The organism is Chryseolinea sp. H1M3-3 (assembly GCF_029360725.1).
GTDB lineage: Bacteria > Bacteroidota > Bacteroidia > Cytophagales > Cyclobacteriaceae > Chryseolinea.
The window spans coordinates 864787-980129 of the sequence record NZ_JARKMY010000010.1; the positions used below are offsets into that span (position 1 = coordinate 864787).

The window sequence follows — 115343 nt, forward strand, 5'->3', positions numbered from 1 at the left end:
TGATTATAATTTCCTTTCTTTGATCTGTTGTTCGATTTTTGAAAAGTCTATGGCGCCGCATTTTCCACAGCCTGAAGCGCAACCAGATTTAGCTTGAAAAGCTTTATACACGATCATTCCGATGTAGATCACTGCACCGAGAAAAATCAGAATCAACAAGATTTGCTGTAAAAGCATGGTGTAAAAATAACAATTCGATACCAAAACAATGGCAACTCCGAAATAATTTCGGATGTCTAACATTCGTCCGCATCCGGACAGCCATTCATCAGATCGAACATTGCCCAACGAAAAAATAGCGTTTTTCCTCAGGAAAGCCGCAGAAAACATGGCATTTATGTTGAGTGCCAGCCAGGAGAATTCCTCTTCTATGCTAAAAAACTATCTGCTCACAGCCTTTCGAAACGCGATGCACCAAAAAGGGAGTGCGTTCGTAAATGTTGCTGGTTTGACTTTAGGAATATCCTGTAGCCTGATATTGTTTTTGATGGTAAAGCACATATCGAGCTTTGATAACTTTCATTCAAAAAAGGAGCGAATTTATCGGGTAGTTACACAATCAGAAGGGAACAGAGGCAAACGTCACAGTCCAGGTGTACCTGCGGTATTGCCTGACGCCTTCCGAACCGACTTTCATGAAGCGGAGGAGGTCGTGTTTACTTCTTATCGCTCTGAGACAATGGTTACAATTCCTCAACCTGATGGGGAGCCAAAAAAGTATTTTGAAGACGCCGGTATCGTATTTACTGAACCAGGATTCTTTAAAATTTTTGATCGGCCTATGTTATTCGGAAATGCCGCAGAAGGGTTGGACGAGCCAAATGAAGCCATTATATCCAAACGGTGGGCGTTAAAGTACTTTGGAATAGAAGATGCCCGAAACGAAATATTAAAATATGATACGCTCGAGTACCGTGTGGCAGCAGTGATGGATGACTTCCCATCGAATACAGATTTTCCTTTCGATTTAATGTTATCCTACATCACCGTAAAAAGTGGTGTTGAACAGGATGGATGGCAGAGTGTATGGAGTGATGAGCATTGTTATTTTTTATTGCGTGAAGGAGAAGACATCAATAAAATATCGTCCAGGCTACCCGCTTTTACAAAGAAATATCTTGGCGACAATGTCAATAAAGTGGAATACTTGCTACAAAGCCTTTCTGAGATACACTTTGATGACAGGTTCAACACTTACACTTATAGCACAGTGAGCAAAGGAATGCTCATTTCTTTACAGGCGATTGCATTGATCCTGATCCTGACTGCGTGCATCAATTTTGTCAACCTTGCAACGGCCGAAGCAATTAAACGGAGCAAGGAAGTTGGTATCCGTAAATCCCTTGGGAGTAGCCGCGCCCAATTGATCATTCAGTTTTTAGGTGAGACTACTTTAGTCACGATCATCTCCGTATTAGTTTCATTGGCCATTACTCAATTGTCGCTGGGGTTCATAAATCCATTTTTAGAAATCAGTTTAACACTGAACGTCTTAAGTGATGTTTCCTTATGGGTTTATTTGATTGGCGTAACGCTGTTTGTATCGGTACTCGCCGGAATGTATCCTGCATTTGTCGTTTCAGGATATAATCCGGTTTTAGCATTGAAGAATTTAGTAAGCACCAGAAGCTCGTCAGGTTATAATCTGAGAAGAACATTAGTGGTAACTCAGTTCATCATTTCACAATTTTTTATTATTGGAACCATCGTCATCATTAACCAGATGGATTATTTCAATAAAAAAGATTTGGGCTTTAAAAAGGATGCTATGCTTATTGTTCCGATTCCTGTTTCAGAAACAGCTTCCGACAATAAAAATGTAAGTAAGATGCGTACACTACGTGAGGAATTTGTTAACGTTCCAGGCGTAAACGGTGCAAGCCTGAGCAGCGCGCCCCCGTCTTCGGGCAACGTATCTCATACGATCTTTACCATAGAAGGAAATGAACAGACTTTCACTACACAAGTCAAACACATCGATGGAAATTACATCGAGCTGTATGGGCTGCAAATTATTGCGGGTCAGGGATTACCCGACTTGGACACTGCTACAGGCTTTCTTGTCAACGAAAAATTTGTCCACACCATCGGCTTACAAGACTATAACTCTGTAATTGGTAAAACGATAACACTGTGGGGAAAGACATTACCAGTCGTGGGTGTTGTAAAAGATTTCCACACGGTCAGCTTGCGTGACCCGATAGAAGCGACCGCATTAATGAATCGCATTGCCGGTTATGAAACATTAACCTTAAATGTTGATACTAAACGTATGGAAGAAATTATAAACACGATAAAGCCAATGTGGGCGTCAGCTTATCCAGAAAACATATTTGATTATAAATTTTTAGATCAGCAAATCGCCGACTTTTATGAAGATGAAAAAAGAATGTCGGTGATGCTTACCGCCTTTAGTACGATCGCAATTTTTATTGGGTGTCTTGGATTGTACGGGCTTGCATCTTTTATGGCGAATCAAAAAACTAAAGAAGTCGGTGTACGAAAAGTATTGGGAGCCTCCGTTGAAAGCATCATCTTTCTTTTTTCACGGGAGTACATCAAGCTCATTCTCTTGGGGTTTTTATTTTCAACACCCATCGCATGGTATGTAATGAATAAATTCCTTGAGGGATTCAGCTATAAACAAGAAATCGGACCAGCAATTTTCTTAATTGGATTGGGTATAACAGTAACCATTGCAATTATTACGGTAGGGTATAGATCCATCAAATCGGCAATAGCAAATCCCGTAAATTCCTTACGATCGGAGTAATGATGTCGGAATAGTGATGGTGGTTTATATCAAAATCAAAAGGGACTTTTCTCAAGTACGGCGTCCGGAGGTAATACAAAAATTTGGTCGTCCACTTTTTCTTCTTGTACGACAGTAGCGACACTTTCCAATGCAAACTGAACATTGTCAATTATAATTTTTAGGGGTACTGCATTGGCCTTGGAGACATATTCATAAAAATTTCCAAACCTATGATTTTCAAAAAGCCTGGAATCCATTTTGAGTTTTGAATTGAAGTAATATTTCTGCACGCCACTTTTACAAGTCAGCACAAGTTCATCGCATGCATGCCCAAGGATTTCTACCACATTTTTGTTCAATTCTGATTTGATCACTTCATCGGGATTGACAGCCCCATCATTCCACAGTATTGAAGGAGAGTTCGAGAACTTCGTGTAAAGTTTGTTGTCTTTGGGAAGGTACAATTGCCATTGCAGAAAGGTACCATTAGATATCGTTTTATAGCTGGCTCCTTTAACAATATACTCTAAAGATGTACCCATCATTGAGGTGAACATCTCGTTTGTGACATTAGGAATTTTACAGGTGTAAGAGTTTCGATAGGTAATTTTTCCTTCAAAAGTTTGCGCTACAACAGCCACATCTGATAAGAGAAGAAAAAACAGAATTCTAAATGAAGTGATCATGCTATGGGGGTTAGCTATTTGGTGAGCTAATATAAAAAAGGAACCCTTCATTTCTGAAGGGTTCCTCAAAGTTATGCGACTAAAAAACTATTAGACTTCTGAATTATTTCTTAGAGTCATTTACTTCCTCATATTCTACATCAGACACATTGCCATCTGTAGAACCTCCCCCGGCTTGACCGGCACCTGGGCCGCCTGAATTATCAGGACCCTGGCCACCGGGAGCTCCGGTTGAAGCATACATTTCAGCAGAAGCAGCTTGCCATGCAGTGTTGAGTGTATTCAGTGCGTTGTCAATACTTGCCAAGTCTTTATTCTTGTGTGCTTCTTTCAGTTTTTCAAGTGCGTTATTGATTGCACTCTTATTACCTTCAGAAAGTTTTTCACCATATTCCTTCAGCTGTTTTTCAGTCTGGAAAATCATAGAATCCGCCTGATTAACTTTCTCAACAGTTTCCTTCGCCTTCTTATCAGTATCGGCATTGGCTTGCGCCTCTTGCCTCATTCGTTGAATTTCCGCATCGGTCAAACCAGAAGATGCCTCGATTCGGATCTTTTGTTCTTTTCCAGTGCCTTTATCTTTTGCTGACACATGGAGTATACCATTTGCATCAATATCAAACGTTACTTCGATCTGCGGGATACCGCGCGGTGCTGGTGGAATTCCATCCAGGTGGAATCGTCCTATGGTACGGTTATCTTTTGCCATCGGCCGTTCACCTTGCAACACGTGAATCTCTACAGAAGGCTGGCTATCAGCCGCCGTTGAGAATGTCTCGGATTTCTTTGAAGGAATCGTCGTATTCGATTCGATCAATTTTGTGAAAACACCACCAAGTGTTTCGATACCCAGTGAAAGCGGTGTAACATCCAACAACAGTACATCCTTCACTTCACCTGTCAATACACCACCCTGAATAGCTGCACCAATTGCTACAACCTCATCCGGATTTACGCCTTTGGATGGTTTCTTTCCGAAGAATTTCTCTACTTCTTCAACGATCCGGGGTATGCGGGTAGATCCACCTACCAGGATTACTTCGTCGATTTGCGATACGCTTACGCCAGCATCCTGAACAGCCTTGCGGCAAGGTTCCAATGTTCTGCGAACCAGGTCATCAACCAGTTGTTCAAATTTTGCGCGGCTAAGTTTTTTCACCAAGTGTTTAGGTACCCCGTCAACAGAAGTCACATAAGGTAAATTAACTTCTGTCTCCATAGAGCTTGACAATTCTATCTTAGCTTTTTCAGCAGCTTCCTTCAAACGTTGAAGTGCCATTGGATCTTTTCGTAGATCGACACGCTCTTCATTTAGGAACTCGTCAGCAAGCCAGTTCATAATGCGCATATCGAAATCATCACCACCTAAGTGAACATCACCGTTGGTAGATTTAACTTCAAATACACCGTCACCTAATTCAAGAACAGAGATATCGAATGTACCACCACCCAGGTCGTACACAGCAATCTTCATATCTTTATTTTTCTTATCAAGACCATATGCCAACGCTGCGGCTGTAGGCTCGTTGATAATGCGTTTTACATCGAGGCCGGCAATCTGACCTGCTTCTTTTGTTGCCTGACGTTCGGCATCATTGAAGTAAGCCGGAACTGTTATGACAGCTTCCGTTACACTAGTACCCAGATAGTCTTCCGCAGTGCTCTTCATTTTTTGAAGAATCATAGCAGATATCTCTTGGGGTGTATAGAGTCGATCACCTATTCTTACTCGTACGGTGTTGTTATTGCCAGACTCTATCTGGTAAGAAACCATTTTCTTTTCGCTGGTCACCTCATTGAAATTTTTTCCCATGAAGCGCTTAATGGACGAAACGGTATTTTTAGGGTTGGTTATGGCCTGACGTTTAGCAGGATCACCAACTTTACGCTCGCCTTTTCCATTATCTAAAAAAGCGACAATTGAAGGTGTGGTTCTTCTACCTTCGCTATTTGCAATCACCACTGGTTCGCTGCCTTCCATTACGGCTACGCACGAGTTGGTGGTTCCTAAGTCAATTCCAATAATTTTTCCCATATGTTCAGTGTTTTTTCGGTTCTAAAAGCAAAAGCTCCACTTCAATGGTTATGCCAATAGAATTTTATGACATAAATGTGACACAATGACATGAGCATGGCCTTTTTTTCTAGCGCTCAAACTACGATTCCAGCAGTCTCTAAGGTGAATTCGGCTGATCTATTACCAAGTATCTGCACGGCAAGCCATACCTTTTCATAATCTATTAAAGGTCAAATGAAAAAGATTTCCGTGTTTCTCTTCCTCGTAGTATCAATTGTAGCAAGTGCATGTGCTGTAGTGATTACAGACACCAAAGCACCTCCTGGTCAGGTCAAGAAACAAACAGGCAGTAAATCAGCCAAAGAGTATGCGCCAGGTCAAAAAAAGAAGGGATGATTCAAACAGCCGTTATTGTGACCATTCCGTTGGAGTCCTGTCCCATCGATGATCTTTTAGTTTAAGCCGAAGAGATTCCTCCAATTTTTTACCATCGCTCGTAGCTATGTTGGCTTCCGCATGTTTCAATGTCCGCATGCCCGGGATGATGGTATGGACATCTTCGTTACAAAGAATAAACCGTAGTGCCATCTCCGGCATGGACATATTCTTCGGAACAAGTGGTTTTAACGCATCCGCATGTTCAACACTTGGAATAAGATTTTCGGGTACAAAGTAGGTTGCACGCCAGTCTCCTTCGGGAAAAACAGTGTCCTTCGTTAACGTTCCTGTCAAAGTTCCCTCATCAAAAGGAACACGTGCGATCACGCCAATGTCTAGCTGACGGCAGAGAGGAAATAAATTATCTTCCGGATTTTGATCAAAAATATTATAGATCACCTGGACCGCGTCTATATATCCAGTCTGTAATGTATTTAACACGTTATCAGGCTCCCAGCGATTTACACTAACACCAAAGTGCTTTACCTTACCATCTTTCTTTAGTTTCTCGATAGCCGTCTTCCATTCATCGTGATTTGACCAACCATCTTCCCACACGTGAAATTGTTGAAGATCAATACATTCAACATTTAGATTCTTCAGACTTTTTTCTGTGTACTCAATAATGTGAGATGCCGGGAAACATTCCGCGAGCTTGTAAGTCGGTTTCGATGGCCATTTAAAATTCTTTGCAGGAATTTTCGTGGCCACATAAAGTTTTTTTTCGGGATATCTTTTTAAAAGTTTACCAAGTATTTGTTCACTTTTGCCTTCAGCATAAGCCCAGGCTGTGTCAAAGAAATTGCATCCCAATTCGACAGAACGGGTAAGCGATCTATCGATCTCATCCGGAATAGAGCCCTTCCAACCGGCTAGACCCCACATTCCATATCCGATCTCGCTTACTTTCCAGTTCGTTCTTCCAAATCTTCTATATAACATGGTTTTAGTTGATTTTTTAAGGGCTTGAAGTTAAGAATAAAGCTTAAAGCAAAAGAGAACCATTGGGGTAAAAAGGGAGACACTGTTGACAGGAAAGGCAGTTTGCTTAACCTTTCTGCTTTTAGCTTACTGCTTTTTAATACTTTTGCGACCGAATTATAAGGAAATGACTTTAGAGCAAGAGATAGAAAAACGAAGAACCTTCGGCATCATTAGTCACCCGGATGCCGGGAAAACAACATTAACTGAGAAGCTTTTGCTTTTTGGAGGTGCTATTCAAAAGGCTGGTGCTGTTAAATCCAGTAAGATAAAGGATCATGCACGATCGGACTGGATGGAAATTGAAAAGCAACGGGGCATCTCAGTGGCCACATCCGTGATGGGGTTCAATTATAAGGATGTTAAGATAAACCTGCTGGATACCCCTGGTCACCAGGACTTCGCCGAGGATACTTATCGGACTCTCACCGCAGTTGACAGTGTCATTATGGTGATCGATTGTGTCAAAGGTGTGGAAATCCAGACAGAAAAATTGATGGAAGTATGCCGGATGAGAAATACACCGGTAATCTGTTTCATTAACAAGCTGGACCGTGAAGGCCGTGATCCGTTTGAATTGCTGGACGAAATCGAAGAAAAACTGAATATCAAAGTACGCCCGTTAAGCTGGCCTATCAGCATGGGAAAAACCTTCAAAGGGGTTTACAGCATGTACGAAAAGAGTCTACACCTTTTCACACCCAGCAAAACTACAGTTGAAGAAGGTATAGAAATCAGTGACATTCATAGTTCCACATTAGAAGATTATGTAGGTGAGAACAATGCCAGGCAATTGCGCGCAGACGTAGAGTTAATTGAAGGTGTATATCCGGATTTTGATGTGGAAGATTATTTAGCAGGAAAAGTCGCGCCGGTATTTTTTGGCAGTGCCGTAAATAATTTCGGCGTGAAGGAGTTGCTGGATACTTTCATTCGCATTGCGCCCGCTCCCATCCCGCGCGAAACAACGGTGCGCATAGTTGAACCTGAGGAAAACAAGTTTAGTGGATTTGTTTTTAAGATTCATGCAAACATGGACCCCAAACACCGTAATCGTATTGCTTTTATCAGGGTTTGTTCCGGCAGGTTTGAGCGTGGCAATAACTATTACCACGTGCGACAAGCCAAGAGTTTAAGGTTTTCAAATGCAACCGCCTTCATGGCGCAAGATCGGGAAACAGTTGAGGAAGCATGGCCCGGCGACATCGTTGGTATTTTCGATACAGGAAATTTAAAAATTGGTGATACATTAACTGAGGGAGAAAAATTGATGTACACTGGCATTCCAAGTTTCTCACCAGAAATTTTTAAGGAGGTGCTGAACCTGGATGCAATGAAAACAAAACAATTGGAAAAAGGTCTGTCACAGCTAATGGAAGAAGGGGTTGCACAGATGTTCACTTATGAATTAGGCAAACGGAAAGTTGTAGGTGTAGTGGGGGCGTTGCAATTTGAAGTGATTCAATTTCGTTTGAAGAATGAGTACGGCGCGACCGCTCAATTTGTACCTCAAAATATTTACAAGGCTTGCTGGATTAGTAGCAAGGATCCGAAGAAACTAAATGAGTTTATCGAATCCAAACATCGGCATATTGCCAGGGATAAAGACGACAAGCAGGTTTTTATGGCAGAATCGAGGGCATGGCTTCAAATGGTACAGGATAATTTTCCTGATATTACTTTCCATTTTACTTCTGAGTTTAAGGATTAGGCAACTCATTCGCATTGAATATGCCGGAAAGAATATCAAATAAATTTATTTAAGAACAACACGTCTTCCCTCTTTTGCTGATTGCCTGGCGGCTTCCAGAATTTTGACTACAATAAGATTATTGTTCAAAGATGAGAGATCATCCGCAGGCTTTATCTTGCCGCTCAATACATCAGCCAGATACACAAGGTTACTGGAATATGAAGGCTGGTTAACTTCAACAATCTCATAAGTATCTTTTTTTCGCTCCCGAAGTGTATTACTGTTTTGTGCGTGTAAATACCCCGTTGTTCCAAATACTTCAAAATCCTTTATACCGAAAGGCCAGTTCCAGGAAGCCTCCACGATACCAGTAGCATCTTCGTATTCCAAAAGAATGGTTGCATCATCATCAACTTTTGGGTAGATGTGAGGTTTAATTTGCCTTGTCACAGCCGTAACTGCAACCGGGGCTTTGCCTTTCATCAACCAGGTCATTAAGTTTGCGCCATAGCATCCAAAATCCGTTAATGCGCCTCCGCCATTTTTAATGGGATCTGTCAACCAACTCAAGAATTCAGCGCTACATCCAATTTCCTTGGGGCCTTGATGGCCATCATGCACCACCATTTTCCGGATCTTTCCAATTGCCTGCTGCTCGTTCACCATCACGTTCACTTGTTGATTGCTGGGATACCAGGTTGTCTCATAATTGGTAAGAAGATGTATATCATATTGTCTAGCCAAAGCAGCCATCCGCTCTGCATCCTTCACAGTTGTCGCAAGTGGCTTTTCTACCATCACTGAAATTCCTTTTGGGGCACACGCCTCTACAACGGCGAGGTGCTCAACGATTGGGTTGTACGCAAGCACGGCATCAGGTTTTGTACGTTCAAGCATTTCGGCTATAGACTTAAAAAATATTCCCTCCGGCAATTGATACCGGTCTTTGTATCGGGCAACAAGCTGGTTGTCACTCTCAACGATCCCAATAATCTTTACTTCGCCTTTTTTGAATTGGTTCATGATTCCATGAGCATGATCATGACTCAAACCCACCACGCCGACATTCAGCTGCTGCGCCTGTAAAACTGAATTGATTATTAGCATACCAGCAATAATTAAATATGTTTTGGTAATAGCTGTTTTAACCAACCGTGAGCACCGAAGTTTTTTGAATCGCATGTAAATATTTTTTTTAGGTGAACTATTTCTCTGTCTTCAACCAGACTACTTTTTGCTCAGGCGTATGATCGGCTCCGATAATATCCTTATAAAGATCGGGCCGCCTCGCCTTGATGTACCGCTGTCCACCGGCTTGTTTTAATTTTTCTGGCACCAAGGCCGTCGTCACGATATCATCACCAAGTGTACGGCATTCCGCGATAACATCACCGAAAGGATCAATAATCATGGAACACCCATTTTTTAACTGATCATCATCCATACCAATCGGGTTTGAGAATACCGTATAGATGGCATTATCATACGATCTTGCCGGAAGCCATTTCATTAGCCAATCCCTTCCTTTCATACCGTCGAATTCAAGACGCAATGACGTTGGGTCACGTTCCCTATTTTTCCACAAGTCGGGATGGACGAAACCTGCACCGGGTCTTGTTGAAGGCGTACACATGGTTACGTGCGGCATAAAAATGATTTGTGCACCTAGCAATCGTGTAGCCCTTACGTTCTCAATAATATTGTTATCATAACAGATTAGAATGCCACACTTCCATCCATGAAGATCAAAAACACAGTACTCGTTGCCTGGTATTAAATGGGGGTTGATGAAGGGATGTAATTTTCTAAACTTGGCACGAACCCCACTTTCATCGACACAGACGTAAGCCTTAAACAGATTTTGCTGTTGATCTTTTTCAAAGAGACCGGCAAGAATAGTAATCTTATTTCTGGTAGCTATTTCTCTGAGTTTTTTTATACTTGGACCATCTGGAATCTCTTCTGCCAGTTCGAGCATCTGAACTTTTGAAAGATGCCTGGCAAAAGTATACCCCGTTACTGAACACTCGTGAAAAGCTATTGCTTGCGAACCTTGTGCGGCAGCCTTCGCTGACAGTTTATCAATGATTGAAAGATTATAAACTTTGTCACCACTGCGGTTTTCAAATTGTGCTGTTGAAATGTATAGTGGATCCTTCATCTTATATTGAGAAAGTTAATACTCCATTATTTCAATCTTCCGGAAATCAATAGGATGGCTATTAGATTGCAATGAAATGAATCCGTCCTTCACCGCATTGTCGTTCCCTTTTACAAATGTTTTACCCAGTTCATGCGCAGGATTGAACGTGGGGTTTTCAAAGTGAAGGATTTCTTCACCATTGACAAAATGTTTTATTTGCTTCCCCTGAATATCTATCTCGACAGTTACCCACTGATCGCCATGAAAAGTTCTTTTCACAAATGCCGGTGTGCAGTAAGAAGAATTTTTCTGTCCGTTAATTTCCACATTCATGCCATTGGCACAAATTTCACCCACAGGTCTTTCATCTTTTCCATTACCGCCATGAAGATTGTATTCAAGACATACCGGAAAAGATTGTTTTAGACCGACCGACTTTGGATCCTGACAATGGTATTGAACGCCCCCATCGCGATAGCCCCAAACAGGTGCCCCTACAGTTGTTTCTCCCACAAAACGATACTCAACTTTTAATCTGTAATTTGAAAACCTTTTGTTATAATATAAAGCACCAAACTTGTTTCTAAAGCTATCATATTGGTCATAGCGAACGCTCAGTATGCCATCCTCAACACGAAAAGTATTACCGAAATTTTCCCCCAGTTTATAACCCGATATTTTCATTGTCCAACCATCCAGATTTTTTCCGTTAAAAAGACTAACCCATTTTTTTTTAGAAATCTGATTAGTCGTACTGAAATTGAAGGAAAATAACACAACGGGTACTATCAACAAGAAGAAACGTTTACGTGTCATGGAAATCATGGTTAAGTGGACACGTAAGGTAAATAAAAGATGGAAAAAGGGAAAAATATGTGATTAAAGCTTACACCGGAGGCTACCGGGTAATGTAGAAAGCGAAACTTTCCGAAAGCTCACACCTCCGGAAAGTGGTTATTCATCACGCAGGCATTTGGATGGGTTGACGTTCGCCGCTTTTAATGCTTGTGTGCCCACCGTTAAACCAGCAATCACCAAGGCGATAATTCCAGCACCTATAAAATATCCAGCACCCAAGGGTATTCTGAATGCAAAACTCTCGAGCCATGAAGCAGCGACAAAGTAACTTACTGGCATCGCGATAATGATCGCAATCAAGACTATTTTAGTAAAGTCGCTCGTCAGCAGGTAAACTATTCCGGAAACACTAGCACCCAGTGCTTTTCTAATTCCAATTTCTTTGAGCCTCCGTTCTGCAGAAAAAGCAGCGAGGCCTAACAGTCCGAGGCTCGAAATTAAAACGGCGAGGCCGGCAAAATATCGCGACAGCACGGAAATCTTTTGTTCGGCGGCATATTGCGACCGATAGTGTTCATCGAGGAATTTGAAATCAAATAAAAAATCCGGATTAAATTTTTGATAAAATGCCTCAAGGCGACCGATGGTTTCTTTTTCCTTACCAGCTTCAATCTTTGCCATACACACATACGTGGAGTTAGGCTCCAACCTGAAAAACTGAGGACCCACTTGTTTATGCAGCGACTCGAAATGAAAATTCTTTACCACACCAATGATTTGCCGATCTTCACCCCATAATTTTACAGTCTTTCCTAACGGCTCTTTCATTTCCATAAACGCAATAGCCGCCTCGTTAAATATAATAGCAGCACTATCAGAACTGAAATTACGCGAGAAACTACGACCCGCTACAACTTCAATTCCTAATGTTTCGATCATATCATAGTCAACAGCAACATTTTCGAATTCCGTTTTATCTTCTGGGTTTTTTCCTTGCCACTCAACTCCATAAGTGCCGCTTTGATGGCCTGTCATTCGGTGAGCGATCGTTGATGCACTTACCACTCCAGGCACATTGCGAATTTCTGAGAGAAACGTTTCTCTGTTTTCATTCGCCTTTCCCTCCAAACCAAAAAGAATAATATTGTCTTTATCGTATCCAAGGCTTTTGTTCTGGACAAATTCTATCTGTTTGTAAATCACCAGAACAGAAACAATGAAAATTACAGACAATGTAAATTGAAATACGACTAGGCCTTTGCGTGTCCATAACTCACCGAATGAAGTGTTGATCCTACCCTTCAATACGGAAGCCGGACTAAAATGCGAAAGATACACAGCAGGGTAACTTCCAGAAAGTAGTCCGGTAACCAACGCGATTCCTAAAAAAGAAGCTGCAAGATTAAGATCCCAATTCAGCGCAAGGTGTTTCTCTGTAATTTGATTGAAATGAGGGAGCAACAATTGGACTAAAACAACAGCAATTCCTAATGATACGAAAGTCAACAAGAGGGATTCTCCCAGGTATTGGGATACCAATGCCTTACGTTGTGCTCCAATTGCTTTTTTAATCCCAATTTCCTTAATGCGTTTGGAGGCTTTGGCAGTAGAAAGATTCATGAAGTTGATGCACGCGATCACCAAAATAAAAACAGCAATAATGGAGAATAACTTCACGTATGTAATTCTTCCTCCCACTATAACACCATTTTCGTATTTACCATACAAATATGCCTTTGAATAGGGCCTTACAAACATCGTACGATGCGTGACTTCGTTATTGGTTTTTACTTTAACATAGTCAGCAATTTTCTTATTGAATTGATCAACGTCAGTACCCGGTCTTAACAAAACGTAACAAAAAGGTCCTGTACTTCTCCAATTAAAATTATCTCCGATAATGTCTTTAAATCGTTCCATTGATAACGCGAAGTCAAATTGTAACGATGAATTGGAAGGAACTTTAATAATTCCCGAAACAATATATTCAAAATCGTGCTGATGAATTACAGACCGGCCAATCACGTTTTCCGTTGTATTGAAAAGACGCAAAGCCAATTCTTCAGAAATAACTATCGCGTTTTTATCAGCAAGGATTTTTTTTCTATCGCCTTGCAAAATCTCATATGAGAAAATATTAAAATAATCGGTACCCACATAATGCCCTTTAGCCTGAACATCTTTCTCTCCTATGGAAAGTGTACTTTCGTCCACCCACGTAGCGTGAGCTGCATACTCAACCTCTGGTATATCTTTTATCAAGGATTCGGCGGTTACCCCTGACGTTGACTGAGCAGTCCATATCCCGTGCGCTTGCACCCGGTTCTCCATGACCTGAAAAAGCTGATTGTCCTTTTCAAAGAAATTATCTTTTTTCAATTCGTCCTGAGCCCACAGATAAATCATCAACGCACATGCTAATCCTGTAGATAAACCAATCAGGTTAATGAAGAAAGTACCTTTGAATCTTTTAAAGTTTCTAAAGGCAAGAAGGAAATTGTGTTTGAACATGTCGAATTCGTTTTAATAACTGAGTCGCACATTGCCATCGGAGGTTGATAGCACAACAGGAATCCCGCCGCCATTTGACTTACCACTCACAAACTTTTTATCGAATTTGCCGGTAAAATTTTTAAACGGAGCGTCAATAGACTCGCCTTTGATCTCTAAGTCTAATCCCAATGCTTCTGGCAAAGTCACCTCAATGTTACCGCCGCTTGTCTTAAGTGTTAGTTCTTTTTTCAGATCCGCAACATTCCCGTGGATATTTCCATCGGAGGTTGAGGCTTTAAAGGAGCCGGAGATTTCTTTGAAGTCGATGTATCCGTCTGAAGTCTTTACAATTATATCACCCTTAACTTTATCTAAAATAATATTTCCATCGCTAGTAGATGCCTGAACGTCTCCCGCGATTTGCCTTAATTGAATACTTCCATCACTTGTACCAACATCGACCATTCCTTTAACCTGTTTAACGTGAACATCTCCATCAGAAGTTTTTCCAATGACGTTACCTGAAATCTCTGTTATTTCAATTGAGCCATCACTTGTTTTACAATGCTGATTTGAATTTAATTTCGCGATAGAAATACTGCCATCGGAAGTAGTAAGTCTGCAGGCAGTTTCTTTGGGAACAAATACCTTGAAGTGGACATTTATGGAGAGTTCAAAATTTATAGCTTGATATCTTTTTTTGTCTCTAATGCTTATTTTCAAACTGTTTTTGTCGTGATCTGATTCTACGATAAGTTCTTTCTCTAATTCCTGGCGGTCTATCTTCAAAAGTCGCCCACCTTTTTTAGCGATGTAATAAACTTCTATCTTATTTCCGTCTGACGAAAACACATCCAGGTTTCCATCAAATGAAGTGAGATCTAGTTGAGCAGGAGTTGATACGTCGTAGCTTTCCTTAAATGAATAATCAAACTCTTGTGCGTGCAATGGTATGAAAGCAAGCAGCGAAAAAATATAAAGTAACGATGTTTTCATAATTTTAGCTTTAGGGATTTCGAGCGTATATTCAATACAGATGCCATTGAACAAATCACCGAGGGCAGGCTCATTTTAGGGATTTTAAAATCTGAACATGTACACATTCGGATGGATTTGTGCGCAGGCGGTCAGCGCCGCATACCATTAAAACAACTCCATGTAGCCCGATTACGGCCACAATAGAATCTGACCCTGAAGAGAGTTTTCAATAGCCCGCTTGGAAAAAAAGTGTAATCTCGTAGAGACAACAAACAAGAAAGTTATGAGTACCTCACGCCGGAATTTTATAAAAAAAAGTACGTCACTTACCGCATTATCATCCTTTGGATTCAATGGCACCGCACAGGCATTTCATTACGCGAAAGACGTCAATATCGAATTGTGTCTGGCCTACTTTTATGGCCTACAAGAGAGAAAGATTGAACTCTCTAAACAAATGGGCATCATCGGTGCCGTCTCTCCTTCCAATCCCGGAATCGCTGGCTTGCATGACGTTAAGCCGTGGGAATACGAAGGGCTTATAGCTGTAAAGGAAGCCTATGCAAAGCGTGGTTTACAATGGAAAGTCCTGGAAGGAACTCCGCCGTTGGACAAAGCAAAACTTGGTGTTGATGGCAGGGATGAACAGATCGATAATTTCATTACCCTTATTCGCAATATGAAGCGAATAGGATTGGATACGATCTGTTACAACTGGATGCCTGTGATCAGCTGGGCAAGAACAGATTTTGAAAAGGTGGGCCGTGGTGGTGCGTTAGTAACAGCTTTTAATTACGATAAAGTGAAAGATTTGCCATTAACAGAATACGGAGAAGTTTCCGAAGAGACCATGTGGAAGAACATGGAATACTTTTTAAAAGCTGTAGTTCCGGAGGCAGAAAAGAATGGCATCAAACTCGCGCTGCATCCCGATGATCCGCCAATTCCAAAAATCAGAGGCATTGCACGCATCATGCGAACTGCTGATGCATTCAAAAAACTCTTAGAACTTTATCCCAGCCCAAACAACGGACTTACACTCTGCCAAGGAACATTCGCTACGATGGGCGAAGACATACCTGCTGTTATTAAATACTTTGGTAAGCGTGATAAGATTTTCTTCGTACACTTCAGAGACGTAAAAGGTGATCGGTGGAATTTCGAAGAAACCTTCCATGATGAAGGAAAAACAGACATGTACCAGGCGATGAAAACCTATTTTGAAGTTGGCTTCAACGGTCCCATGCGCGAAGATCATGTGCCTACCGTTGCGGGTGATAGCAACGAACATCCGGGTTACAGCGAGTATGGGACGTTGTTTGCGATGGGATACATCAAGGGATTGATTGACGCAGCCACAAAAGAAATGTAAAGTGAAGCAGTAAGTAGTAATGACTACTTACTGCTCTCCACATTATTTTTTCTTCTGGTTTGCCAGGAACTCAATCACATCTCTGATTTCACGTTTAGACAACAGGGTCTTCATCGGCGGCATTCCAGACGGTAGGTTTTCACGTTTGCTGATTCTTGAAATCGGAATTTCCATTGGTTCTGCTTCTGAAGTCTTAAGCGTCAATTCAGCCGGCGTTTCTTCCATGAGAATTCCAGTTACCACCTGATTATCCTTTAATGTAATTTTCACTGATCCATATCCAGGAGCAAGCCTTGCACTGGGAGCAATAAGCGCTTCCAACAATTGTTCCCGGCTAAGTTTGTCACCAATTTCACCAAGTGGTGGCCCCACCGTTGCACCTTCGCCACCCAGGGTATGACAGCGGACACATTGGGCCGTTGGGTTGTTCATGAATACTCTTCTGCCGCTCCGCACATCGCCACCGTAAAGTGTTTCAGCAAAAGCTTCTGCCTCGCCTGCATTTCTAAGTGGTGCTAATTTGCTAATAAGCTTCTCCGAGTGCGTTGAGTCAACAGCTTCCATAAGATCTAACGATAGCGCTGGAGAAAGCTTTTTGCTCGCGAGCTGCGTGATCAATTTTTCTAACACGGGCTCACTTTTTTCAATGGGCATCTCACCTAAAACCCGTAACATTTGTTGTTGTTCCTCTATTGAACCTTTCGTGAAGATTGGTTGAACAATTCCTGGCAATGCTTCTTTGCTGATGTTCAATTCATTTAACAATCCAATAGCGGTTGTTCGGACGGAACCGTCCTTATCATTCATTCCCCGCTGTATTACCGATTCGATTTTTTCAAAACGCAACTTGTGCAATGCAACCAATATAGCTGACCTTACTGTAGGTGCGGCATGTTGTTGCATAAGCTTTTCGAGCTGATTATTATAGTCGCTTATTCCCAATTCACTTAACATGCTGGCAGTGGCCACGATCACGTCAGCGTCGCCGGACTTCAGAAATGAGTCAACATTTCCTTTTACTTTATTAACAACGACCGCAGGATCACGCTTTAATTCTCCACGATAACGACCATCGACACGATCCAGAACAGAAGGGTTTGGCCATGTACCAATCGTAGCTAACGCCTCTGCGCGAATAGCTGGGGCAACTTCATTCCGTTTCGCAAAAGCCAATAGCAAGTCTAATTCCTTTTCTCCGCCTACGCGTAAACAGGCATTGATACTTCTGCGCAACAGCGCTTCTGATGTAAATCGCTTCTCATTCAACACCGCTGCAAGGGCAGGCAATGCTGCTGGGATAGACAAATCATCATTAATGGCACGCGCGGCATCCGTTACAACAAATTCATCCTTATCGTTAAGGAACAAAGCGACTTTTTCGCTTTTCATCCTGCGCAAAACCAACACTGCTGCTGTACGAATAGCCGTGCTTGCATGATTCACGAGCGCCGTGATGGGTGTTTCATGGCCAATGCGGGAAAGCGCTAAGACGGCTGCATGTCTCAGGTAGATGTCCTGATCATTATTTTTGTCGATCAACGCAAGAAGTGCGTCAACGGCTTTTGTATGTTCCAATCGTCCGAGCGCCTGTGCCGCAAAAAATTGTACACGTGGACTTTGATGGCCGAGGAGTGGGATCAATTGATCAGCAGCGTCTTTATAACGGATATCACCAATGACCTTGGCAGCCTGCGCGACAATTTCAGCATCACGGTCTTTTAGTAAATCCGATATTGCTGAACCTCGCTTTTGATCTTTTATGGCGAGTTGTCCCATGCCCCAAATGCCATGAATACGCGCGAACTGATTGTTTTTATCTTGAGCTGCCTGTTTCAAAATATCCCAACCTTTTTTGTCACGACGCACCAATTCGAATTGTGACTTCTGACGAATGCGCATATCCGGATAAGAAAGCAATTTCAATAATTCTTCTTCCGATTGTTCAGAATAGTCGAGTTGCATAAGACGCTTCGTCTCGGCCCTGGCATCTTTCAAATCATTTTTATCTTCACTCACATCAAGTTTCCATACACGACCATAATTTTTAGTACCCCAACCGTTGATCCAGTCGGCAACATACAACGCACCATCTGGACCAAAGCGGATGCCTGTAGGTAGAATACCACTGACAACATCTTTGTCTTCAGCAAGTTCAAAGGAAGCACCTTGTGGCTTCAAGCTGAATGCCCACACATGTGAACGGCTCGGGTTACCCACAAATTCCACCAGGAAGAATTTGTTTTTCCATTCAGATCCCAATGCCGTTCCAGGGTTGTACGCCATACCTGTGGGCCCATTATGAAAATTGATGATCGGTGGAATGATGTGAGATGCTTGTCCTTGCCAACGCGGTTTATAAAACCCCTCGTCCATCCACACTTTGTAAGTGTTATTTCTGGGATCTGTATATTTTCCATATTGCCAATTGCTTCTCCAACCTGCATCGGAGCCTTCCACAATATAAACGAGGCGTTCACTTTCGCCCGGATGATCACCATCGTTGTCAGCACTAATCATGTTGCCATACTCATCAAATACAAATTCATGTATATTTCTTAACCCCGCAGCAAATACCTCAAAGTCACTTCCATCCGGGTTAGCCCGGACGATAATACCTTCATTGGGATACGCATGAACTTTACCATCGGGGGCTTTAATGTTTGCACCGATGTCCCCAATGCTCCAATAGATTTTCCCGTCCGGCCCCTCCGTTACACCAGACAGACCATGACCTGAGAAGCCAATGTGGACTGCGTATCCATTGCTAATGGAAGTTTTTTCATCGATGACGCCATCTCCGTCATTATCTTTTAGCCTCCACAGATCAGGTGCGATAGCAAGGAACATATCTTTTTCACGAACCAAAAGTCCTTCCGCCACGTCGGTAACTTCATCGTGAAAATCGTTAAGTATCCGGGTTGAAATATCGGCGAGGCCATCGCCGGAACGATCTTCAAGCTTCCATATTTCATCTTTTTCTATCGCTAAATCGTGCCAATCATGAACACCGTCATTATTTAAATCTGCGAGCCATTGGTTCTCTGCGCTCCTTTCTGGCGCAAAGGTTTTATGTAGAAACGCGCGCCGGTCTTCTACACTCTGAAATCCAATAGAGGGTGTCATCCAGTGACGATATCCACGAATATCGAACTCTGAATTTTTTTGCCTGTTTGTGCGTGTAAGGTAGACGTTGCCTGCATCATCGATTGACATCGCAACAGGATCGGGCGCCAGAGAGTCAGATGCCCACAAAGTCAGTGTGAGACCTTCCGCAAGCTGGGCTGAAGTGTTTTTCCGGATTTCACTTGCTTTTGCAGCGGCGGTCGCCGGATCTTCTTGGACAATCAGCGGAGGTTCTTTGGTCGTCTTTTTTTTACACGATTCCAATCCCGTTGTTAAAAGGAGAATGGCCGCGCAGGTGCGCCAGGAGTTTAGGTACGTCATTGTGTTTTCTAAATATTTATCTGCTAAAAAAATTCAATTTAGTTGCCTGTATCGACAGTTGCATTTTTTGCGATTTCAACATCTTTGGCTACCTCCGGTCGAAGGAGTTCCCAATGGAAACGAAGATGATCATTTTCTTTCCAATGTTTGCCATCTTGTTCGCTGAAATGTACTAAAGGCATTTCGTTGTAAAGAGGTTTCGTTATGGTCACGACAACATCCCAGAACCGTAATGCATTTTCAAGGTGTTTAATGGCTTGCAGTTTATGTTCTTCCCCGCCCTTAACGCGATAGCTTTGTAGTGCAACAGCGCCTTTTAATTTTTCAGCGAAGTACAACCCAAGATTTGCCCAAACTTTGATATCGGCAACCTCCTGTTGAAGTGTTGCATTATTGACAGCTTTAATATTCTTGACTAAAGACAATGCTTTATTGCAATCTGCTTCGAGCATGTTTATTAAAACAGGTGGCGTGATTTTACCTTTCTCAAAGCTGCCTCCCGAAGATATAGTCTTTACATATTCAAGGACAGAGACGTAGTCTGGGTCGATCGGCGGCTGTTTGATCTGCCAATCGACGGAAATATATTCGACACGTTTCACATCTCTGTTCAATGCCATGAAGCCCTCACTGTAAAGTGAAAAATCCCAGGTGAAATCAAATGAGGAGGCGAGTCGCAAAGGAGTTTTGCCTGCCAAACTTGATGCTTCAAATAATGATCCGGCATCTTTGCCATATCGCTGAATAAATTCGGCTTTGAACAGATCATCCGGCGTTGAGGGATTATACAACAACCTACCCCATGATTTATAAAACAACCATTGCCGTTCAAAAGCATACTTCCAGTCTACGTTTGTTGCTAGTTTAGTAAAATAATCTTTTGCCGGAATATAAGTTTCAGATCCAATTAGATATCCGCCTACATAAGGAGGAGAATTCGTATTGATATGTTGCCGAACAAATTCCGGAACACCCCATCGAAGACAAAAAAAATCTTCATTGCGTGCTGTCCATATCACTTTGTAGTCATTGGGAACCGGTTCAAAATAAGCACCGAACAATTTTCCGCCATGCACTTTCATTAATTTGGGAGTGGAGTGAGCATGCGACCAATTGAACTTAAGATCGGCCCACACTGGTTGTTCGATAAAATCCATGGCTGCTTCCTGTTCAATTCCCTTCCTGGTCAGGCGTTCTGTTTCTATACTGGTTGGCCCAAGAGAACCGGTGGTACTTGAAAACGGAATTCGATGAATGAGTTTTGATTTCCTGTTCGCTTGTCGCATCCCTTCAATAATTGTTTCCTTCATCCAGTCTTCCCGTTGTTGCGGAGTCATTCCTCCCATCCCTTCGCCCAGGGTTAATCCCATTCCAGTAAGTTCAGGATATTCTTGCAACAATTGCGTGACGCATTCACGTGTATATCTTTTTACTATTTCAGAGGTATCGCCTTTTACAAAAAAATGATGATCCAGATTATCCATCGCGACATTGTGCGCCCTTGAAAATTCTGCCGTAACAAAAATATTAAATGGGATTACATACGTATCGATGCCTCGCTGTTTCGCCATTCGAAAAATGCTTCCAAATAAATTTTTCCACTGTGCCATTTCCCTATCATTCCAGGGACTTGCTTCCGGAAAATTCTTCGGCTTAATCATAAAGGTGTATGGATGCAGATTCCATAGCGTAAGAGTATTGAATCTATTCTCTACCATCATGTCCAGAAATGCTTTCCAATAATTTACATCGCTGCAGGTTTGTTGATGTTGATCCAAGGCATAACTGTGACGGTACGTGTCCCAAGGCAAATCATATTTTATTCCACGAAATGCCAGTTTAGGCACTTCATTTCTTTTTCTTACGTTCTGGATGGAAACACCATTTCTAAAATCCTCCACTAAGGACAATGTGCCATAAATAAGACCAGTTCCATCTCCACCGTGAATTGTTATCTTTTTCCCTTCGGGCAAAAGTTCATAGGACTCTTTTCCCAAGCCCTCTTTCACCACCAGCACAATGCTATAGTCGGGGGTTGATTCATTTAAAATATAACCGCGAGTTAATACAGATTTCTTCAATGCATCTGCCGCGTAGGATGCCTGCAAGGAAGATTTATCATATTCAATTTTCACGCGTTGCGCGACGCCTAAAGTGCTGATGAGAAACAAGGCGAAAAAAATAAAGACTAACTTTTTCATAAAGGCTGTTGCGGTATAAATCTGTACGGAATAAAATTATGAGTTTACATTTGAATGGCCAACTGTCATTTCGTTCGTTTGATATTTCAAAAGGCAGATCACCGCTTTCAATTTGATCGATAGGTTAGCCGGATTTTTACCGTGCAGATTTCCCTAAACCGCGACAGCAATCACATGGTGGTAAGTGAAACCGAGGAGAAATCTTCCAATTTCTTTACCTCGACTTCCACAACGCCATTCCTGTCAACCACAGACGATTCTCCATTTGAACGAAGGACTTTGTAGTTGGTCAACTTTTTACCCAAGGATAACTTCACCGAAATGTTGTAAACCGGCAATAAGCTTCGAAGGGGTCGTACCGGACCGGAGGTCGTGTTCACTAAAGAGAAGATATATTCATTTGGATTTTGAATAGATTGCGTAAGTCCCACATGAACGCTTTCCGGCGCCGTGGTTTCCAATATCAAAGAATTGCCGGCTAGGTATTTTATACTTCTTGCCAGAAGATTTCGAACGTCAGGATGCGCGAATTCAAAAGAGATCAAATCAGGTTGATTGGAGAAATAAATGACCTTCCCTTTTTTATATACATTTTCTAAAACGGTAGGAAATTCTTTCGCCCATTCGTTGGTCCACGCCTTTTCGGGCGGCTGATTATGAACAATCGGATTATAGGTACAAATCTTTTTTGCCCGGGGAAAAGCTTTGCATAACAGGGTATACCCGGCATTAATTAACAAGGCTGTTTCATTGCTATCAGGTTTAACAATAAAATGATCCGGATCAGCAATCACCTGATAAAAGTCTTTGCGGGTGTTCACTTTTTCGCCGGTATAACTGCATCCAAAAACTTCCGTTAATCCAAAGTCTTTGCGCTTCGTACCATCCTCTGTATACAGGCTCGTTTCATAAGTCGCAACCAAATTTCCTCCGTTCCCTACATATTCCGAAAGCAGCGCAACTTCCTTTTGTGAAAGGCACCTAACGTTGGCAAGAATAATGACTTTATACTTTGATAATCGTTCTTTGCTTATCTGATCATCGGCAACGAAATCGTGTAAAATATGATTTTCAATTAACACTGTCTCCGTGCCTTTTATAAAGGCTTCAAAGGGATCGCCTTCTTCAGACTTATTTCGAAATGACAAACGTGTAGCCCTCGAGTAATATACAGCGACATCTGCCACTGCAGCCTGCTGCCTCAATTCCTTTTCATGGGCTTTTACAAATTGATAGGTGTCGCTTTGATGGAAGGCTGTTCTCCGATCGTAAGTAGCGCCAGGATGCATGCCCGTAAAGCTACAATTCCAAAACCTGCCGCCAGCTGCGAGTGCCTGCCATAACCATACCTTAAGATCAACAGGCGGATCCATAACGTAGCGGTGTGAAGTTCCATTGCCACCATACAAAATGATAGCCTCCTTTTCAGGCGCCATTGATTTTAAAAACTTTATGATGGTGTTGGCGTAATTCAGATCGGCGTAGTGTATGTGCTCCGAGTTTTCAGTAAGGAAGGCAACACTTACTAAAAAATCAAAATGATCGCGGGCCATGTAGAGGTCTATTCCATCATTTATTCGACTACCCGCTTCAAACATGCTGAACACTTCCGCCGTATAGACTTTATCCTCACCAAAAGACTTTACGGTTTGTTTCATTTTCTCCATGTGCTTTTCTGCCATCTGCGACTTCCACTTCATATAGTTATCGAGCTGCACCGTATCAGCATCAGGAGAAGGAATATTCTCCCCCGCTATTTGCCTGAAAGATTCCTGGCACTGTTTACAATAACAAATACCCTGGACACCGATGCTATTATGCCAGATGCCATCGATGTTGTAAGTGGAAATGATGTGCTTTATAAACGCCTGCGCATGTTCATTGCGATGGTAACCCGTATAACAAGATGCATAAAGCTGTGGACGTGTATACAGTAACTGTTTTGGTTTTTGCTGCTGATCCACACTAAACCATTGAGGATGTTGTTGAAATATCTTTTCCTCTACACCTCTAAAATCAACGCGAGCAATAACCCGTATGCTTGCTGCATGACAAGCGTCCGTTATTTCTTTAAGAATATCCCGCTTGCCCATGAAAGAATTAATGTTGGCAGCTGGAAGGGGATTTTGGAAAAAATCCACAATACCCCCACCGTTCACAATCAGCGTATTGCACCCAGTTTTTTCCATGTAGGCCACTACCGACTTGGCATCATAGTTAACAGCGTCGGGTTCACGCAATACGGTTTGAAGTATGCGAAGTGGTTCCTGGAACCAGTAGGCTTTACGTTGCAACTGCTGACTGCCCATAGCGGCTTGATAGAGTGTAGGTGATAAGATGACTCCTCCACTTAGCGCAGCGGTATATCGAATAAATTTTCTACGGTTGAGATGGGATGGCTGCATGATTTGAATATGATGAGCAAATCAAATCTAATACTTTATACATCATACCAAAGCGAAAATGTTATAAGCTAACTGTGGGGTTCTACGGAAGGGGAAAGACTTCTATCTACTTGGAAATCGTCAGGCGTTTAACAACAAGACCTCGTATGTCCGCTATCCTACTGCTATTTCGACAAAACTATCTTCTTGAAAATATCGGTTGGCAACTTCCAGCAATTCTTCTGCCGTAATAGCGCCGACACGGGAAATCATGTTTTGGTAATATTGGGGCGACAAACTAAAAAGAACCATATTTTTTATTTTATCGGCATGCGCAAATGAAGTTGTGATCTCAAGTTGTAGACTACCGATAAAATGATTGCGCGCGATATCCAGTTCTTCCTCTCCAATTTTCTCGGTTCTCACACGTTTCAACTCCTTCGCAATTTCGTCAAATGTAAGTTCTACATTTTCATTATTTACATCTGCACCGATAACCAGATAGCCGTCGTGCTTCAACGAATGCAGCGATGACGATATACCATATGACAACCCTTTGTCTTCGCGAATGTTTTTCATTAGCCGGGACCCGAAATACCCTCCCAGAATGTGGTTTAAAAATAGGGCATCGGCATAGTCAGGACGTGTTTTTGAAATCGCTCTTTTAGCAAGTCGTATGGAAGATTGTACACTGCCTTCCTTCGCCACAACGTGGCGCGTATAGTTTAAATCTTTGTTCGTAAAATCTATTCGGTCAATCTTATTAAACTCAAATGACGAGAAGGCATTCTCAATAATGCGTTGATTTTTTTCAGATACTTTTCCCGACACAAGTATGGTTGCTTTCTTAAAGAACTCGTTATAATGTTCAAGAAGCGAATCACGATCAACTTTTTCAACGTCAGCCTCATCCAGTTCCTTACCATACGGATGACCTTCTCCAAAAAGATTTTTTCTAACCAGTCTGGACGCCTGAAAACTGGTCTTCTCGTAATTTACTTTCAGATTTTGGAGATAAATTGATTTCAACAAATCTATTTCCGGTTGCACTAAAACAGATTCAGTAAGCAGTTCTAAGAAGAGCGAAATTGCCGGCTCAAAATTTTTATTTAATAAATAGATTGAAACAGAAATATGATCCAAACCTGGATGAATTTCCAGATGGGCGCCGTACAAATCGAGCAAATGGGCAATCTCAAAACTTGTTTTTTTCTTTGTGCCTTTAGACAAAAGATTCGATGCAAAATATGCTGCGCCCCATACCTTTTCTACCCATCGGCCGGCTGGAAAAATAATTTCAACTTTGCTGACCTCCTGGGTACCACCCAAAACAAAATATGCTTCGGCCCCGCTCTTTAGCGTCTTCTTTTCAGGTTGAATTAATTCAAAGGAAGTACTCCTTTGAAATGGCGGTGCAATCGTTCTATCAAGCATTAGGGATTGTCAGTAACAGATTCTTCGGCAGCAGGATTTTCATTAATATTAAAATGCAACGTAAAACGCAACGTCTCCGCTAATGGGTGCTCGCGCTTTGCCGTTGGAACTAAGTAGGCAATATCAATCCCAAACCTATCCTTATTAAATCCTAGACCGATGGTCATGTATTTTCGATTGCCTTTACTACGCGCCTCATTGAAATATCCGAGACGGGCCGCAAATGTTTTGTTGTACCAATATTCAATTCCAACTGAAGTCATCACCTCCTGGAACTCTTCACTTGCACCGTTAGGCGCATCTGTAAAAGAACTGAACATAGCATTTAGCAAGGAACGGTTTGGATCTCTGCCCGAGATAATTACACCGCTTGTATCATTTCTTATGGGTGGACTTGGAACCATTAGTTTGTTAAAATCCAACACAAACGTAATGGTGTTGTATGGATCTAATTCTGTTGTAAGTGCGGTTCCCACGCGAAAATTCGTGGGCAAAAAATCTTCGTTATTATTATCGGTATAAGTTAGCTTTGCACCGATATTAGAAATAGACGCACCCAATGAAAGGGTTGACAACCTTCTCCATTGAAGCGGCTTGGTGTAATATATTCCAACGTCAGCTGCAACACTTTTGCCAGGCTTCGCGTCGATGGTTGCACTTGTTCCGGTAAGGTTAGAATAGATGTAACGGCCGGATAGACCGATCCCGAGATTTTCCGACAACATTCTTGAGTATGTAGCATCGAAAGAAAAATCACGAGGATTATATTCCCCGCTGATGTCGCTGATAAGCGGACCTTCACGAAACGTAATATCACCCATGTCAAAATACTTTAAAGCAATTGACACGGCTTGTTCGCGTGTAATTTTGTAGAAGCCCGTAAGATATGAGATCGACATATCGTTCACGATCTTGCCTAACCATGGCGTATAGGATGCTGACGCACCGTATTTATTTTGAATGAACACCAACTTACCAGCATTCCAATAAGCCGAGTTGGCATCAGGCGACGTGGCTACGCCGGCATCTCCCAGGGCAGCATGCCGCGCATCCGGAGATATTGCTAAAAAGGGTACTGCTGTAGTAATGGCAACTTCCTGACCTAGTACATTTTGTGAGAAAGCTTGCTGAGTGGCTGCTCCTCCAAGTATCAATAACAGAATTACGCGATAATACATCAATGTGTTTTTCAAAGGCTCAAAGATAATTAATTCACAACAATTAGTTTTGTAACACGCTCATTTTTAGAGCCATTCGTTAATGAACGAACAGCCAAACGTGCTAAGTATATGCCCGCCGGGAGTTTTTTTCCAAAATCATACAGATTATTAATCTGCCCCAAATCTACATGATAAGCGCTCTCGGGCAGATCAAATTCGTAGGTTTTTAATTGTACACCGCTTGCACCATAAATAACCAACTGTGCGTGAAGGTCATCGCCCGAACGATTGTGTGTAAAAAAAACAGAAGTTTCAGACTGAAAAGGGTTTGGGAAATTAGCCAAGGTCTCAATCACCAAATTATCATCGGCGGTAACGACAAATTCAATGGTAGCCTGGCCAGGATTGTTGTGAATATCCCAGGCTTTTACAGTAATAGAGTGCTTTCCAGGAGACAATCCCCTTATTGGAAAATGTACATATCCCCTTTTAAAATCATCCATGTAAGCTTCATAGTAATCATTTAAAATATAAGCTTGTTTGTCATCGTCCAGGTAAGCTACCAATGCACTTCCGATACTATAACCAGAAATATTGATACCACTATCATCACTCAAGTGTGCAATAAGGGTACCGTTAGTACCCACCAGCCCACCTGAAATGAAAGATGTGTCATTCATGAACAACTGTAATGTAGGTGATGCGTTATCTGAGAGAAAAGTTGTTTCTGTGCCTCCTACGTTGAAGGATAAAAATGAACCGCTTGCATCGCGCGAATGGGTTGGATCAAAAGCATACAAACTCAACTTCCCGGGACCAATTTTGTAGTCAACATTTTTTGTAAGGACAAATTGAAATTCAAATGTTCCATTGATGACCGATGCCTTACCCCGGTATAACGCGTTATGCCATTCATTAAACTTAAAAGGAGGGTTATTTTTTCCTATGGTCACAAAATCGACTTCTTTATCAAATAGCGTAAATTCCAATATGCCATTAAAGTCCTCCATTACCTCACCCGATTCATTGTGAATTTCTCCTTTTAAACTTACAGTAGATAATGCTTTTAAAGTGTCTGAACCTGTAATGGTTTTTAACTCCGTTACCTCGATCGATTCCGTGGCCATCGCCAACGTCATGGAAGGATCGCCCAGCAACGAAAAATTTCGGTTTGCCACGCCACTCATACTGTTGTTCTTTGTATCTCGAAACACTTTACCAAGTGTGTTGTATCGCGAAGAATGCTTTTGAAAAAGAGCCGCGTAGAACTGTTGATTTAATACAAAGTTTGTCCCAGCATTTACTGGGCGTGCCGTTGTAACCAATCCGATGGCACCTCCACTATTCTGAAGCACACTAAGTTCAGCACCGGAAACAACGGTTGGGTCATCCTGCCGCCCAAATTCGCAGGTAGCGGTTACCAAGAACGGATAGAGTTTGTTCTCCAGTTCTTCGATTTCCAAATTTGAAAATATCTTTTCGTCAGCCCATTGTTTTTCATTGCCGTGTCCTGTAAAATTGATGATGAGCGAGCCCTTATCAAAACGCCTTACAATATCTTCGTTCACCGCAGGTATAGTCTCTCCGTTAGGACGGACGGTCTTTTCGTATTTACCCAGAAATATTTTTTTTGTATCAAAGGCAGGTTCTGAAGATTCAATGGATTCCGCTATAGAATTTGCTTGCGATTGGTGACTGCTTGTAAAATTGTCGGCATTGTTTCCATCATCACCCACGAACACAATATTTTTTCGCCAATGGCCGTATGTCTTTTTGTAATTATCGTAGTGAATGATCTTATCGACTACCACTTTCGCCTCTTCGATTGTTTTAACGGGTAATCGCCCAACTCCAATGTCCAGGGTGTGGTTTTGAATCGGAGACTCGCCCCAATCCCCCTCGTTATTTTCGAGGAAAGCGAAATAGTCATCTGAAGAATAGGTGGCTAGGGGAGATAATGAGTTGCGCGATTCATAGGTAGGAACAAAATTCGTGTTGTTTCTGATACGGTCTTTGTAATCATACGATGCCTTTCCAAAAAAAAGGACTGCTTTCAGGGTTTCAGGATTTTTATCATACAAATGTTTAATAAAATCCCGTATGGCCGTGACATCCTGTCGACCCGAAGAGAACTCCACGAAAATTTCTTCGGGGGTTACGACAGCAGTAGTCATTGCGTTATGAGCTGCTCGATGCCCGGCTAAGCGTTGCGCTTCGGCACGAAAATCCTGATGCGTGATGATGATCAGGTTGGGCGTTGTTAATCCCCGAAGATTTTGGTTTTCAACCTTTCCGATCAATTCAGGCGACGGGACTTCATGATCAAAAATAATATACTCCTGCAGTTGATCGCTTTTGTCAGAAAATATCGCAAAACTATTTTGGAGCTGAAAATTTTGCTGCACAGGGGTAGAAGGATCGCTGATATTCCATATCAAGCATTTGTCTGTAACATCGGCAATCTCAAATGACGATGTGGCTTGAGACAGGCTTTCGCGCGATCGAAAAAGCGTTTGATGACCAGATAATTTCAAAGCGCGTTTTATGTTAATAAGAAAAAAATCAAGGTACGTTGAGGATGCGCCCGTAGCGGCTTTATTGAATTGATATCTTAGCGATTGCGAAGTTGTGGATGATGCGCCGACGACGTCAGCATTTAGTTGGATAGTATCTTTTTTATGAGCACCCTTGATTCCGTACTGGGTGTTTGGAATGATCGGCAGCGTCTGTGTTGCTATCGCTGCATTATTCCACGATAGGTTGATTGATGACGTTCCGAAAGATTGACTTACAACATCAGATACAATTTTAATAGTGGAACTAGGCATGATATCGCTGATGTCGAATGTAAAAGTACGGTCGGGGTTGATACCGAATCGTTCACCAAACCATTCGCGGCCGGAGCTTAAAATATTATGGTCGTCCAACTCATGGTAGATGTAGTCATCATACTGACGGATTACCGGAAAACTACCATCAGAATTTGGTCTATTGGAAATTCTTTTGCCATCCGTATCGCCTACCGTAATAAAACAGAAATTCTTCTGGCTGTATAAATTACTTTCGTACGCAAAGATTTCCCTCCGAACATCGTATACAACACGGTCTGCGCCTTCAGCATAAAACAAAATGTAGTCCCCTTTGTCAAAGCTTCCATCATTTTCACCGGAAATATAAATTGCATTTTCAACGAGATCAATCGGTCTGCTGGTTTCATTGGCCTGAGGAAGCATTCCTCCGACGTTCCCAAAAACTTTTATTTTTCGCGGATCAGACGTCGCATCAAACCCCATTTTTTTAAACTGATTGTACGTGATTTTATAAACACCACGTCTCTCAATACCCAGCTTATACCACACCCCCGATTGCAAGACAGAGGATTGACCAAATGCATGGAATACCGTCAGCAGCAGCAGACCGCAAATGAAAGATCGTATGGTGAAATAGGAATACACGTAAAAATTCAACTTCGAAAATAGCGCCTTATTTTTGAAACATCCGGACACCTAACGAAAGTGCGATGTATGAAAGTATAATAAAAGGAAAAGCAGCCAGTTTTAAAGCTACTATCAGTAATACAGCCAAACCCAGGAAAGTAAACCTGGTTTTATTATCCGCCCAGCCGAAGTTTTTGAATTTCAATGCAAAAAGATCGATTCTTGAAACCAACAGCAATGAAAACACAACCACGATCACACTCAGCACCAGCGGGCTAAACACGAAATCCAAAATTGGGGATTCTAAAAATGGCAATGCTGTGATAAAAAAAGCATTGGCCGGCGTGGGCAATCCTTTAAAGGAATCGGATTGAGATTCGTCGAGATTAAAGATGGCCAATCTCAACGCCGAACAAACAGCAATGAGAATTGCGATGTAGGGTATATAGGAAAAAGGCGATTCCAAGGAAAGCGATACATACATGTATAAAGAAGGGACCATACCAAAGCTGACCATATCAGCGAGGGAATCCAGTTCTTTTCCAAGTGGAGAAGATATCTTTAATAATCGCGCAGCAAATCCATCGAAAAAATCGAAAATTCCAGCCGCCCACACAAAATATGCAATCGGTATATTCCATCCTTCTAACAAACCAATAACTCCCAGGCAGCCACATATCAAGTTACAACAGGTTAAAAAATTCGGAATGTGTTTAAGCATATTTAACGTATAGTAAGGGCGCAAAATGGATTTGTTCTTTTTTCTACGCCAATTGTCGTCTCCGGGCCATGACCAGGATACACGGTAACATCATCTGGCAATGTGAAAAGCTTTTGATGAATGCTATTGATTAAGGTGTTATAATTTCCACCGGGCAAATCTGCTCTTCCTATGCTGCTTTTGAACAGCACATCGCCGGCAATAACGGTTCTTTCTTTCTCATTATAAAATGCAACGTGCCCAGGTGAGTGGCCCGGGACAAAAAGAACAGAAAATTTTTGTTCTCCAAATTGCATCACGTCGCCTTCCTTTAATAAGGCATCGGGCGTAGCTTCCTGGTAAAGATGAAACCCATAGTGAGAGGCCAGTATTTTTTGAGCGTGCAACACAAATTCTTCTGTAGGATGAACATAAAGCTTGACGTTATATTTTCGTTTTACAAAGTCGTTGCCCAGAACATGATCAATATGACAATGTGTGTTCCATAGCATGCCCACGCTGAGTTGATTATTGGAAATGTAGTCGTCCAATTCTTTTCTCTCGCGTTCATCATAACAACCGGGGTCCACGACAACGCATTCTTTTGTATGATCGGAAATCACATAGGTGTTCTCCTGAAATGCATTAAAAACAAATGTGTGAATCTTAATCACGTTGATGTTGATTGGTTGATTTATCCGGACCAAATTACTACGCAAAAACCGAAATCCCGAAAGCCAAGAAAAACTGACGGATGCAAACTCGGATCCAGAAACTATTTGACTAGGTTGCATTTTGAGAATGCTAGGAAAAAAACACATCGATTACGTCATCGTCGGTCAGGGATTAGCCGGATCAGCTGTGGCTTTGCAATTGCTGAAGCGTCAAAAAAAAATCCTTGTTATAGACCGACCTTGTGCAAATTCCTCATCCCGGGTTGCCGCTGGGTTATTTAATCCAGTGACGGGAAGGAACTTAGTTAAAACATGGATGGCCGACCAATTATTTCCTTATTTCCAGAAATTCTATCAGGCTGCCGAAGCACTTACACGACAAAAATTTTTCCACCAGATGCCGCTTTATCGGCCTTTTGGATCAATCGAGGAACAAAATGAATGGATGGCAAAAAGTGCGGATCCGATTTATCAGGGCTATGTTCGAGAGATCTACACCCATCCAACCCATAAAAATGTTAAAGACGTTTTTGGGGGATTGATGTTAAATCAATGCGGCTATTTGGATACCATACCCTACCTAGAGGCTGTCAGAACTTTTATTAAATCCAATGCCCTTTTCCTTGAAGAAAGTCTTGATGATGATTTGTTGGAAATCGGCGAAAATTCGATTCGGTATAAAGGTCACGAAGCATCAAACCTTATTTTTTGCCAGGGAATCGAAAGCAATCAATGGTTTAAATGGGTGCCGATATTACCCTTAAAAGGAGAAACCATCCGGATAGAAAGTCACCGCTCAGAAAATATTATTATTAATCGGGGCGTTTATGCAGTGCCAGTAAACCAAAAAGGAACCTGGCGTGTTGGTGCTACATACTCTTTGACAGACAACGTAAAGGACATTACGGACCAGGCACGTGCCGAATTGACTTCAAAAATGGATGAATTGGTTAGTTTTCCTTATACTGTTGTGGACCAGGAATGGGGTATTCGTCCGACTACGCACGACAGGAAACCGGTATTAGGACAACATCCTGAGCATAAGGTTTTGTATATTTTCAATGGCCTGGGTCCGAAAGGCGTGAGCCTGGCTCCATATTTTTCAGAAATTTTGGTCCAATCAATTGAAAATCACCAATCCTTAAACAAAGAGGTGAATATTGAACGTTATAAATTATTATATTGGTCTCCCTCAACAAGAATATGAATTTGCGCAGCGGAATTTTATTACCACTTATTCTTTTACTCGTTAGTTCCTCGTCGATATACGCACAGCAATCGCGGGAAGTATTCGGTAAAAACAGAATCCAATATCGCCAGTTTGACTGGGTCTACCTAAGTGGCGAAAACTTTGACGTGTATTATTACGATGCGCGCAAAGGAATGGCACAAGAAGCTCTCGAATTTCTGGAGGGCGAATTTGATCGCATCACAGATCTTATTGGATATCCACCATATTTTAAAACAAAGGTTTTTATCTACAACTCCCTCAGCGATCTCCGGCAAAGCAATGTGGGCCTCAATCATAATGTATTTAACGTTGGTGGTGAGACGGAATTTATAAAACCCTATGTTGAAGTAGCACACCTGGGAACTGCACAAGAATTTAAAGACGAATTGCTGTACCAGATTTCAGATTTGATGATCAACGAAATGATGTTCGGCGGAAATCTTAAAGATATGTTTCAAAGTTCTATCCTGATGAACCTTCCGGACTGGTTTGTTGATGGTGCATCACGATATGTTGCAAAGGGATGGAGCATGGATATGGACGATTACATTCGGCAGCTGATGGCTACACGCAAGGCCCGAAGAGCCACCAAACTGGGCGGCAAAGATGCCGAACTGGTTGGCCAGTCGATATGGAATTTTATAGCCGAAAAATATGGTAAAAGCAGTGTTGCCAACATTTTAAATTACACTCGAGTTACCCGTAACGAAGAAAAAAGCATTCTAATAACCCTCGGCATTAACTTTCGCCAGTTGCTTACAGAATGGCAGAAATTCTATACTGACATGAGCGCGCAAGTTGGAAAGTCATATGTGAACGCAGCAGACAGCGCCTCTTTCACCCGGCAGCATAATAGGACGACAGAATTTCCTACCGTTAAATTAAGTCCGGATGGTCGTAACATAGCATACGCTGAAAACGACCGTGGCCGATACATCATTAAGGTACGCTCCCTCGAGACAGGGAAAGAAAAACGCATCATATCCGGTGGCAGTAAAGTAATAAAGCAACGTGTTGACTACCGGCTTCCGCTGATCGCCTGGGCCGATGCCAATACCCTTGGTGTGATTGGTGTGAACAAGGGAGAATACATTTTTTGGCTCTACGACTTTAATACCAAAACTAAAATTCCCCGCGAGCTGGAACGTTTCAGCAACATCCGCAGCTTCGATTTCTCGGGAAACGGAAGGCTGGTTATTTTAAGTGCCGATTTTGAAGGCCGGAGTGACCTGTTTTTACTGAGCGCAAAACGCGACCGTATCAGGCGGCTTACCAACGATATGTATGATGATCTGGATCCAAGCTTCATCCCCAATACCAATCAGATTGTTTTCAGTTCGAACAGAACAACTGATACGTTGCGCGCAAATACCAAACCGCAGTTCGATCAGCTCAGCAATAATTACAATCTTTTTATTTATGATTTAGACAGCACGAAATTTTTGTTAACCCGACTAACAAACACCATCAGCAAAGATCAATCTCCAAAAGCATTAGATGCAAATCATTTCTATTACCTAAGTGATCAGAGAGGTATTGTAAATCTTTTCAAATTCAACCGTAGTAACGGCATCTATACGCAGGTAACAAACTATTCGTCAAGTATTAAATACTACGATCTGAATTTCAACACCAACACATTGTCCATGGTGATGACAAAGAACATGAAAGAAAACATCTTTGTTGAGCGTGGATTTAATATTGACCGCCAGATTTTCACACCTGCAACCCGCAGAAAAGACTTGCAGCAAGCACGTGTTATCCGTGAGCGACGTAAGACAGAAGAAAATAAAAACATGAGCATCAAAGATCTGCTCAATGCGCGACTAAAGGAGGCACAACCTCAACGCGATACCGTCAAAACAGATTCAACTATTACTACTCCGTCCGATTCTCTGACTTTAAACCAATCTGTTCCTGACTCGGCAGTAGTTAACGATTCAACGGGACGGGCTGCTATTGATTCCGCGCAACTTCAAACCACCGCCCAACAGGATTCTGCCAATGCGGTAACTGCAAAGCCAAATGTGATTAACACCGATAATTATGTTTTCGAAGACGAAGTTGTAAAACAAAATCAGCCGAGCGAAACTTTCTTAACGCGATACAGAAAAGCGCGGGAGAAAAGCCGAATTACCGGACCGTTCCCCTACGAGTCAAAGTTCAGCTCTAATAACCTCGTTACATCACTGGTCGTAGATCCTATTCGCGGACTTGGTATCTCCATTGAAACGCAAATGAATGATATGCTCGAGAATTACCGGTTCTTTGGTGGTTTAATGACGAGTGTTGATCTGCGTAACGGAGATTTCTTTGGAGAATTTCAGTATTTGAAATCGCTGATCGATTTCAGTGCAAGATTTGATCGCAAGGGCATTCGCTGGCCAGCGCCAGAGGATGTGAATGAGCCTCAGCGGAACCTCTACCATTATTCATTGAATCGTTTTGAAATAGGCGCATCGTTGCCAGTCTCAGACAGGATACGATTCACGGTAAAACCTTTTGCAGCGTTGGCAAGATCTGTTGATTTAACCCAGGAAGATTATCCTTCTGCTCCTCCCACGGCGGCACCTATAAACAACTTCTATGCTGGTGTTAAATCGGAGATTGTGTATGACAATTCGGTTTCTACCGGACTTAATCTTATCGAAGGTACCCGTGGAAAGATTTCCTTTCAACATTACCAAGGGCTGGAAAACAAAGAGCTTAGCTTCAGCCAGGCAAGCATCGATGTACGGCACTATCAGAAAATTTACAAAGAAATTGTGTTTGCCGTCCGTGGATTTGCAGGAACATTCTTTGGCAATTCTCCAAAAAAATATCTCCTCGGTGGTATGGACAATTGGTTGTTTAACAAAACGAAAACAACTGGAAGAACCAGCGAAGGTGAATTCAATCCCCTTGGCTATCCGGCAGAAACCCAAGATATTCTCTTTGTCGAATTTGCAACCACGCTTCGTGGATTTGACTACGCAAACATTTTTGGGAACAGTGTAATGCTGGCGAATGCTGAATTGCGAGTTCCTTTGATCCGGGCACTATCAAGTGGGCCGATCTCTTCCAATTTTCTTCGCAATATGCAGTTCATTGCATTCTATGATATTGGTACGAGCTGGTCTGGTAAACCACCCTTTAGCTCTGAGAACAGCGTGAGCTACGAAGAAATTAACACCGGCCCGAATAAACACTTCAATATAAAAATTAAGAATTACTTAAATCCCTGGCTATACAGCTACGGTTTGGGTATGCGTACCGTTATGCTAGGATACTATATGAAGTTTGACGTGGCGTGGCCTGTCGAAAATTATGAAGTAGCCAAACCTAGACTTCACGTAACACTTGGTTTCGATTTCTAATACGTCGCCCATAAACAATTAGGTAAAGTGTTCATGTGCAAAATATGTTTTGTATTTTGCACCAATTCCACACTACAATTTATCATGCATGATTAAATCCATGACAGGCTTCGGCCAAAGCATTTTGGATGATGGGAAAATTCAAATTACCGTAGAAGTCAAAAGCCTGAATTCCAAATTTCTGGATCTTAACATTCGCTTACCCAAAACTTTTTCAGACAAAGAAATCGAAGTACGGAACCTCATCAGCGAAAAACTTGAACGGGGTAAGGTTTCAATCTCCATAGAGTATCAGCGATATGGTGAAGAGGATGTTAAGCAATCATACAACGAAAAATTGTTCATCGCTTATTATGCTGAATTGAAAAAATTAGCGGATAAAGTCGTGGCTCCTTATGATCAGCTTTTTGAGCTTGCACTGAATTCGCCGGAAGTAATTCAAGCTAAATTGAAAGACAACAATAGCGACGAAGAGTGGGTCAATGTTAAATCGTGTGTTTCTGAGGCCCTTGATAAATGTGAACAATTCAGAAAAGCAGAAGGGAAGGTCTTAGAAAAAATGCTGAAAGATTGTTGTACGGTAATTTATCAGGCGCTGAAAAACGTTGATGAACTTGATCCGAAAAGAGTCGACAAGATTCGCGAAAAATTGAAAGGAAACGTAACGACATTTTTTGGTGAAGAAGGCTACGACACCAATCGACTTGAACAAGAAATTATTTTTTACATAGAAAAGCTGGACATCAATGAAGAAAAGGTGCGATTGAAATCACACCTTGATTATTTTATGGGTGTATTGAATGAAGTACAGGGTAACGGAAAAAAATTAGGTTTCATTGCGCAGGAAATCGGACGAGAGATTAACACGATCGGCTCCAAGGCCAACGATGCCGGTATTCAAAAACATGTTGTTGTTATGAAAGAGGAACTTGAAAAAATCAAAGAGCAGTTGAACAACGTCGTCTAAGCTTTGTCAAGCACTTCAAAGTAGTTTAGCGAGCGTACTGATGTAACGATCAGGCACTTCACCTTTAACGGCTGTCTGGTAGTCGCTGTAACTGCAAGGCACAATGCTATTTCTTGAATATTTTTCTTTTCCATTCTGATAAGGAATTTCCATCCACCACTTTTCACTGAATTTACTTTTATAAAAAGAAATGACTTCTGGTTCCACAGGCATGGAAACAGAGTATTTCATAAAATCGTTACTCTTAAAATTCTGTTCGTTCTTGCGGTTGTAATACCCTTCGATAAAGTACCAAATCATCGTAGCGATGACCGAAGCTGTTTTCTTATGAGCATCGTCATAGGAAGGATTGTACTCATAAAAACCAATAGAGCTTAGTTTTTCATTAAGTCCGGCGTACCAGCAAATCTGACACGCCTCCTCCCCTGTTAACCCGAAAGGTTGTGCATTTGCATTACCAGGAGCATCAGCCGACCGAATGGCTGTAATGTCAAAAGCAACCATGTCAGCATTCCTTACCACCGGTTCAATCTCCTGAATATTAGTACGAATCTGCCCAACACGAAACGCTTCAAAGTATAACTTTTCCAAAATAGAAACAGACTGCGGATCAATTAGATACGACTGATACGCCAAATGCGTGTAGCTGAACAGGTAGTTCGGTTCATGCAACAAGATTTTATGGATGTGATGTCTATTTTCTGGCGACTCGCTTTTCTCTTCTAAGTCCAAATAGGCATCAATGTTTAATAAACTAACAAGCTTCTCCATGGTTTCGTACGCACAATACTGACCATAGTCGAGATCATGCGAGCCTCCGATAATGATTGGTAGAACGTTATGTTCTAAAAGCATGCGGCAAACCTCGCTGACACGCACATAAGACTCACTCACGTCGTGCCCAATATTTAAGTTTCCAAGATCGACAATGCGATATGCACCCAAACCCTTTTTTAGATGATACAGCTTCTTCCTAATCTCGTCGGGTCCCGAAGCAGTGCCTTTATTATTGTGAGAACCACGTTCTTCCTTGATACCGAAAATAGCGATATGAGCACCGCGGTAATCAGGCATTTTTTCGGTGAACGCATGGATGCTTCGGAAAAAACTTGAGGGAGCGCCTAGACCCGCGTAAAGTGATTCATCAATGGGTGAAAAAAGAATAGTAAGATCCATACAAATAAAAATCTGGGTGAATATAATACAAAGGTGAGATCAAAAAATGGTAATGGTGTATTGAAAGATTCATCCATTCAACCCCCGAAAAGAGCTGGCCACGGTGCATTTTTAAGACATAGAGGTTTGTCGCTGGATTTGAGCCTCCAAGTCTATGTATATTGAGTTGAGAATGAGTTAATTAATTTTGAATCTAAAATTTCCGCTTAAATACAGTCTTGATTTTAAAATCATTTTAGTAGCCTCGTTGTATTATCTCGCAGCAAGGTTAGGGTTCTTCTTTGCCTTTGAAAATAGTTCCTCTCTCCCAACCTGGCCTCCTTCCGGAGTCGCCTTCGCTTTAGTCATTTTACTCGGCCGACAAACATGGCCGGGGATTACTATTGGTGCTCTTGTGGCCAATATCATGGCACATTGGAATAATCCGGATCTTCCTGCCCAAACAGTCATCATACTGAGTAGTCTCATTGCAGCCTCTCATACAATGGAGGCCGTGGTAGGAAATTATCTGATAAAAAACTGGATCAAATCTGATTACCCATTTAAAAGTACTAAGAACGCCTACCGGTTTCTTTTCGTTTCTCTAACAATGTCTTTGTGTGGTGCAACGCTAGGGACATTGGGACTTTTTATTAATAAATTAATTGATACATCGCAGGTCCTGCGCACTGGCTTCTCCTGGTGGATCGGCAATGTGGTAGGCATTCTGTTATTCACACCATTTCTCCTGGCATGTGCTGAAAAATTTGGTTTCAAAATTTCTTCCAAAAAATCATTCGAGGTTGGAATTTTTCTATTGACCGTTGTATCAATATATCTTTTGTTGCAGGTCGATCTTGTACCAACGTTAGAGCACTCGCTTCCTTTTCTGGCCCTTCCCTTCTTATTATGGCTTGCATTTCGTTTTGATTTAATCGTATCCGTCACCGGTATTTTAATCGCTTCATTTGTTTCTCTTTATGTAACTATTCTAGGCAAAGGTCCCTTCATCCTCGACGATCCGTATAATTCAATGTTGCTTTTACAAATCTTCATTGGCGTAATGAGCATTTCAACAATTGTTCTATCCGCCACTGTGAAAGAACGTTTGGAAGTACAACACAAATTACTCCTGTTTAATGAGAATCTTGAAACCATGGTTCTTGAAAGAACCCAAGCGTTAAATGAGGAAATTACAACACGAAAAAAAGCGGAAGAAAAACTTCAAGGTACTAACAGGGAACTGAGCAAGCGTAATACAGAACTTGACAATTTTGTGTATAGCGTATCGCATGATCTACGTGCACCCATCGCATCGGTGCTTGGGTTAATCAATCTTGCAAAAAAAGATATTGACGTGCACATGAAAGACATGTACTTAGACATGATCTACAAAAGTGCCATGCAGCAGGATCATTTTATTAAAGAAATTCTCGACCAATCCAGAAATTCCAGGTTAGAGGTGACAAGGGAAGAAATACAATTTAAATCTTTAATTGAAGAAACTTTCCTCCAATTGAAAAATGCAACCAATACAGGTGTTGTCGAAAAGGTTATTAAAATTAATCAAGACGAACCATTCTTCTCTGATCGCTGGCGACTAAAAGTAATCCTGAACAATATTATATCGAACTCCATAAGGTATCGAAACGGTCATGATCCCATAATTAAGGTGAACGTAAATATTTCTAAAAGTTCAGCGACGCTGGCAATCGAGGACAATGGTAAGGGAATAGAAAAAGATCATCTGCCCAATATTTATAAGATGTTTTATCGGGCAACAGACGATGGAGCAGGCTCTGGGCTTGGACTTTACATTGTAAAGGAGGCTATCGAAAAATTGAATGGCCACATCAACATCGAATCCGAAGTAGGAAAAGGAACAACTGTAAAATTAGAAATTCCTACACTGGGTTAAAAAAATGTGAGCCGACAACATGCCGGCTCACGAAAAACTTCACTTTCAATCCGGATGGTTTTACCTTGCCAAACGATAAGCATAGGTAATTGACAGTAACCAATCGGCGAACGCAGCATCACCAATCTGGTAAGCTCCGGATATCTTTGTTCTTTCTTTGTCAATTGTATTTTGAACCCTGTTACGGTATAAAGCAATGGGTACATTAACGGCCAGCGTATGTTTGCCAGTGCTATATACAATGGATGGTTCTAACGACATGATATATCCAGGTCTTCTCCAGCCTTCACTTTTGCCAATGAGGTCTTCAGAAGGAATGCCTTCGTATCGTCCGCCCAACGCGAACTGAAAACGGTCAACGGTATACCGCGCACCAAGTCTGAAAACATATTGATCCACAACTGAAAACTCATTTGAGTTAGGAATTCCTTCAGTAAGGTTATCACTTCTTTTTATACCGTTTGTGTTTCTGGGATTAGACATGTAAAGGCCAGTCCCGTAAATTGAAAATCTGTGGTTGATATGATACGCCGCATCAAACTCCAATATGATACCAAGGCCTCCATCCCCTAGTTGAATAGATTGATCCACGACACGATATACCAGCGTATCCTGACCTTCAGAATTTTTCTTATGGAAGTGATCCTTGGTTTCATAATTACCCGTAGGCAACTTAACGCCTAGCCCAACAGATAAACTTATTTTTTCTTTTTGTAAGGCATTATAATATCCGCTGATTCTAACATCTCCTAACCCCCGCGCCTGCGTATGAAATCTTGGGTTGATGGTTGGATTGGAAGCAGTAGGGTTACCGTAATGCTCATACAAAGAAGACCTGTCAATATCCAAGTAAGGAAGGATGGCAGAAACAGACCAGCGCTTGTTAAGTATATATGAAATGCCAAATAGAAGTGAATTATCATTATTAATAACCTCAGTACCTTGTTCAACACGATGTGTCTCCTCATGGCTAGCTCTGAAATGTTTGTAGGAACGAAAGTATCTGTAGTTTAATGAAAACTGCCATGCTTTGGTTTGAACACTGTCAGAGCCCAACGACCATGACGACATGTTACGAACTGCGACACAACCCTGCGCCTTAGTATCGAGGTGAGAGCCGATGACAAGTGCAAACATTAAAATTATAGTATAGTAAAAACGTGATTTCATAGAATGTATTTAGCGTTTAAAAAGGGTATAAGAAAACGATCGAATGGCTGACGCTTCATTCCATTTTGGAATACTGAACAAAGCGAATTCAATCCTTTAAATTTGAAAATACAGGGAGCGAGTGTCCGAAAAAAAAAACTAAGCAAGTTCGGGAGGAGGGGAATCAATCGAAAGGGAACGCTGGTTAATAGAAAATTCTCTTGATTGGAAAAGTATATCAAATTCCAGGATCCAGCTAGCGGTGGGCGTAATGGAACCCGTTGTCAAAAAATCTTTAAAGAGATGATCCAACAGGTTCAAATTTTGTTTTGTGTTCGCCGGGAGGGCTTGCGTGAGTGAGGTATACTTCTCCATTGAGGATTGAAGTCGCGTTTGTTCCTGATCCTTTACGCAAATCATGAACAACGTATCGTTTTCAATCTTTTGTTTTACTAAATGATAGAATTCTCCCTTGTGTTCCACTTCACCAATCGCCCTTTCGTATTCAGGATTATGAATCGAATAGGGTAGCGTGACGGGCAATGTTAAGATTACGACTTCTTCGGAAGAATACGCATCTGCGTCCAAGCGATGCAAAAGATCATTTTTCGCTTGAACTTTGAGAGCGACAAAAATCAAATGATATCCTCCCACGTTGAACAGGAATATTACCAAAAAAAATATGGCAATAGTTTTTTTCAAGGGTTGAGGTTTATTGGATACCCTAGGTAGCAAAAATTTCAGAAATACACAAGAATCGATTAATCAACGCTCCTCGGGTGGGCTATCCACCAAAGTCGTCAAACCTAATATTTTCCTTTGGAATACCCATCTCATCCAGCATTTTAAGGACAGCGGCGTTCATGAGTGGAGGTCCGCACAGGTAATATTCCACATCCTCAGGACTTGGATGCGTTTTGAGATAATTGTCGAACAGACATTGGTGAATAAAACCTATATATCCATCTGCAGTTCGATCTTCCAGGCTTTTCTTAACCTTCCAGTTGTCTTCCGGGAGCGGTTCAGACAAGCCAATGTTAAACTGAAAATTAGGGAATTCTTTTTCAATTTTCCTAAAGTGATCAACATAGAAGAGCTCCTTCTTGGAACGGCCACCGTACCAGTAAGAAACTTTACGATTAGTCTTTTCAGTATGGAATAAGTGGAAGATTTGAGCCCGCAATGGCGCCATCCCCGCTCCACCACCGATGTAGATCATTTCGCGCTGGGTCGGATTAATGTGGAACTCGCCGTATGGACCTGAAATGGTTACTTTATCACCCGGTTTACGACCAAAAATGTATGAAGAACAGATGCCAGGATTAACATCCATCCATTTATTGTTCGCACGGTCCCACGGCGGCGTAGCTACCCGGATATTAAGCATTACAATGTTTCCTTCTGCAGGATGATTGGCCATGGAATAGGCCCTGAAAATAGGCTCATCGTTCTTCATTTTCAAATCCCAAAGCTTGAACTTGTCCCAGTCAGATTTGAAAACATCAGGTTTATGACCAAGTTCAGGATGAGGAGTTATGTCGATGGTTTTGTAATCCACGGTAGTAACAGGGACATCGATTTGAATATATCCACCTGCTTCAAATTTCAGCGTCTCGCCAGGAGGCAGCTTAACAACAAATTCTTTAATGAAGGTCGAAACATTATAGTTAGAAACTACCTCACATTCCCATTTCTTGATCCCGAAAATTTCCTCAGGGATACGAATTACCAAATCCTGCTTTACCTTCACCTGACAGCCCAGGCGCACATGTTCTTTTTTTTCTTGTCTCGTCAAGTGTCCTAATTCAGTAGGAAGCACATCGCCACCGCCAGATTCTACAACGCATTTGCACATGGCGCAAGTACCTCCTCCACCACAGGCAGAAGGCAGGAATATTTTTTCGTTGGCTAAAGTCGATAGCAAAGAACTACCTGCGGAAACGGTCAAAGTCTTCTCGCCATTGATCACAATCTTCACCGGACCTGACTGAACCAATTTCTTCTGCGCAAAAAGCAACATGAACACCAATAACAAAATGATTATGGTAAATGCTGCAATGGAGGATATAATGACCATCTCAATTTGGATTTTAACTGCTACAAATATATTGAGCACCCGTTACAAACGGCAGAAAATATCCAGATTTTTAAAGCCCTTCATCAACCAAGCATGTGCTTTTTGAGGCATTTTTTATAAAAAAAATTATGCGAATGCGAACGATTCCTCGGAGGTAGATTTTTTCTCTGGCGTAAAGACAGCTCCCGGAGCCAAAATGATCCCGACACCATCAAGCAAAGACCACTCGTGGAGCTTCGAAAGGCTCACTTTACCGACCATATACTGTTTTCCGTGCGATGCGTACCCGGATTCAAAGTGTGCAAAATCACTGATGGAGATATTAATACCTTTATCAAAACTTACGAATGCCTCCACCAACAAATGATTTGAAAATTGAAGATCGTTTAATTGATGTAATTTTTTGTACTCGTATTGATATTGATAGGTGAGGGCAGAAATATCGGAGAGCACTGCTGATCCGGTCGGATAGCTACCAGCACCCTTACCAACAAAAAGTTGTTTCTCTGCAAATGCACTTTCGAGTTGTACAGCATTGTATTCGTTGCGAACGGCGTAAAGCGGATGCGTAGATTCTATGAACTGTGGACAGACAAAACCATAAACCCGGTTCTTAATTTTGAAGGCTCTCGCTACAAGCTTGATCGCATAATGATTGTCGTAAGCAAATTTTAAATCAAGCTCCGATATTTTATCAATACCGATGTTGATAACATCTTCCGGTTTTACGAATACTCCGAAGGTATGGGCAATTGCAATCACTAATTTGAATTTGGGGTCAAAGCCTTTAACATCCAGACTCGGATCTGATTCTGCAAACCCTAATTCCTGCGCTTGTTGTAAAGCATCCGAATAATTCTTTTTCTCTTCGAAAACTTTCGTCAGAATGTAGTTTGTGGACCCGTTAAAAATACCTTCAATACCGGTTAACAAGTCGTTGTCGTAATATTCTTCGAGATTTCTAATGATCGGAATACTTCCGCAAACTGACCCTTCGTATAAAACTGGCTTTCCATACTGACGCTGGAGATGATAGATTTCTTCGAGATGTTCTGCCAGCATTTTTTTATTTGCCGTGACGACGGCTTTACCTTTTTGCAAGGCTTCCTTCACGATTTCGAAAGCTGCATTTGAATCATCAATCAATTCAACAACAACATCAATTTCAGGGTCATTTAATATTTCTTCTTTATCGAATGTGAATAATTTTTCAGGGAGCAAGCGAGATTTGTTTTTATCTTTTACGCAAATCTTTTTAATGTCTGCTTTGATTCCTGGTGTTTCATTTAACACATGATAAAGTCCCTGGCCTACACATCCAAATCCAAATACACCTAGGGTGAGATGGCGATGATTAGTTGTATTAGATTGATGCGGTACCTTATTTTCCAAACTCATGATATACAATTTTAGTTTATGCGCTTGCTCTCGCTGAAATGTGATCTTGCGCAAAGAAATTTTTAATATGACTACTCAATTGTTCAAACTCAACCAAAAATCCGTCGTGACCGTAAAGTGAAGACATCACTTCAAGCCTTGCATCAGGAATATGTTCTGCTAGAAACTTCTGTTCCTGAAGAGGGAATAAGATATCGCTGTCAATCCCCACGACCAATGTTCTGGCTTTAATCTTTTTTAAAGCATCTGCAACGCTTGGCCTATTCCGACCTACGTTGTGTGTATCCATCATGATGGACAGGCCCCAATAAGTAAATGCATTAAAACGATTTGCAAGCTTCTGACCTTGATAACGCTGATAGGTAGCAGCTCGAAAGTCCCGAAGCGTTTCATTGCTTTTCTCCGCTTGGGTGTGCTGATACGTTTCATAGTACCGGTATGAAATCATTCCGATGGCACGGGCAGCTTTCAATCCTTCTAACCCTGCACGCGGATGATTCTCTTTCCATGTTGGATCAGTTTCAATGGCCATGCGCTGCGCCTCGTTAAAAGCAATTCCCCACGGTGAATGATTGGCGTTGGTAGCAATTGGAATGATATGTTGAAACACATCGGGTTGTTGAATGGCCCACTCCAAAACCTGCTGGCCACCCAACGAGCCACCAATAAGGGTGTGAATATTCTCCAGTCGAAGTTCTTTTCGCAGCAGGTCAAATGCATGCACCACGTCACGGTTGGTAACCGGTGGAAAGTTATGATAATATGGTTTGCTTGTCTTTGGATCTATTGAAAGCGGACCTGTGGATCCATAGCATCCACCCAACACGTTAGCACAGACGATGAAGTAATGACGCGGATCAAAAAATCTTCCTTCATCAAAAAGCCCACTCCACCAGTCAGTGAAATCAGAACTTCCGGTCAACGCGTGACAGATCCAGACAACATTACTGCGGTCAGCATTAAGCTTACCAAGCGTGGTGTATTTAAGTTGAAATCCAGACAAGGTTGACCCCGACTCCAGCGAAAAATCCTGCTTGTAGTGAAATGTATGATCGTATTTCTCCATATTATTTTCCCTGCGCTACTACTAAAAAAGAAAAGCGCAAGACCGTTTTAATTCAATTTTATAAATCTCTAACGCTCTCTTTTTTTGAGAGCGTTAGAGATAAGATTTTATGATACTAATTCTCCTTCAAATACCTTTTCAAAAGCCTGCTGGAGATCCGCTTTAAGGTCGTCGATATGTTCTATACCAACAGATATTCTTAACTGATTCGGCAAAACTCCGGCGGTTACTTGTTCACTCTCACTAAGCTGCTGATGCGTGGTCGCTGACGGTTGAATAATCAAAGTCTTAGCATCACCCAGGTTTGCGAGATGGCTTAACAACTTTAAATTATCAACAAATTTTGTTGTGTGCTGCTTGGTGCCTTTTACAGTAAAGGACAGGACCGCGCCAAAACCATTACGCAAATATTTTTTCGCGAGTTTATGATAAGGGCTGCTTTCAAGTCCCGGATAATTTACGGACTCAACGAGATCATGTTTTTCCAGCCATTGTGCCAATGCCAACGCGTTGTCTACTGAACGCTGTACACGCAGAGACAATGTTTCAAGCCCCTGCAATAATAAAAATGAATTAAATGGGCTGATGGATGGTCCTAAATCCCGAAGGCCTTCAACACGTGCGCGAATAATAAAAGCAATGTTCGGCAAACCAAGCGGATTTCCTTCACCAAAAACATCCCAGAATTTTAATCCGTGATAACCTTCAGAAGGCTCGGTAAATTGAGGGAATTTTCCGTTAGCCCAGTTATAATTTCCACCATCAACGATAACACCGCCAATAGATGTACCGTGGCCGCCTATCCACTTCGTTGCAGACTCGACGATCACGTTCGCTCCGTGCTCAAATGGTCGGAACAAATAACCGGCAGCTCCAAAAGTATTATCGACAACAAGCGGAAGGTCATGTTTTTTAGCAATGGCTGCAATGGCTTCAAAATCAGGAATATTAAAACCAGGATTTCCGATCGTTTCAAGATAGAGCGCTTTGGTTTTCTTATCAATTAGTTTTTCAAACGATTCTGCTTTATCGCCTTCGGCAAACCGGACATCAATGCCCAACCTCTTGAAAGCAACTTTAAATTGATTATAAGTACCGCCATATAATAAGGAAGTAGAAACAAAATTGTCGCCTGCCTGAAGAATATTATGCAACGCCAAAAATTGAGCAGCCTGTCCGGAGCCAACCGCCAAAGCGGCTACACCACCTTCGAGCGCAGCAACGCGTTTTTCAAAAACGTCTGTCGTTGGATTCATGATTCGGGTATAGATGTTTCCGAATTCTTTCAGGGCAAAAAGGTTCGCTCCATGCTCTGAATCCTTAAAAGTATAAGAGGTTGTCTGGTAGATGGGTACCGCACGTGAGCGTGTTGTAGGGTCGACTTCCTGACCAGCATGTAGCTGAAGCGTTTCGAAATGTAAATTTGACATGTGATTTAAATATTTTAGTGATTAGATGTATTGTGTAATCAAAATTATATAGCCGTAACCAGCTTGCCTGTCACTGGGCAGGGTCATAGGCTATTTGTTGCTGAAAGGAGCTACTCACTGATCAGCAACAACGGCAACAACAACACATGCACGCATTGGAAATGCTAGACATGTCATCAATAAAATTAAGGAAGCTTTTGAAGTAAGCACGCAAACGTACGTTGCTTGTTCCTGTGATGAGGCTGATGATGATTTTTTTCATTTTTTAACCGGTTTATAGTTCCCCCACCATCGGTGGGAAGTCAGGATTTAGCACCTTTCATATTTAGGAGGTTGCTAGCGTTTCATTGAGCCTGTCTCTCCGCGCTTCTTTATAAATCGATTAAGCGGAAGTGCTTATTCGACTTTTGTGAATACAAACGTAGGGCTTGAAAGGAATGTTTGCAAGCCGATGTAAATCTTTTTTTGTGGGATTACTCACAGGTGTTAGGGAGACTTGAAATTTCACCATTGAGCACACAACCACTTTTAGCTTTTTTTAATGAGTGAAATTTGTCCTGTATGGTATACATCATGGTGAATTATGCCGTGCAGCAAAGTATAAAACGTGTATTCACCGGATCCTTGTGGCACAACCTCAAATAGTCTGGACGCGGGAAAGGATGTCAGCAAACGAAGAAGTTGTTCCTGGCTTTTATACAATTCCATCACAACTTTTGGCCAATTCATTGCTGCCGGAAAATTCAATTCATCGGTAATGGTAAATTGATTATCACCTTCCAACCGTTTAATAACAAATAATCGCCACGATGTCATATGAGCGACCAACTCGATGATGCTATGCGTGTGCCCAAGCCGTTTTGATGCCCACTCCGGTTGAATATCACTCAACACTTCTTTCACCGATGGTCCATACCATGGATTCTTTTCAAAGGTGCTATTCAAAAGCGAAACAATGTGTTCGATCTCGCCGGCCATGTTTTCTTTGAATGTTCTTCGCGAAAATTTTTTAGTTCATCTATGTTAACATTCCGCCATCTACCTGAATAACCTGTCCTGAAATATATGATGCCATATCAGATCCGAGGAAGACACAAGCATCCGCGACATCCTGTGGTTTTCCACCACGTTTCAAGGGAATTGCGTCTCTCCAGGATTGAACTGTTTTTTCATCCAATTTATCCGTCATCTCAGTTTCAATGAACCCGGGTGCAATTGCATTTGAGCGTATACCTCTTGAGCCCAACTCCAGGGCCACTGATTTAGTGAATCCGATGATGCCGGCTTTGGACGCTGCATAATTTGCTTGTCCTGCATTACCCTTCAACCCCACGACTGAAGTCATGTTGATGATAGCGCCGCCTTTTTGTTTCATCATTTGCTTAGTAACAGCTTTCACCGTATTAAAACAGGACTTTAAATTTACATTAATTACTTTATCCCACATCTGTTCCGTCATGCGAAGCAACAAGGTATCCTGTGTTATTCCAGCATTGTTTACAAGAATATCCAATGATCCAAAATCTGCGATGACTGCATTAACCAAACTTTCTGCCTGCAAAAAATCGGATGCATCAGATCTGTAGCCCTTCGCTTTTACGCCTTTTGATTTCAACTCCTGTTCCAATGCCTCACCTTGTTCCACACTTGATAAGTAGGTAAAGGCGACGTTTGCACCTTCTTCTGCATAACGATAGGCAATGGCTTTACCTATTCCTTTCGATGCACCGGTGATCAATGCGGTTTTTCCTTGTAATAAATTCATACTAAAATTAACCAGTCCACGGTCGACTGACAACGCTTTAAGTTCTTCCGTTACTTTTCAAAAGTAGCCGAATTCTATCAAAATACATCGAATGAATAACAATTCCTGCTTATTGAAGGTGCATCGGAACTCTCAATCTGTCGCATTTAAATGCTAAACTTTTTGAAAGAGCCGTCAGGAGTTTATCTTTGGCAGCGAATTTTAAATCTAATACAATGTCAAAATATGATCTTATCGTGATCGGAAGTGGCCCAGGCGGTTATGTCGCTGCTATCCGGGCCTCTCAGCTTGGAATGAAAGTAGGCGTCGTTGAGAAAGCCGAGTTAGGAGGTATCTGCCTAAACTGGGGCTGCATACCTACTAAGGCATTATTGAAAAGTGCCAACGTATTTGAATATATCAAGCACGCGAAAGATTATGGTATCGAAGTAAAAGATGCTAAAGCTGATATAGGCGGAATGGTTAAACGCAGCCGTGATGTAGCTAACAGCATGAGTAAAGGTGTTCAATTCCTTTTCAAAAAAAATAAAATTGATCAAATAGTCGGTTTCGGAAAGCTTAAAAAAGGATCCAAGGTTGAGGTCACTGATGCATCAGGAAAAAAGACTGACTACGAAGCCAAACACATAATTGTCGCAACAGGTGGACGTTCGCGCGAGCTTCCAAATCTAAAAATCGATGGCAAGAAAATAATCGGTTACCGTGAAGCTATGGTGCTTGAAGAACAACCCAAAAAATTGTTGGTGGTCGGCTCGGGTGCTATCGGCGTGGAGTTCGCTTATTTCTACAACTCTATCGGCACAGAAGTTACGATAGTAGAATTTTTACCAAGAATCGTTCCTGTGGAAGACGAAGAAGTCTCCAAAACATTAGACCGTTCTTTCAAAAAAGCGGGAATGAAAATTTATACCAATTCAGAAGTTACCAAGGTGGATACTTCGGGGAAGAGCTGCATTGCCACTGTTAAAACCCCTGAAGGCGAAATTAAAATTGAGACCGATGTGGTGCTATCCGCAGTAGGTATTGCCACAAACCTGGAAGGTATTGGCCTTGAAGAGACCGGTGTGAAGACAGATAAAGGCAAAGTAATTGTAGACGATTTTTATAAGACAAATATTTCCGGCGTATATGCAATAGGTGATATTGTGAAAGGGCCGGCTTTAGCCCACGTAGCCTCTGCGGAAGGAATTATTTGTGTCGAAAAAATCGCCGGCCATAACCCCCAGCCATTAAATTATAACAATATACCAGGTTGCACCTACTGCTCCCCTGAAATTGCTTCTGTCGGATTTACAGAAGAAGCCGCTAAAAAAGCTGGCTATGAGATTAAAGTAGGGAAATTTCCTTTCACAGCGTCAGGAAAAGCAAAGGCCGGGGGCAATGCAGACGGTTTTGTGAAAGTGATTTTTGATGCGAAATATGGTGAATGGTTAGGCGCTCACTTCATTGGCGCGAATGTCACTGAGATGATTGCTGAAGTTGTAGTCGCTCGTAACTTGGAAACCACAGGGCATGAAATCATTAAGTCAGTGCATCCTCACCCTACAATGAGTGAAGCTATTATGGAAGCAGCCGCTGCCGCTTACGGCGAGGTAATCCATATCTAAGAAAAAACCATCTTGATTGAAACATATGGACGGATGACGGATCCGTCCTTTTTTTATATGTGAAGGGGACGGTTAGCGGTTGCAGCAAGACACGCCTCTTTAACGGCCTCCATATACGTCGGGTGAGCATGCGACATGCGCGCAACGTCCTCAGCTGACGCACGGAATTCCATCGCTGTAACACCTGCGGCAATCATATCAGCTGCCCGCGCACCAACGATGTGCACACCAAGAATTTCATCTGTTTGTTTATCTGCCAGAATTTTGACCAAACCATCGGTATCCATGCTGGCACGCGCGCGGCCCAATGCTTTGTAAGGAAAAGTTCCGGTTTTGTAAGCACGCCCCTGATTTTTTAACTGTTCTTCAGTATAACCTACGCTGGCTACTTCGGGCCAGGTGTATACAACGCCTGGGATAAGCAAATAATTTATATGTGGCTTCTGTCCCGCCATTTGTTCTGCAACGAATACACCCTCTTCTTCGGCCTTGTGAGCAAGCATCGCGCCTCGGACAACATCGCCTATAGCGTAAATATTATCAACGTTTGTTTTCAAATGATCATCTACTGGGATTTGACCTTTGACTGTTTCAATCCCAACTTTATCAAGACCAAGTCCGTCTGTATAGGGCTTTCTTCCTATGCTCACCAAACAATAATCACCCTTCAATTCTAAAACCTTACCATCTTTTGCCTCAGCTTTTAGAACAACTTCTTTTCCTTTGTTTTCAACTGCCGTTACCTTATGACCGAGGTAAATATCCATTCCCATTTTTTTTGCAACTTTCTGGAGTTCTTTGCCCATGGTGCCGTCCATCGTCGGAATGAGGCTGTCGAGAAACTCAACTACTGTTACTTTAGAACCCAGTCTTGCATACACCGAACCCAATTCCATACCAATGACGCCGCCGCCGATCACAATAAGATGAGAAGGGATTTCGGTAAGCGTGAGTGCTTCAGTACTGGAGATTATTCTTTTTTTGTCAAAAGGCGCAAATGGGAGTGGCGTTGGTTTCGATCCTGTCGCGATAATTACCTTGTCTGTTGTGACTTGAGTTTCTTTGCCGTCCGAAGATGTAACCTTGATGGTATTTTTATCAATAAATGAACCTGTGCCTTTTAAAACATCGATCTTATTTTTTTTCATCAGGAATGCGATCCCGTCGACGTTGGATTTCACAACATCTTCCTTCCGCTTAATCATCTGTTTGATATTAACCTTGGGGGCCGGTATATCAATGCCATGTTCCTTAAAATGTTCTTTCGCGTTGATGAAATGTTCAGACGAATCAAGCAAGGCTTTGGATGGAATGCATCCTACATTTAAACATGTGCCTCCTAAGGTATCATACTTTTCAATGATGGCAGTTTTAAATCCTAGTTGCGCACAGCGAATCGCTGCTACATAACCACCAGGACCAGAACCAATAACCGTGACGTTGTATTGCATGGAGAGAAAAAATGAATTGGATATTAAATAAAAAATAAACGTTTAAACACCGAGGATCAATCTTCCGGGATCTTCCAACATCTCTTTAACTCTCACCAGGAAACTTACTGATTCGCGTCCATCTACGATTCTATGATCGTATGACAACGCGAGATACATAATAGGACGAACAACAATTTCCCCGTTTTTAACAACAGGGCGTTCTACAATATTATGCATTCCTAAAATGGCAGATTGTGGTGGATTAAGTATTGGCGTAGAAAGCATTGACCCAAAGACGCCGCCGTTTGTAATGGAAAACGTCCCTCCCGTCATTTCTTCAATAGAAAGTTTACCATCCCGACCTTTAGTGGCCAGACGCACAACCTCTCCTTCTATCTGGTTAAAAGATAACAGTTCAGCATTGCGAATTACTGGTACTACCAGTCCTCGAGGCGTTGATACCGCGATGGATATATCACAATAATCATGATAGACAATCTCATCACCTTCGACAGATGCATTCACTGCCGGAAAGTCTTTTAGGGCAGCACAAACTGCTTTGGTGAAGAAGGACATAAAACCCAACCCGACACCATATTTTTCCTTAAACTGATCTTTATACTTTGAACGCATGTCCATGATCGGCTTCATGTCTACCTCATTAAAAGTAGTGAGCATAGCCGTTTCATTTTTTACCGATACGAGCCGTTTTGCTATCGTCTTTCGCAACGATGTCATTTTCTCCTTGCGTATATTTCTGGATCCACCAGAAGAAATCACAGGTGCTGCCTGCGAAGGTTGCGCCTTTGTCTCCGCAGGTTTTGTTGTCGATGGCTGCGCCTTCACGGCATCCTCTTTCGTTATTCTTCCACCAACACCATTACCTTGTACCTGATTTGCAGGAATGCCTTTCTCACTTAATATTTTTGCTGCGGCCGGCGAGGGATGGCCCGCCGCGTACGATTTGTCGCTTCCTCCACTCGAGGCGCTAACCGCTGTTTCCTTTTTTTCCTGCGGTTCTGTCACAGGTGATTCCCCAGTTATTTCAATTTTACAAATCAACCCTCCGATTGGCAACGTCTCTTTTTCTTTTGCTACAATATGCAAAATACCAGTCGCCTCAGCGGGTAGCTCAAAGGTTGCTTTATCAGACTCAACTTCTGCAATAACCTCATCAAGCTTTACAAAATCGCCCTCTTTTTTAAGCCAGGTGGAAATTGTTACCTCGGTAATAGACTCACCTACCGCAGGCACCTTCATTTCCTTAATACCACCACTTACTTTTGACTCAGTTTTCTGAGGCTGTGGTGTACTGGCGGTGGCGGGCGCTTTGGGAGGCTGTGGTGCTTGCGCTGCTCCGGGCTCGATTTCACAAATGGTTTCCCCAATGGGTACTGTTGTACCCTGTTGCTTGAGTATCTTTAAAACACCGTCACTTTGAGCAGTCAACTCGAAGGTTGCTTTGTCCGATTCCAGTTCTGCAATAACTTCGTCCAGTTTAACGACATCGCCATCCTTCTTTAGCCAATTTGCAATTGTAACTTCAGAAATAGATTCTCCAACTGTAGGTACTTTTATTTGTATAGCCATTCAGTGATTTGTTAAATTATTAGAGGGTTTAAAAGACGTTATATCTCAAACGCTTTATTCACTATTTTGTCTTGTTCAACTTTATGGATCTTTGAATAACCCGTAGCCGGCGAAGCACTTGCCTTGCGTGATACAAATTCCAGGTCATACTTGGGCATCATTCGAAGGATATAACTTAAGGCTCCCATGTTAGATGGTTCTTCTTGCGTCCATACCAATTTGGCATCTTTATATTTCTTTAGAACACCTTTGAGTTGCTTTTCAGGAAAAGGATGAAGCTGTTCCAGTCGCACAATAGCAGTATCCTTTATTTTTTTCTTTTGTTGAACTTCGGCCAGGTCGTAATAAATCTTTCCCGAACATAGAATAACACGCTTTACATCTTTTACGGAAACATTCGGGTCATCGAGTATTTCACTAAAGGTTCCTGACGTGAATTCTTTGATAGGAGAAACAACGGCCGGATGACGTAGCAGTGATTTCGGAGAAAATACAACACAGGGTTTACGGAACGGCCATGCTACCTGTCTCCTCAACAAATGGAAGAAGTTTGCGGGCGTAGTAGGATTTGCAACAATCATGTTATACTCAGCTGATTGTTGTAAGAATCTTTCAGGCCTGCAACTTGAGTGTTCTGGCCCCTGACCTTCGTACCCATGAGGCAATAACATTACCAGCCCATTCATCCGTTGCCATTTGGATTCTGCGCTGGAGATAAATTGGTCAATAATTACCTGGGCGCCATTTGCAAAATCTCCAAACTGAGCTTCCCACAAAACCAATGCACTTGGAGAGGACATGGCATAACCATATTCAAAACCAAGCACTCCGAACTCGGACAGCAACGAATTGTAAATACTGAATTTTGTCTGATTCTTTTCAATGTTATTTAAGCCACAATACGGTTCGTTCGTGTTTGCATCAAAAAAGTACGCATGACGGTGTGAAAATGTACCTCGCTTCACGTCTTGGCCGGACATTCGAACAGGGGTTTTATCAAGCAATAAGGAGCCATACGCCAATAGCTCTGCATCTGCCCATCCTAATATTTTGCTTTCAAAGAAAGCATTGGTGCGATCTTTCAAAAGTTTTTCAATTTGCTTAAGGGGTTTAAATCCTTCTGGGATTGACGTCAGTGCTTTTCCCACTTTCTCGATTACGCTTTCTTTAATTCCAGTCTCCGGTGACTTATCAAAATCTTCTGGCTTTGCCCACCGCATTTCCTCCCATTCCGCTTCCATTTTCTGCGGCTTGTAAGGCAATGGTTTTTGCTTCACTTCATTCAACCGGTCCTGCAGTTGGTTTCTGAAATTTTTATCCATCTCATCTGCCAATGCCGCATCCACATCACCTCTTTCGATCAATTTCTTAACATAAATTTCCCGCGGGTTTTCATGTTTAGCAATGAGGTTATATAATTTTGGTTGGGTGAATTTTGGTTCGTCCGCCTCATTGTGTCCGTGTCTGCGATAGCAGAGCAGGTCAATAAAAATATCTTTTCCAAATTTTTGCCGGTATTCAACGGCCAGGTTAGACACAAAGCTCACCGCCTCCGCATCATCGCCATTCACATGTAGTACTGGCGCATCGACAATCTTGGCAAGATCGGTACAGTATATACTTGTTCTGGCGTCATCATAATCAGTTGTAAAACCAACTTGATTATTAATTACAAAGTGTATTGTACCCCCTGTGGTATAGCCTGGCAGGCCTGACATCTGAACAACTTCATATACGATTCCTTGTCCAGCCAAAGCCGCATCGCCATGAATTAAGATGGCCATACCTTTAGAAAGGTCACCTTTGTACTCATCATCAATTTGACCTCGTGTATAACCGATTACCAATGGGTCGACCGCTTCTAAGTGGGAAGGATTGGGCGTGAGCTTTAAATAGATCTTTTTACCAGATGGTGTATTGACATGACTGGAATATCCCAGGTGATATTTCACATCGCCATCACCCATCGTCTGTTCAGGATTTACGTTACCTTCAAACTCCGTAAAAATCTGTTCATAGGTTTTACCCAAGATATTTGAAAGAACATTTAGTCGTCCACGATGTGCCATGCCGATAACGACTTCTTTTACATCAAGCGCAGCTGCCTTGTTGATTATGGTTTGCAGCGCTGGAATTGTAGTCTCACCACCCTCAAGAGAGAATCGTTTTTGTCCTAGGAATTTTGTGTGAAGAAAATTTTCGAATACCACCGCTTCATTCAGCTTCGTCAGGATTCTTTTCTTTTCATCTATTGACGGCGTATAAACAAAATATTCCTGTTCACATTTTTGAAAAAACCATTGACGTATCTCATCATTATGGATGAAGTTATACTCGAAGCCAATTGGCCCAAGATAGACGGCCTTTAACTTTTCAATGATCTTTCGTAATGTCGCACGACCCATTCCTATCTCTGACCCGACATCAAATTCCGTATCAAGATCTCCATCGGATAAGCCGACGCTTTTGTGATCGAAATTCACATTGTGATTTCTGCGGGGTCTTACAGGATTAGTCTTTGAAGTAAGGTGTCCAAAAGAACGATAAGTGAAAATCAGGTTTCTCACCTGCGTTTCTTTGATTGATAATGATTCATCGGCAGTAGCTTTGTGTCCGTTTGCTGCCTTTGAAGAAAAATCATATCCCTCGAAAAATTTTTGCCAGGTCGGATCTACTGAATTTGGATCTTTTTTGTAATCCTGATAAAGCCGGTCTATATAACCTACTTCAGCATTTGATATATACGAATATGTGCTCATGTATACGATTGAAAGCCCAAATGTAGAGAAGCCATATAACATTAAAAAATTGAGTACTCGCGTACACGAATATAATGAAATTACTTATCGGCTTTTGGTTTTTGTCACGCATATAGACACCGGTGGCTCCTTTGCGCATCTTTTGTAAAATTCCTTTTTTGGACGTTAATCAGAAGAGAAAAAATCCATTATCTTTGCGGCCTTATAAAGGACGCGTTCCACATTAAAACCTAAAAAAGTAATGGTTAAAATCAGATTGGCCAGAAGAGGCCGCAAAAAACTAGCATTATACGATGTAGTCGTAGCCGATGCCAGGTCCCCACGTGATGGGCGATTTATTGAAAAAATCGGGACTTATAATCCCCTAACAGTCCCTGCCACTGTTGAGCTTAATGATGAAAAGGCTTTTAAATGGTTGATGAATGGCGCACAGCCGAGTGATACCGTAAAAGCGTTGCTTTCCACCCGCGGAATAATGTTGAAAAAACATTTGCAAATCGGTGTTATCAAGGGTGCTTTAACACAGGACCAGGCTGATAGCAAGTTACAGGATTGGCTTAAATCTAAAACCACGAAGTTGGAATCAACCCGCGATAAGCTTTCTCAATCCAAGGAAGCTGTTGCGAAGGCTCGTAAAGAAGCTGAAACTAAAATAAAAGAAGCTCGTGCTGAAGCCATTCGAAAGAAAGCTCAAGTACAAGAAGCTGCTGCTCCTGAACAGCCTGCAGAGGGTGAAGCCCCAGCTACTGAGACTCAGGAAGCTCAGGCTTAATTATCAAAAGACTACTTTAAATGCCAATGCAGATTATGCGTTGGCATTTTTTATTATCATGGAACTAGACGCGTGTTATAAAATGGGTTGGATTGTAAAGCCCCATGGCCTAAAGGGTGAGGTGACAATCATGCTTGAAGATGACGCTCCTGCAGATTTATCCTCGATAGAATCTGTTTTTCTCGAACAAAATAGCCGGTTAGTGCCCTATTTTATAGAAGCAATTTCTGCTCAGGACAGAAAAGCATTTATAAAATTTGAAGATGTGGACACCTCAGAGCAAGCGAAAAAAATTTCTAAACAATCCATATATATTTCTAAATCACACCGACCAAAGGCAGATCGCGGCGAATTTTATGATGATGAGGTGGTGGGGTTTGAAGTTCATGATGAAGTGAATGGCTTATTAGGGGAAGTTCGAGAAGTGATGCAAGCCGGTCCTAACCGATTGTTAGTCGTCCAGCATGTTGATAAGGAAGTATTGATCCCCGTTAATGGTCCTTTTATTACTAGTATTAATAAGGTAAAAAAGAGCATCATAGTTGACCTGCCAGAGGGTTTTCTAGAACTATAATGTTATCGCGCCTCTTTAATAGCAATAAGTTTTTCACCGCGAACTGGTTTCCCGTCCCTTGTTGTTCCTTCAACAACAATTCTATATTGAGTAGGGAGATCCGCAGCATAAAACGAAACCTGGGCGATATTATTACCATCAGTTTTGACATTGGGATTCCAATATATCGTTGATCTATAATCAGCCCGTTCACTGCCATCGTTGGTAAGATTGGAATGATTAGGCATCAAGAATTTTTTTGAGCTCGAGAAACCCGCAATTTGGATTTCCTCAAATCGCGCTTTTTCATTTTCGAATGAACTACCGCTAGACTGACGCGTTGTGATCAAGATCACCCCATTAGCCCCCCTGGATCCGTAAGACGCACCACTCGAATATTTTAAAACCTCTACTTTCTCAATTTCATCCGGACTGAGTTGGGAAAGCCGATCAACAAGGCTCTCAAATGACTCCATCGAATTTACTGGAACCCCATCAATGAGTACAAGGGGCTCAGCACTAGAATGCACTGAACCTCCTGGTTGCGACGGGCCAAATGAAGTTGGGGGGCCGAGCAGCAATGTTCCATTAGCAACACGTAGCCCAGGAACCCTTCCTTGTAATGATGTGAGAATATTTGTCGAATTTGTAGCACGCAGCCACTCTCCTGTAATAGCAAAATCCGGAGAAATTATATTACCAGAATTTCCCTCTTTTAAACCGCGGATGGTTACTTCTTCGAGCATACGTGCCTCTCCCATTTGATAAAGTGAATTGTATTTTGATGGATTAGATTCTTTCACCACTTCTATCTTTAATGGATCTCTTAATTTAACGCGAGGCGAAAGTCGTTTAACTGAATCCAATATCACTTTCCCCGGACGGCCTTTAATAGTTTTAGCAAGAATTGAAAGTTTTGAAGAATCATAAAGTTTTAGATTATTGAAAAAGAATTGTCCGTCTTCTTCTGTCGTGATGATAAAAACTTGTGCGTTCTTTTCCTGCGCGACGGTAATAATTCCTTGACTTTCTTTCCCCCGCTTTGTCACAAATTTTCCTTTAAAGTCAATACCTCGCTGTATGGTGTGCACGACTTGTACAGGAAACGAATCTTGCAATACAATAGAAGGTATACTAAAATCTGTTAAAATATTGGTTTCATTTATAGCTGGGACAGCTTGCTCGGTGTCAGTTACAGATACCGAAAAATTCGCAGGAATAAAGTTTTCAAGAAAATCTTTGGTGCCCAGCTTGACAGTTACAAGTTCTCGCATTTCAAAAGTATCCTTAGGCACCTCAATGGTAATTGTCATCACAGAATCGATAACGTTTAAGCTATCTGTTGTTTTACCGACTTCACTGTAATCAAGAATTTTAAGTGGTTTCACATATATTAACGTTGAATCAAAATTTAACATCCAGCGGGTATAGGCTCTTAAGAAATAATCCCCGCTCTCCACCGTTGGCGAAACGCTTAAATTACCCTCGACGCTTGCATTAGTGATGGGAAATATGCTGCTGGCCATAATATTTTGAGAAGAATCAATAAGATCTACATACAGCACACTGCTTAGCGAATCTTTATAAACAGGCGTTATATAATTCATGTAGCCCCGAAACCATATAGTTTCGTTCGGGTAATAATATGATTTATCGGTATGCAAATAGGGCCGCTCTAGCAAATATGTTAAAGCATTTATTGGCTTCTCTCTATTGACTTGCCTGGTGGGAAATAAACTCTTCTTTGGAGAAGAAGGCATAAAATCATATGGAAGGAACTCTGCAATTCGGGCTTTGCTTATACTTCCGGATAACACCATATCGTAAGGATTCAAAACGACACCTTGGGAGTTTATAATCAGATATGGCTTATCAACTTCAATCCAGCTGATGGGGTTCGAAACATTCCGATAAACCTTTGGATCATCAGCTTTGTTTAAGTAATGAACCTCCATCCTGGAGGGAATTTGAATTTTATACTGCGCAGGCATGGCCTCATCATGCGTGCGATCGACAATGTCATATTCCGATATTTCTTTTCCAACATTACTATAAAAATTAGCTAATCGAATAATGTCATCCAGACCCGTGTTGTCCTTAAATAACTCAAATCCTTCACTCTTGGAATTTCGGCCTGCAATAGCCTTAAATAAATGCCGGCTTGAGCCAAAATAAACATCCTCTCGGTTCTTTCTCCATTGATTCCCCGTAGCAGAATCTGAGGTCTCCATTAATTTATACCGGACATTGCCGTGAATAAAAAATTCCTCCGACCCGACGGAAAAGATCTTAATCTCATAGTACAATGTGTAACCTAAACTATAATTTTCTATTTGTAAAACATCCGATGCAGTCGCCTTAAAAAATCCACGATTATTATTTTCAAATTCTAAAATCCATGGATTCACAATCTCGCAACGCCTGGCATGAATACTTGTTCCGAGAAATAAGGTCTTGAATTTCTCATAATCTCGCTGCCAGTTCTTATCTCTTTTTGAATGGATTTTTACCTCACGGAGTTCTTTCGAGTGTAATCTGATCGTAATGGTGATCGCCGCAGTATCTTTAATTGTGATTTTCGCTTGATAAAAATGGTGACCTATAAATGTCACAATCAGCTCATGTTGTCCTAAAGGAACATTTTTTAAGATAAATTCACCTTTTTCATCCGCGCTAGTACCCAATGTTGTATGATTGATAAAGGCTGAAGCATAGGGGAGCCGTTCATATGTTCTGCTATTAATGACAACGCCCTTTATTGTACCAGTTTGCGCTAGTCCCTGTATTACAATAAGGGATAAAATCCAAACAACTATAAATTTCTTTATCATAGCACCTAGTTTATAAATTTACTTACATTTTTTACAAACCGGTAATCATGCACATCGATATAATCACATGTCTTCCCAAACTTATTGAAAGTCCTTTTTCAGATTCGATTTTAAAACGGGCCCAAAACAAAGGACTCGTCACCGTTAATATCATAGATTTAAGAAGTTATTCTATAGATAAGCACAAGTCAATTGATGATTATTCTTTCGGTGGAGGCGCGGGTATGGTTATGATGATTGAGCCCATAGACCGTTGTCTTGAGGACTTGAAAACCAAGAGAACTTATGATGACATCATATATATGAGCCCGGATGGCCAACTGCTGACACAACCGGTGGCCAATGAATTAAGCCTGAAAAATAATCTGATTTTGCTTTGTGGCCATTATAAGGGCGTTGATGAACGAGTTCGTGAACATCTTGTCACCCGCGAAATCAGCATAGGAAACTACGTGCTATCGGGTGGCGAATTAGCCGCTGCAGTATTAGCTGATGCGGTGATCAGACTTGTACCCGGTGTGCTTTCCGACGAAACCTCGGCTTTGAGCGATTCTTTTCAGGATAATTTAATTGCTCCACCCGTGTATACACGTCCCGCTTCATATAAAGGATGGGACGTGCCCTCCGTTTTATTATCCGGCCACCAGGCGAAAATTGAAGAATGGAGGCATGAAAAGGCTGTTGAACGAACTAAGACAAGGAGGCCAAACCTTCTTTCTAATACCTAGAACATCATTTTCTTAAACATTCTAGGTCCATCTTCCAAAAATTCAATTCTTTCCCTACCTTTGCAGTCCAATTTTCAAAAACCATCGAGTCATGGCCGATCTGATTAAATTAGTTGAGCAGGAATACGCAAAGGTTCGCGAGAAGTTCCCTGCATTTAAACCTGGCGACACTATTAACGTACACGTTAAGATTAAAGAAGGTAATAAAGAAAGAGTTCAGCAATTCCAAGGCACTGTAATTCAGCGCAAAAGCCCTGGAACCAATGGTGAAAGCTTTACCGTAAGAAAAATTTCAAATGGTGTAGGTGTAGAACGGATATTTCCTATCGTTTCACCCACTATTGATAAAATCGAGTTAATAAAAGAAGGCAAGGTTCGCAGAGCGAAACTTTACTATCTAAAAGGAAGACAAGGCAAAGCAGCCCGCATTAAAGAGAAAATTTAATTTCTGTAATAGATCTTAGAAAGCCATTCTGAACAAGGATGGCTTTTTGATTTTATGGAGAGAAAAGCTCAAAAATTCGCCTGGTTAGCATACTATTAAATAATTAATAACTTTGTCCTCGTTTTTTAAGAGCAAAACCAATGGCAAGAAATATCCAGGACGTTTTAGGGAAAGACGCAGATTACCTGCTGAAGCACCAAAGCAAAACCATTTTAAAAGACCAGCTTCATACACCAAGCCCTGATTTTGTTGACCGGATTTTCGCACAAACCAATCGTAATACCCAGGTTTTGCGCAGCTTACAATCATTGTTTGGCAACGGGCGTCTGGCCAATACAGGATTTCTTTCCATACTTCCAATTGATCAGGGCATTGAGCATAGCGCCGGTGCGTCCTTTGCCAAGAATCCCGCGTATTTCGATCCCGAAAATATAGTTAAGTTAGCTATTGAAGGCGGATGCAACGGAGTGGCTACAACTTTTGGTGCACTGGCCATGATGTCGAGAAAGTATGCTCACAGAATACCCTTCATAGTAAAGATCAACCATAACGAACTGCTGACCTATCCTAATAAACATGATCAGATCATGTTTGGCTCCATTAAAGATGCCTGGAATCTGGGCGCCGCCGCTGTTGGTGCTACGATTTATTTTGGATCGGATCATGCTACCCGGCAAATTGTTGAAGTAGCGGAAGCTTTCGAACGCGCGCACGATTTGGGAATGGCAACGATTCTTTGGTGTTATACCCGGAACAATGCTTTTAAAAGAGATGGTGTTGATTATCATGTGTCAGCAGACCTGACCGGTCAAGCTAATCATCTGGGAGTTACTATTCAGGCAGATATTATCAAACAAAAACTAGCCGAAAATAACGGCGGATACAGGGCCCTAAATACAGGCGGCAGCAGCTACGGAAAATTGGATGAACGAATTTATACCGAACTTACGTCGGATCACCCGATTGATCTTTGCCGCTATCAGGTTGCTAATTGTTATATGGGGCGCGCCGGGCTGATAAGCTCGGGCGGAGAATCGAAAGGGGCAAGTGATCTTGCTGACGCGGTTCGTACAGCCGTGATCAATAAACGTGCTGGAGGTATGGGATTGATATCTGGACGGAAATCATTTCAACGCCCTTTGAAGGAAGGCGTGGAGATTTTGAATGCCATCCAGGATGTTTATCTGGATAAGTCAATTACGCTTGCTTAAAAATCTTTATTGAACAATTGCAAAGGTTTTGTTTAGCTGGCTATATTTTATTAAAGTTTCAAACTTATGTCTTGGTTCAAACGCAGCGATAAAGGAATCTTAACTCCCACAGAATCAAAACGTGAGGTGCCTGATGGGCTTTGGTTTAAATCGCCCGCAGGAAAAATTGTTCATACGCGGGAGTTGAAAAACAATGCCTATGTGGTACCTGATGAAGATTATCATGTTCGCATCGGCTCAGAAGAATACTTCGAAGTGCTGTTTGATGAAAATAAGTTTACGGAGTTGGATGTCAATATGGAATCGGCCGATCCCTTAAAATTCAAGGACACCAAGCCCTATCCTAAAAGGATCAAAGAGACTCAGGAAAAAACCGATTTAAAAGATGCTGTCCGCACGGCTTACGGCAAAATGAATGGTCTCGACATCACCATTGCCTGTATGGATTTCAGTTTTATCGGAGGGTCTATGGGTTCTGTTGTAGGCGAAAAAATTGCACGGGCTATGGACTACAGTATCAAACACAAAATTCCGTTTTTAATGATCTCAAGATCAGGAGGCGCCAGGATGATGGAAGCTGGGCTTTCTCTTATGCAGATGGCAAAAACCGCCGCTAAGATTGCACAAATGGACGAAGCAAAAGTACCTTATATTTCCCTGCTCACGGATCCTACAACGGGGGGTGTAACGGCCTCGTATGCGATGTTGGGTGATTTTAATATTGCAGAGCCAAAAGCGCTGATTGGTTTTGCCGGACCACGCGTGATCCGGGAAACCATTGGAAAAGATTTACCAAAAGGATTTCAAAGCGCCGAATTTGTTCTAGATCATGGGTTCCTGGATTTCATCATCGATCGTAGAAATTTAAAAAGTCGACTCTCAACACTCTTAAGAATGCTCCGGAATTAATGACCGCATGCGCACAGGTTTTCCTTCTTTCGGACACCTCGATTCAATAATTCATCAATTAAAACACTATTTCTATGGCACAAGGATTGACTGACGTGAAGTTAGCCCCGTAAAACCTATGCTTAGAAATTATTTCAAAATAGCGCTTCGAAGCCTTATTAAACAAAAAGTCTATACCACCATTAATGTCCTTGGGCTATCCATTGGTATTGCGAGTTGCCTGCTTATCACGCTCTTTGTGAGCCACGAATTTTCTTACGACAAGTTTCACAATAACTCCCAAAACATTTATAAGATTGCCCTCGAGCGAAAATATCCCAACCACATTACGAACTATGCAGTGATACCGCATTCATTTGCTGATGTAATGCGTCGGGATTTTCCGGAAGTCTCAGCTGTATTAAAAATCGGCGGCCCCATCAACAATGTGATTGTCAGCTATAAAAATGATCGCGATGAGGTTAAGCGGTTTGAGGAGAATTTTATCCTGGCTGCAGATTCAAACTTCTTTGAATTTTTCACTTTTAAGTTGATTAAGGGCGACTCAAAAAAATCTTTATCCAATATCAACGATGTTATCGTAACAGAAGAGACGGCAAGACGGTATTTTGGAAATGACGAGCCGCTTGGTAAGGTGATAAGGATTTTTAATAGAGATTTTACCGTTACTGGTGTATGCGAAAACGTACCAACGCAATCACACATTAAGTTTGATTTCTTAACCAAGTGGGACGAAGAGTTTTTTGCAAATGGACTTGAAGTAAACTTCACCACATTCACTGCCCACGTTTACCTGCAACTGTTTCCTGGCAGCGATGCCAAAATGCTGGAAGATAAATTTCCTGCAATGGTCGATACATATGCATCGGCACAAATTGAGCAAGACCTTGGAAAATCCTGGGAAGACTATAAAAAAGAAGGCAATGGTTACCGTTATTTTCTTCAGCCTCTAACCAGCATTCACCTTGATCCTTTAAATATTGAAGCCGAGATGCTGCCTGGTGGGAATCTGAACTATGTATATTTCTTAACGTGTATTGCTGCCCTTATCATTGCTATAGCCTGCATTAACTTCATGAATCTTGCTACCGCGCGTTCAGCGGAAAGAGCACGCGAGGTAGGTGTCCGTAAAACGATGGGATCCCTCAAAAGTCAATTGGTTTCACAATTCCTGGTTGAATCTGTTCTACTAAGTGTATTTGCAACCCTGATTGCAGTTGTACTCGCGGAAATCACGCTTCCATATTTTAACTCCCTCTCGAATAAGCAACTGGATTTTACGTTTTCACCTGTTGTAGTTCTCGGCCTGCTAACTGTTGCTGTCGTCGTTGGTTTCATGGCGGGAAGTTATCCCGCGTTTGCGCTATCGTCTTTCAATCCGATTTTGATAATGAAAGGAAATTTTTCAGCCAATGCCAAAGGCGTGTGGCTTAGGAACGGTTTAGTTGTGTTTCAGTTTTTTATCTCTATGGTATTGATAGTGGGAACCCTAACCGTTGGAAAACAAATGCAATACATGCAAAACAAATCATTGGGATATGACAAGGAAAAGGTACTGGTAGTTGAACGCGTTTTTGCGCTGGATAATAAATCACAAACGTTTATTGACGAATTAAAAAGACTTCCCGGTGTTAGAAATGCTGCCGGGTCATTCTCGCTTTTGGGGAGGCAGGGCGATTTTTTTGGAGCACAGTTTTTACCTGAGGGTTCGTCAGAAATTCTTACCACCAAGACAATGGTTATTGATGATGACTTCGCCGCCACAATAGGTTTTGAATTTGTGGAAGGAAAAGGGTATTCCAACGAAACCAACGATTCACTTTCTATTATCTTGAACGAGTCAGCTGTAAAAACCATGGGGCTTACTGATCCCGTGGGTAAAAAAGTCAATCAAATTCAACGCGGGCCGAATGGAAATGTGACGGTATCGTATACCATCATGGGAGTCATCAAAGATTTTAATTTTCAATCTTTACGAGATCCAATTACGCCGCTAACGATTCAGAGCACTGAATCTTTTGGAGGAGCAGCCGGGTATGTCATCGCACGAATTCAAACCGAAAACGTAAATGCAGTAATAACGGCTGTTGAAGCAAAATGGAAAGAACTGGCACCCGAGCAACCATTCAAATTTGTATTTCTGGATGAGAACTTAAATGCGCAGTACGCCAACGAAAAAAAGGCTAGTCAATTATTTGGTATTTTTTCAGCCCTGGCGATAATTATTGCTTGTATCGGACTCTTCGGACTTGCTGCGTATACCGCCAATCTGCGAACAAAGGAGATCGGTGTTAGGAAAGTGATGGGTGCGTCCATTGCGAGCGTTGTTATCTTATTAACAAAGGACTTCACAAAGTTAATTCTGATGGCATTCATCCTCTCTGTACCACTGTCTTATTACGTAATGGATTTATGGCTGGAGGGATTTGCTTACCGCATCGAAATGGGTCCAGGAGTTTTTATTGCAGCAGGGCTCATAACCCTTTTTATTTCATGGATTACGGTGAGTTATCAATCAATAAAGGCCGCTATTGTTAATCCTATTAAATCACTTCGAAGCGAATGATTTTGACACGCTATATTCTTTAATGGTATCGATAAAACACTTCACCTTATCCACTTCGGTATCGGGATACAACCCATGACCCAAATTCGCGATGTGTTTATATGGACCAAAGCCCTCAAGCATTTTGATGGTTTCACGTTTAACGTCATGAAGAGAACCGTAGAGGGCACAAGGGTCGAGATTTCCCTGCAAAACTTTGTCCGGGAGAAGCGCCCTTGATTCGTTGATACCCATGTTCCAATCCAGTCCGACCACGTCACATTTGATTGCATTTAGTTCCGCACGTGCGAAAAAGGCTCCTTTAGCAAAAACAATTTTCGGAGTTTGCGAAATGGCATCGCATATTTTCGAAATGTATTTCAAGGAAAACTCGCTGTATTGAGCAGGGCTCAAAATTCCTGCCCAAGAATCGAAAATCTGAATTACATCTGCCCCTGCCTGAATCTGACCTTTCAAATAATGAATGGTGCTCTGCGTGATCATTTCCAATAATTGATGAGAAAACTCAGGCTGTGTGTACAACATTTTCTTGGCAGCGCTAAAAGTTTTGCTCCCTTTCCCTTCAATCATATAAGAAAAGATCGTCCATGGCGCGCCGGCAAATCCAATCAATGGCACTTTTCCGTTAAGCTCTTTTTTGGTAAGCGTTATGGCATCCAAAACATATTGAAGTTCCTCAGCCGCGGCAACGTGCAAACCGTTTAAATCCTTAGCGGACGAAATTTTTTTCGGAAACACCGGGCCTTTGTTTTCCTCCATCTCATAATTAAGACCCATCGCTTCAGGAATCACCAGGATATCTGAAAAGATGATGGCGGCATCCACACCCAGTATGTTAACAGGCTGTATAGTGACCTCTGTTGCAAGCTCAGGGGTCTTGACCAAGGTTTTGAAATCCTTGGCGATTTCCCTAACCTTTCGGTATTCCGGCAAGATTCTTCCGGCTTGACGCATGAGCCAAACAGGGGTACGAGGAGTATGTTCTGCCTTAGCGGCCTGAATGAAGAGGTGATTTTGCATGCCCAAAATTAGAAAAGGAACGACGGGAATTATTAGACGTAAAAATTATTTGTCATAAAAAAAGCCGCCTCAAAGATTGAGACGGCTTTTAGAATGCCATTATCTTAACTTAAGCTTCTGCAATTGGTTCAACAGAAACAAAGGACTTGCCTTCTCTTCTTTTCTTAAAGACAACGATCCCATTTGTTAATGCGAATAAGGTATGATCTTTACCGATACCTACATTTTTACTAGGATGATGCTTTGTTCCCCGTTGGCGAACAATAATGTTTCCTGCAATTACTTTCTGGCCTCCGTATACCTTAATCCCTAATCGTTTGCTTTCTGATTCGCGGCCGTTTTTTACTTTACCTTCACCTTTTTTATGTGCCATGGCTTTCCTTTATCCGTTATGAGAATTAACCTATGCTTTCGATTTGAACTTTTGTGAACTGTTGGCGATGTCCGTTCTTAACGGCATATCCTTTTCTTCTTTTTTTCTTGAACACAAGAACTTTGTTGCCCTTTACGTGCTCTACGATTTTACCTGCGACCGCTACACCACTTAATACCGGAACACCGATATCTATTGATCCTCCGTTATCCACTAACAGGACTTTATCGAAGCTTACAGCTGAGCCAGCTTCACCTTCAAGCTTTGGAGCATAAATGTATTGGTCCTTAGCTACTTTAAACTGTTTACCGGCGATTTCTACTATTGCGTACATAGCTTTTGAAAATTGGACTGCAAAGGTATAAAAAGAATCAAGAAATGTTAAGTTGAAAGCCAATATCTTGAAATAAAAACCATAAATGATCTGAAAAAAAAATTAAAAAAACTTTTCAACGGCTTTAATCTTAAAGATAACGCTAAGAACTGGAGATTAAGCGACTATTGTACAGCAACTTATCTTTCCACAAAATATTCACAAGTTATCCACAATCGTTGCCAGTGAGCTCCAAACGCAGTTTTGATTTTTAGAATCATTCTAGTTCATTTGTACACTTGATACGGATAGGTTTATTCATTCAGTATCACCAAACAAAAATTTACTATTTAAGAACTTATCGGGTGTCAGCCGAGGCTGGTACCCCTTTAATATTTTTGGTTAAACCCTCAAAACCCACTTACCAATGAGCCAGGTAATACACGAAGAACCCATTTTGAAGGAAAACAAAGATCGCTTTGTACTCTTTCCCATTCACCAACACGACATTTGGAAATTCTATAAACAAGCTGAAGCAAGTTTCTGGACGGCTGAAGAAATTGACCTGAGTCAGGATTTACGTGATTGGGTAAATTTAAACGATGGTGAAAGACATTTCATTACTCACGTACTGGCATTTTTTGCTGCAAGCGATGGTATTGTGAATGAAAATCTGGCTGAACATTTTATTTCTGAAGTTCAGTACACGGAAGCCAAGTTCTTTTATGGTTTTCAGATCGCCATTGAAAACATCCACTCAGAAACCTATTCGCTTTTGATCGATACTTATGTAAAAGATCCGAAGGAAAAAGATAAACTTTTCCATGCTGTTGAAACCATGGATTGTGTTAAGAAAAAAGCCGACTGGGCACTCCGTTGGATCAGCAAGGGAAATTTTCAGGAACGCCTTATTGCTTTTGCCGCTGTGGAGGGAATTTTCTTTTCCGGTTCCTTCTGCTCGATTTTTTGGTTGAAGAAACGTGGCCTTATGCCGGGCCTAAGTTTTTCTAACGAATTAATTTCTCGAGATGAAGGATTGCATTGCGATTTTGCCTGCCATCTTTACACGAAACACGTCGTTAATAAATTACCTGAACAAACAGTTATCGACATCATTAAAGATGCTGTGGAAATTGAAAAGGAATTTGTAACGGACGCGCTGCCTGTAAACCTAATCGGTATGAACGCTGTTCAAATGAGACAGTATATCGAATTTGTTGCTGATCGTTTATTGAATGAGCTTGTCGGAAGAAAAATTTTCAATGCTACGAATCCTTTTGATTTCATGGATATGATATCGTTGCGTGGAAAAACAAATTTCTTTGAAAAGCGTGTTGCTGAATATCAGAAAGCCGGTGTCATGAAAAGCACGGAAAAAGAAACCTCAGCGAAGTTTTCACTGAACGAAGATTTTTAATTACATTAAATCACTTTTTAGACTCTCAAACAACCCCCATTTTCTAAAATGCTAGTATTAAAACGTGACGGACGCAGAGAAACAGTTAAGTTTGACAAAATCACCGCACGAATTGAAAAACTCTGTTATGGATTAGATCCAAAGTTCGTCAATCCTGTAGAAGTGGCCATGAAGGTGATCAATGGTCTCTATGATGGTGTATCAACGCAGGAGCTAGATAACCTGGCTGCTGAAATTTCTGCAACACTTACAACGAAACACCCTGACTTTGCTAAGCTTGCAGCACGCATCGCTGTTTCTAATTTACATAAGGTAACAAGCAAATCATTTTCAAATACCATGAAACGGCTCTACACTTATGTAGATCCAAAAAATGGTCAAAATGCTCCATTAATTTCGAAAGAGACCTATAAAGTTATCAAGGAACATGCGGCTGAATTGGATGAAGCCATCATTTATGACCGCGACTTCAGCTATGATTATTTCGGGTTTAAAACCCTTGAGCGTTCCTATCTGATGAAAATCGATGGAAAAGTTGTTGAAAGACCTCAGCACTTACTCATGCGCGTAGCCGTAGGGATACACGGTGAGGACATTCCATCAGCAATTGAAACCTATAATCTTTTATCGGAAAAGTGGTTTACACATGCTACACCCACGCTCTTCAACGCAGGTACGCCAAAACCACAATTATCTTCATGTTTCTTATTGACCATGAAAGATGATAGTATCGATGGCATTTACGATACCTTAAAACAATGTGCAAAAATTTCGCAGTCAGCAGGCGGTATCGGCCTTAGCATCCATAATGTCAGAGGTAAAGGTTCTTACATCAAAGGAACAGGCGGAACTTCCAATGGCATCGTTCCCATGCTGAGGAACTTTGATATGACTGCCCGCTACGTCGATCAAGGTGGAGGAAAACGCAAAGGCAGTTTTGCTATCTATCTTGAACCATGGCATTCAGATGTTTTTGAATTCCTAGACCTGAAGAAAAATCATGGTAAAGAAGAATTGAGAGCCCGTGATTTGTTCTTTGCATTGTGGATTCCAGACTTGTTCATGAAACGGGTTGAAAGCAACGAGATGTGGTCGTTGTTCTGTCCAAATGAAGCTCCGGGTTTGGCAGAAGTCTGGGGAGAAGAATTTGAACGGTTATATGAAAAATATGAACGTGAGGGAAAATTCCGTAAACAAATAAAAGCACAAGACCTTTGGTTTGAAATTCTTGAATCGCAGATCGAAACCGGAACACCTTATATTTTATATAAGGACGCAGCAAACAGAAAGTCAAATCAGAAAAACTTAGGTACAATAAAATCCAGTAACCTTTGTACTGAAATTATTGAATACACGTCACCCGATGAAGTGGCTGTCTGCAACTTGGCTTCGATTGCATTACCAAAGTTTATTAATGCAGAAGGCAAATTTGATCATCAAAAATTATATGAGATCACGAAAGTTGTCACACGTAATCTCAATAAGGTAATTGATGTCAATTATTATCCTGTTGTAGAAGCGCGTAACTCAAACTTAAAACATCGTCCGATCGGAATCGGTGTACAAGGATTGGCGGACGCCTTTATTTTACTTCGCATGCCTTTTGATTCTCCGGAAGCTCGCAGGTTAAATGAAGATATTTTCGAAACCATTTATTTCGGCGCCATGGAGTCTTCTATGGAAATAGCGAAAGAACTTGGTCCTTATGAAACTTTCAAAGGTTCACCGGTATCAAAAGGAATTTTCCAATTTGACATGTGGAACGTTACTCCAAAGAGTGGTCGCTGGAATTGGGATCAACTAAAACGCGACGTAAAGCAATTCGGTGTCCGCAATTCGCTTTTGCTCGCGCCGATGCCGACAGCTTCTACATCTCAAATTCTAGGTAATAACGAATGCTTTGAGCCATATACTTCCAATATCTATACACGAAGAACGCTTTCAGGAGAGTTCATTATTGCAAACAAGCATTTAATGAAGGATCTGATGAGTCTAGGTCTATGGAGTGAAAACATGCGACAAAAGCTGATTGGAGCGAATGGTTCTGTCCAACCTATTGCAGAAATCCCACAGCACATTAAAGATATTTATAAGACGGTTTGGGAAATTTCACAAAAGGCAATCATCGATATGTCTGCAGATCGTGGCGCATACATTTGCCAATCTCAAAGTCTGAATATACACCTTACTAATCCAAACTTCGGAAAGTTGACTTCCATGCATTTTTATGCCTGGAAAAAAGGATTAAAGACTGGCATGTATTATCTCCGCTCAACAGCAGCAGCTGATGCCATTAAATTTACACTCGATAAATCTGCGGCGGCTCAACCATTTGTCGCTGCAGCACCCGCAGCTATCGAAGTAGCAGATCCCGTTGCATCTTATGCAATTGCTGAGAACCAACAAAGTATTCCGTATGAGCAACCTCTAGGGTATGATCAAAAGCGTGCTGACATGACTTGTTCACTTGATAATCCAGATGCATGTGAAGCATGTGGCAGCTGAGAGTAGATAAATAAATCATAAAAAAGGCCTGTTTAATCGACAGGCCTTTTTTATTCTTTCAACGCCAACAAAATTTAGGTGTAAGTGCAGCGTAACTTAGCTAACTCAGCAGTGCATATTGATGTGCAAATTTTATCGGTAGGTTATTCCTCTAAAACCTTTTTTACTTGCTTAGCCTGTTTAATCCGGTAATTAAAAGTCAAGTTGAATTGCCTTACCCTGGGTTGGAAGTTTGAGTCAGTGTAAAAGTTGATCCCTTCTGAAATTGAACGTAACCGCCGCGTATTGAATACATCCAAAACATTGAATGTAAGGGTTCCCCTGCCTTTCAGAATATCTTTACTCATCGACAAATCAGCATAATAAAGGGATTTACGTTTGCCTTGCGCCGTCTTCTGTGGAGCCTCGTAATTTCCGCGAACTTGGACATCTAAACCTTTCGGCAATGTAAACCGGGAAGTCTGGCGGGCAAACCAGCTATAGGTAGTTGCTTTATAAGTTTCAACGATATTACTGCCATCAATATCGGCGTGGAAAAAGTTGAAATTGAAATCCAACTTCCACCAGTTGGTTGGAGAATAATTGCTGCTGAACTCGACCCCCATTGCTTTTTCTGACAACAGATTCTGCGGTTTAGTATTAGACAGCCCTTTGTCATCAACAAGTCTGATTCTATCTATTTTATCTTTGGTGTCACGATAATATATTGAAGATGAAAACGATCCTTTATCAAAATATTTAATATGACCAATTTCATAAACGTTGCTAAACTCAGGATTTAAATCAGGATTACCACTAAAATAATTTCTACTGTCCGAAAAAGTCATAAATGGGCTCAGGTCATTATAGAAGGGGCGTCTAACCCTACGGCTATAGCTCACTTGGATGGCGTTTTCCTTTGGTAAATCTAACGTAAGGTGAGCGCTGGGAAATAAATTTGCATACTTCCGCGGATTCTCCTCGTTTGTTTCCTTTAGTGTTGTAGTGACGTCAGTCCATTCTGCACGAAGCCCTGCCTGATAAGAAAATTTCTTGGTCTTGTTGCCCAGGATACCATACACAGCTTGAATGTTTTCATCGTATTCAAAGACATTATCTAAATCAATACCCTGCAAATCCGTGATGGGTTCGAATTCACCTTGCTCGTTTTTTCGGGTTACCAGGTAATCGTTCACCATATCCCGAAAGCTGGCACGCGCGCCCAATTCAACTTTACCGTCCTTGCCCAGTGGCTTAATGTAATCAACCTGAAATAGCCACTGTTTCTCGAATTCGTCATTTAGTGATCTTTCAAGCCTTGATAATTGTGGTGTCCCATCGGGTGTAAATACATCGTGCATGAACCATTGATCTGAACTTTCCCAGTTATCTAAAAATTTTATTTCCCCTGTTAATTCATGACCCTTTTGTTCATAGGATTTTTTATAAATCAATGAGTATTCTGAATTAGGTTCAACTTCATCTTCGTCCTGCCGTCTTTTGGTAAATCCTGTCATATTGGAATCATTAAACAGATAATCATCATATCGAATATCTGTTATCCTGGAAGCGTTGCTTCTTCGGTATAAATATGAAACAGTGAGTATATTCTTTTCATTGAAATAAAAATCGAGTCCACCGCGAATGTTCGTATTAAATCCTGTTATTAAAGCATTAGTATTTTGTTTTAAAATAGTGGTTGAATCACCCCTGTACACACTTTCATCTTCCAATGTATCCAGATCATATACTTCCTGATACAGTCTTCCGTCGCCCGGCTGCTCGCGAAATGCAATGCTATAGTTGATGAAAAAATTGATTTTCTTGTGTCTGTAATTAAGGTTCGCTGCGCCGCCCAAGTTTGTCGGATGCCCGGTGATTACTTCGAACGAGCCATTGAAGCCCTGGTTTCTTTCCTTCTTTAAAACAATATTGATAATACCGGCCATCCCTTCAGCTTCGTAACGGGCAGAAGGATTAGTAATAACTTCAACACGCTCAATCATACTTGCCTGAAGTTGTTGCAGGCCACTTCCACCTTTAAAACTCACCAAGCCTGAAGGTTTTCCATCAATCAGGATACGCACATTATCACTTCCTCTCAGCTTTACGGTTCCTTCGGGATCAACTGACACGGAAGGAATATTCATCAAAATATCATTGGCAGACCCCCCAGCATTTGCCAAATCTTTACCCACGTTGAAGACTTTTTTATCAAGTGATAATTCCATGGTACTTTTTTCTGCCTGGACAACAACTTCATCGAGGGTGCTGACAGAAGTTGCAAGCTTCACGGTCCCTAAATCGTGAACCGGGTTATCACTGGATACTATAAAAACTTTTGTTTTTTGCGACTCATATCCCATGAAATCTATCTCGGCATAATATTTTCCAAACGGCACATCAAGGGAGAAATCACCGGCTTCATGCGAAATATCACCATCAATTAATTTTTTTTCTTCGCTTGAAAAAACTCTGATGGTGGCAAAGCTCACTGGGGTCGTAGAAACTGAATCAATGATCTTTCCTTTAATGACGCCTGGCTGTTGAGCGAAAACTTGCGTGCTTCCTGCAACCAGTAATAAGAGTGCAAAAAATCCCAGATGTCCGATTCTCAGACGCGTTAAAGAATTGCGATTTTTAAGCATAAACCATCGAATACGGCAGACGAAATAAGTTTCCATGATCACGAAAGTAGGGGAAAAAATTCAAGCTGGACGTTGGAATTCCTTGTAGTCTACGAATTTCCTTTGAGCGGCGAATTCCGATTATCGTTTCACAAAATCCTGAGAATTTCTTAAGTTCAAGATACATGCACCTGGAAAGCTTATGAATCGAAGGTTTTTGCCGCTATTCTTTATAACCGTTTTACTTTGTGCCTGCTCGGATGATGAAGTAGGCAAAAGGCTAACGGCCTATGATGAGCAAGTAATCCAATATTTCCAAGAAATTGCACTAGGTTTTGAATACGGTGGCGCTACTGAAGTAACCCGGAAATGGGTTACCGACATGAAGATTTTTGTAGGCGGGAATAAAACTCCTGAATTAATGAATGAACTTCAGGCGATCATCAACGAGATTAATAGTTTGGCCAACGACGGTTTTAAGATTAGCATCGTTACAGATACTTTACAATCAAATTATTACGTTTTTCTGGGCGCGGGCGCCACTTATGCTGAAAGATTTCCCTCGCTGGCTACGCTCGTGGCAGATAATTGGGGATTGTTCAGCGTGTATTGGGATGCAACAGAACAAATTTACAGGGGCCACATGTATGTGGATATAGAACGTGCCAACCCTGCCGAAGAAAAACACCTTCTTCGAGAAGAGCTGACACAATCACTTGGTTTGGCTAAAGATTCGAACTCTGATTTGTATCTCAATAGTATTTTTCAAGCGAAGTGGACGACAACAACTGCATATGATGAGATAGACAAAGATCTAATCAGGTTATTGTATCATCCTGACATGCAAATTGGATTGAACCGCGAGCAAGTTGAAGAACTATTGAGAGAAGTCTTGCTAAGTGAAAAATAACTATGCAGACAGGTTAGTTACAGCGTCTGATTTTTACTCATCAGTAAACCCACTAGCAGACTTAGCATACCGGCGCAAATAAACACACCTCTATACTTCATATAATCTAACCATTGGACTCTGATTTCGTCCCAATTAACGCTTTTATCGCCTGGGCTATACGTATGCATCAAGGCATTCAGTGGCATACTTCCTTTGGTTGCTATCGCGAGGTCTACTGCGAGACAAACCAGGGCCATTGCGACAGATATGAAGAATGCGGTGGCTGGATTTTTGGCTGCGAGTGCCACCACAACGAGGGATAATGCAAGACACGAGTAATACATTGCCTTAAAACGACCGATCATCAATGAGTCAATTACTTTTCGAAGCTCAAAGAATGTGTCGAGGGAGACTACCTTTAAGGAGTCGCCGAGAATAAACAAATAGAAAAGCACTTGTGATGTGACCAGTACATAGCTTAGAAGATGAAGTAGACGGACTGTGTTAATTACTGTCATATTTTTATTTATTTTAGATTTCACGCAAAACAATCAACCTTCAACATCTTAATTCTTGAGGTAAGTCAAGATTTTCTTAGATGCCAAAAACACCACTTCTATGGGAGAAGAACTAAGAGACTTTTTCGAAAAACAAGTGCCGCTGGAGGACGAGGCGTGGGAGGATCTTCAGAAGATCATTTCGTTAAAAGATCTAAAAAAAAAACAACATTTTCTACGGCAAGGAGAAATTTGTAGACAATTAGGCTTTATTGTTTGTGGATATGTTCGTTTATACTATTTGAAAGATGGAGAAGAAATTACCAAGGACTTCAATTTTGAAAATTCATTTTGCGGATCCTACGCGAGCTTCAGTTTAGGCCAGCCTTCACGATTCAATGTAATCGCTATGGAGAAAGTAAAGTTATATGCGATCGGCAGAGATGAACTATTCAGACTGTTTGATAAATACTCAAGCTTACAAAAACTAGGAAGATTAAGCATGGAGCATATGTTCATCAGAAAGGAAATGCGTGAGTCATCATTCCTACTTGATTCTGCTGAACAGCGTTATAAAGATTTGTTATCGCAGTATCCTCAAATTCAACAAAGGGTCCCTTTGAAATATTTAGCTTCTTACTTAGGAATGACAGCGGAAACCCTAAGCCGGATTCGTGGAAACAAAACATGACTACTACCCTTCGCCAAGCCAACCCGGAATATCGTTTGATAAACCGGGTTGTCTGGCTTGGTTAGGCTCCACGGTAATGCTACTTGCGTATAACAAGATCACGATGAGTTTGACCTAGACAAACCCCTATTTATTAGTAGTCTTAAACTCCAGCTACCCGTTTTTTATATTCTGTCAGCGCATCCTCTAGTCTTTGCTTTGCAGTGGTATCACCTGGAACGTTGTGAGAGGGATGTATAAAAAGTTTTACGCCTCTGTCGGCCAATATTTCTGCTACTGTTGTAACGGTCATCCACACACAAGTCACAAAAGCCATGGTAGAAACCGGCCCCACCTTGTCCTGATGATTTTTCAAATCCACAGAAGCGTCAACGATAGGTGCGCATGAGTCGACAACAATGTCCGCTACATCAAAGATTGTTTTGCCAGTAGAATGGCGTGAAGTTTTTCCCTTAGCTGCGGCAGCCGATCCGTAAGCGATTACTTTCATGCCACGTTTCTTTGCTTCCAACGCTACGTCTATGTTCACGTTATTAATACCGGTATGTGAGAATAGCCACATGGTATCCTTTGGGTCGAAATTATATCCTTTCATGATTTCCACCCCATATCCTTCAACGCGTTCAAGGAAGACGAATTGATGCACGCCCATCTCGCCAGTTATCCTGGTAAAAAAAGTAAGCGGTAGTTCTATAATTGGATGAAACCCTACAAACCCACCGATGCGCGGATACATTTCCTCCACAGGAATAGTGGCATGACCGCATCCAAAAGTGTGCACCCATCTTCCGGCCTCAATGCTATCAGCCATCACTTCAGCTGCCTTCCGGATATTTTCCATTTGTGTTTCTTCGATTTGAGACATGACATCCCGTGCATTTTTAAGCCATTGTGTTGCGAGCATATTCAGTTATTTAAGATTTAATTTTTTTATTATTAACAAGGAAAAGAGGAGCATAAAAGTTGTTAGTAAAAATCCCATCGTAACAAGATGAGCTATGCCATATTTGTCTACAATAAATCCCATCAGATAATTGACCGCCATGCTTCCTATCAATCCAATGGAAATCACAATGCTAAAGGCTGTGCCCGAAACGGTCTCATATCTTTCACCAACAAACCCTAAAGTAACCGGGAAACCAGCTGCTAATCCGGCACCCAGCACCACAAGACCAAGAATAGATAAAGGATATGAAGACGCTGTAAGTAACGAACATCCGATACCCAGCAAAACGATTGAATACAATAATACAGTTCGCGAAGAAACATGCTTAAGAACATTTCCCAAGATTATTCTCATCACCGCCATTCCTACGACATACATAGACAACGCATATAATGCCTCACTAATTGAAATTGAATTTTTTTCAAGAAGGAAAGTAGTGGTCCAATTATTTATGATTGCTTCAAAACTGCTTTGACAAAAAAGAAAAAAACCAACCAGTATAAGAACGTCGTCCCTTAGTAATTTCAATACCTCAAAAAAAGATATGCCACACGTTTGCTTAGCAACGGGGAACCTAGTGACTACAAATAACGCAGCGGCCAAGAGTGCGAGATATCCCACACTCGAGACGATAATTTCAAACGAAAATTCTTTTTGAAGGACTGCAAGAACAAAAGGCATCCCTAATGCACCTATAGCAAAGAAAACTCCTAATACACTTAGATTGGCACTTTTATTCGTTTGGCTTATGTCCGAAACAACTGCGTTGGTGGCACCATTGATAGCACCTCCACCCAAACCAAAAAGGAATACACACATTTTTAAAACAGCCAAGTCAGTACTATAGGCGATGCCTTGAAATCCCGCAAACATGGATAAACCTGCTGATGTCATTATTATCTTGTAGCCATATCGGTCAGCAAATGGACCAAAGAGTAGAGAGCCGGATAAAATTCCGAACGGCAGAATCGAAACGATCATTCCAAAAGAAATGGAATCAAGCATGAATTTCGATTGCAACCCAGTGGCTACTGATCCAAGAGTAATGAGAGACATTCCAAAGAGCAGCATGCCTAGACAGGCTGAAAGGAATATTGCGCGCGTACGTTGCTTTCCTTTCATTTGTTGAGCGCTTGATTTTTAAAAGCCAGGAATCCTGCACCATATACCGAAGCATCAGCCCCCAGTAAAGCATTTTCAAAACTCACCTGAGTTATGCTAATGGGTTGTGCCCACTTGGTCGCTGCTGCCTTGATGTCATTTATGAATTTTGAAGCAGGCCCGAAGATTCCGCCTCCAAAAATTATCTTCTCAGGATTCAAAATGCTGACGAGATTGGCTGCGGCCATTCCCCAGAAGGAAATACATTCCCGTATGATTGTATGAGCCAAAGGATCTTGTTCATCAAAGGCCTCAAATACATGACGGGCGGATAGGTCATCTGGCGGATAAATTCTCAACACCGACGCGGTGGAATCTGCTGACAAAACTTCGCGTGCAAGTTTCGGAATACCGGTTCCCGAGGCATAGAATTCAAAGCACCCACAACTTTTATATTTATTTTCAAATGGCTTTGTCAATGCCATCCAGCCAATTGCTCCGGCTATATCGTGAGCTCCACGAAGCACGTTCCCATCCACTAAAATACCGGCGCCAATACCCGTTCCTACAGCGATGAAGATAGCATCTTTACAACCCTTCGCACTACCACACCATTGCTCTCCTAAAATACTGCAAGCGCGATCGCTGTCAATTGTGACCGGCGCTCCATCGGCGACCTCTTCTATCTTTTCTTTTAACGGATAGTCGTCCCAGCCTTCAATATTGGGTGCCCATACAGTACCCGTTGCATGACGGCTTATGCCAGGAACCGCTACCCCGATGGATCTTATTCCTTTTGGAAGATGATCTTTGACAAGCATTTGAATTAACGCACCGACTTCACTGCCTTTTCTCCCATCCAGCGGAACAGCAGTTTTGGATAAAAGTAAACCGGACTCTGAAAAAAGCGCTACAGCAACTTTAGTTCCCCCTAAGTCAATTCCGAGTACGGGCATCTTTTTGGTCAGTTAGTTTAACAATTCGTCGATTCTAACAAAAGCATAACCCAAGGATTTCAACTCCTCAATTAATGCGTTAAGGCGGACATAAAATTTATCTGTCCGCCTTTCGTCCGTGCCTATATGCGTCAGCAGAATAAATCCGTTGAGGCCATTTGGATCTTCTTGTTCATACTTTAAAATGGACTGATAGATTTCCTCAGATGATTTATATCCAGGCAGACCTGGATATGTGTAGTCAGCAGCAGATCGCGTTCCTGGAGAAAAATTCACCAGTTGAAGCCCCAGGCTAATCGTCCAGTCCGAGATTGTTTTATTATACCATTCAAAGGGCGGAAGAAAATATACCGCATCGGTCTTTCTGATTTTGAAAGATTTCATGCGTTTATAATTTTGACGGAGATCTTTTTTAAATTCTTTTTCAGACACCAGCAAACTGTCGCGTTTGGTCCAGTCAGTGTACAACAAATGCCTGTCCGAGTGAGCAGCGAGGTAATGGCCATTGGCTTTTAACCTTGCAATAAGGGATTTGAATGCAGGGTTCTTATAAAAATTCCCAGTCAAGAAAAATGATGCTTTAATACTATTCATTTCTAACGCATCGGCGATTGTTTTTCCACCATCTGCAAATTCATCGCCGGTAAAGACCAATGCAATTTGTTTTTTGTCGAGATCCCCTCTGATAATTGCGCCATGGACATCAACTACTTTTTTCTGCTTCCACTCTCCCGGGAATCCGTTTCTTTTGCGGCTAACAAATAAATTAAGGCGGCGGTCCCATCCATTGTAGGTTCGTTTGTGCTATAGTCGCCATGGTCATCGTGATACACTGCTAGCGTTGACTGGAATGCAGCGTATTCATCTTCGTCGACTAATGTAAGTCCTAAGAGACTGTTATAAATATGACCGGAAACCGGACCATCGACCAAGCCTCCATCTAACGGATACTTATGGAGTACCGTGAAAGACGAGTGCGGATCCACTGGGGTATCGCCTTTTGAGGGCAACCCGAACACCATGCTAGTACCCCAAGGGTTGCATCCGAATAACCAGTCGAAGCAGGCTTGTTCAAGTTGGATGAAACTATTGTCGCCGCTAAGTTTTCTATAGAGATAACATTGAATTGCAAAGGAGGTCGTCAGATTATTGGAACACCAGATGAAAGGAACACCACGGTAAAAAGCATTTCCGTTTGCCTTCTTCCACACCTTTTCAATTCCATCCCTATAATACTTGAGAAGTTGTGAGCGCGCTGTTTTATCTCCAGAGACAGCCAGCTCGTAATGACCGAAGTTGTGAAAGGGATACCACTGATAATGAACAGCTGTATCAGCGCCAATCCAAGGTGTTATCTTTTCCTGCTCACTAAATTCTAAGGCCTGTGTAAAATATGTTTTTTCTTTCGTAAGCTGGAAGATCGATGCTGCCGCTAATTCCATATCATCAACCCAATTATCCTCTTCATAAAAATACCGGGCTTTCATTGGCGCAGTTTGTGCCACACCAGGTTTTGCTTGTCCAAACCTGTAAGCTGAAAGTGATTTAAGCTTCAGTTTTTCTGATAGACTGGGGTCTGTTTTTTTAAGAACCTGCGATCCCAACGCAAAAGCACTGGCAAATTTGCCTGCAGTAGATGCGGCGCCCGTCGCTCTGTTTTTATGCTTGCCTAATCCTTGTACTTCGCCTGAGATAAAATATACGGGCCTTCCGTTTCCTTTCCCATAGCCATAATCGGCAGGGTCATTCACCGGCAAACGAAATCCGATGTGGTCGCGATCGTCTGCAAGTTGGTTAAACATCCAATCGTCTTTGGGATGCATTTTCAATAGCCATTGCAACCCCCAAACTGCTTCATCTAAAACATCAGCTGTGTTATTTTTACCATCCAGTCCATTCGCCAGGTGCGAATCAGAAAATGCATTTGGAAAATCCCGATAAGCGGCAAGTAGGTGGTACGTTGCGTTAGCGGAGGTGGTGGAATATTGCAGGTAGTCCGTTGCGTCATGCCACCCGCCAGAAACGTCTACATACGTGCCATCCGGCATGGGGCCATAAATGGTGTATCCATCCTTTGTGTGACAAGAGTCTTTCAAGAAAGGATTATAGCCACTCCGCTGCTGACGCATGTAACGCAATGCAAAATCTGCCGATCCATTGTAAACCTCCTTTGATATTGTGAAAATTGAGGAGCGAATGTCACCGACTTTTAAATAGAAATCGCCTCCAGCTGTGTAATCTGAAAAATCCAATCGATAGGAGGTCACAAACGGACCGTAAGCTCCGAAGTTCTTGCCTGGTTTTCGCTTTAGAACACTTCGGGAAGTTTTTGCTTCTACTAACTCGAAATAAGGTGGTTCAATATTCTCCTTGGATACCAACACGGCAACCTTAAGGCCCGAAGTTGAATAGCCCAATTGATTAATTCGTATCCATGAAGATTCGATTGACTGCGTGGAGGCTGAGGTAGCGACCAAGACAAGGAAAATTAATGCATACAAAGTATTCACGGGATGCGTCTTTTTGCTGTTCGAACATTAAAGTAAATATTATTCCGCATAAAACAGCATAAATTGTCATTATTTATTGCTAATTCATTTATTTTAGCTTTGGGATTCATTTAAAAGCGTGCAGAATTCAATATAAATGATAGGAGCAATAAAACGAGAACGCATAAAAACGCATATTGATGCTACAAGAAGAACGACATAACTATATCATTCAACAGATTCATACAAACAATAAGGTCATTGCTGCAGAACTGTGCAAACAACTTAAGGTTTCGTTGGACACTATCAGACGAGATATAAAAGAACTTGAAAAAAGAGGTAAAGTTGTGAAAGTGCATGGGGGTGCAATTTCGCCGCATTTCCATCAACCGTTTCAACCGCAAGAGGTTTACGCCCGAGAGGAAAAAAAAGAGATTGCGAAAAAAGCACTCTCCTTAATCAAAGATGGCATGACTTTGTTGACCGGTGGAGGTACCGTCATGCTGGAACTTGCCCGGATGCTCCCTGAGCGGCTCAGCGGCGTTCTGTTTACAGTTAGCCCCCTCGTTGCGTTGGAGGCTGCACAACGTTCGACTGTAGAAGTGATTTTATTGGGGGGCAAATTATCCAGTAATTCTTATATCTGTACCGGTGCATCGGTGTCCAATGCCATATCCGAACTCCACGTAGATCTTTGCTTGCTGGGTACCAACGGATTGTCTTTGGAGGATGGCATAACAGATTTCGATTGGGAAGTTGCTCAGGTCAAGAAAGCAATTCTTAAGGCTTCCGACCAAAAAGCCTTTTTAAGTATTTCGGAGAAACTGGGAAGTTCACAAAAGATGCAAGTCTGTAAGCTCAATGCCATTGACTATTTGATTACTGAATTAAATTCTAGCGACGAAAAATTTGATCTATACCGAAAGGCTTGCAAAGTTTTATAACGTTACAATTTCGCTATAATTTCGTGCGGGAAGGAGATACCAAGGTATCAGACAATCCATAAGTCAGCGGTTATAAAAAGAAAGACGAGCAGCATAGCAATAATTTTTTAACGCTGCTTATATTTGCCCGTTTTTAAAAATTCAATTTATGGTGGTGTTAAAATTTGGCGGTACCTCTGTAGGGAAACCCGAACGGATGAAAAAGATTGCCGAACTTGTGTTAGGCACTCCAGGAAAAAAAATCGTAGTACTTTCTGCTTTGTCTGGAACGACTAATGCATTGGTAGCGATAGGAGATAATCTTTTAGCAGGACAAAAGGCAAAAGCCGAGGAAGAAACTGTTGCACTCGAAAAACACTATCAGACTTTCATCAAGGAATTATACGGTAGCGAGTCATTTCACGCCATCGGCCAGGAAATTGTTAGTCGATTTTTCATTTTTATCAGGATGCTGGCGGCGGGCAAATTTGATAACAAGGGCTATAGAGAGTTACTCGCTCAAGGCGAATTGATTTCAACAGAATTATTTTATCAGCATTTGCAAGAGCGTAAGATTAGTGCACGCCTTTTACCAGCGCTGTATTTTATGTCTATTGATGAAAACGATGAACCCGAGTTAGAAAAAATTTCCGAGCGCCTGAAGCCGCTGGTGAATTCTCTTACCAATGTTGATATCATTATAACCCAAGGTTATATCTGTAGAAATAACCGAAATGAAATCGATAATTTAAAACGCGGAGGCAGTGATTACACCGCATCACTTATTGGTGCTGCCATCCGTGCGCAGGAGATTCAGATATGGACTGACATTGACGGCATGCACAACAATGACCCACGCATCGTCAAGAAAACAGTCCCTATTTCAGAGCTTACATTCGACGAAGCCTCTGAGCTCGCTTATTTCGGTGCGAAAATTTTACATCCTTCTACCATTGTTCCTGCTCAAAAGTATAATGTTCCGGTGCGGCTCAAAAATACCATGGATGAAAAAGCTCCGGGTACAATCATTACCGGCAAAGGTTCATCGATAGGTTCATTCAAAGCTATCGCAGCGAAAGATGGAATTACTGCTATCAACATACGATCATCACGCATGCTCATGGCCTATGGTTTTTTACGCAGGGTGTTTGAAGTTTTTGAGAATCATAAGACCTCCATTGATATGATTACCACATCAGAGGTTGCAGTCTCCTTAACAATTGATAATTCAACTCATCTTACATCCATTGAAAACGAATTAAACAAATTCGGAACTATCGAAGTGGATAAGGATCAAACTATTATTTGTATTGTGGGGCAAAAAATAACAGAGCAAAAAGGTGTTCTTAAACAGATATTCGATTCCCTTAGTGAAATTCCTGTTCGCATGGTTTCATGCGGCGGAAGCACAAACAATGTGTCTGTACTGGTAGAAAAACAATACAAAGAAAAAGCGCTAAATGCCTTAAATGAAGGCCTGTTTGGCTTAAAGTAAGAAAACACTGCTTCCGTAGATTATTTTTTTTACCGCCGTTCATGTAGTAATCATTATCTTTTCATGACGATTACTAGAATTATCTTTTTCATAAAAGAAAAAATTTTCATCTTTCACGCGATTGTGAAATTATGGAAGCTTCAGTCATTGTCATCTTCATCATTGGCTATCTGCTCATTGCCTTTGAACATCCCGTTAAGATCAACAAATCAGCAACAGCAATTGTAACGGGGGTGCTATGCTGGACTATTTATGCCTTGGCTTCCAGCCAGTCGCCTGAACACATAACACATCAGCTAGCAGAACACTTCGGAGAAATCTCAGCTATTTTATTTTTTCTTTTAGGTGCGATGACCATTGTGGAATTGGTGGATGCATATCAAGGATTCAGAATTATAACAGATCGAATTACCACAAAGAATCCTAAATCTTTATTGTGGGTTATTTGCTGGGTTACCTTTTTTCTTTCCGCGCTGCTTGATAATCTTACCACTGCCATTGTAATGGTTTCACTTATCCGCAAATTGGTTCCTAACAAGAATATGCGTTTATTCTTTGCGGGCATGATTGTAATTGCAGCCAATGCAGGTGGAGCGTGGTCACCTATTGGTGATGTTACAACCACCATGCTTTGGATTGGCGGACAGATTACTGCTGTTAACATTATCAAGACTTTAATATTACCGAGCATTGTTTGTATGGTCATACCGTTGCTTTATTTACAATTTACTTTAAAGGGAGAACTGGGACACGCGGGCAGCCACACTTCTGATCATTCGAGCCATTCGCATCATGGACATCACAACTCAAAGATCAAAGGCTCGAAGGCCATGCTCTTCCTCGGAATCGCGGGCTTGATTTCAGTACCTGTTTTTAAAACTGTTACACATCTTCCTCCTTATCTTGGAATGTTGCTCGCGCTTGGTGTGCTGTGGATTGTCTCCGAATTAATAAATCCGCACATGGATGAGACAGAAAAAAAACCATATACGGCAGCCGGTGCTTTGGCTCGTATTGATGTTCCAAGTGTTTTATTCTTTTTGGGTATTTTGTTAGCTGTGGCCGCACTCGATGCAATGGAAATTCTCCATCATTTTGCGACCTATCTCGATAAAAGCCTTGGCGATAACCGCATTATCATCACATTGATTGGAATACTATCCTCGATAGTTGATAACGTGCCCCTGGTTGCTGCGAGTATGGGCATGTACAGTCTGGAAACTTATCATCCTGACCATATGATTTGGGAGTACCTGGCGTATTGTGCCGGCACGGGTGGAAGCATCCTGATCATAGGTTCTGCCGCTGGCGTAGCTGTAATGGGTATGGAAAAAATTGATTTTATCTGGTACCTGAAGAAAATTTCATTGCTGGCGGCTTTAGGTTACTTTGCAGGTGCCATTGTTTACCTCATAATCTATCCCTATTTGGCAGTACATCCTCATTAAAAAAAATAACACCTCTCCATCATTCGAACTTGAAAAATTCTAATCTTTAAGGTGTTACTCCCTTTGCATGGAAACCTTCATTATTCTTGTATTTATCGTGGGCTATGTCGCTATCGCGCTCGAACATAGTATAAAAATTAACAAAACAGCCTCCGCGATTCTTACAGGCGTAATCTGCTGGACGCTCTTCGCTCTATCATCTCCTCCCGAGTCGCTTTTGGCAAGTTCACACTTTACGAATTTTTTGGATGGGCTTAAACTGCAATTGGGTGACAAGTTCGCGTCGCTAGGGCAACAGGAACTGTTTGTAAGTTTTGTTGGCACCGAACTTTCACATCACCTTGCGCAAATTTCAGAAATACTTTTTTTCCTGATGGGCGCGATGACCATTGTAGAATTGGTGGACGCTCATCATGGCTTTCGCTTTATTACCGATCGCATTACAACAAAGAATGCAAAGTCACTCTTGTGGATTATATGCTGGGTGACATTTTTCCTCTCCTCGGTACTGGACAACCTAACAACTTCTATTGTGATGGTCTCTTTGATACGCAAACTTATTCCTAATAAAGATACACGGTTGTTCTTTGCGGGTATGATCGTTATAGCAGCAAACGCGGGGGGCGCCTGGACGCCCATTGGTGATGTTACAACGACTATGCTATGGATCGGCGGACAAATTTCGACACTTAACATTATAAAAGTAATGTTTATTCCAAGTGTCATCTGCATGCTTACCCCGCTCATATATTTAAGTTTTACAATGAAGGGAAGTTTAGGTGAAGCCCATGAACATCACACCAAGTCACACGACCAAGCCATAAACGGCGGCATGCTTATGTTGATATTGGGAATTGGCGCATTAATCTCTGTTCCAATTTTCAAAACGTTTACACACTTACCTCCTTATATTGGGATGTTATTAGGTTTAGGAATTCTATGGGTAGTATCCGAACTTATTCATCCCGAGTTAGACGATGCTGTTAAAAAGAATTATACAGCCGCAGGAGCCTTGGCACGCATCGATGTCCCCAGCGTGTTATTTTTCCTTGGAATTTTACTCGCCGTCGGCGCACTAGAATCCATGTTAACGCTTCATCACTTCGCAGAATATCTAGCCCGCACGTTAGGTGATAATCGAATTATCATAACATTAATAGGTCTTCTCTCCGCGGTCGTCGATAATGTTCCGCTGGTAGCCGCCAGCATGGGAATGTATAGTCTTGACGTTTATCCACAAGATCATCTCATCTGGGAATATCTTGCGTATTGCGCTGGAACGGGTGGAAGTATTTTGATCATCGGTTCAGCAGCGGGTGTCGCGGTGATGGGGATGGAAAAAATTGACTTTATCTGGTATACTAAAAAGATAAGCTTGATTGCAATGATGGGTTACTTCGGAGGCGCCGCGGCGTACTTGCTTATTCAACAGTTCGCTGGCTGATGCAAAGTTAAATTACTGAATTCACGTCAGCATCTAATGACGTTTCACTACATCACACCAACTGTTTCAACGCCAGTTCAAATGACGCTTGTGCTATACCTGTTCGGTAAGGATTCAAGGCATGAGTTTTTTGGAGTGCCTGCTCGATAGCCTGTTTGATGTCATTAAAAATTAGCTCATCGTTTTCTGGTACCGGATTCTCCATGAAGTAGGTACAAGCACGGGCGCGGCCACAATTTGCTATAAAGTCTGGGATAACAGAAAACTTTTCATCGGCATAAAGCCCTATTGGACCAAGAAAAATTTCCGGATCAAAAAAAGGAACATGAGCAGCGCAAGGAAAGACTTCGATCCGCGAAGCAATCATGCGATCGATCTGATCCTTAATGATCAATCTTGATGCCGCGGCGGGCACAAAAATTTCAAATTCTAAATCCCATATTTTTTGATTAGCCATAAAAAACGGAAGCATGTTTTTAGACACCAGTTTGTTTCCGTTCTTGCTAGTAACCAACGTTTTTATTTCATCCAAAGAAAATCCTTGCTGATTTATCAGTCCGCCTTCATGACTTACTATGCCCACAACCTTAACACCCATCTGCGTTAAAAAGAATCCCGCCGCCGCACCAACATTCCCCCATCCCTGAATAACGGCCCGCTTTTTCCTGATATCCCCGCCCCACTTTTCATAATATAATTTCACTGCTTCAGCTACTCCGAAACCAGTGCACATGTGCTCAACTGTATATGCCTTTTCCAGAGAAGGTGTATAACGTTCATCGCGGATCACCTTGGCCATTCCTTGCCGGAGCTGATTGATGCGTGTTGATTTCTCATCATTATTTGAGTGGTAGTGCCCAGCGAATATACCCTCCGTGGGATGCAAAATCCCTAACCCTTCCGTAACGGGGATTATTTCATGAATTTCATCGACATTTAAATCCCCGCCCGTTCCATAGTAGTATTTTAACAACGGCCCGACTGCACGATACCAACGCTGAAGCACACCCGGTTTTCTGGGATCGCTTGGATTGAAATTTATTCCGGAATAGGCTCCTCCGATAGAAGGACCAGAGACAGTAAAACGCACCTCCATGGTCTTAGCCATAGATTCAACTTCATGTTTATCTAAACCCTTGCGCATGCGCGTGCCACCACCCGCTGCACCTCCGCGCAATGAATTTATGACGACCCAACCTTCTGCCTCGGTTTCGGAGTCTTTCCATTCAAACACAATTTCAGGACGAGTATTTTCGAATTTTGAGAGGTTCAGTTTCATTTCGATTCCAAATTACCATCAAGCGATGAGGAATTTTCAGGGTTTGATATAAAATATATTTTATTACAGTCCAACGAGCACACCCCCACTACTATCAGCATCAGCACCAGTGACACTCTTGAAACAATTTGGTTGCCTTTCCACTCGTAACACGCCTAAAAATGCAAACACCATGGCTTCCTTGAATTTTACAACCTCTTCTTCAGGGATGATCAATGCTCCATTGTCACCCAGCTGCTCCAACAAACATGAAACAAAAAAAGAGTTAAAGGTTCCTCCTCCCGTACACAAAACTTTTGCATTCTTTTTTTCTGAAACGATTGCTGTAATGATTTCGCGTGCTGACGAGGTTACAAACGTGGATAATTTATCTTCCACTTTAATACCAGGCTCATCAAGAATCGGTTGAATCCGTTGCTCAAAAATTTCCCGCCCTAACGATGGTCGTTTAGGGCGAAGCGATGCATATACCCTGTTTAACTTAGACAACATAGACGCGTTTACAGTCCCCGTTGATGCCAATTGCCCGCCTTCATCAAACGCTTTCCCTATTTTCGACATTATATAATTCAATCCCATGTTATTAAAACAAATGTCATAAGCTATCCTTACTTTTTTTACGTCCATCGATAAGTTAGCGATGCCACCAAGATTCAAGCACACATCATACTCACTAAAAAGCAACTTGTCACCTGCGGGAACCAGTGGTGCCCCTTCACCGCCCAACTGTACATCAAGACTTCGAAAATCGTAAATTACCGGAACACCGCACACCGCATGCAATGCATTTCCATTTCCAATCTGGTAAGTAAATCCTTTTGCTGGCTGATGAAAAACCGTATGGCCATGAGAAGCAATGAAATCTGGTTTAAGCTTATTCTCACTGATGAAAGTTTTGCAGGCTTTACCTAAGAATTTTCCATATTCCATGTCCAGTGCGATCAACGCTTCACCCGACAGATCCTGAGCGGAAGACAATTTTTTTCTCCATGCCAGCGGATATTTCATCGTCGTCGCTTGTTTGATGCTGTACCGCCATCCACTTGGGACCTTTGAAAAATTACAAAAGGCAATATCCAGACCGTCGAGGGACGTTCCAGACATTAGTCCAATTACTTTAAAGTTGTTCTTTGAATCCATACTTTTGATTTTTCCCTTAGCCCAACTGCCTAAGTAAAGACAAAAGTACAGATAAGGATTTTATCAAAATGAATTTAGTTCTCGATTACGGAAACTCCTTTGCGAAAGTAGGGATCTTTGAAAATTATGATCTGCGATCACAATACACTTTCGCACATCGTGATGAACTGAAAAATTTTCTACAAAACTTTTCGGCCGACAATTTCATCCTCAGTTCAGTAACTCACGAAGCATCGTCAATATTGCCATGGGTTGATCATATTAAAACAAAGTTCATTTTGACCGCCGCCCTTCCACTGCCTGTAAAAAGTCTTTACGCAACGCCTGAAACGTTGGGTGTTGACCGGATTGCCGGCGTATGCGGCGCATATCAGAAATTTCCTGGTACCAATTGCCTGGTGATCGATGCTGGCACTTGCGTCACCTATGATTTTTTGGATGACAAAGGAAATTATCATGGCGGCGCAATTTCTCCCGGGTTAAAAATGCGTCTTCAGGCCATGAACGCCTTCACGGCAAAATTGCCTTTGGTGGATGTTATTTCAAATCCTCCACTGATAGGCACTACAACAGAAACTTGTCTCCAAAGTGGCGCTATCAACGGAATGAGCGAAGAAATAAAAGGCATTATAAGCTTGTACCAACAGAAAATTGTGGATTTAAAGGCGATTTTGTGTGGAGGCGATGCTAGTTTTTTTGAAAACCAACTGAAAGGGCCCATATTTGCGATCCCTGAATTAGTGCTCAGCGGATTAAACAGCATTTTGATTTATAATGTCGGTCATTAAAAAGTTCTTTTTAGTAATTGCTGTTGTGCTTTTCGCAGCAGACGTATGGGGTCAGGCCGCGCCATCTCCATTTACGGATTTCGGTATTGGCGAAGCATACGGTAATAGCTTAATCCATAATCAAGGCTCTGGGAGTATTGGAGTCAGTCATCCTCAATATTGGTTTTTGAACAATCAGAACCCCGCATTACTAGTATTTAATCCACTTACGGTTTTTCAGGTTGGTACTATTTACGAGTCCCGCACGATCAAGACTGATGCATTAAACGAGAAAAACACTGGTGGTAATCTAAGTTACCTGGCAGCAGCCTTTCCAATAAAAATCAATAAGTGGACCACTTCTATCGGCTTGATGCCTTACACCCATGTGAGTTATAATCTCCAATTTCCAGAGCAAATAAGAAATCAGAATGGCCAGGTGGTTGACACAGCAACTGTAATTCAATCCGGTACCGGAGGCTTAACGCAGCTTTATTGGTCGAACGGCGTGCGCATTTCGAAGTACATGAGCGTTGGTTTAAAGTCAACTTATTTATTCGGGCCGATTGATAATGTGTATTCTAATTTTATTGACAACACAGCAAATGGAGCAACACCGTATGTAATTAATATAGAAGAAAAAACGACTGTCACAGGATTTAACTTTGGGTTAGGGTATTCATTTAGTCGCGACTCTCTCGGCCGCCGCAACGATAATCGATTTAGTGTGGGCGCTGTGTATAATTTCACCAGTAAGTTGAAAGGAAAACTTAATCGTCAAACTATACGGACTACACTTGCTGAAGATACTGTTGAACGATATCCACTTTCCGTTGTTAATGGAAAAATTCATCTGCCGGCATCCTTTACCGTGGGTATGGCTTTTAGCAAAGAAGGTAAATGGATGATTGGAACTGAATTTTTTTACCAGGATTGGTCTACCTTCGAAAGCGTAAATAAAGATGATGAGGGACTTGGTGAGGCTTGGCGTTTGTCATTAGGAGGGGAATATACCGCTGATCCAAATACTGTAGATAATTATTTTAAGCGCATTACCTTTAGAGCTGGTTTAAATTTGGAACGTTACCCTTTTTTGGCGAATTATAAGCCAGTAAATGATTTTGGCATTAATTTTGGCTTGTCGCTACCAGCCGGGCGCTCAAGTGTTGATCTGGCGGTCAAATTTGGAAAGCGTGGCAATAAAAGTGAAAATATATTAGAGGAAAGTTACTTTAAAATATTTTTTGGCCTGACCTTTAACGATCAATGGTTCATTAAAAGAAAGTTTGATTAGAAATGAAAAGAAGTATGAAAAATCCAATTATGGCCAGTGTTGTAATGCTGGCTTTGCTGTTTACTGCTAACGGAGCATTTGCACAGTGTAAAGAAGTTGTCTGGCCTACTGATGGCGCGCAAAGAGCCAAGGCTGAAGAAAGTAAAGTTCTTTATGAAGACGCGAAAAACTCCAAACAGTATAAACAAGCGTTGCCTCCATTAAACTGGTTGTTGGCTAACGTTCCTCAATTCCATTCAAGCTTATACATCAACGCAGCTGATATTTATGATGAACTCGCATCAGCAGAAAAAGATGCTGCCCGCAAAAAGGTATATGTGGATTCCTTGATGATAGTTTATGATATGAGAATGAAAAATTGCGGTGAAGATCCTGTTGTTCACAACCGCAAGGCATTAGCATATTTAAAACATAATATTAATGAGCAACCTGCCGAAGCTTTGAAATTACTGGATGAAACATTCAAAAAGAATGGCAACAATATAATGGATGCTACCCTGGTCCCTTATTTTCAAACAGTACGCTTAAATGCACTCAAGTTCAAGAACATGACTGACGTTCAAATTTTAGAGCGGTACGACAAACTGATGGAGATCATTGATAACAAAATCAAAAAGACTCAGAGCGAGGGTAAACCTGTTGATAAATACAAAAAGTATAAAGATGATATCGATGCCATACTCATCACGATGGTGAAAGTTGATTGTGACTTCGTTAGAGCTAATCTGGCGCCTAAGTATAAACAGAATCCAACGGACATCTCTTTGGCCAAGAAAATATTCTCTTTCATGCTTCAGGGAAAATGTACTGACGACCCCCTTTGGTTACAAGCTGCGGAAACTGTTTACAATGACCCAGCAGGCCAAAAAGATTGTGGTTTGGCAAAAAATTTAGGGATCATCTACATGTCGAAAGATGACTTCGAGAAAGCCGAGAAGTTTTTGACGGAAGCACAAGGTGTGTGTACTGACAGCCAGGATAAAGCCGAAGTATTGCTGAGCCTTGGAACCCTATCTTCAAGAAGAGGTAAAAAGTCCGAAGCACGCGAATTGTATCGCCAGGCTGCGTCAGCAAATGCTACGGTTGCCAAAGAGGCTTATGAGAAAATAGGCGACTTATATTTTAACAGTCATGGTGATTGCGCGAAAAAGGTGAACCAAGCGGACGACCGTCTGGTGTATTTGCTCGCAGCTGATTACTATCAACGGGCTGGCAATGGCAAAAAAATAGCCATGGCAAAAGAAGGCTTCCCTTCCAAGGAGGAAATCTTCCTTGTGAATTACCAGCCCGGCGATACAAAGAAAGTAGAATGCTGGATCAACGAATCCACAACGATCAGAACAAGAGATTGATAAAACTTAATAATTTTAAAAAGGCCATAGCTCTTCTATGGCCTTTTTCATTTTAATGATATGATAAGATATCTCTTCATCTTGTGTTTTGCAGTTATCAGCTGCACGCAATCGGAGTTAAAAGAACCCGTTGAATATACCGGGCCATTGCGCGAAGTTGAAAACATTGAATTATACAACAGTGAGAATGAGCGCATCAAATTAAAACTCACAGGCGAACTATTTTATGAATATGCAAACGGAGACAGAGAGTTTCCTAAAGGAGTTTATATCGAAATGTATAATGAATTTGGAAGACTTGAATCAACCCTCCGCGCCAACTATGCAAAATTTATAAAAGAAAAAGAACACTGGTTAGGGCAAGGCAAAGTAGAGTTGAAAAATGTTATCAAGAACGAACAACTTAATACGGAAGAACTTTTTTGGAATCCTAAAACACAAAAAATTCATACCGACAAATTTGTCACCATCCGTCAGCAGGGAGATGTTATCTATGGAACCGGTCTCGACGCTATGCAGGATCTAACCGATTATGCCATAGGAAATGTCGAGGGCACCATAGAAGTAAAGGAGTAACTCCCGACTGATTCTTCATTTAAGGACCACGCCCAAGAAATTATCACTATTTTTACCGGGACATGAAACTGGTTGATGTTCTTGTTTTATCGCTCGCAGTTGCGTTTCTAATTATTGGCATTCATCAAACGATGATACTCGGCATTGAAAACGCATATTGGGCTTTAATGCTGGCACTCATATTATATTTTGTTTATAATTTGAGAAAGAGAAAATGACCATGGATGTTCCTCTGATTTTTGGCATTGCCCTCTCTCTGTTTTTGTCATTTTTTTTTATGTGCTTTGAAGTTGCCTACCTAATGGCAAATAAGTCGGCCCTTGAGGAGGAGGCCAACAACGGCGGATTCAACGCCAGAATTCTTGTATTCTTCATCCAAAAACCAGCATGGTTAATTGGCTCAGCACGGGTAGGATACTGCACCGCCCTGGTGTTTTTCGGGTACTTTATGGCCCAATTACTGCTACCAACCGTTGCTGACATTCTGCCTAGAACATTAAATCATACACTCATAACGGTGTTGGTTCAAAGTATTTTTTCGGCCCTGCTAATTTTGATTGTTGCCCAACTGCTGCCCAAAGTTTTAGGTAACATTTACCCGCAGCGCGTGCTGTTAATTTCCGCCATGCTTTTTGGTATCTCTTCATTGCTATTATCGCCCTTTACCTATAGCATTCTTTTTCTATCCCGACTAATTGCTATCAAGGTGCTTCACCTCGAATACAACGAGGAAAATCCACTTTTTGGAATTACGAGCCTCAACCAGTATTTCAAGAATATTTATAACGTCAAAGAAGATAATCTCAATCTGGAGTTAGATAAAAAAATACTGGAAAACGCCCTAGCGTTCAAACGGGTTAAAATTCGGGACTGCATGATTCCTCGTAACGAAATTACAGCAGTTGACATCACTGCAGGATTGGAAAAATTGCATCAAATTTTTGTAGAAAGTGGTCATTCAAAGATCATCATTTACAAAGATAGCCTTGACGATATTGTTGGTTATTGTCATTCATCTTCCCTCTTTACAGTACCAAAAAAAATCGAAGACATCTTAACCCCCGTCATTAATGTACCCGAGACTTCTTTAGCGAGTGATTTGATGTTACAATTCATCAATGAGAAAAAGAGCCTTGCCGTGGTTATGGATGAATTTGGGGGAACGTCAGGTATCGTAAGCCGTGAAGACGTTATAGAAGAGATATTCGGAGAAATCGAAGATGAATACGACGAAGATGATTTAGTGGAAGAAAAGCTGGATGAATTCAATTATTTACTGAGCGCCCGTCTGGAAATTGATTATTTAAATGAAAAATATGATTGGCAGCTTCCGATTGGAGAATATAACACGTTAGGCGGATTGATTCTGGCATATGCCGAGGATTTCCCGTCGCAAGGTGAAACCATCACTATACCCCCCTACACTTTTTCAATTCAGGCAACCCATGGAAATCGGATTGACACTATAAAATTGACCCTGGAACCAGCGCATCAAGGCACGTAATGTCCGGTAGGTCCTGTTTAAGTTGATATTTGAAGTATTTAAAGACCGGGTAAGAGCTTTTTGAGGACTATATTTTTCTAATAAAGAATCCGGGTTAAATTTGCGCTCTTTAAAAATTACTTTATGGCATTGATTGGAACTTTGCGCAATAAAATGGGTACCTGGGTTGTGGTATTCGTGTTTGTGGCAATCGCAGCATTTATTCTTGGCGATATTTTTAGCGGTAATTCTTCAATTTTGAATTGGGGTCGAAATAATGTTGGGGAAATTGCAGGCAGGGACATCTCGTACGACGAATTCCAATCGACTATTCGCGAACGGGAGGCAAGTTATTATTTGCAATTAGGCAGGGAACCTGGTGAGCGTGAGATGCCAGCTGTACGTCAGCAAGCTTGGGATCTTTTGATTGCTCGTTATGCTATTCAGGCTGAATTTGAAAAAGTTGGCATTGCCGTTACGGAAGATGAACTGGTGGATATGATCTCCGGCAGAAATGTGGATGAGAACCTTAAACAAGCATTTACCGATCCTTCCACTGGTGAATTTGATCGCAGCAAGCTTGGCACTTATATCAACCAATTGAAGACCATGCCACCTAATTCAGATGCCCGTGTTCGCTGGGAGCTTTTCCAACGTGATCTGAAGCCTGGTCGTGAACGCATTAAATATGAAAATCTGCTTATCAAAAGTAACTATATCACTAAGGCCGAAACCGAAAGAGAATATCATAACCAGACTGATGTTGCCGAAATCAAATATCTGTACGTGCCATATTATGCTGTGAGCGATTCTGCTGTAAAGGTTACCGATGATGCATTGAAAGCCTATTACAACAAAAACATTGAACGTTACAAGACCGAAGCAAGTCGGGATATTAAATACGTTAGTATTTCTGTAGAACCTTCAAAAGAGGACACGCTTGCCGCTCGTGAAGATTTAGAGCGGTATGCAGTTGAATTAAAAACAGCGCAGGATGATTCAACGTATGCAGCTGCCAACTCAGAAGGCCAAAACCCCTATGGGAAATATACACCTTCAACACTTCCTCCGTTCATCAATAAAGACAGCCTCGTTCAGGGAAAAGTATTTGGTCCATTCCTCGATGGTGAAACTTATAAAGTCGTGAAAATCTCCCGGATTTTTAAGGATACGGTTTACAGCGCAAGAGCCCGCCATATTTTAATTAAATGGAACGATACAAGCGAGACCGCAAAAAAAGAAGCCAGAGATAAGGCTCAAGAAATTTTAAAAGACATTAAGGACGGTGCCGATTTTGCAGCAAAAGCACGCGAGTTTGGTACGGATGGAACGGCATCGCGGGGTGGCGATCTTGGATGGTTTTCCAGTGGCCAAATGGTTAAGCCTTTCGAAACTGCTGTCTTTTCAGCTACGAAGCCTGGGCTTTTGAATAACTTGGTTGAGACAGAGTATGGTTATCACCTCATCGACGTTACCAACGTAAAAGACAATACCGCTTACAACGTCGCGGTCATCGAGCGTGCAATTACGCCAAGTGATGCCACGTTAAATGAGGCCTTCCGTAAAGCTGAGGCTTTTGCAAGTGATATTTCGGATCTTGAAGACTTTGAGTCACGGGCTAAGGAACAAGGACTTGTTGTAATGGAAGCAAAAAATATCGTTGCTGGCGACCGCCGGATTGGAACCATGGGTGAAGCGCGGCCGGTAGTGCAGTGGTTGTTCAGAGATGCTTCCGATGGTAAGATCTCACAAGTATTTGATCTGCAAGACCAAAACGTTGTTGCGATCATGACTGGAGAAATAAAGAAGGGTTATAAACCTTTAGAAACTGTGAAAGAGGAAATAACTCCTGCGGTTCGGAATGAACTGAAAAGCAAACAAATAATCGAAAAGCTGGCTGGGCTCAAAGGATCACTCGATGAAATTAAAACTGGTTATGGGCAAGACGCTAATGTATATTCCAGCAGCGATTTAAAATTGAGCAGCAATCAATTGCCCACGGTAGGATTTGATCCGGTCGCAGTAGGTCTTGCCTTCTCACTTGACAATGGAAAGCGGTCAAAACCGCACGCAGGCGAAAACGGCGTTGTAATGATTGAAATGCTCAACAAGACAATCGCTCCTGCCATTACCGATTACAGCACGTACAAAACTCAACTCGAGCAAGGAAATACAAATCGTAGCAGCATGGGAATTGCTGAAGCTATTAAAGAGCAGGCAGACGTTGTAGACGAGCGCTACAAATTTTATTAACCTCTTTTACCTGGTGGCCACATCTTTCAATTTCTTGAGGGATGTGGCCACTTAATTTTTATGGATCAGAACTGGATAGATTCTTTCCGTGAAAAACTGGACCAACATTATACATGGCCCGCACTTTACGTTTTTAAATTTATTGTGCCCACAGGTAAAGAGGAAGAGGTAAAACAACTCTTCCCGTTTCATTCCAGTGTGGAGAAATTATCCAAGCGAGGCAATTATAAAAGTGTAACCGTTGAGATGGTGATGCAGTCTGGTGACGCCGTGCTGGATATCTACATACAAGCTGCAAAAATTGAAGGTATCGTTGCGCTGTGACCATTCTTGCCACGAGCTTGTTGAAAGTTTATCCTTTCAAAATTACGATGATCAAAATTTTGTATCTAGTAGACTTAAAACTAAGTGTATGAAATGGACAACAGAAAATAACAAGCTAAAGAAGGTCTTCACTTTCAAAGATTTTACTGAAGCCTTCGGCTTTATGACCAAGGTGGCTATCGTTGCGGAAAAAATGAACCATCATCCTACCTGGACTAACACATGGAACCAAGTAACGTTCGAGCTCTCAACGCACGACGCCGGAAACATTGTGACCGAAAAAGACCGGAAGCTTGCCGAGGAAATTGATAAACTAGTTTAACCGTCGTACCTTTTTCAGAATGGAAAAATCCGACATGATCTACGGTACCCGGGCCGTAATGGAAGCTATTGCTGCTGGGAAAGAGATCGACAAAGTTATAATCCAGTCCGGGTTGACAAACGATCTAGTCAAAGAATTGATCGGTGTAGCACGCAGCAATAATATTCCTGTGGTATATGTACCTGCTGAAAAATTGAAGCGAATGTCTTCAAAAAATCATCAAGGTGTTATTTGCCTCCTTTCCGCCGTATCGTTTTCGTCTGTTGATGATTTAATTTTTAAAGCATACAACGACGGCCGCGAGCCGTTTTTACTTATCCTTGATCGCATTACAGATGTTCGAAACTTTGGAGCAATCGTACGCACTGCCGAATGTGCTGGTGTTGATGGAATAATCATTCCCGAGAAAGGAAGCGTGCCCATTACCAGTGACGCCATGAAAACTTCCGCCGGCGCTTTAAATCATTTGCCTGTTTGCAAAGAAAAAGATTTGAAAAAGACTATCCAGCTACTTCATGACAATGGTATTCGTGTCCTCGCCTGCACCGAAAAGACAGAACGGAGTATTTATCAGCTTAATCTCTCCGGCCCGATTGCAATTATTATGGGATCGGAAGAAGACGGCATTTCCGACAATCTTTTACGTCAGGCTGATGAACTTGCCCGAATTCCGTTAAAGGGAAAAATTGGTTCCCTCAACGTCTCCGTTGCCGCAGGAATTGCATTGTATGAAGTTGTCAGGCAGAAAGGGTGAACGCTAGGAATTATATCTTCTTTTGGTGTTTTAGCACACGGGCCTCAATGTGAAATACAATTTCTTCCCCGATATTCTTCGTCAGGTCGCCTACACGTTCCAGATTTCTTACGATGGAGAACAGCCTCAGGATAATAGCATGATCATCTGGATACTCTTTCAACAAACTGGAAGCAATTTTAACCGACCTTTTATTGATTTCATTGAGCGCCTCATCTTTTGAAAAAACTTTTCGTACCAACTTTGTATTTTCTTTTTTCAAAGCCTCATGCATATCCTTCATCATCACAATGCACACGTCAAGCATTTTATCAATATGAAACTGATGAAAGAAATCCTCGTTTACATTTTTAACATGTTTTTTTAGAAATTTGGCAAAGCTCGAAGCGTTGTCGGCAATACGTTCAAGGTCATTACTTATTTTGATTGTAGCTAAAACAAACCGGAGGTCAGTAGCCATAGGGTTATGCAAAGCAATTATATTCTCGCAATCTTTATCGATGGCTAACTCTTGAGCGTTTATTTTCTTTTCGGTTTCAATAATTCTTTCTGCCAAATCAACATCTTTCTTCTTAATTACCTCCCGGCAATGCGTTAATTGATTCTCTACCAAATCAATCATATCCAGAAGATTTTCTTTCAACGCGTGGATTTCTGATTCAACTGGTGCTGCCATGATTTGTGTAATTGCAAATATTTATAAGTTATTAAAAAACTTTTTCCTCATCCAAATCTCCCGGTAATATAATTTTCGGTCTGTTTATGCTTGGGGTTAGTAAAAATCTCCGATGTTTTATCATATTCCACCAGGTTGCCAAGATAAAAAAAAGCAGTCCTTTCGCTAATCCGTGCCGCTTGCTGCATATTATGCGTAACAATGACGATGGTATATTTGGTTTTTAATTCGAAGATTAATTCTTCAATTTTTGCTGTAGAAATTGGATCAAGTGCAGAAGCTGGTTCATCCATAAGAATAATAGATGGCTTGACAGCAAGCGTGCGCGCTATACATAAACGTTGTTGTTGTCCTCCGGAAAGAGAGAGTGCTGACTTGTTCAAAATATCTTTCACTTCACCCCATAAGGCCGCTTGTTTCAGGCTTTTTTCTACACGATCGGCAATAAGGTCCTTGTCATTACTCCCTTGAATTTTTAAGCCATAAGCAACATTCTCGAAAATTGATTTCGGAAAAGGGTTAGGCTTCTGAAATACCATGCCAACCTTTTGACGAAGTTCCTCTACCTTTACTTTCTTTCCGTAAATATTCTTTCCATCGATCTCTATTTTACCTTCCAGCCGAAAGGTGTCGATGTAATCATTCATCCTGTTTAAAGTTCTCAGGAATGTCGATTTCCCGCAACCGGATGGCCCAATAAATGCCGTTACTGTATTTTCTTTTATACTGAGAGAAATGTCCTTCAATACATGGTTGTCACCATAATAAACATTGACGTCGTCCGCCTCGATGAGCTTCATACTTTACCAGTTTATTTTCTTTTGCCACCGGTTTCTAAAATAGATGGCAATTCCGTTCATGCAAAATGTTATCGCCAATAAAACGATAATTGCCGCTGCGCCATTTTCTAAAAATCCTTTTTGCGGTCTGGATACCCAATTGAATATTTGCATCGGTAGTACAGTAAACTCATCAAGCGGTGACTGTGCAACAAAAGGTACATATGCCAAAGCCCCAATCACAATAAGTGGTGCGGTTTCTCCCACGGCTCTGGACAACGCCAGTATTACCCCTGTAATGATACCTCCTGAAGCGGCAGGCAGTATCTGATACCAAATGGTCTGCCATTTCGTGGCACCCATACCGTACGAAGCTTCTCTTAAAGAATTTGGAACCGCCTTGAGCGCTTCACGTGTTGCAACAATGATCACCGGCAAAATAAGCAATGACAATGTACATGCGCCTGCTAATAAACTGCTTCCCATATTCAGTGTGCGCACAAAAATTTCGAGGCCCAGCAATCCGTAGATGATGGAGGGAACTCCTGCCAGGTTTGAAATATTTACTTCTACAATAGCTGCTAACCTGTTTTTCTTTCCATATTCCTGCAAATAAATACCTGCAGAGATTCCTAACGGTATGGCTATTAGTGCTGTAAGCATCATGATCCAGGCTGTTCCTGTCCAGGCTGTTAATATACCTGCTTTTGAAGATCTACGGGAAGGAAGACTGGTTAGGAAATCCCAATCAATCCGGCTTATACCATCGCCAAGAATATTGAAAATGAAAATAGCCAGCATGACAAGTCCGAATAACGTGGCAAATATTCCAACGTATTTGAAGGAAGTATCTAACAACCGGTTTGTTCGAAGACTATTCATATTGTTCCTGATATTTCTTCTTCAACCTGTAACTGATATTGTTCAGTAAAAACGTGAATACAAACAGTGAGATGCCAGCCGCAAAAATCGTTTTATATTCAAGTGACCCATGTTGCACGTCCCCAAGGCTCACCTGAACAATATATGCAGTGATGGTCTCTACGGCGTCGCGCGGATCAAAAGTTAAGGTGGGCTGCTGGCCTGCTGCAATAGCAACAACCATCGTTTCACCGATGGCTCTTGAAATCCCAAGAATGATGGATACCAAGATGCCTGAGGAGGCAGCTGGCACCACTACTTTAAAAGCAGTTTGAAAACGTGTGGCCCCCATACCGAATGATGCTTCGCGTAAAGATTTTGGAACGGCTTGCAGTGCATCTTCGCTTAACGAAGAGATTAAAGGTATGATCATGATGCCCATCACAATACCCGCAGACAAAGCATTAAATGTAGATAGACCTGGAATAAATGATTGTAAAAATGGTGTAACTACCGTTAGTGCAAAAAAACCATACACAACGGTTGGGACAGCCGCGAGTGTTTCCAAGGCGGGTTTGATTGATTTGCGAAATCCTTTTGGCGCATATTCGCTCAAGTAGACTGATATCGTTATGCCAAAAGGCAATGCTGTCAATAAAGCAATTAACGTGGTTAGTATTGTACCCGATAGCAAAGGCAAAATACCGTAATGTTTATTCGTGAAAAGAGGAGTCCATTCAACATCGGTAAGAAAACTAAACAGGGAAACCTCCTGAAAGAAACCCCACGATTCTGAGAGCAGTACATAAATGATGGCCAACGTGGTTAGCACGGTTACCAGACCGCTAAATGCCAGGCCACCTTCTATGAGCCGTTCGGTTGATTTTTTCACACTTTATTTGCTTGCCTTAAATGATTACGAGCAGCTTATTTTATCGATGAAAATTTTTGAAGGGCTTGCTGATAGTCTGCTTGCGGCAGAGGAACATAACCGACATCCGGCACAATAGTCGGCGCGTTTTCCAGATAAAAATCAATAAAAGCAGCCACTTCCGGACGTTTTGCTGAGGCATTACTTACATATAGAAAAACCGGGCGAGATAGTGGCGAATAAGTTCCATTGCTAATCGTTTCCGGGTCGGGCAACACGGGACCTTTACCGTTATCAACACCTATCAATTTTAAACTCTCACTATTTTCGACAAAGTAAGCATATCCAAAAAATCCGATCGCATTCTTATCTCCCATTATACCCTGAACTAACACATTGTCATCTTCACTTGCCGTGTAATCGCCGCGGCTGGACCCAGACTCGCCCACAACTACTTCTGTAAAATAATCATAAGTACCCGACGCTACACCGGGACCATATAAACGAAACTCGTCGGCTGGCCATTCTGCGCGTATTTGATTCCATCGCGTAATTTTTCCCTGCGCTGCCGGTTCCCAAATTTTCTTCAACTCCTCAATTGTAATATTCTGAAGCCAGTTGTTTTCCTTATTAACAATTACAGCCAGCCCGTCATAAGCAATTTTTAAATCGGTAAATCCTAGGTTATTATCCTGACAGGTCTTGGCTTCCTGATCTTTTATTGGGCGAGATGCATTGTTAATGTCTATTTCTCCGCGTCCAAATTTCTTAAAACCTCCGCCGGTTCCCGAAACCCCCACCGTCACCCGGATATCCGGCTGGTTAATCCTAAATTCTTCTGCAATTGCTTCAGTGATTGGATATACCGTGCTGGATCCGTCTATTTTAATTTCACCTTCCAGCGATTCACTATTTTCTTTTGTGCCTTTAGAGCCGCATGCTGCAATAATTATGGCCAATGCTATCGACAGACACTTTATGATATGTTTCATAACCCATTTTATTTTCGCAGCAAAGGTAAAGGGCTCCCTACGAGTGTATCTATTCCTAATATTAAGTTTGTGTTAAATTAAACCTGGGTTAAATAATCGTTAATTAATTATTACTTGTTTTACGGCCTAAACAAGTGTACACAAAAGGTACACGTACTTAACACAACGCTAACTAACCTGGCTAAAGATGAACATGAGACTAGCAGTTAAAAGACTTGCTTCCGTTGCAATCGTTGTTTACATGTTTGCCGCTCAAAGTGTTGCTCAAGAACAGACTGAAATAAAACAGGAACTCCCCAAGAAATGGTTCGACACGTTTACAATTCGTGGATATGTTCAAGCACGCTATAACAGATTATTGGAAACAAATCCAGATTTAAAATGCGAGCAATGTGATAGAAGCTGGGGTAGAAACGGCGGTTTCTTTCTGAGACGCGTACGTATTATTTTTTATGGACAAATCAGCAAGCGGATTTATTACTATATCCAGCCCGACTTTGCTAGCTCCGCATCTTCTACAGGTCTCAATTTTGGCCAATTACGCGACGCATACTTCGACCTGGGCCTAGATGAGAAAAATGAATTTCGGATCCGGTTAGGTCAAAGTAAAGTGCCTTTTGGTTTTGAAAACATGCAATCCAGTCAGAATCGTTTGCCGTTAGACAGAAATGATGCGTTGAACAGTGCTTTGAGTAACGAGCGGGATATGGGTGGATTTTTCTATTGGGCACCGGAAGGGAAACGCAAACTACTTTCAGATCTTGTTAGAGATGGCTTGAAAGGTTCGGGCGATTACGGTGTTTTTGCTTTTGGCGCATTTAATGGCCAGACAGCAAACAAATCTGATTTGAATAATCAAGTTCATGTCGTAGCCAGGTTCAGCTATCCATTGGAAATCGGTAACCAAATAATTGAACCCGGCATCCAGGGTTATACCGGTAAGTATGTAATAGCAAAGGATCAGCTTTCAAGTGGTATCAAGACCAATACGGATTTAAATTATACCGATCAGCGTGCAGCCCTTTCGTTCATTCTTTATCCCAAACCCTTTGGTATCCAGGCGGAATATAACATCGGTAAAGGGCCAGAATTCAACAAAGCAACAGATTCGATTGAAGTAAAAAGCCTCCATGGAGGATATGCCACGTTATCGTATATAATAAAGACAAAAAAAGAGCAGTTCTTTATACCCTTTACACGCTTTCAATATTACGATGGAGGTAAGAAGCATGAACTGGATGCCCGTAGTTATAATGTTCGCGAATTTGAAATAGGCGTAGAATGGCAACCCGTAAAACAGTTTGAGCTTGTAGCGATGTATACGATTTCCTCCCGCCGGTTTGAAGATTTCATAAAGCAAGAGAATTTCCAGAAAGGCAACTTACTAAGACTGCAAGCACAAATTAATTTCTGATACCTGTCAGTTTAATTCTGGATCTTCAGGCTTCACAAACTAAAATTTATCAGCACTGGCGGATTCGAATGACATTTTGTAGCGCTCAGGCACAGCGTTAGAAACCATAGAATTAGGAGCGATTGACGGATAAATCTCCTCTAAGGTCTTTACATCATTCATAAAAACCCTCCGGCTAATCTGGTGTCGGTTCAATTTTCCAGGGCTGTCGATGCCTGCTGCTGCCATGAGTTCAACAAAACTTTCAATAGTATTCTTATGATAGTTTGCTACTCTTACCTTTTTATCATCCACTACTAGTCCATCAACCAAAGCAGGGTCTTGTGTAGCAACGCCCGCAGGACACGTATTCTTGTTACATTCCAATGCCTGGATACATCCTAATGCCATCATCATCGCGCGGGCGCTATTGCACATGTCGGCCCCGAGCGCAATTGCCCTGAGGATTTGAAAACCTGTTAAAATTTTCCCCGATGCGGCCACTTTGATCTGATGACGTATGCCAAAGCCCTTTAACATATTATCAACAAAGGCGAGACCGTCAAGTAATGGCATGCCAACAAAATTGGAAAACTCTGGAGGTGCTGCCCCAGTACCACCTTCACCGCCATCGACGGTTATGAAATCGGGATACAAATTCAGCTCAATCATAGCTTTGCAAACTGAAATAAACTCACTTTTACGTCCGATGCAAAGCTTAAAACCAACCGGCTTTCCTCCCGATAATTCGCGTAGCTCTTGAACAAATTGTATCAGTTCTTTCGGCGTTGAAAATGCACTATGAAAAGGAGGTGAAAATACTGTCGTACCAGGTTTTACAAGGCGTATCGCTGCAACCTCGGACGTATTTTTCTTTGCGGGTAAAATACCACCATGTCCTGGCTTTGCTCCTTGCGATAATTTTAGTTCAATCATTTTTACTTCGGGGCGACTTGCATTTTTTCTAAATGCTTCTGGTGAAAATTTTCCTTCCTCATCACGTGCCCCAAAATATCCAGTTCCAATTTGCCAAATAATATCTCCCCCTTGTTTAAGATGATAGGGGCTTAATCCACCTTCACCAGTATTGTGCGCAAATGAGCCAATCTTAGCTCCTGCATTTAAAGCTTCAACGGCATGGCTACTCAAAGAACCAAAGCTCATCGCCGATACATTCAGGATGCTGGCGCTATATGGTTGCTTACAGTCTTTACTTCCGACCAAAACCCGTGGATGATGGTCTACCGCATGAAAATCTAACGGAACAATGGAATGGCTCATCCATTCATAACCTTCGGCATACACGTCAAGCTGCGTTCCGAAAGGTGTGGTATCAATTTGTTTTTTGGCGCGTTGGTAAATTACGGAACGGTCGTTTCTGTTAATCGGAGCGCCGTCCGTATCATTTTCAACGAAATATTGCTGGATTTTAGGACGTAAATCTTCAAACACATATCGCAATCTCCCGAGTAATGGAAAGTTTCTTTTGATAGATTGCTTAGTCTGAACCATATCGGCGACACCCATATAAATGAAGGGTGAAACGACGGCTAACAAAAGCACTGCCCAACGCCAAAAAAATGCCCATACTAAAATGGCAAGCACTACGGCGATGCTCGCGATAACAAAACCTTTTCTCATAATGGTTTAAGGATGATACCAAATATAAGAAATTGAATAAACCACAAGGCACCAGCCAGATGAGAAATGCGATCCTCCCTCAGCCATGTAAGTTTTTTAATTGTAGAGAATAAAAGATGGAGCCTTTACAAACCGTCCGCTGTACTTTATACGCAAATTAGTAGTAACACCAACTTTGAATCGCGATATGTCCTCCACAACATGTGGATAATAGAAGAACTTAAATTCAACAGTGCCAAAAACCAGATTTTCATTCCTCGTTCGCACCCCTGAGCCGATTCCAAAAAAAGGTTTATCGTAAAATATATTTCTATTTCTGGGAGCTATGATTGCAACATCGGCGAAGACCAAGGGCGCCAGTCTAAATCCTAAAATTTTCCAAGGGGAATAAAGCACCAGTTCATAGCGCGCATGCAGACGTTTAGTGCCTAGAACACTATCGGCAACAAAGCCTTCGAGCCCAAAACTTGAATTAATATCTAACAGCGTATTCGTACGTTGATTAAACACATATGTAAAATCCAGATCTGCTGATTGCCTGATTAGAAATTTTTTATAGTGCTTGATTTTACTAAATAACTTACCGGAAAGCAGCAAGGTTGCATCTTCCCATCTCCCTTGGTAAGGGAAACCTCCGACCCGAAACGAAAGGGTGTAGAAGTTACCACCTGCATGCACAAAAGATTTTTCAGCGTCTACGCCGATATAAGCCCGTTTAAGGTCCAACAGATTTTGCCAACCCGCCAGGATTGACATTGTATGCCCATAGGGAACGTCCTCGGTTCGTCCAAACCCGTATACAAACTGTGTTTTATAAAACTCTTGCTTGAAAAACGTAAATGCGCCTAGCCAATACGTGCGACTGTTGAAAGCAGGATTTAATGAGTCTTGCGTTTGAACCGGTTTTTTCGAGAAATGCTGCTGAAAAATCCTCGCGCTAACAAAGTGCCGGCTTCTGTCTCCGCGATTTTGCCGAGCCCCGATATTATAGCCCAGCCACAGATCATTGATTTCGTAACGATAGTTTCTAAAAACAGACTCTTCCAGTTGATAAAAATTCTTTGACCAGTTGCGACTAAATTCAAGTCCGCCAGCCAGCCGAGAATAAGGTGACACAAGCGGTCGTTCGAGATTCAGGTAATAAGCAGATTCCTCCTCATTTCCATAACTACTTCCTGTATTCAGCTGCGTGTATCCAGCCGTAACGTTGATCAAGCTCCCGGCCAGGCTGCTCTTTCGATAGTAAAGCTCATAGCCAAAGTTTGGATTCCGGTCTTGATCATAGTGCCCATTGAATTGTAACCGCTGCCCCCAACCCATAAAATTCGCATCATAAATTTTGAACTTCGTTTCGTTAACACCGCGGGGGTTAAAACTGCCGCCAATACTGAAAACGTCGCGGGTAACCACAAGAACATCTACCGAATCTTGGGTACTCAAAAGAGGCACTACGATAATGCGGGCGTCAACAATAAAATCAAGATCACGGATATAACGCTCGTTATCCGCTAGCAGATAAGCATTCAACGGTTTTTTCTCCTTAAAAAACACATGGTCGCGTATAACCCATTCTTTGGATGTGTTATGCAACGTATTACCAATCTTCACCAACCTATTTCTCATATTTTGGGTCGTATCAGTAATGCTTCTCTCGAAGTCTATATGATTGATCAATACTTGGCGAATGATTTTTCCTTCAAAGGGTAGGAACGCTTCTTCACTTCGGATAGTAAGAATATCTTGGCCTTCTGGCTCTTGTTTTCGGGTAACGCCTTTAAGAATCTCCTGGGTTAATTTGGTGTCCTTTACCGCGTCGATAATTCTGTTAGTCGTATCGATTTTGATTATTTCTATGGTATCACCTTGGACACCGACACTATCTTTTCCTTCTTTTTCCTGGGCAAATGAGGCCTGAATGACAACATAAAAAAATATTGCCAATGCTGTCCAGAATCTTTTCCAGTAGACCATTTTACTAAACCCGCGATAATGCCGTGCGCTGCTAATAGAAAAACCCCGCGAGGGCGGGGTTAGTTATACTTATTGTTAAGAATTTAGGGCTTCAACCGATTTAACTTCACCCGGCATCATCCGAGTAAATAAATTCTCGATGCCTGCCTTTAACGTGATCATGGAAGATGGACAACCGCTGCAGGAGCCTTGTAGCTTAACTTTCACGATACCATCCTGAAAAGAATGGTAAGTGATAGCGCCGCCATCTTGCTCTACTGCAGGCCTGATATATTCCTCTAGAATGGTTTTAATCTTTTTGATGGCTTCGGTTTCTTCTTCAACCGGCATTGTCTCGCCCTCGTCTTTAATATCGATGATAAGTTTTCCTGACTCGAGATATTTTTTGATATAGTCTTTGAGTGTATTTTGAATTTCAATCCACTCCAGATCTTCTTTCTTCGTAACAGTTACAAAATTGCCGGCAAAGAAAACGCGCTCTACAAAAGGAAAAGTGAACAATTCCTTAGCCAATGGTGATATGGACGTACTCTCTGCGTCTGGAAAATCAAAACTTAACCCGTCCGGCACGAGCATATCGTTTACAACAAACTTGAGAGAATTCGGATTGGGGTTTGACTCCAGGTAAATGTGTATATTTTTTGGAACAGCTTGTAACATATCAGTTGGCTTTAACTTGTTAGAACAAAATTAAAGAATTTAAGTTCGTGAAGCTTAGCGCGTACCAAATGCGGGGCAAGAATCAAGACTTTTTTTATATTGCTTGAAAAGTACTGTCCCAAAATTACGAAATCTTGACTCAAAAAAGGATTATTCAAATCATTCTTGTCCTTCTATCGATTGCGACATTTGTACATTTATTCCATTACTATGGTGGTCTTCAGTTTCCGCAGGAGCTTTTAATCGGAATCCGCTGGGTGGCGTGGGCTTTTGTTATTCTTTATGCCATTAACAAAAAATCCCTGACAACCTGGATTCTTGTCAGTATGATCATCGGGATTGAGATTGGGCTGAACTTTCCAGACTTTGCGCAAAACCTTTCAGTATTAAGTAAAATATTTCTACGGCTAATCAAGACGATTATAGCGCCAATCCTTTTTGCAACGCTGGTGGTGGGTATCGCAGGACATTCCAACCTTAAGCAGGTGGGGAGAATGGGGTGGAAATCCATTTTGTATTTTGAAGTAGTAACAACGCTTGCTCTTGTAATAGGAATTATCGCAATTAACATTACTAAAGCTGGTGCCGGTATTATCCTTCCCGAAGGATTTAGTCAGGATTTACCGGAAGCGAAGGCTCAAGGGTGGCAAGACGTCATCCTGCATGTCTTTCCCGAAAATTTTATCAAATCAATTTATCATGGGGATGTATTACCCATTGTGCTTTTTAGCGTCACATTTGGAATTTCATTAGCGCTTTTATCTGAGCAAAAGAAGAAACCAATTTTAGATTTTACTGAAAGCCTGGCCGAAACGATGTTTAAATTCACCAACATCATTATGCATTTTGCGCCTTTTGGCGTCGGAGCTGCCATCGCTGTAACAGTCGGTCATCTGGGAATAGACATACTTACTTCCTTACTAAAATTGCTGTTTACATTATACGGAGCGTTACTTTTATTTTTATTTGGTGTACTGTTACCCATCGCCCTATTGGTCAAAGTTCCTATTCGAAAGTTTTTTCGTGCCATCTCGGAACCTGTCTCCATTGCTTTTGCTACAACAAGTTCGGAGTCTGCTCTTCCAAAAGCGATGGAGAATATGGAAAAATTGGGCGTGCCTCGAAAGATCGTTTCATTTGTTCTTCCTACAGGCTATACTTTTAACTTAGATGGCAGTACACTATATCTCTCGTTAGCTTCAGTCTTCGTGGCACAAGCTGCCAACATTGACTTATCTATTGGTGACCAGGTTCTGATGGTGTTTACATTAATGCTAACCAGCAAAGGCGTGGCAGGCGTACCGCGTGCCACCTTAGTCATCTTGTTAGGCACTGCGGCGTCTTTTGGGTTACCCCTCTGGCCGATTATGGCAATTCTCGGAATAGATGAATTGATGGATATGGCACGGACCTCGGTCAATGTGATCGGAAATTGCCTAGCCACAATCATCATCGCTAAATGGGAGGGCGAGTATAAGGAACCTGAGGGTGAGTTGAATTTTGATTAACTCCCGCCGATGGGCTTATACTGCTTCTATTTTTGAACTTCTGTTCCTTAATAAAAAATCAGCCAACACAAGCGCCGCCATAGCTTCTACGATGGGTACAGCGCGAGGCAAAACACATGGGTCGTGTCGTCCTTTTCCACTGACGGTCGTTTCATTACCTTGCTTGTCTACACTGCTTTGGTCCTGCATGATCGTTGCGACAGGTTTGAAGGCAACGTTAAAATAAATATCTTCTCCGTTGGATATACCGCCTTGAATACCACCCGAAAAGTTTGTGCGGGTCCTGATTCTTCCCGCGTCATTATAAAATTCGTCGTTATGTTTTGACCCACGCAATTTTACGCCTTCAAAGCCACTTCCATATTCAAAACCCTTTACGGCATTGATGCCCAGCATCGCCTTACCTAATTCTGCATGAAGTTTATCAAACACCGGTTCACCCAATCCTACCGGTGTATTTCGAATAACACAAGTAACAAGTCCTCCAATTGTGTCCCGATCCAAACGTACCTGGTCTATAAGTGCAATCATTTTTTCTGCTGTTACCGGATCAGGACAGCGAACAATATTTTCCTCTGTTCGCGACAGATCAAGTTGGGTATAATGTGGTGCTGTTATTTCGCCAACGGTAGATACATAAGCATGAATATCAATGCCGTGTTTCTTTAACAGCAATTTGGCAATTGCACCAGCAGCGACACGAGCAGCAGTTTCTCGCGCTGAACTACGGCCCCCTCCTCGATAATCACGATGTCCATACTTAGATTCATATGTATAATCAGCATGAGAAGGGCGAAATGTTTCAGCTATATGTCCATAATCCTTACTTCGCTGATCCTGATTTTCAATTAACAAAGCAATAGGCGTACCGGTAGATTTTCCTTCAAATACCCCGGAAAGAATTTTAAAAACATCATCCTCCTTCCGTTGGGTTGTGATTTTACTTTGACCAGGCTTTCTACGATTAAGTTCCGATTGAATAAAGACTTCATCAATTTCTAATCCCGCCGGGCAACCGTCGATGGTTACACCAATAGCCGGACCGTGGGATTCGCCAAAAGTTGTAATTCTAAAAATTGTTCCGTAGGAATTAGACATTCGGTTGGACGTTTTGCATTGTTGATTTTTGATTGATAGTTTTCACCATTAACAATTTTTAAATTTTGAATGAGATAAGTCTGATGGGGTATGATGCAATGGTGAATCTAAGCTACAATCCATTATTTTCGGAGCACAAGATAAGCGGAAGCCGCTAACATCACCAAAATAAAGCTATTGAATGCCCAACTTTGCCAGTCGTCATTTTCTACTATTTTTAAAGTATTGTCGGCACCGTCGATTTTGTCATAAAAATTTCCCACATCGCTTGCCTGAATAGCTTCATTTTTTTTGCTTTCACCCGATACATTGACGATTAATTTCGACCTTAACGTATCGTACTTTTTGATGCGCGGATTAAAGAATACCCATTGGAAATAGTCCCCCAGCTTATATTTTCCAGGCTCTTTCGGGATCATAAAATAGTCGAAGGATTTGGTTCCCGTAACCCTGTTGTTCTGCCGATTGATATCCTGCCTCACATTCGGTTCATAAAATTCAAAATGCTCATCTCCTTTTACATTTGGTTTAGTTATGGCAGAAATATTTCCTTCGCCATAGATGTTAAAATTATAGCCCGCACTTCTCCCGGTCTCCAGCTCTTTGCTCCTGATTCTCTCATCCAATCGATAGTCACCGACGGCGACTGAATTTTTAAGTGGATGGGGTGGCAATTCTTTCACCTTTATACGCTTTGCTTTGGTATAAAATGTTTTGAAATCTTCCTGTCGATTTTGTCCAAAATAAGATGGATTTTTCGCCACCTTATACTTGATCATCTCCAGGCCAACACTCGGAAATTTGATAGGCTCCGTATTCAAAGGGTAATAGGTTGCCTGATAAATTTTGTATTGGGTGTAATCACGGCCATTAATTTTTACATTCTCGCCGTCTATGTTCTCTATGTTGAAATTCTCCTCCCAACACGTTGTTGGCTTGATCTTCTTCAGGATTTCTGCCAGCTGCCTGCCTAACTCATAAAATTGCATTTGCGCGCGATTTTCCTGCGAGACGAAAAACGAAAGTGTGGTATTAAATCCCTCCCCAATATAGACCTCATCCTTGCTGGCGGTAATGGCTAAAAAAGCATCTTCCTTGATATCCACAAATTCAGTTTCACCCTCACCAAAAAAATCATCTGCCGGGCTTCTATCAAAGAAATTTCTAAAAGGATCTCTTTGTTGCTGTTGCTGTGGTGCTCCTATTTTTACTTTTTTTCCTGGTACGGAAACCGGTTTATCGTTGACTTTCATAGTGAATGAGGGAACCGTAATGGTACCCTGTTGCATAGGCATGTAAGTCATGATAACACTCTGGGAGGATGAGATTTGTCCGTTGACGATATTGGTGGTGGATTGAGTTGACTGTCCTCTTTTTCTGAAACCTTTTATTTCCGGAAAGTTGTCATAACTTTTCAATCTATCATTTTGCACGGTCACTGTTATAGTCCACGCCTGATTTTCGGCAATCTCGCTTGGGCCAAGAGTGACTTGAACCTGCTGAGCGGCAGCCGTTAGCGAAATGCTAAAAAGTAATAAAAGATTAAAAAAAAGCTTCATCGAAAAAATTCCCCATAATTGTTATTCTTTTACTATCTAGCGCGAACAAAAATAGGGCAATAGAATAATAACCCTAGGAACCAATCGTTCTAATTTTTGTTTTAAACCAATAAAAATCGTTGAAATGACGTTTTTTTATAATGGTAAACGAAATTCTCAACGATTCTTTTACATGAAAAAACAATTTTATAAATTAACAGTTGTTAGGAAGTCTATTTTTTTATCTCTTTAAATGTTAGTCCATGTTAAATTATGTGAAGACAGTACTCACAAAGGTGAGTTTTAGTGCTCTTCTCTTTGAAAAAGAGCTCCGTAAAGCCATGAAAGTATTAGTGGCTGATGAAGTAAACGAACTCAAACGCTGGTGTTACACCCGATTTGGGACTGAGCATGAAGCTATTTTAAACAGATGCTTTTTAGCAGTTTAAAAACCAAAAACGAAAAAAAAAGAAAGGGCCCTCAAAAAATCGAGGGCCTTTATGTTTTAAGTAAGTTTGGGTTCATCGGCTTCAAGAAATGCAATATTTCGTTTAAGACCTTCGAGCTTCGTTCTTTGAACAGCCGATTTTCCAAATACCTTTTTAAAGACATCGTTTGTAATTTCCTTCCACTCCTGCTTAGACATTTTTGATAGTTCTTCGCCAGGATTAAACCGAGGCTCGTGGTGGGTTTTTGAAAAACTATTCCATGGGCAAACATCCTGACAGATGTCACAGCCAAAAATCCAATTTTCAAATTTTCCCTTTACGTCATTTGGAATAGATTCTTTCAACTCGATCGTAAAGTAAGAAATGCATTTGCTTCCGTCAACAACATACGGTTGGGCTATAGCCTCCGTTGGGCATGCGTCAATGCAAGCCGTGCATGTTCCACAGAAATCCTTTATCGGCTGATCATATTCCAATGGCAAATCAATAATTAACTCAGCAATAAAAAAGAAACTTCCCATCTCGCGGTTAAGCAATAAACTGTTTTTTCCGATCCAACCCAGACCACTTCGTTTTGCCAAGGCACGTTCCATCACAGGTGCAGAATCTACAAATGCGCGCCCATGAATCTCTCCTATTTTCAATTGCAGAGCGTCCATTAACATTTTTAGTTTTTCTTTTATCACCACATGGTAATCTTCACCATATGCATATTTGGAAATTTTATAATTATCGTCACGCGCAAGATCTTTTTGGGGAAAGTAGTTATACAGCAGACTTATGACCGATTTAGCCCCTGGGACGAGCAAAGTAGGATCGAGACGTTTATCAAAATAATTTTCGAGATAGCTCATTTTACCTTGGTATCTTCTATTAAGCCATTCCTCTAACTGTGGTGCTTCATCTTTTAGAAATTCAGCTTTGGATATACCACAAAAACTGAAACCGAGATTGGCGGCTTCACCTTTGATGAGATCTGAGTAGCGTTGAAGTGATAAATCCAACTTTCTAAAACTTAAAGGCCAATACTATTTTTTTCAATCCGTAAATTTATTTAAGAAAAACCATTCACCTTTGAAATAAATAAAGTCTGATAATTCAGAACAAACCACAAAACTTTTGTTTTTAAAAGTACACAACACACATAGCATTGAATAAATTCTGATTCAGACTCCAAATACCCAAACTGACTGGTTATGAAATACTTTTTAATCAAAAATATACGCACACTTTTAATTGCGCTAACGGTAATTGTTAGTGCCTGCAACAGTGACAACGACCCTCAACCTAGTAATGAACAATTCCTGGTAAGTTCGGAATTTGTTTACGCTACTACAGCCGCTCAGTTAAAACTGTTGATTCAATTTGCGGGTATTGATGTTAACCCCAATGAATTTCTCTATGACATAGAAATTTACAAAGTAACCTACACCACATCATATGATGAGGGTACCATAACCGCTTCAGGCTTAATTGCACTTCCTAAGACGACTCAGGAAGTCGGAATGTTGAGCTTTCATCACGGTACACTCACAAATCGAG

The 115343-nt window shown here is 41.6% G+C and carries 89 protein-coding genes and 1 riboswitch (2 of these 90 only partly in view); of the genes, 37 read left to right on the forward strand and 52 right to left on the reverse strand.

What is annotated here, in order from left to right; translation table 11 throughout:
* On the forward strand, positions 1 to 3 hold the final stretch of the coding sequence (locus P2W71_RS20510) for an SPASM domain-containing protein (protein WP_276373199.1). 1020 nt of this gene lie to the left of the window's left edge; only the last 3 of its 1023 coding nucleotides appear in the window; its start codon lies off the left edge, out of view; its stop codon occupies positions 1 to 3.
* Between the two features lie 229 nt (positions 4 to 232).
* Positions 233 to 2773: an ABC transporter permease gene (locus tag P2W71_RS20515; RefSeq protein WP_276373200.1), complete on the forward strand. Its 2541-nt coding sequence runs from the start codon at positions 233 to 235 to the stop codon at positions 2771 to 2773.
* 35 nt (positions 2774 to 2808) lie between these two features.
* On the opposite strand, the gene P2W71_RS20520 is transcribed toward P2W71_RS20515, so the two are convergent.
* Positions 2809 to 3441 (reverse strand): hypothetical protein, encoded by a 633-nt coding sequence (locus P2W71_RS20520; RefSeq protein ID WP_276373201.1) that lies wholly within the window; start codon positions 3439 to 3441, stop codon positions 2809 to 2811.
* A 103-nt stretch (positions 3442 to 3544) separates the two neighbouring features.
* On the reverse strand, positions 3545 to 5476 hold the full coding sequence (gene dnaK / locus P2W71_RS20525; RefSeq protein WP_276373202.1) for a molecular chaperone DnaK: 1932 nt from the start codon (positions 5474 to 5476) through the stop codon (positions 3545 to 3547).
* Between the two features lie 216 nt (positions 5477 to 5692).
* Between dnaK and P2W71_RS20530 the strand changes: the two genes are divergently transcribed.
* Positions 5693 to 5854, forward strand: a complete 162-nt coding sequence (locus P2W71_RS20530; RefSeq protein WP_276373203.1) for a quinol oxidase subunit 4 — start codon at positions 5693 to 5695, stop codon at positions 5852 to 5854.
* 12 nt (positions 5855 to 5866) lie between these two features.
* Here the strand turns inward: P2W71_RS20530 and P2W71_RS20535 are convergent, their stop codons facing one another.
* Positions 5867 to 6838, reverse strand: a complete 972-nt coding sequence (locus P2W71_RS20535) for an aldo/keto reductase (RefSeq protein ID WP_276373204.1) — start codon at positions 6836 to 6838, stop codon at positions 5867 to 5869.
* Between the two features lie 166 nt (positions 6839 to 7004).
* Between P2W71_RS20535 and P2W71_RS20540 the strand changes: the two genes are divergently transcribed.
* Positions 7005 to 8588: a peptide chain release factor 3 gene (locus P2W71_RS20540; protein WP_276373205.1), complete on the forward strand. Its 1584-nt coding sequence runs from the start codon at positions 7005 to 7007 to the stop codon at positions 8586 to 8588.
* 45 nt (positions 8589 to 8633) lie between these two features.
* Here the strand turns inward: P2W71_RS20540 and P2W71_RS20545 are convergent, their stop codons facing one another.
* From P2W71_RS20545 to P2W71_RS20565, 5 genes are all read right to left on the reverse strand, one after another.
* On the reverse strand, positions 8634 to 9677 hold the full coding sequence (locus P2W71_RS20545) for a Gfo/Idh/MocA family oxidoreductase (protein WP_276373206.1): 1044 nt from the start codon (positions 9675 to 9677) through the stop codon (positions 8634 to 8636).
* Positions 9678 to 9774: 97 nt separating this feature from the next.
* On the reverse strand, positions 9775 to 10731 hold the full coding sequence (locus P2W71_RS20550; RefSeq protein WP_276373207.1) for a nitrilase family protein: 957 nt from the start codon (positions 10729 to 10731) through the stop codon (positions 9775 to 9777).
* A 15-nt stretch (positions 10732 to 10746) separates the two neighbouring features.
* On the reverse strand, positions 10747 to 11529 hold the full coding sequence (locus P2W71_RS20555; RefSeq protein WP_276373208.1) for a DUF1080 domain-containing protein: 783 nt from the start codon (positions 11527 to 11529) through the stop codon (positions 10747 to 10749).
* A 138-nt stretch (positions 11530 to 11667) separates the two neighbouring features.
* Entirely contained in the window at positions 11668 to 14022 is a 2355-nt protein-coding gene (locus tag P2W71_RS20560) for an ABC transporter permease (protein WP_276373209.1), read from the reverse strand.
* Positions 14023 to 14034: 12 nt separating this feature from the next.
* Entirely contained in the window at positions 14035 to 15000 is a 966-nt protein-coding gene (locus P2W71_RS20565) for a DUF4097 family beta strand repeat-containing protein (RefSeq protein WP_276373210.1), read from the reverse strand.
* Between the two features lie 265 nt (positions 15001 to 15265).
* Between P2W71_RS20565 and P2W71_RS20570 the strand changes: the two genes are divergently transcribed.
* Positions 15266 to 16354 (forward strand): mannonate dehydratase, encoded by a 1089-nt coding sequence (locus P2W71_RS20570; protein WP_276373211.1) that lies wholly within the window; start codon positions 15266 to 15268, stop codon positions 16352 to 16354.
* Between the two features lie 42 nt (positions 16355 to 16396).
* On the opposite strand, the gene P2W71_RS20575 is transcribed toward P2W71_RS20570, so the two are convergent.
* The 8 genes from P2W71_RS20575 to P2W71_RS20610 form a co-directional block, all read right to left on the reverse strand.
* Positions 16397 to 19798, reverse strand: a complete 3402-nt coding sequence (locus P2W71_RS20575) for a HEAT repeat domain-containing protein (RefSeq protein ID WP_276373212.1) — start codon at positions 19796 to 19798, stop codon at positions 16397 to 16399.
* 38 nt (positions 19799 to 19836) lie between these two features.
* Positions 19837 to 21999 carry a glycoside hydrolase family 20 zincin-like fold domain-containing protein gene (locus P2W71_RS20580; RefSeq protein WP_276373213.1) on the reverse strand — a complete coding sequence of 721 codons (2163 nt, stop codon included), beginning with the start codon at positions 21997 to 21999 and terminating at the stop codon, positions 19837 to 19839.
* Between the two features lie 170 nt (positions 22000 to 22169).
* A complete protein-coding gene (locus P2W71_RS20585; RefSeq protein WP_276373214.1) occupies positions 22170 to 24404 on the reverse strand; it encodes an alpha-amylase family protein in 2235 nt (744 codons plus the stop codon).
* Positions 24405 to 24557: 153 nt separating this feature from the next.
* Positions 24558 to 25817, reverse strand: a complete 1260-nt coding sequence (locus P2W71_RS20590; protein WP_276373215.1) for a pitrilysin family protein — start codon at positions 25815 to 25817, stop codon at positions 24558 to 24560.
* Complete coding sequence (porV, locus tag P2W71_RS20595) at positions 25817 to 27010, reverse strand: type IX secretion system outer membrane channel protein PorV (RefSeq protein WP_276373216.1); 1194 nt, start codon at positions 27008 to 27010, stop codon at positions 25817 to 25819. Before porV ends, P2W71_RS20590 begins: the two co-directional genes overlap by 1 nt.
* A gap of 14 nt (positions 27011 to 27024) precedes the next feature.
* Positions 27025 to 30432, reverse strand: a complete 3408-nt coding sequence (gene porU, locus P2W71_RS20600) for a type IX secretion system sortase PorU (RefSeq protein ID WP_276373217.1) — start codon at positions 30430 to 30432, stop codon at positions 27025 to 27027.
* Positions 30433 to 30460: 28 nt separating this feature from the next.
* Positions 30461 to 31135 (reverse strand): CDP-diacylglycerol--serine O-phosphatidyltransferase, encoded by a 675-nt coding sequence (gene pssA / locus P2W71_RS20605; RefSeq protein WP_276373218.1) that lies wholly within the window; start codon positions 31133 to 31135, stop codon positions 30461 to 30463.
* A 2-nt stretch (positions 31136 to 31137) separates the two neighbouring features.
* A complete protein-coding gene (locus tag P2W71_RS20610) occupies positions 31138 to 31788 on the reverse strand; it encodes an MBL fold metallo-hydrolase (RefSeq protein ID WP_276373219.1) in 651 nt (216 codons plus the stop codon).
* Positions 31789 to 31915: 127 nt separating this feature from the next.
* On the opposite strand from P2W71_RS20610, the gene P2W71_RS20615 reads away from it, so the two are divergent.
* The 3 genes from P2W71_RS20615 to P2W71_RS20625 all read left to right on the forward strand — a co-directional run bounded on the left by P2W71_RS20615 (position 31916) and on the right by P2W71_RS20625 (position 37342).
* Positions 31916 to 32995 (forward strand): FAD-dependent oxidoreductase, encoded by a 1080-nt coding sequence (locus P2W71_RS20615; RefSeq protein WP_276373220.1) that lies wholly within the window; start codon positions 31916 to 31918, stop codon positions 32993 to 32995.
* Positions 32992 to 36375, forward strand: coding sequence for a translocation protein TolB (locus tag P2W71_RS20620; protein ID WP_276373221.1), 3384 nt, complete (start codon positions 32992 to 32994; stop codon positions 36373 to 36375). Before P2W71_RS20615 ends, P2W71_RS20620 begins: the two co-directional genes overlap by 4 nt.
* Positions 36376 to 36463: 88 nt before the next feature.
* The gene (locus tag P2W71_RS20625) at positions 36464 to 37342 is read left to right on the forward strand and encodes a YicC/YloC family endoribonuclease (RefSeq protein ID WP_276373222.1); all 879 of its coding nucleotides are present in this window, start codon (positions 36464 to 36466) and stop codon (positions 37340 to 37342) included.
* 15 nt (positions 37343 to 37357) lie between these two features.
* Here P2W71_RS20625 and P2W71_RS20630 read toward each other — a convergent pair whose 3' ends face one another.
* Positions 37358 to 38518 carry a formimidoylglutamase gene (locus P2W71_RS20630; RefSeq protein ID WP_276373223.1) on the reverse strand — a complete coding sequence of 387 codons (1161 nt, stop codon included), beginning with the start codon at positions 38516 to 38518 and terminating at the stop codon, positions 37358 to 37360.
* A gap of 187 nt (positions 38519 to 38705) precedes the next feature.
* Here P2W71_RS20630 and P2W71_RS20635 point away from each other — a divergent pair, with 187 nt between their 5' ends.
* Positions 38706 to 40415 (forward strand): MASE1 domain-containing protein, encoded by a 1710-nt coding sequence (locus tag P2W71_RS20635; protein ID WP_276373224.1) that lies wholly within the window; start codon positions 38706 to 38708, stop codon positions 40413 to 40415.
* A gap of 60 nt (positions 40416 to 40475) precedes the next feature.
* Here P2W71_RS20635 and P2W71_RS20640 read toward each other — a convergent pair whose 3' ends face one another.
* From P2W71_RS20640 to fabG, 8 genes are all read right to left on the reverse strand, one after another.
* Complete coding sequence (locus tag P2W71_RS20640; protein ID WP_276373225.1) at positions 40476 to 41585, reverse strand: hypothetical protein; 1110 nt, start codon at positions 41583 to 41585, stop codon at positions 40476 to 40478.
* 138 nt (positions 41586 to 41723) lie between these two features.
* Positions 41724 to 42266 (reverse strand): hypothetical protein, encoded by a 543-nt coding sequence (locus tag P2W71_RS20645; RefSeq protein WP_276373226.1) that lies wholly within the window; start codon positions 42264 to 42266, stop codon positions 41724 to 41726.
* An 82-nt stretch (positions 42267 to 42348) separates the two neighbouring features.
* Positions 42349 to 43647 (reverse strand): NADH:ubiquinone reductase (Na(+)-transporting) subunit F, encoded by a 1299-nt coding sequence (gene nqrF, locus P2W71_RS20650; protein WP_276373346.1) that lies wholly within the window; start codon positions 43645 to 43647, stop codon positions 42349 to 42351.
* 120 nt (positions 43648 to 43767) lie between these two features.
* Positions 43768 to 45039 (reverse strand): homoserine dehydrogenase, encoded by a 1272-nt coding sequence (locus P2W71_RS20655; protein WP_276373227.1) that lies wholly within the window; start codon positions 45037 to 45039, stop codon positions 43768 to 43770.
* A gap of 16 nt (positions 45040 to 45055) precedes the next feature.
* On the reverse strand, positions 45056 to 46105 hold the full coding sequence (gene metX / locus P2W71_RS20660; protein ID WP_276373228.1) for a homoserine O-acetyltransferase: 1050 nt from the start codon (positions 46103 to 46105) through the stop codon (positions 45056 to 45058).
* Positions 46106 to 46212: 107 nt separating this feature from the next.
* Positions 46213 to 47535 (reverse strand): O-acetylhomoserine aminocarboxypropyltransferase/cysteine synthase, encoded by a 1323-nt coding sequence (locus P2W71_RS20665; protein ID WP_276373229.1) that lies wholly within the window; start codon positions 47533 to 47535, stop codon positions 46213 to 46215.
* A gap of 271 nt (positions 47536 to 47806) precedes the next feature.
* Positions 47807 to 47915: riboswitch (SAM riboswitch) on the reverse strand.
* 148 nt (positions 47916 to 48063) lie between these two features.
* A complete protein-coding gene (locus P2W71_RS20670) occupies positions 48064 to 48513 on the reverse strand; it encodes a DinB family protein (RefSeq protein ID WP_276373230.1) in 450 nt (149 codons plus the stop codon).
* A 40-nt stretch (positions 48514 to 48553) separates the two neighbouring features.
* Positions 48554 to 49300 (reverse strand): 3-oxoacyl-[acyl-carrier-protein] reductase, encoded by a 747-nt coding sequence (gene fabG, locus P2W71_RS20675; protein WP_276373231.1) that lies wholly within the window; start codon positions 49298 to 49300, stop codon positions 48554 to 48556.
* A 215-nt stretch (positions 49301 to 49515) separates the two neighbouring features.
* Between fabG and lpdA (P2W71_RS20680) the strand changes: the two genes are divergently transcribed.
* Entirely contained in the window at positions 49516 to 50907 is a 1392-nt protein-coding gene (gene lpdA, locus P2W71_RS20680) for a dihydrolipoyl dehydrogenase (protein ID WP_276373232.1), read from the forward strand.
* 53 nt (positions 50908 to 50960) lie between these two features.
* Here the strand turns inward: lpdA (P2W71_RS20680) and lpdA (P2W71_RS20685) are convergent, their stop codons facing one another.
* From lpdA (P2W71_RS20685) to P2W71_RS20695, 3 genes are read right to left on the reverse strand one after another with little or no spacing between them, the layout of a single operon-like run.
* Positions 50961 to 52358 (reverse strand): dihydrolipoyl dehydrogenase, encoded by a 1398-nt coding sequence (lpdA, locus tag P2W71_RS20685; RefSeq protein WP_276373233.1) that lies wholly within the window; start codon positions 52356 to 52358, stop codon positions 50961 to 50963.
* A 42-nt stretch (positions 52359 to 52400) separates the two neighbouring features.
* Positions 52401 to 53930 (reverse strand): 2-oxoglutarate dehydrogenase complex dihydrolipoyllysine-residue succinyltransferase, encoded by a 1530-nt coding sequence (gene odhB / locus P2W71_RS20690; RefSeq protein ID WP_276373234.1) that lies wholly within the window; start codon positions 53928 to 53930, stop codon positions 52401 to 52403.
* 38 nt (positions 53931 to 53968) lie between these two features.
* Positions 53969 to 56689: a 2-oxoglutarate dehydrogenase E1 component gene (locus P2W71_RS20695; RefSeq protein WP_276373235.1), complete on the reverse strand. Its 2721-nt coding sequence runs from the start codon at positions 56687 to 56689 to the stop codon at positions 53969 to 53971.
* A gap of 241 nt (positions 56690 to 56930) precedes the next feature.
* Between P2W71_RS20695 and P2W71_RS20700 the strand changes: the two genes are divergently transcribed.
* Entirely contained in the window at positions 56931 to 57461 is a 531-nt protein-coding gene (locus tag P2W71_RS20700) for a 30S ribosomal protein S16 (protein ID WP_276373236.1), read from the forward strand.
* 82 nt (positions 57462 to 57543) lie between these two features.
* Positions 57544 to 58035 carry a ribosome maturation factor RimM gene (rimM, locus tag P2W71_RS20705; protein WP_276373237.1) on the forward strand — a complete coding sequence of 164 codons (492 nt, stop codon included), beginning with the start codon at positions 57544 to 57546 and terminating at the stop codon, positions 58033 to 58035.
* Between the two features lie 2 nt (positions 58036 to 58037).
* On the opposite strand, the gene P2W71_RS20710 is transcribed toward rimM, so the two are convergent.
* Positions 58038 to 60845: a carboxypeptidase-like regulatory domain-containing protein gene (locus tag P2W71_RS20710; RefSeq protein WP_276373238.1), complete on the reverse strand. Its 2808-nt coding sequence runs from the start codon at positions 60843 to 60845 to the stop codon at positions 58038 to 58040.
* Between the two features lie 47 nt (positions 60846 to 60892).
* On the opposite strand from P2W71_RS20710, the gene trmD reads away from it, so the two are divergent.
* The 5 genes from trmD to P2W71_RS20735 all read left to right on the forward strand — a co-directional run bounded on the left by trmD (position 60893) and on the right by P2W71_RS20735 (position 66704).
* On the forward strand, positions 60893 to 61573 hold the full coding sequence (trmD, locus tag P2W71_RS20715; protein ID WP_276373239.1) for a tRNA (guanosine(37)-N1)-methyltransferase TrmD: 681 nt from the start codon (positions 60893 to 60895) through the stop codon (positions 61571 to 61573).
* A 91-nt stretch (positions 61574 to 61664) separates the two neighbouring features.
* The gene (gene rplS, locus P2W71_RS20720) at positions 61665 to 62018 is read left to right on the forward strand and encodes a 50S ribosomal protein L19 (protein WP_276373240.1); all 354 of its coding nucleotides are present in this window, start codon (positions 61665 to 61667) and stop codon (positions 62016 to 62018) included.
* Between the two features lie 140 nt (positions 62019 to 62158).
* Positions 62159 to 63229, forward strand: coding sequence for a class I fructose-bisphosphate aldolase (locus tag P2W71_RS20725; protein WP_276373241.1), 1071 nt, complete (start codon positions 62159 to 62161; stop codon positions 63227 to 63229).
* Positions 63230 to 63295: 66 nt separating this feature from the next.
* The gene (accD, locus tag P2W71_RS20730; protein ID WP_276373242.1) at positions 63296 to 64138 is read left to right on the forward strand and encodes an acetyl-CoA carboxylase, carboxyltransferase subunit beta; all 843 of its coding nucleotides are present in this window, start codon (positions 63296 to 63298) and stop codon (positions 64136 to 64138) included.
* A gap of 118 nt (positions 64139 to 64256) precedes the next feature.
* Entirely contained in the window at positions 64257 to 66704 is a 2448-nt protein-coding gene (locus P2W71_RS20735) for an ABC transporter permease (protein ID WP_276373243.1), read from the forward strand.
* Here P2W71_RS20735 and hemE read toward each other — a convergent pair.
* The 3 genes from hemE to rplU form a co-directional block, all read right to left on the reverse strand.
* Positions 66687 to 67730 (reverse strand): uroporphyrinogen decarboxylase, encoded by a 1044-nt coding sequence (gene hemE, locus P2W71_RS20740; protein ID WP_276373244.1) that lies wholly within the window; start codon positions 67728 to 67730, stop codon positions 66687 to 66689. The genes P2W71_RS20735 and hemE overlap by 18 nt on opposite strands.
* 103 nt (positions 67731 to 67833) lie before the next feature.
* Entirely contained in the window at positions 67834 to 68097 is a 264-nt protein-coding gene (gene rpmA / locus P2W71_RS20745) for a 50S ribosomal protein L27 (protein ID WP_276373245.1), read from the reverse strand.
* A gap of 25 nt (positions 68098 to 68122) precedes the next feature.
* The gene (rplU, locus tag P2W71_RS20750) at positions 68123 to 68431 is read right to left on the reverse strand and encodes a 50S ribosomal protein L21 (protein WP_276373246.1); all 309 of its coding nucleotides are present in this window, start codon (positions 68429 to 68431) and stop codon (positions 68123 to 68125) included.
* Between the two features lie 406 nt (positions 68432 to 68837).
* Between rplU and P2W71_RS20755 the strand changes: the two genes are divergently transcribed.
* Both P2W71_RS20755 and P2W71_RS20760 read left to right on the forward strand, forming a co-directional pair.
* Positions 68838 to 69827, forward strand: a complete 990-nt coding sequence (locus P2W71_RS20755; RefSeq protein WP_276373247.1) for a ribonucleotide-diphosphate reductase subunit beta — start codon at positions 68838 to 68840, stop codon at positions 69825 to 69827.
* A 48-nt stretch (positions 69828 to 69875) separates the two neighbouring features.
* A complete protein-coding gene (locus P2W71_RS20760) occupies positions 69876 to 72332 on the forward strand; it encodes a ribonucleoside-diphosphate reductase subunit alpha (protein ID WP_276373248.1) in 2457 nt (818 codons plus the stop codon).
* Positions 72333 to 72475: 143 nt separating this feature from the next.
* Here P2W71_RS20760 and P2W71_RS20765 read toward each other — a convergent pair whose 3' ends face one another.
* Positions 72476 to 74995, reverse strand: a complete 2520-nt coding sequence (locus P2W71_RS20765) for a TonB-dependent receptor (RefSeq protein WP_276373249.1) — start codon at positions 74993 to 74995, stop codon at positions 72476 to 72478.
* A 145-nt stretch (positions 74996 to 75140) separates the two neighbouring features.
* Between P2W71_RS20765 and P2W71_RS20770 the strand changes: the two genes are divergently transcribed.
* Entirely contained in the window at positions 75141 to 75848 is a 708-nt protein-coding gene (locus P2W71_RS20770; RefSeq protein WP_276373250.1) for a DUF2927 domain-containing protein, read from the forward strand.
* Between the two features lie 17 nt (positions 75849 to 75865).
* On the opposite strand, the gene P2W71_RS20775 is transcribed toward P2W71_RS20770, so the two are convergent.
* Positions 75866 to 76348, reverse strand: a complete 483-nt coding sequence (locus P2W71_RS20775; protein ID WP_276373251.1) for a hypothetical protein — start codon at positions 76346 to 76348, stop codon at positions 75866 to 75868.
* 100 nt (positions 76349 to 76448) lie between these two features.
* On the opposite strand from P2W71_RS20775, the gene P2W71_RS20780 reads away from it, so the two are divergent.
* Positions 76449 to 77018 carry a Crp/Fnr family transcriptional regulator gene (locus P2W71_RS20780; RefSeq protein ID WP_276373252.1) on the forward strand — a complete coding sequence of 190 codons (570 nt, stop codon included), beginning with the start codon at positions 76449 to 76451 and terminating at the stop codon, positions 77016 to 77018.
* Between the two features lie 142 nt (positions 77019 to 77160).
* On the opposite strand, the gene P2W71_RS20785 is transcribed toward P2W71_RS20780, so the two are convergent.
* From P2W71_RS20785 to P2W71_RS20805, 5 genes are read right to left on the reverse strand one after another with little or no spacing between them, the layout of a single operon-like run.
* A complete protein-coding gene (locus tag P2W71_RS20785) occupies positions 77161 to 77922 on the reverse strand; it encodes a sugar isomerase domain-containing protein (RefSeq protein ID WP_276373253.1) in 762 nt (253 codons plus the stop codon).
* Between the two features lie 6 nt (positions 77923 to 77928).
* Positions 77929 to 79086: an MFS transporter gene (locus P2W71_RS20790; RefSeq protein ID WP_276373254.1), complete on the reverse strand. Its 1158-nt coding sequence runs from the start codon at positions 79084 to 79086 to the stop codon at positions 77929 to 77931.
* Positions 79083 to 80021, reverse strand: coding sequence for an ROK family protein (locus tag P2W71_RS20795; protein ID WP_276373255.1), 939 nt, complete (start codon positions 80019 to 80021; stop codon positions 79083 to 79085). Before P2W71_RS20795 ends, P2W71_RS20790 begins: the two co-directional genes overlap by 4 nt.
* A 12-nt stretch (positions 80022 to 80033) precedes the next feature.
* The gene (locus P2W71_RS20800) at positions 80034 to 80675 is read right to left on the reverse strand and encodes a polysaccharide deacetylase family protein (protein WP_276373256.1); all 642 of its coding nucleotides are present in this window, start codon (positions 80673 to 80675) and stop codon (positions 80034 to 80036) included.
* A 53-nt stretch (positions 80676 to 80728) separates the two neighbouring features.
* Positions 80729 to 82531, reverse strand: coding sequence for a glycoside hydrolase family 9 protein (locus P2W71_RS20805; protein ID WP_276373257.1), 1803 nt, complete (start codon positions 82529 to 82531; stop codon positions 80729 to 80731).
* Positions 82532 to 82710: 179 nt separating this feature from the next.
* On the opposite strand from P2W71_RS20805, the gene P2W71_RS20810 reads away from it, so the two are divergent.
* From P2W71_RS20810 to nhaD (P2W71_RS20825), 4 genes are all read left to right on the forward strand, one after another.
* Positions 82711 to 83454: a DeoR/GlpR family DNA-binding transcription regulator gene (locus P2W71_RS20810; RefSeq protein WP_276373258.1), complete on the forward strand. Its 744-nt coding sequence runs from the start codon at positions 82711 to 82713 to the stop codon at positions 83452 to 83454.
* Between the two features lie 148 nt (positions 83455 to 83602).
* Entirely contained in the window at positions 83603 to 84928 is a 1326-nt protein-coding gene (locus P2W71_RS20815; protein ID WP_276373259.1) for an aspartate kinase, read from the forward strand.
* A 131-nt stretch (positions 84929 to 85059) separates the two neighbouring features.
* Positions 85060 to 86376 carry a sodium:proton antiporter NhaD gene (nhaD, locus tag P2W71_RS20820; protein WP_276373260.1) on the forward strand — a complete coding sequence of 439 codons (1317 nt, stop codon included), beginning with the start codon at positions 85060 to 85062 and terminating at the stop codon, positions 86374 to 86376.
* Between the two features lie 67 nt (positions 86377 to 86443).
* The gene (nhaD, locus tag P2W71_RS20825) at positions 86444 to 87820 is read left to right on the forward strand and encodes a sodium:proton antiporter NhaD (protein ID WP_276373261.1); all 1377 of its coding nucleotides are present in this window, start codon (positions 86444 to 86446) and stop codon (positions 87818 to 87820) included.
* Positions 87821 to 87872: 52 nt separating this feature from the next.
* Here nhaD (P2W71_RS20825) and P2W71_RS20830 read toward each other — a convergent pair whose 3' ends face one another.
* Together P2W71_RS20830 and P2W71_RS20835 are read right to left on the reverse strand one after the other, a co-directional pair.
* Positions 87873 to 89099 (reverse strand): Glu/Leu/Phe/Val dehydrogenase dimerization domain-containing protein, encoded by a 1227-nt coding sequence (locus P2W71_RS20830; protein WP_276373262.1) that lies wholly within the window; start codon positions 89097 to 89099, stop codon positions 87873 to 87875.
* 63 nt (positions 89100 to 89162) lie between these two features.
* The gene (locus tag P2W71_RS20835; protein WP_276373263.1) at positions 89163 to 90239 is read right to left on the reverse strand and encodes an anhydro-N-acetylmuramic acid kinase; all 1077 of its coding nucleotides are present in this window, start codon (positions 90237 to 90239) and stop codon (positions 89163 to 89165) included.
* 68 nt (positions 90240 to 90307) lie between these two features.
* Between P2W71_RS20835 and P2W71_RS20840 the strand changes: the two genes are divergently transcribed.
* From P2W71_RS20840 to rlmB, 9 genes are all read left to right on the forward strand, one after another.
* Positions 90308 to 91027: a type III pantothenate kinase gene (locus tag P2W71_RS20840; protein ID WP_276373264.1), complete on the forward strand. Its 720-nt coding sequence runs from the start codon at positions 90308 to 90310 to the stop codon at positions 91025 to 91027.
* Complete coding sequence (locus P2W71_RS20845) at positions 91014 to 92300, forward strand: hypothetical protein (RefSeq protein WP_276373265.1); 1287 nt, start codon at positions 91014 to 91016, stop codon at positions 92298 to 92300. Before P2W71_RS20840 ends, P2W71_RS20845 begins: the two co-directional genes overlap by 14 nt.
* A gap of 14 nt (positions 92301 to 92314) precedes the next feature.
* Positions 92315 to 93652, forward strand: coding sequence for a tetratricopeptide repeat protein (locus tag P2W71_RS20850; RefSeq protein ID WP_276373266.1), 1338 nt, complete (start codon positions 92315 to 92317; stop codon positions 93650 to 93652).
* Positions 93653 to 93712: 60 nt separating this feature from the next.
* The gene (gene lptC, locus P2W71_RS20855) at positions 93713 to 94228 is read left to right on the forward strand and encodes an LPS export ABC transporter periplasmic protein LptC (RefSeq protein WP_276373267.1); all 516 of its coding nucleotides are present in this window, start codon (positions 93713 to 93715) and stop codon (positions 94226 to 94228) included.
* Between the two features lie 220 nt (positions 94229 to 94448).
* Positions 94449 to 95732 (forward strand): hemolysin family protein, encoded by a 1284-nt coding sequence (locus P2W71_RS20860; RefSeq protein ID WP_276373268.1) that lies wholly within the window; start codon positions 94449 to 94451, stop codon positions 95730 to 95732.
* Between the two features lie 123 nt (positions 95733 to 95855).
* The gene (locus tag P2W71_RS20865; protein WP_276373269.1) at positions 95856 to 97964 is read left to right on the forward strand and encodes a peptidylprolyl isomerase; all 2109 of its coding nucleotides are present in this window, start codon (positions 95856 to 95858) and stop codon (positions 97962 to 97964) included.
* A 60-nt stretch (positions 97965 to 98024) separates the two neighbouring features.
* Positions 98025 to 98288, forward strand: coding sequence for a DUF493 family protein (locus tag P2W71_RS20870; protein WP_276373270.1), 264 nt, complete (start codon positions 98025 to 98027; stop codon positions 98286 to 98288).
* 88 nt (positions 98289 to 98376) lie between these two features.
* A complete protein-coding gene (locus P2W71_RS20875; protein WP_276373271.1) occupies positions 98377 to 98610 on the forward strand; it encodes a 4a-hydroxytetrahydrobiopterin dehydratase in 234 nt (77 codons plus the stop codon).
* A gap of 19 nt (positions 98611 to 98629) precedes the next feature.
* Positions 98630 to 99364, forward strand: coding sequence for a 23S rRNA (guanosine(2251)-2'-O)-methyltransferase RlmB (rlmB, locus tag P2W71_RS20880; RefSeq protein ID WP_276373272.1), 735 nt, complete (start codon positions 98630 to 98632; stop codon positions 99362 to 99364).
* 10 nt (positions 99365 to 99374) lie between these two features.
* Here the strand turns inward: rlmB and phoU are convergent, their stop codons facing one another.
* Genes phoU through P2W71_RS20905 form a run of 5 tightly spaced genes read right to left on the reverse strand, consistent with a single transcriptional unit; the run spans position 99375 to position 103543 of the window.
* Positions 99375 to 100040, reverse strand: a complete 666-nt coding sequence (phoU, locus tag P2W71_RS20885; RefSeq protein ID WP_276373273.1) for a phosphate signaling complex protein PhoU — start codon at positions 100038 to 100040, stop codon at positions 99375 to 99377.
* A 47-nt stretch (positions 100041 to 100087) separates the two neighbouring features.
* Positions 100088 to 100840, reverse strand: coding sequence for a phosphate ABC transporter ATP-binding protein PstB (gene pstB / locus P2W71_RS20890; RefSeq protein WP_276373274.1), 753 nt, complete (start codon positions 100838 to 100840; stop codon positions 100088 to 100090).
* Positions 100841 to 100843: 3 nt separating this feature from the next.
* Positions 100844 to 101701, reverse strand: a complete 858-nt coding sequence (gene pstA, locus P2W71_RS20895) for a phosphate ABC transporter permease PstA (protein ID WP_276373275.1) — start codon at positions 101699 to 101701, stop codon at positions 100844 to 100846.
* Positions 101694 to 102572: a phosphate ABC transporter permease subunit PstC gene (pstC, locus tag P2W71_RS20900; protein WP_276373276.1), complete on the reverse strand. Its 879-nt coding sequence runs from the start codon at positions 102570 to 102572 to the stop codon at positions 101694 to 101696. Before pstC ends, pstA begins: the two co-directional genes overlap by 8 nt.
* A gap of 35 nt (positions 102573 to 102607) precedes the next feature.
* Positions 102608 to 103543, reverse strand: a complete 936-nt coding sequence (locus P2W71_RS20905; RefSeq protein WP_276373277.1) for a PstS family phosphate ABC transporter substrate-binding protein — start codon at positions 103541 to 103543, stop codon at positions 102608 to 102610.
* Between the two features lie 193 nt (positions 103544 to 103736).
* Here P2W71_RS20905 and P2W71_RS20910 point away from each other — a divergent pair, with 193 nt between their 5' ends.
* Positions 103737 to 104957 (forward strand): porin, encoded by a 1221-nt coding sequence (locus P2W71_RS20910; protein ID WP_276373278.1) that lies wholly within the window; start codon positions 103737 to 103739, stop codon positions 104955 to 104957.
* A gap of 39 nt (positions 104958 to 104996) precedes the next feature.
* Here P2W71_RS20910 and P2W71_RS20915 read toward each other — a convergent pair whose 3' ends face one another.
* The 3 genes from P2W71_RS20915 to P2W71_RS20925 form a co-directional block, all read right to left on the reverse strand.
* A complete protein-coding gene (locus tag P2W71_RS20915; protein ID WP_276373279.1) occupies positions 104997 to 106577 on the reverse strand; it encodes an FMN-binding glutamate synthase family protein in 1581 nt (526 codons plus the stop codon).
* 96 nt (positions 106578 to 106673) lie between these two features.
* Positions 106674 to 108548, reverse strand: coding sequence for a hypothetical protein (locus P2W71_RS20920; protein WP_276373280.1), 1875 nt, complete (start codon positions 108546 to 108548; stop codon positions 106674 to 106676).
* 75 nt (positions 108549 to 108623) lie between these two features.
* Positions 108624 to 109208 (reverse strand): NifU family protein, encoded by a 585-nt coding sequence (locus P2W71_RS20925; RefSeq protein ID WP_276373281.1) that lies wholly within the window; start codon positions 109206 to 109208, stop codon positions 108624 to 108626.
* A gap of 134 nt (positions 109209 to 109342) precedes the next feature.
* Between P2W71_RS20925 and P2W71_RS20930 the strand changes: the two genes are divergently transcribed.
* Positions 109343 to 110716 carry a cation:dicarboxylase symporter family transporter gene (locus tag P2W71_RS20930; RefSeq protein ID WP_276373282.1) on the forward strand — a complete coding sequence of 458 codons (1374 nt, stop codon included), beginning with the start codon at positions 109343 to 109345 and terminating at the stop codon, positions 110714 to 110716.
* A 15-nt stretch (positions 110717 to 110731) separates the two neighbouring features.
* Here P2W71_RS20930 and aroC read toward each other — a convergent pair whose 3' ends face one another.
* From aroC to queG, 3 genes are all read right to left on the reverse strand, one after another.
* Positions 110732 to 111814, reverse strand: a complete 1083-nt coding sequence (aroC, locus tag P2W71_RS20935) for a chorismate synthase (protein ID WP_276373283.1) — start codon at positions 111812 to 111814, stop codon at positions 110732 to 110734.
* 122 nt (positions 111815 to 111936) lie between these two features.
* Positions 111937 to 113373, reverse strand: a complete 1437-nt coding sequence (locus tag P2W71_RS20940; RefSeq protein WP_276373284.1) for a BatD family protein — start codon at positions 113371 to 113373, stop codon at positions 111937 to 111939.
* A gap of 484 nt (positions 113374 to 113857) precedes the next feature.
* Complete coding sequence (queG, locus tag P2W71_RS20950) at positions 113858 to 114805, reverse strand: tRNA epoxyqueuosine(34) reductase QueG (RefSeq protein WP_276373286.1); 948 nt, start codon at positions 114803 to 114805, stop codon at positions 113858 to 113860.
* A gap of 192 nt (positions 114806 to 114997) precedes the next feature.
* On the opposite strand from queG, the gene P2W71_RS20955 reads away from it, so the two are divergent.
* On the forward strand, positions 114998 to 115343 hold the start of the coding sequence (locus tag P2W71_RS20955) for a lipase family protein (RefSeq protein WP_276373287.1). The gene runs 863 nt beyond the window's last position; the window shows 346 of its 1209 coding nt (coding positions 1-346); its start codon is at positions 114998 to 115000; the stop codon falls past the right edge of the window.

Bases quoted from the DNA above. Each gene is read 5' to 3' on its own strand.
- P2W71_RS20515 (WP_276373200.1), top strand. From the start codon at position 233: ATGTCTAACATTCGTCCGCATCCGGACAGCCATTCATCAGATCGAACA.
- P2W71_RS20520 (WP_276373201.1), bottom strand. From the start codon at position 3,441: ATGATCACTTCATTTAGAATTCTGTTTTTTCTTCTCTTATCAGATGTG.
- dnaK (WP_276373202.1), bottom strand. From the start codon at position 5,476: ATGGGAAAAATTATTGGAATTGACTTAGGAACCACCAACTCGTGCGTA.
- P2W71_RS20530 (WP_276373203.1), top strand. From the start codon at position 5,693: ATGAAAAAGATTTCCGTGTTTCTCTTCCTCGTAGTATCAATTGTAGCA.
- P2W71_RS20535 (WP_276373204.1), bottom strand. From the start codon at position 6,838: ATGTTATATAGAAGATTTGGAAGAACGAACTGGAAAGTAAGCGAGATC.
- P2W71_RS20540 (WP_276373205.1), top strand. From the start codon at position 7,005: ATGACTTTAGAGCAAGAGATAGAAAAACGAAGAACCTTCGGCATCATT.
- P2W71_RS20545 (WP_276373206.1), bottom strand. From the start codon at position 9,677: ATGCTAATAATCAATTCAGTTTTACAGGCGCAGCAGCTGAATGTCGGC.
- P2W71_RS20550 (WP_276373207.1), bottom strand. From the start codon at position 10,731: ATGAAGGATCCACTATACATTTCAACAGCACAATTTGAAAACCGCAGT.
- P2W71_RS20555 (WP_276373208.1), bottom strand. From the start codon at position 11,529: ATGACACGTAAACGTTTCTTCTTGTTGATAGTACCCGTTGTGTTATTT.
- P2W71_RS20560 (WP_276373209.1), bottom strand. From the start codon at position 14,022: ATGTTCAAACACAATTTCCTTCTTGCCTTTAGAAACTTTAAAAGATTC.
- P2W71_RS20565 (WP_276373210.1), bottom strand. From the start codon at position 15,000: ATGAAAACATCGTTACTTTATATTTTTTCGCTGCTTGCTTTCATACCA.
- P2W71_RS20570 (WP_276373211.1), top strand. From the start codon at position 15,266: ATGAGTACCTCACGCCGGAATTTTATAAAAAAAAGTACGTCACTTACC.
- P2W71_RS20575 (WP_276373212.1), bottom strand. From the start codon at position 19,798: ATGACGTACCTAAACTCCTGGCGCACCTGCGCGGCCATTCTCCTTTTA.
- P2W71_RS20580 (WP_276373213.1), bottom strand. From the start codon at position 21,999: ATGAAAAAGTTAGTCTTTATTTTTTTCGCCTTGTTTCTCATCAGCACT.
- P2W71_RS20585 (WP_276373214.1), bottom strand. From the start codon at position 24,404: ATGCAGCCATCCCATCTCAACCGTAGAAAATTTATTCGATATACCGCT.
- P2W71_RS20590 (WP_276373215.1), bottom strand. From the start codon at position 25,817: ATGCTTGATAGAACGATTGCACCGCCATTTCAAAGGAGTACTTCCTTT.
- pssA (WP_276373218.1), bottom strand. From the start codon at position 31,135: ATGCTTAAACACATTCCGAATTTTTTAACCTGTTGTAACTTGATATGT.
- P2W71_RS20615 (WP_276373220.1), top strand. From the start codon at position 31,916: ATGCTAGGAAAAAAACACATCGATTACGTCATCGTCGGTCAGGGATTA.
- P2W71_RS20620 (WP_276373221.1), top strand. From the start codon at position 32,992: ATGAATTTGCGCAGCGGAATTTTATTACCACTTATTCTTTTACTCGTT.
- P2W71_RS20625 (WP_276373222.1), top strand. From the start codon at position 36,464: ATGATTAAATCCATGACAGGCTTCGGCCAAAGCATTTTGGATGATGGG.
- P2W71_RS20630 (WP_276373223.1), bottom strand. From the start codon at position 38,518: ATGGATCTTACTATTCTTTTTTCACCCATTGATGAATCACTTTACGCG.
- P2W71_RS20640 (WP_276373225.1), bottom strand. From the start codon at position 41,585: ATGAAATCACGTTTTTACTATACTATAATTTTAATGTTTGCACTTGTC.
- P2W71_RS20655 (WP_276373227.1), bottom strand. From the start codon at position 45,039: ATGAGTTTGGAAAATAAGGTACCGCATCAATCTAATACAACTAATCAT.
- metX (WP_276373228.1), bottom strand. From the start codon at position 46,105: ATGGAGAAATACGATCATACATTTCACTACAAGCAGGATTTTTCGCTG.
- P2W71_RS20665 (WP_276373229.1), bottom strand. From the start codon at position 47,535: ATGTCAAATTTACATTTCGAAACGCTTCAGCTACATGCTGGTCAGGAA.
- P2W71_RS20670 (WP_276373230.1), bottom strand. From the start codon at position 48,513: ATGGCCGGCGAGATCGAACACATTGTTTCGCTTTTGAATAGCACCTTT.
- fabG (WP_276373231.1), bottom strand. From the start codon at position 49,300: ATGAATTTATTACAAGGAAAAACCGCATTGATCACCGGTGCATCGAAA.
- lpdA (WP_276373232.1), top strand. From the start codon at position 49,516: ATGTCAAAATATGATCTTATCGTGATCGGAAGTGGCCCAGGCGGTTAT.
- lpdA (WP_276373233.1), bottom strand. From the start codon at position 52,358: ATGCAATACAACGTCACGGTTATTGGTTCTGGTCCTGGTGGTTATGTA.
- odhB (WP_276373234.1), bottom strand. From the start codon at position 53,930: ATGGCTATACAAATAAAAGTACCTACAGTTGGAGAATCTATTTCTGAA.
- P2W71_RS20695 (WP_276373235.1), bottom strand. From the start codon at position 56,689: ATGAGCACATATTCGTATATATCAAATGCTGAAGTAGGTTATATAGAC.
- P2W71_RS20700 (WP_276373236.1), top strand. From the start codon at position 56,931: ATGGTTAAAATCAGATTGGCCAGAAGAGGCCGCAAAAAACTAGCATTA.
- rimM (WP_276373237.1), top strand. From the start codon at position 57,544: ATGGGTTGGATTGTAAAGCCCCATGGCCTAAAGGGTGAGGTGACAATC.
- P2W71_RS20710 (WP_276373238.1), bottom strand. From the start codon at position 60,845: ATGATAAAGAAATTTATAGTTGTTTGGATTTTATCCCTTATTGTAATA.
- trmD (WP_276373239.1), top strand. From the start codon at position 60,893: ATGCACATCGATATAATCACATGTCTTCCCAAACTTATTGAAAGTCCT.
- rplS (WP_276373240.1), top strand. From the start codon at position 61,665: ATGGCCGATCTGATTAAATTAGTTGAGCAGGAATACGCAAAGGTTCGC.
- P2W71_RS20725 (WP_276373241.1), top strand. From the start codon at position 62,159: ATGGCAAGAAATATCCAGGACGTTTTAGGGAAAGACGCAGATTACCTG.
- accD (WP_276373242.1), top strand. From the start codon at position 63,296: ATGTCTTGGTTCAAACGCAGCGATAAAGGAATCTTAACTCCCACAGAA.
- P2W71_RS20735 (WP_276373243.1), top strand. From the start codon at position 64,257: ATGCTTAGAAATTATTTCAAAATAGCGCTTCGAAGCCTTATTAAACAA.
- rpmA (WP_276373245.1), bottom strand. From the start codon at position 68,097: ATGGCACATAAAAAAGGTGAAGGTAAAGTAAAAAACGGCCGCGAATCA.
- rplU (WP_276373246.1), bottom strand. From the start codon at position 68,431: ATGTACGCAATAGTAGAAATCGCCGGTAAACAGTTTAAAGTAGCTAAG.
- P2W71_RS20755 (WP_276373247.1), top strand. From the start codon at position 68,838: ATGAGCCAGGTAATACACGAAGAACCCATTTTGAAGGAAAACAAAGAT.
- P2W71_RS20760 (WP_276373248.1), top strand. From the start codon at position 69,876: ATGCTAGTATTAAAACGTGACGGACGCAGAGAAACAGTTAAGTTTGAC.
- P2W71_RS20765 (WP_276373249.1), bottom strand. From the start codon at position 74,995: ATGGAAACTTATTTCGTCTGCCGTATTCGATGGTTTATGCTTAAAAAT.
- P2W71_RS20770 (WP_276373250.1), top strand. From the start codon at position 75,141: ATGAATCGAAGGTTTTTGCCGCTATTCTTTATAACCGTTTTACTTTGT.
- P2W71_RS20775 (WP_276373251.1), bottom strand. From the start codon at position 76,348: ATGACAGTAATTAACACAGTCCGTCTACTTCATCTTCTAAGCTATGTA.
- P2W71_RS20780 (WP_276373252.1), top strand. From the start codon at position 76,449: ATGGGAGAAGAACTAAGAGACTTTTTCGAAAAACAAGTGCCGCTGGAG.
- P2W71_RS20785 (WP_276373253.1), bottom strand. From the start codon at position 77,922: ATGCTCGCAACACAATGGCTTAAAAATGCACGGGATGTCATGTCTCAA.
- P2W71_RS20790 (WP_276373254.1), bottom strand. From the start codon at position 79,086: ATGAAAGGAAAGCAACGTACGCGCGCAATATTCCTTTCAGCCTGTCTA.
- P2W71_RS20795 (WP_276373255.1), bottom strand. From the start codon at position 80,021: ATGCCCGTACTCGGAATTGACTTAGGGGGAACTAAAGTTGCTGTAGCG.
- P2W71_RS20810 (WP_276373258.1), top strand. From the start codon at position 82,711: ATGCTACAAGAAGAACGACATAACTATATCATTCAACAGATTCATACA.
- P2W71_RS20815 (WP_276373259.1), top strand. From the start codon at position 83,603: ATGGTGGTGTTAAAATTTGGCGGTACCTCTGTAGGGAAACCCGAACGG.
- nhaD (WP_276373260.1), top strand. From the start codon at position 85,060: ATGGAAGCTTCAGTCATTGTCATCTTCATCATTGGCTATCTGCTCATT.
- nhaD (WP_276373261.1), top strand. From the start codon at position 86,444: ATGGAAACCTTCATTATTCTTGTATTTATCGTGGGCTATGTCGCTATC.
- P2W71_RS20830 (WP_276373262.1), bottom strand. From the start codon at position 89,099: ATGAAACTGAACCTCTCAAAATTCGAAAATACTCGTCCTGAAATTGTG.
- P2W71_RS20835 (WP_276373263.1), bottom strand. From the start codon at position 90,239: ATGGATTCAAAGAACAACTTTAAAGTAATTGGACTAATGTCTGGAACG.
- P2W71_RS20840 (WP_276373264.1), top strand. From the start codon at position 90,308: ATGAATTTAGTTCTCGATTACGGAAACTCCTTTGCGAAAGTAGGGATC.
- P2W71_RS20845 (WP_276373265.1), top strand. From the start codon at position 91,014: ATGTCGGTCATTAAAAAGTTCTTTTTAGTAATTGCTGTTGTGCTTTTC.
- P2W71_RS20850 (WP_276373266.1), top strand. From the start codon at position 92,315: ATGAAAAATCCAATTATGGCCAGTGTTGTAATGCTGGCTTTGCTGTTT.
- lptC (WP_276373267.1), top strand. From the start codon at position 93,713: ATGATAAGATATCTCTTCATCTTGTGTTTTGCAGTTATCAGCTGCACG.
- P2W71_RS20860 (WP_276373268.1), top strand. From the start codon at position 94,449: ATGGATGTTCCTCTGATTTTTGGCATTGCCCTCTCTCTGTTTTTGTCA.
- P2W71_RS20865 (WP_276373269.1), top strand. From the start codon at position 95,856: ATGGCATTGATTGGAACTTTGCGCAATAAAATGGGTACCTGGGTTGTG.
- P2W71_RS20870 (WP_276373270.1), top strand. From the start codon at position 98,025: ATGGATCAGAACTGGATAGATTCTTTCCGTGAAAAACTGGACCAACAT.
- P2W71_RS20875 (WP_276373271.1), top strand. From the start codon at position 98,377: ATGAAATGGACAACAGAAAATAACAAGCTAAAGAAGGTCTTCACTTTC.
- rlmB (WP_276373272.1), top strand. From the start codon at position 98,630: ATGGAAAAATCCGACATGATCTACGGTACCCGGGCCGTAATGGAAGCT.
- phoU (WP_276373273.1), bottom strand. From the start codon at position 100,040: ATGGCAGCACCAGTTGAATCAGAAATCCACGCGTTGAAAGAAAATCTT.
- pstB (WP_276373274.1), bottom strand. From the start codon at position 100,840: ATGAAGCTCATCGAGGCGGACGACGTCAATGTTTATTATGGTGACAAC.
- pstA (WP_276373275.1), bottom strand. From the start codon at position 101,701: ATGAATAGTCTTCGAACAAACCGGTTGTTAGATACTTCCTTCAAATAC.
- P2W71_RS20905 (WP_276373277.1), bottom strand. From the start codon at position 103,543: ATGAAACATATCATAAAGTGTCTGTCGATAGCATTGGCCATAATTATT.
- P2W71_RS20910 (WP_276373278.1), top strand. From the start codon at position 103,737: ATGAGACTAGCAGTTAAAAGACTTGCTTCCGTTGCAATCGTTGTTTAC.
- P2W71_RS20915 (WP_276373279.1), bottom strand. From the start codon at position 106,577: ATGAGAAAAGGTTTTGTTATCGCGAGCATCGCCGTAGTGCTTGCCATT.
- P2W71_RS20920 (WP_276373280.1), bottom strand. From the start codon at position 108,548: ATGGTCTACTGGAAAAGATTCTGGACAGCATTGGCAATATTTTTTTAT.
- P2W71_RS20925 (WP_276373281.1), bottom strand. From the start codon at position 109,208: ATGTTACAAGCTGTTCCAAAAAATATACACATTTACCTGGAGTCAAAC.
- aroC (WP_276373283.1), bottom strand. From the start codon at position 111,814: ATGTCTAATTCCTACGGAACAATTTTTAGAATTACAACTTTTGGCGAA.
- P2W71_RS20940 (WP_276373284.1), bottom strand. From the start codon at position 113,373: ATGAAGCTTTTTTTTAATCTTTTATTACTTTTTAGCATTTCGCTAACG.